Origin of the sequence: Kitasatospora sp. NPDC085879 (assembly GCF_040686255.1) — a bacterium.
Lineage (GTDB): Bacteria > Actinomycetota > Actinomycetes > Streptomycetales > Streptomycetaceae > Kitasatospora.
Genome location: NZ_JBFBJZ010000022.1, coordinates 1 through 112,650, shown reverse-complemented (window position 1 = coordinate 112,650; position 112,650 = coordinate 1). Strand labels below are relative to the sequence as shown.

104 protein-coding genes (1 of these 104 only partly in view) are annotated in these 112,650 nt (G+C 73.2%); 73 read left to right on the top strand and 31 right to left on the bottom strand.

Going from position 1 to position 112,650, the window contains the following annotated elements; all coding sequences use genetic code 11:
• The 17 genes from rpsH to truA all read left to right on the top strand — a co-directional run.
• Nucleotides 1–21 carry the 3' end of a 30S ribosomal protein S8 gene (rpsH, locus tag AB0P35_RS18830; RefSeq protein WP_030263474.1) on the top strand. 387 nt of this gene lie to the left of the window's left edge, so only the last 21 of its 408 coding nucleotides appear in the window; the start codon falls outside the window, past its left edge; it ends in the stop codon at nt 19–21.
• 22 nt (nt 22–43) lie between these two features.
• Entirely contained in the window at nt 44–583 is a 540-nt protein-coding gene (gene rplF / locus AB0P35_RS18825; protein ID WP_095874454.1) for a 50S ribosomal protein L6, read from the top strand.
• A gap of 3 nt (nt 584–586) precedes the next feature.
• Nucleotides 587–970: a 50S ribosomal protein L18 gene (gene rplR / locus AB0P35_RS18820; RefSeq protein WP_363511901.1), complete on the top strand. Its 384-nt coding sequence runs from the start codon at nt 587–589 to the stop codon at nt 968–970.
• A 49-nt stretch (nt 971–1,019) separates the two neighbouring features.
• Complete coding sequence (gene rpsE / locus AB0P35_RS18815) at nt 1,020–1,640, top strand: 30S ribosomal protein S5 (protein ID WP_095874456.1); 621 nt, start codon at nt 1,020–1,022, stop codon at nt 1,638–1,640.
• The gene (rpmD, locus tag AB0P35_RS18810) at nt 1,640–1,822 is read left to right on the top strand and encodes a 50S ribosomal protein L30 (protein WP_014136270.1); all 183 of its coding nucleotides are present in this window, start codon (nt 1,640–1,642) and stop codon (nt 1,820–1,822) included. Before rpsE ends, rpmD begins: the two co-directional genes overlap by 1 nt.
• A gap of 1 nt (nt 1,823) precedes the next feature.
• Nucleotides 1,824–2,276, top strand: coding sequence for a 50S ribosomal protein L15 (gene rplO / locus AB0P35_RS18805; RefSeq protein ID WP_095874457.1), 453 nt, complete (start codon nt 1,824–1,826; stop codon nt 2,274–2,276).
• Between the two features lie 312 nt (nt 2,277–2,588).
• Nucleotides 2,589–3,899 carry a preprotein translocase subunit SecY gene (gene secY, locus AB0P35_RS18800; RefSeq protein ID WP_095874458.1) on the top strand — a complete coding sequence of 437 codons (1,311 nt, stop codon included), beginning with the start codon at nt 2,589–2,591 and terminating at the stop codon, nt 3,897–3,899.
• Nucleotides 3,899–4,558: an adenylate kinase gene (locus tag AB0P35_RS18795; protein ID WP_095874459.1), complete on the top strand. Its 660-nt coding sequence runs from the start codon at nt 3,899–3,901 to the stop codon at nt 4,556–4,558. The genes secY and AB0P35_RS18795 overlap by 1 nt, the downstream gene beginning before the upstream one ends.
• Nucleotides 4,559–4,686: 128 nt before the next feature.
• On the top strand, nt 4,687–5,523 hold the full coding sequence (gene map / locus AB0P35_RS18790; RefSeq protein WP_363511897.1) for a type I methionyl aminopeptidase: 837 nt from the start codon (nt 4,687–4,689) through the stop codon (nt 5,521–5,523).
• 96 nt (nt 5,524–5,619) lie between these two features.
• A complete protein-coding gene (gene mscL / locus AB0P35_RS18785) occupies nt 5,620–6,045 on the top strand; it encodes a large conductance mechanosensitive channel protein MscL (RefSeq protein WP_363511895.1) in 426 nt (141 codons plus the stop codon).
• Nucleotides 6,046–6,246: 201 nt separating this feature from the next.
• On the top strand, nt 6,247–6,468 hold the full coding sequence (infA, locus tag AB0P35_RS18780) for a translation initiation factor IF-1 (protein ID WP_003956442.1): 222 nt from the start codon (nt 6,247–6,249) through the stop codon (nt 6,466–6,468).
• A 36-nt stretch (nt 6,469–6,504) separates the two neighbouring features.
• Nucleotides 6,505–6,618 (top strand): 50S ribosomal protein L36, encoded by a 114-nt coding sequence (gene rpmJ, locus AB0P35_RS18775; RefSeq protein ID WP_003956441.1) that lies wholly within the window; start codon nt 6,505–6,507, stop codon nt 6,616–6,618.
• A 175-nt stretch (nt 6,619–6,793) separates the two neighbouring features.
• The gene (gene rpsM, locus AB0P35_RS18770; protein WP_030263448.1) at nt 6,794–7,174 is read left to right on the top strand and encodes a 30S ribosomal protein S13; all 381 of its coding nucleotides are present in this window, start codon (nt 6,794–6,796) and stop codon (nt 7,172–7,174) included.
• Nucleotides 7,175–7,246: 72 nt separating this feature from the next.
• Nucleotides 7,247–7,654 (top strand): 30S ribosomal protein S11, encoded by a 408-nt coding sequence (gene rpsK, locus AB0P35_RS18765; protein WP_014136257.1) that lies wholly within the window; start codon nt 7,247–7,249, stop codon nt 7,652–7,654.
• Between the two features lie 258 nt (nt 7,655–7,912).
• Nucleotides 7,913–8,935 carry a DNA-directed RNA polymerase subunit alpha gene (locus AB0P35_RS18760; protein WP_030263446.1) on the top strand — a complete coding sequence of 341 codons (1,023 nt, stop codon included), beginning with the start codon at nt 7,913–7,915 and terminating at the stop codon, nt 8,933–8,935.
• A gap of 127 nt (nt 8,936–9,062) precedes the next feature.
• Complete coding sequence (rplQ, locus tag AB0P35_RS18755; RefSeq protein WP_095874462.1) at nt 9,063–9,548, top strand: 50S ribosomal protein L17; 486 nt, start codon at nt 9,063–9,065, stop codon at nt 9,546–9,548.
• A gap of 93 nt (nt 9,549–9,641) precedes the next feature.
• Nucleotides 9,642–10,541 carry a tRNA pseudouridine(38-40) synthase TruA gene (gene truA, locus AB0P35_RS18750; RefSeq protein ID WP_363511893.1) on the top strand — a complete coding sequence of 300 codons (900 nt, stop codon included), beginning with the start codon at nt 9,642–9,644 and terminating at the stop codon, nt 10,539–10,541.
• A 51-nt stretch (nt 10,542–10,592) separates the two neighbouring features.
• Here truA and AB0P35_RS18745 read toward each other — a convergent pair whose 3' ends face one another.
• Nucleotides 10,593–11,615, bottom strand: coding sequence for a hypothetical protein (locus AB0P35_RS18745; protein ID WP_363511891.1), 1,023 nt, complete (start codon nt 11,613–11,615; stop codon nt 10,593–10,595).
• Between the two features lie 104 nt (nt 11,616–11,719).
• On the opposite strand from AB0P35_RS18745, the gene AB0P35_RS18740 reads away from it, so the two are divergent.
• From AB0P35_RS18740 to glmM, 4 genes are all read left to right on the top strand, one after another.
• Entirely contained in the window at nt 11,720–13,378 is a 1,659-nt protein-coding gene (locus tag AB0P35_RS18740; protein ID WP_363511889.1) for an ATP-binding cassette domain-containing protein, read from the top strand.
• A 209-nt stretch (nt 13,379–13,587) separates the two neighbouring features.
• The gene (rplM, locus tag AB0P35_RS18735; RefSeq protein WP_030263432.1) at nt 13,588–14,031 is read left to right on the top strand and encodes a 50S ribosomal protein L13; all 444 of its coding nucleotides are present in this window, start codon (nt 13,588–13,590) and stop codon (nt 14,029–14,031) included.
• A 48-nt stretch (nt 14,032–14,079) separates the two neighbouring features.
• Nucleotides 14,080–14,583, top strand: a complete 504-nt coding sequence (rpsI, locus tag AB0P35_RS18730; RefSeq protein ID WP_095874466.1) for a 30S ribosomal protein S9 — start codon at nt 14,080–14,082, stop codon at nt 14,581–14,583.
• A 157-nt stretch (nt 14,584–14,740) separates the two neighbouring features.
• A complete protein-coding gene (gene glmM, locus AB0P35_RS18725; RefSeq protein WP_095874467.1) occupies nt 14,741–16,108 on the top strand; it encodes a phosphoglucosamine mutase in 1,368 nt (455 codons plus the stop codon).
• Between the two features lie 73 nt (nt 16,109–16,181).
• Here the strand turns inward: glmM and coaA are convergent, their stop codons facing one another.
• A complete protein-coding gene (coaA, locus tag AB0P35_RS18720) occupies nt 16,182–17,165 on the bottom strand; it encodes a type I pantothenate kinase (RefSeq protein WP_095874468.1) in 984 nt (327 codons plus the stop codon).
• A 130-nt stretch (nt 17,166–17,295) separates the two neighbouring features.
• Here coaA and glmS point away from each other — a divergent pair, with 130 nt between their 5' ends.
• Entirely contained in the window at nt 17,296–19,152 is a 1,857-nt protein-coding gene (glmS, locus tag AB0P35_RS18715) for a glutamine--fructose-6-phosphate transaminase (isomerizing) (protein WP_363511886.1), read from the top strand.
• 42 nt (nt 19,153–19,194) lie between these two features.
• Here the strand turns inward: glmS and AB0P35_RS18710 are convergent, their stop codons facing one another.
• The gene (locus AB0P35_RS18710; protein ID WP_363511921.1) at nt 19,195–19,749 is read right to left on the bottom strand and encodes a Uma2 family endonuclease; all 555 of its coding nucleotides are present in this window, start codon (nt 19,747–19,749) and stop codon (nt 19,195–19,197) included.
• Nucleotides 19,750–19,900: 151 nt separating this feature from the next.
• On the opposite strand from AB0P35_RS18710, the gene AB0P35_RS18705 reads away from it, so the two are divergent.
• From AB0P35_RS18705 to AB0P35_RS18680, 6 genes are all read left to right on the top strand, one after another.
• A complete protein-coding gene (locus AB0P35_RS18705; RefSeq protein WP_095874470.1) occupies nt 19,901–20,269 on the top strand; it encodes a holo-ACP synthase in 369 nt (122 codons plus the stop codon).
• 45 nt (nt 20,270–20,314) lie between these two features.
• Nucleotides 20,315–21,772: an NAD(P)H-hydrate dehydratase gene (locus tag AB0P35_RS18700; protein ID WP_363511884.1), complete on the top strand. Its 1,458-nt coding sequence runs from the start codon at nt 20,315–20,317 to the stop codon at nt 21,770–21,772.
• 143 nt (nt 21,773–21,915) lie between these two features.
• Nucleotides 21,916–23,106, top strand: a complete 1,191-nt coding sequence (alr, locus tag AB0P35_RS18695) for an alanine racemase (RefSeq protein WP_363511882.1) — start codon at nt 21,916–21,918, stop codon at nt 23,104–23,106.
• The gene (locus AB0P35_RS18690) at nt 23,106–24,446 is read left to right on the top strand and encodes an alpha/beta hydrolase (protein ID WP_363511880.1); all 1,341 of its coding nucleotides are present in this window, start codon (nt 23,106–23,108) and stop codon (nt 24,444–24,446) included. Before alr ends, AB0P35_RS18690 begins: the two co-directional genes overlap by 1 nt.
• Nucleotides 24,447–24,487: 41 nt before the next feature.
• Nucleotides 24,488–24,994, top strand: coding sequence for a tRNA (adenosine(37)-N6)-threonylcarbamoyltransferase complex ATPase subunit type 1 TsaE (gene tsaE, locus AB0P35_RS18685; protein WP_363511878.1), 507 nt, complete (start codon nt 24,488–24,490; stop codon nt 24,992–24,994).
• A 127-nt stretch (nt 24,995–25,121) separates the two neighbouring features.
• Complete coding sequence (locus tag AB0P35_RS18680) at nt 25,122–25,319, top strand: hypothetical protein (protein ID WP_363511876.1); 198 nt, start codon at nt 25,122–25,124, stop codon at nt 25,317–25,319.
• A gap of 13 nt (nt 25,320–25,332) precedes the next feature.
• On the opposite strand, the gene AB0P35_RS18675 is transcribed toward AB0P35_RS18680, so the two are convergent.
• A complete protein-coding gene (locus AB0P35_RS18675) occupies nt 25,333–25,887 on the bottom strand; it encodes a L,D-transpeptidase (protein WP_363511919.1) in 555 nt (184 codons plus the stop codon).
• A gap of 164 nt (nt 25,888–26,051) precedes the next feature.
• Here AB0P35_RS18675 and tsaB point away from each other — a divergent pair, with 164 nt between their 5' ends.
• The 5 genes from tsaB to AB0P35_RS18650 all read left to right on the top strand — a co-directional run bounded on the left by tsaB (nt 26,052) and on the right by AB0P35_RS18650 (nt 29,479).
• Nucleotides 26,052–26,705 carry a tRNA (adenosine(37)-N6)-threonylcarbamoyltransferase complex dimerization subunit type 1 TsaB gene (gene tsaB / locus AB0P35_RS18670; RefSeq protein ID WP_363511874.1) on the top strand — a complete coding sequence of 218 codons (654 nt, stop codon included), beginning with the start codon at nt 26,052–26,054 and terminating at the stop codon, nt 26,703–26,705.
• 31 nt (nt 26,706–26,736) lie between these two features.
• Nucleotides 26,737–27,228: a ribosomal protein S18-alanine N-acetyltransferase gene (gene rimI / locus AB0P35_RS18665; RefSeq protein WP_095874477.1), complete on the top strand. Its 492-nt coding sequence runs from the start codon at nt 26,737–26,739 to the stop codon at nt 27,226–27,228.
• Entirely contained in the window at nt 27,221–28,300 is a 1,080-nt protein-coding gene (tsaD, locus tag AB0P35_RS18660; RefSeq protein ID WP_363511872.1) for a tRNA (adenosine(37)-N6)-threonylcarbamoyltransferase complex transferase subunit TsaD, read from the top strand. Before rimI ends, tsaD begins: the two co-directional genes overlap by 8 nt.
• Nucleotides 28,297–28,554, top strand: coding sequence for a hypothetical protein (locus AB0P35_RS18655; protein ID WP_179419463.1), 258 nt, complete (start codon nt 28,297–28,299; stop codon nt 28,552–28,554). Before tsaD ends, AB0P35_RS18655 begins: the two co-directional genes overlap by 4 nt.
• Before the next feature lie 76 nt (nt 28,555–28,630).
• Nucleotides 28,631–29,479, top strand: coding sequence for a polysaccharide deacetylase family protein (locus tag AB0P35_RS18650; protein ID WP_095874479.1), 849 nt, complete (start codon nt 28,631–28,633; stop codon nt 29,477–29,479).
• On the opposite strand, the gene AB0P35_RS18645 is transcribed toward AB0P35_RS18650, so the two are convergent.
• Both AB0P35_RS18645 and AB0P35_RS18640 read right to left on the bottom strand, forming a co-directional pair.
• Nucleotides 29,461–30,630: a class I SAM-dependent methyltransferase gene (locus tag AB0P35_RS18645; protein ID WP_095874480.1), complete on the bottom strand. Its 1,170-nt coding sequence runs from the start codon at nt 30,628–30,630 to the stop codon at nt 29,461–29,463. The two genes, AB0P35_RS18650 and AB0P35_RS18645, sit on opposite strands and share 19 nt — an antisense overlap.
• A 37-nt stretch (nt 30,631–30,667) precedes the next feature.
• The gene (locus AB0P35_RS18640) at nt 30,668–30,970 is read right to left on the bottom strand and encodes a hypothetical protein (protein WP_363511869.1); all 303 of its coding nucleotides are present in this window, start codon (nt 30,968–30,970) and stop codon (nt 30,668–30,670) included.
• A 247-nt stretch (nt 30,971–31,217) separates the two neighbouring features.
• On the opposite strand from AB0P35_RS18640, the gene groES reads away from it, so the two are divergent.
• The 3 genes from groES (at nt 31,218) to AB0P35_RS18625 (ending at nt 34,445) form a co-directional block, all read left to right on the top strand.
• Complete coding sequence (gene groES / locus AB0P35_RS18635; protein WP_095874482.1) at nt 31,218–31,523, top strand: co-chaperone GroES; 306 nt, start codon at nt 31,218–31,220, stop codon at nt 31,521–31,523.
• 92 nt (nt 31,524–31,615) lie between these two features.
• Nucleotides 31,616–33,250, top strand: coding sequence for a chaperonin GroEL (gene groL, locus AB0P35_RS18630; protein ID WP_363511867.1), 1,635 nt, complete (start codon nt 31,616–31,618; stop codon nt 33,248–33,250).
• Nucleotides 33,251–33,443: 193 nt separating this feature from the next.
• Nucleotides 33,444–34,445: a LysR family transcriptional regulator gene (locus AB0P35_RS18625; protein ID WP_363511865.1), complete on the top strand. Its 1,002-nt coding sequence runs from the start codon at nt 33,444–33,446 to the stop codon at nt 34,443–34,445.
• A gap of 90 nt (nt 34,446–34,535) precedes the next feature.
• Here the strand turns inward: AB0P35_RS18625 and AB0P35_RS18620 are convergent, their stop codons facing one another.
• Nucleotides 34,536–34,865, bottom strand: coding sequence for a WhiB family transcriptional regulator (locus tag AB0P35_RS18620; RefSeq protein WP_095874485.1), 330 nt, complete (start codon nt 34,863–34,865; stop codon nt 34,536–34,538).
• A gap of 581 nt (nt 34,866–35,446) precedes the next feature.
• Between AB0P35_RS18620 and AB0P35_RS18615 the strand changes: the two genes are divergently transcribed.
• The 5 genes from AB0P35_RS18615 to AB0P35_RS18595 all read left to right on the top strand — a co-directional run bounded on the left by AB0P35_RS18615 (nt 35,447) and on the right by AB0P35_RS18595 (nt 42,350).
• On the top strand, nt 35,447–36,058 hold the full coding sequence (locus tag AB0P35_RS18615) for a response regulator transcription factor (protein WP_014136228.1): 612 nt from the start codon (nt 35,447–35,449) through the stop codon (nt 36,056–36,058).
• A 249-nt stretch (nt 36,059–36,307) separates the two neighbouring features.
• Nucleotides 36,308–37,003, top strand: a complete 696-nt coding sequence (gene shbA / locus AB0P35_RS18610) for an RNA polymerase sigma factor ShbA (RefSeq protein WP_218835743.1) — start codon at nt 36,308–36,310, stop codon at nt 37,001–37,003.
• Between the two features lie 277 nt (nt 37,004–37,280).
• Nucleotides 37,281–38,783 (top strand): IMP dehydrogenase, encoded by a 1,503-nt coding sequence (guaB, locus tag AB0P35_RS18605; protein WP_095874487.1) that lies wholly within the window; start codon nt 37,281–37,283, stop codon nt 38,781–38,783.
• A 160-nt stretch (nt 38,784–38,943) separates the two neighbouring features.
• On the top strand, nt 38,944–40,071 hold the full coding sequence (locus tag AB0P35_RS18600) for a GuaB3 family IMP dehydrogenase-related protein (RefSeq protein ID WP_095874488.1): 1,128 nt from the start codon (nt 38,944–38,946) through the stop codon (nt 40,069–40,071).
• A gap of 359 nt (nt 40,072–40,430) precedes the next feature.
• Nucleotides 40,431–42,350, top strand: a complete 1,920-nt coding sequence (locus AB0P35_RS18595) for a serine/threonine-protein kinase (protein ID WP_363511862.1) — start codon at nt 40,431–40,433, stop codon at nt 42,348–42,350.
• Here the strand turns inward: AB0P35_RS18595 and AB0P35_RS18590 are convergent.
• Nucleotides 42,251–42,871, bottom strand: a complete 621-nt coding sequence (locus tag AB0P35_RS18590) for a hypothetical protein (RefSeq protein WP_363511860.1) — start codon at nt 42,869–42,871, stop codon at nt 42,251–42,253. The two genes, AB0P35_RS18595 and AB0P35_RS18590, sit on opposite strands and share 100 nt — an antisense overlap.
• An 80-nt stretch (nt 42,872–42,951) precedes the next feature.
• Here AB0P35_RS18590 and AB0P35_RS18585 point away from each other — a divergent pair, with 80 nt between their 5' ends.
• The 6 genes from AB0P35_RS18585 (at nt 42,952) to AB0P35_RS18560 (ending at nt 53,250) form a co-directional block, all read left to right on the top strand.
• Nucleotides 42,952–44,025: a protein kinase gene (locus AB0P35_RS18585; RefSeq protein ID WP_095874490.1), complete on the top strand. Its 1,074-nt coding sequence runs from the start codon at nt 42,952–42,954 to the stop codon at nt 44,023–44,025.
• A 147-nt stretch (nt 44,026–44,172) separates the two neighbouring features.
• Nucleotides 44,173–45,888, top strand: coding sequence for a serine/threonine-protein kinase (locus tag AB0P35_RS18580; RefSeq protein ID WP_363511858.1), 1,716 nt, complete (start codon nt 44,173–44,175; stop codon nt 45,886–45,888).
• Nucleotides 45,889–45,975: 87 nt separating this feature from the next.
• On the top strand, nt 45,976–47,610 hold the full coding sequence (locus tag AB0P35_RS18575; RefSeq protein ID WP_363511856.1) for a succinic semialdehyde dehydrogenase: 1,635 nt from the start codon (nt 45,976–45,978) through the stop codon (nt 47,608–47,610).
• Between the two features lie 65 nt (nt 47,611–47,675).
• Nucleotides 47,676–49,460 (top strand): GMC family oxidoreductase, encoded by a 1,785-nt coding sequence (locus tag AB0P35_RS18570; RefSeq protein WP_363511854.1) that lies wholly within the window; start codon nt 47,676–47,678, stop codon nt 49,458–49,460.
• Between the two features lie 985 nt (nt 49,461–50,445).
• Nucleotides 50,446–52,041 (top strand): glutamine-hydrolyzing GMP synthase, encoded by a 1,596-nt coding sequence (gene guaA / locus AB0P35_RS18565; protein ID WP_095874494.1) that lies wholly within the window; start codon nt 50,446–50,448, stop codon nt 52,039–52,041.
• A 171-nt stretch (nt 52,042–52,212) separates the two neighbouring features.
• Nucleotides 52,213–53,250 (top strand): Rieske 2Fe-2S domain-containing protein, encoded by a 1,038-nt coding sequence (locus AB0P35_RS18560; RefSeq protein ID WP_363511852.1) that lies wholly within the window; start codon nt 52,213–52,215, stop codon nt 53,248–53,250.
• A gap of 25 nt (nt 53,251–53,275) precedes the next feature.
• Here AB0P35_RS18560 and AB0P35_RS18555 read toward each other — a convergent pair whose 3' ends face one another.
• The gene (locus AB0P35_RS18555) at nt 53,276–53,503 is read right to left on the bottom strand and encodes a hypothetical protein (protein ID WP_363511850.1); all 228 of its coding nucleotides are present in this window, start codon (nt 53,501–53,503) and stop codon (nt 53,276–53,278) included.
• Nucleotides 53,500–55,032: a PspC domain-containing protein gene (locus AB0P35_RS18550; protein WP_363511848.1), complete on the bottom strand. Its 1,533-nt coding sequence runs from the start codon at nt 55,030–55,032 to the stop codon at nt 53,500–53,502. Before AB0P35_RS18550 ends, AB0P35_RS18555 begins: the two co-directional genes overlap by 4 nt.
• 132 nt (nt 55,033–55,164) lie before the next feature.
• Between AB0P35_RS18550 and AB0P35_RS18545 the strand changes: the two genes are divergently transcribed.
• The 6 genes from AB0P35_RS18545 to pcrA all read left to right on the top strand — a co-directional run bounded on the left by AB0P35_RS18545 (nt 55,165) and on the right by pcrA (nt 64,362).
• A complete protein-coding gene (locus tag AB0P35_RS18545) occupies nt 55,165–56,616 on the top strand; it encodes a PspC domain-containing protein (RefSeq protein ID WP_363511846.1) in 1,452 nt (483 codons plus the stop codon).
• Nucleotides 56,609–57,295 carry a response regulator transcription factor gene (locus tag AB0P35_RS18540; RefSeq protein ID WP_095874499.1) on the top strand — a complete coding sequence of 229 codons (687 nt, stop codon included), beginning with the start codon at nt 56,609–56,611 and terminating at the stop codon, nt 57,293–57,295. Before AB0P35_RS18545 ends, AB0P35_RS18540 begins: the two co-directional genes overlap by 8 nt.
• 310 nt (nt 57,296–57,605) lie before the next feature.
• A complete protein-coding gene (locus tag AB0P35_RS18535; RefSeq protein WP_363511844.1) occupies nt 57,606–58,784 on the top strand; it encodes an acyltransferase in 1,179 nt (392 codons plus the stop codon).
• A gap of 59 nt (nt 58,785–58,843) precedes the next feature.
• Nucleotides 58,844–60,361 (top strand): glycosyltransferase family 39 protein, encoded by a 1,518-nt coding sequence (locus AB0P35_RS18530; protein ID WP_363511842.1) that lies wholly within the window; start codon nt 58,844–58,846, stop codon nt 60,359–60,361.
• 144 nt (nt 60,362–60,505) lie between these two features.
• On the top strand, nt 60,506–61,687 hold the full coding sequence (locus AB0P35_RS18525; RefSeq protein ID WP_363511840.1) for a glycosyltransferase family 39 protein: 1,182 nt from the start codon (nt 60,506–60,508) through the stop codon (nt 61,685–61,687).
• 98 nt (nt 61,688–61,785) lie between these two features.
• Complete coding sequence (gene pcrA, locus AB0P35_RS18520) at nt 61,786–64,362, top strand: DNA helicase PcrA (protein ID WP_363511838.1); 2,577 nt, start codon at nt 61,786–61,788, stop codon at nt 64,360–64,362.
• A 33-nt stretch (nt 64,363–64,395) separates the two neighbouring features.
• Here the strand turns inward: pcrA and AB0P35_RS18515 are convergent, their stop codons facing one another.
• On the bottom strand, nt 64,396–65,181 hold the full coding sequence (locus tag AB0P35_RS18515; protein WP_363511836.1) for a M23 family metallopeptidase: 786 nt from the start codon (nt 65,179–65,181) through the stop codon (nt 64,396–64,398).
• Between the two features lie 87 nt (nt 65,182–65,268).
• On the bottom strand, nt 65,269–66,057 hold the full coding sequence (locus AB0P35_RS18510; protein ID WP_363511834.1) for an alpha/beta fold hydrolase: 789 nt from the start codon (nt 66,055–66,057) through the stop codon (nt 65,269–65,271).
• A 243-nt stretch (nt 66,058–66,300) separates the two neighbouring features.
• Between AB0P35_RS18510 and AB0P35_RS18505 the strand changes: the two genes are divergently transcribed.
• Nucleotides 66,301–66,708, top strand: coding sequence for a cobalamin B12-binding domain-containing protein (locus AB0P35_RS18505; RefSeq protein ID WP_363511832.1), 408 nt, complete (start codon nt 66,301–66,303; stop codon nt 66,706–66,708).
• Nucleotides 66,709–66,780: 72 nt separating this feature from the next.
• On the opposite strand, the gene AB0P35_RS18500 is transcribed toward AB0P35_RS18505, so the two are convergent.
• Together AB0P35_RS18500 and AB0P35_RS18495 are read right to left on the bottom strand one after the other, a co-directional pair.
• Complete coding sequence (locus tag AB0P35_RS18500) at nt 66,781–68,412, bottom strand: DUF5691 domain-containing protein (protein WP_363511830.1); 1,632 nt, start codon at nt 68,410–68,412, stop codon at nt 66,781–66,783.
• A gap of 70 nt (nt 68,413–68,482) precedes the next feature.
• Complete coding sequence (locus AB0P35_RS18495) at nt 68,483–69,805, bottom strand: SWIM zinc finger family protein (RefSeq protein WP_363511828.1); 1,323 nt, start codon at nt 69,803–69,805, stop codon at nt 68,483–68,485.
• A gap of 258 nt (nt 69,806–70,063) precedes the next feature.
• Here AB0P35_RS18495 and AB0P35_RS18490 point away from each other — a divergent pair, with 258 nt between their 5' ends.
• The 5 genes from AB0P35_RS18490 to sucD all read left to right on the top strand — a co-directional run bounded on the left by AB0P35_RS18490 (nt 70,064) and on the right by sucD (nt 77,325).
• Nucleotides 70,064–71,170: an AAA family ATPase gene (locus AB0P35_RS18490; RefSeq protein WP_363511826.1), complete on the top strand. Its 1,107-nt coding sequence runs from the start codon at nt 70,064–70,066 to the stop codon at nt 71,168–71,170.
• 59 nt (nt 71,171–71,229) lie between these two features.
• The gene (locus tag AB0P35_RS18485; protein WP_363511824.1) at nt 71,230–73,611 is read left to right on the top strand and encodes a DUF5682 family protein; all 2,382 of its coding nucleotides are present in this window, start codon (nt 71,230–71,232) and stop codon (nt 73,609–73,611) included.
• A 122-nt stretch (nt 73,612–73,733) separates the two neighbouring features.
• A complete protein-coding gene (locus AB0P35_RS18480; RefSeq protein WP_363511822.1) occupies nt 73,734–74,918 on the top strand; it encodes a VWA domain-containing protein in 1,185 nt (394 codons plus the stop codon).
• Nucleotides 74,919–75,241: 323 nt separating this feature from the next.
• Nucleotides 75,242–76,417, top strand: coding sequence for an ADP-forming succinate--CoA ligase subunit beta (gene sucC / locus AB0P35_RS18475; RefSeq protein WP_095874511.1), 1,176 nt, complete (start codon nt 75,242–75,244; stop codon nt 76,415–76,417).
• A 17-nt stretch (nt 76,418–76,434) separates the two neighbouring features.
• On the top strand, nt 76,435–77,325 hold the full coding sequence (gene sucD, locus AB0P35_RS18470; protein ID WP_095874512.1) for a succinate--CoA ligase subunit alpha: 891 nt from the start codon (nt 76,435–76,437) through the stop codon (nt 77,323–77,325).
• Nucleotides 77,326–77,424: 99 nt separating this feature from the next.
• On the opposite strand, the gene AB0P35_RS18465 is transcribed toward sucD, so the two are convergent.
• Nucleotides 77,425–79,098, bottom strand: a complete 1,674-nt coding sequence (locus tag AB0P35_RS18465; protein WP_363511820.1) for a LuxR C-terminal-related transcriptional regulator — start codon at nt 79,096–79,098, stop codon at nt 77,425–77,427.
• Between the two features lie 117 nt (nt 79,099–79,215).
• Between AB0P35_RS18465 and AB0P35_RS18460 the strand changes: the two genes are divergently transcribed.
• The gene (locus AB0P35_RS18460) at nt 79,216–80,667 is read left to right on the top strand and encodes a DUF6350 family protein (RefSeq protein ID WP_363511818.1); all 1,452 of its coding nucleotides are present in this window, start codon (nt 79,216–79,218) and stop codon (nt 80,665–80,667) included.
• A 36-nt stretch (nt 80,668–80,703) separates the two neighbouring features.
• Here the strand turns inward: AB0P35_RS18460 and AB0P35_RS18455 are convergent, their stop codons facing one another.
• Both AB0P35_RS18455 and AB0P35_RS18450 read right to left on the bottom strand, forming a co-directional pair.
• On the bottom strand, nt 80,704–81,906 hold the full coding sequence (locus AB0P35_RS18455; RefSeq protein ID WP_363511816.1) for a serine hydrolase domain-containing protein: 1,203 nt from the start codon (nt 81,904–81,906) through the stop codon (nt 80,704–80,706).
• A 156-nt stretch (nt 81,907–82,062) separates the two neighbouring features.
• Complete coding sequence (locus tag AB0P35_RS18450) at nt 82,063–82,740, bottom strand: hypothetical protein (RefSeq protein WP_363511814.1); 678 nt, start codon at nt 82,738–82,740, stop codon at nt 82,063–82,065.
• Between the two features lie 414 nt (nt 82,741–83,154).
• On the opposite strand from AB0P35_RS18450, the gene purN reads away from it, so the two are divergent.
• Complete coding sequence (gene purN / locus AB0P35_RS18445) at nt 83,155–83,814, top strand: phosphoribosylglycinamide formyltransferase (RefSeq protein ID WP_363511812.1); 660 nt, start codon at nt 83,155–83,157, stop codon at nt 83,812–83,814.
• Nucleotides 83,811–85,391, top strand: coding sequence for a bifunctional phosphoribosylaminoimidazolecarboxamide formyltransferase/IMP cyclohydrolase (gene purH / locus AB0P35_RS18440; protein ID WP_363511810.1), 1,581 nt, complete (start codon nt 83,811–83,813; stop codon nt 85,389–85,391). The genes purN and purH overlap by 4 nt, the downstream gene beginning before the upstream one ends.
• Nucleotides 85,392–85,454: 63 nt before the next feature.
• On the opposite strand, the gene AB0P35_RS18435 is transcribed toward purH, so the two are convergent.
• From AB0P35_RS18435 to AB0P35_RS18425, 3 genes are all read right to left on the bottom strand, one after another.
• On the bottom strand, nt 85,455–86,126 hold the full coding sequence (locus tag AB0P35_RS18435; RefSeq protein WP_363511808.1) for an RDD family protein: 672 nt from the start codon (nt 86,124–86,126) through the stop codon (nt 85,455–85,457).
• A 143-nt stretch (nt 86,127–86,269) separates the two neighbouring features.
• The gene (locus AB0P35_RS18430) at nt 86,270–86,704 is read right to left on the bottom strand and encodes a DUF2752 domain-containing protein (RefSeq protein ID WP_363511806.1); all 435 of its coding nucleotides are present in this window, start codon (nt 86,702–86,704) and stop codon (nt 86,270–86,272) included.
• On the bottom strand, nt 86,701–87,117 hold the full coding sequence (locus AB0P35_RS18425; protein WP_363511804.1) for a hypothetical protein: 417 nt from the start codon (nt 87,115–87,117) through the stop codon (nt 86,701–86,703). Before AB0P35_RS18425 ends, AB0P35_RS18430 begins: the two co-directional genes overlap by 4 nt.
• 315 nt (nt 87,118–87,432) lie before the next feature.
• Between AB0P35_RS18425 and AB0P35_RS18420 the strand changes: the two genes are divergently transcribed.
• The 6 genes from AB0P35_RS18420 (at nt 87,433) to AB0P35_RS18395 (ending at nt 92,944) form a co-directional block, all read left to right on the top strand.
• Nucleotides 87,433–88,287, top strand: a complete 855-nt coding sequence (locus AB0P35_RS18420) for a bifunctional methylenetetrahydrofolate dehydrogenase/methenyltetrahydrofolate cyclohydrolase (protein ID WP_095874518.1) — start codon at nt 87,433–87,435, stop codon at nt 88,285–88,287.
• Between the two features lie 5 nt (nt 88,288–88,292).
• Nucleotides 88,293–88,706, top strand: coding sequence for a DUF3017 domain-containing protein (locus AB0P35_RS18415; RefSeq protein WP_095874519.1), 414 nt, complete (start codon nt 88,293–88,295; stop codon nt 88,704–88,706).
• Between the two features lie 216 nt (nt 88,707–88,922).
• The gene (locus tag AB0P35_RS18410; RefSeq protein ID WP_095874520.1) at nt 88,923–89,915 is read left to right on the top strand and encodes a malate dehydrogenase; all 993 of its coding nucleotides are present in this window, start codon (nt 88,923–88,925) and stop codon (nt 89,913–89,915) included.
• A gap of 69 nt (nt 89,916–89,984) precedes the next feature.
• On the top strand, nt 89,985–91,298 hold the full coding sequence (locus tag AB0P35_RS18405; protein WP_363511801.1) for a hemolysin family protein: 1,314 nt from the start codon (nt 89,985–89,987) through the stop codon (nt 91,296–91,298).
• Nucleotides 91,299–91,328: 30 nt separating this feature from the next.
• The gene (trpS, locus tag AB0P35_RS18400) at nt 91,329–92,366 is read left to right on the top strand and encodes a tryptophan--tRNA ligase (protein ID WP_363511799.1); all 1,038 of its coding nucleotides are present in this window, start codon (nt 91,329–91,331) and stop codon (nt 92,364–92,366) included.
• Nucleotides 92,366–92,944: a 2'-5' RNA ligase family protein gene (locus AB0P35_RS18395; protein WP_095874522.1), complete on the top strand. Its 579-nt coding sequence runs from the start codon at nt 92,366–92,368 to the stop codon at nt 92,942–92,944. Before trpS ends, AB0P35_RS18395 begins: the two co-directional genes overlap by 1 nt.
• Nucleotides 92,945–92,985: 41 nt before the next feature.
• Here AB0P35_RS18395 and AB0P35_RS18390 read toward each other — a convergent pair whose 3' ends face one another.
• The 4 genes from AB0P35_RS18390 to AB0P35_RS18375 all read right to left on the bottom strand — a co-directional run bounded on the left by AB0P35_RS18390 (nt 92,986) and on the right by AB0P35_RS18375 (nt 101,147).
• Nucleotides 92,986–94,611 (bottom strand): hypothetical protein, encoded by a 1,626-nt coding sequence (locus tag AB0P35_RS18390; RefSeq protein ID WP_363511797.1) that lies wholly within the window; start codon nt 94,609–94,611, stop codon nt 92,986–92,988.
• Nucleotides 94,612–94,703: 92 nt separating this feature from the next.
• Nucleotides 94,704–96,563: a stealth family protein gene (locus AB0P35_RS18385; RefSeq protein WP_363511795.1), complete on the bottom strand. Its 1,860-nt coding sequence runs from the start codon at nt 96,561–96,563 to the stop codon at nt 94,704–94,706.
• 295 nt (nt 96,564–96,858) lie between these two features.
• A complete protein-coding gene (locus AB0P35_RS18380; RefSeq protein ID WP_363511793.1) occupies nt 96,859–100,407 on the bottom strand; it encodes a CDP-glycerol glycerophosphotransferase family protein in 3,549 nt (1,182 codons plus the stop codon).
• A gap of 104 nt (nt 100,408–100,511) precedes the next feature.
• The gene (locus tag AB0P35_RS18375) at nt 100,512–101,147 is read right to left on the bottom strand and encodes a methyltransferase domain-containing protein (RefSeq protein WP_363511791.1); all 636 of its coding nucleotides are present in this window, start codon (nt 101,145–101,147) and stop codon (nt 100,512–100,514) included.
• A 221-nt stretch (nt 101,148–101,368) separates the two neighbouring features.
• On the opposite strand from AB0P35_RS18375, the gene AB0P35_RS18370 reads away from it, so the two are divergent.
• From AB0P35_RS18370 to AB0P35_RS18360, 3 genes are all read left to right on the top strand, one after another.
• Nucleotides 101,369–102,511: a glycosyltransferase gene (locus tag AB0P35_RS18370; protein WP_363511789.1), complete on the top strand. Its 1,143-nt coding sequence runs from the start codon at nt 101,369–101,371 to the stop codon at nt 102,509–102,511.
• A gap of 157 nt (nt 102,512–102,668) precedes the next feature.
• A complete protein-coding gene (locus AB0P35_RS18365) occupies nt 102,669–103,580 on the top strand; it encodes a YhjD/YihY/BrkB family envelope integrity protein (protein WP_363511787.1) in 912 nt (303 codons plus the stop codon).
• 147 nt (nt 103,581–103,727) lie between these two features.
• The gene (locus AB0P35_RS18360) at nt 103,728–104,609 is read left to right on the top strand and encodes a class I SAM-dependent methyltransferase (protein ID WP_363511785.1); all 882 of its coding nucleotides are present in this window, start codon (nt 103,728–103,730) and stop codon (nt 104,607–104,609) included.
• Nucleotides 104,610–104,667: 58 nt separating this feature from the next.
• Here AB0P35_RS18360 and AB0P35_RS18355 read toward each other — a convergent pair whose 3' ends face one another.
• Entirely contained in the window at nt 104,668–105,951 is a 1,284-nt protein-coding gene (locus AB0P35_RS18355; RefSeq protein ID WP_363511783.1) for a D-alanyl-D-alanine carboxypeptidase, read from the bottom strand.
• 127 nt (nt 105,952–106,078) lie between these two features.
• On the opposite strand from AB0P35_RS18355, the gene AB0P35_RS18350 reads away from it, so the two are divergent.
• Nucleotides 106,079–106,333: a hypothetical protein gene (locus AB0P35_RS18350; RefSeq protein WP_363511781.1), complete on the top strand. Its 255-nt coding sequence runs from the start codon at nt 106,079–106,081 to the stop codon at nt 106,331–106,333.
• Between the two features lie 76 nt (nt 106,334–106,409).
• Here the strand turns inward: AB0P35_RS18350 and AB0P35_RS18345 are convergent, their stop codons facing one another.
• The 4 genes from AB0P35_RS18345 to sdhC are packed head-to-tail and all read right to left on the bottom strand — an operon-like array spanning nt 106,410 to nt 109,831.
• Nucleotides 106,410–107,183, bottom strand: coding sequence for a succinate dehydrogenase iron-sulfur subunit (locus AB0P35_RS18345; protein ID WP_095874533.1), 774 nt, complete (start codon nt 107,181–107,183; stop codon nt 106,410–106,412).
• The gene (gene sdhA, locus AB0P35_RS18340) at nt 107,183–108,925 is read right to left on the bottom strand and encodes a succinate dehydrogenase flavoprotein subunit (RefSeq protein ID WP_363511779.1); all 1,743 of its coding nucleotides are present in this window, start codon (nt 108,923–108,925) and stop codon (nt 107,183–107,185) included. Before sdhA ends, AB0P35_RS18345 begins: the two co-directional genes overlap by 1 nt.
• 27 nt (nt 108,926–108,952) lie before the next feature.
• On the bottom strand, nt 108,953–109,444 hold the full coding sequence (locus tag AB0P35_RS18335) for a succinate dehydrogenase hydrophobic membrane anchor subunit (protein WP_363511777.1): 492 nt from the start codon (nt 109,442–109,444) through the stop codon (nt 108,953–108,955).
• A 6-nt stretch (nt 109,445–109,450) separates the two neighbouring features.
• Nucleotides 109,451–109,831, bottom strand: coding sequence for a succinate dehydrogenase, cytochrome b556 subunit (gene sdhC, locus AB0P35_RS18330; protein ID WP_095874536.1), 381 nt, complete (start codon nt 109,829–109,831; stop codon nt 109,451–109,453).
• A 251-nt stretch (nt 109,832–110,082) separates the two neighbouring features.
• Here sdhC and AB0P35_RS18325 point away from each other — a divergent pair, with 251 nt between their 5' ends.
• On the top strand, nt 110,083–110,832 hold the full coding sequence (locus tag AB0P35_RS18325; protein ID WP_363511774.1) for a hypothetical protein: 750 nt from the start codon (nt 110,083–110,085) through the stop codon (nt 110,830–110,832).
• Between the two features lie 51 nt (nt 110,833–110,883).
• On the opposite strand, the gene AB0P35_RS18320 is transcribed toward AB0P35_RS18325, so the two are convergent.
• Both AB0P35_RS18320 and AB0P35_RS18315 read right to left on the bottom strand, forming a co-directional pair.
• Nucleotides 110,884–111,381, bottom strand: coding sequence for a 2-oxo-4-hydroxy-4-carboxy-5-ureidoimidazoline decarboxylase (locus tag AB0P35_RS18320; RefSeq protein ID WP_363511917.1), 498 nt, complete (start codon nt 111,379–111,381; stop codon nt 110,884–110,886).
• A gap of 327 nt (nt 111,382–111,708) precedes the next feature.
• A complete protein-coding gene (locus AB0P35_RS18315) occupies nt 111,709–112,452 on the bottom strand; it encodes an SDR family oxidoreductase (protein ID WP_095874538.1) in 744 nt (247 codons plus the stop codon).
• Between the last annotated feature and the right edge of the window lie 198 nt (nt 112,453–112,650).

The window sequence follows — 112,650 nt, the reverse complement described above, 5'->3', positions numbered from 1 at the left end:
GTTCTCGCCTACGTCTGGTAATTCGGGAAACGGAGGTACAGCAATGTCGCGTATTGGACGGCTGCCCATCCCGGTTCCCGCCGGCGTGGACGTCACCATCGATGGCCAGGCGGTCTCGGTGAAGGGCCCCAAGGGCTCCCTCACCCACGTCGTCGCCGCGCCGATCGAGATCAGCAAGGGCGAGGACGGCACCCTGGTCGTCACCCGCCCGAACGACGAGCGTCAGTCGAAGGCCCTCCACGGCCTGTCGCGGACGCTGGTGGCGAACATGATCACCGGCGTGACCGCGGGCTACCGCAAGTCGCTGGAGATCAGCGGTGTTGGTTACCGAGTCGCCGCGAAGGGCTCCGCCATGGAGTTCTCGCTCGGCTACAGCCACCCGATCCTGGTCGAGGCCCCGGAGGGCATCTCCTTCGTGGTCGAGTCGCCCACCAAGTTCCACGTGGACGGCACTGACAAGCAGAAGGTCGGCGAGGTCGCTGCCAAGATCCGCAAGCTGCGCAAGCCCGACCCGTACAAGGCCAAGGGCGTCAAGTACGCGGGCGAGGTCATCCGCCGCAAGGTCGGAAAGAGTGGTAAGTAAGCGATGAGCGTCTCTGTCAAGATCGGCAAGGGCAACGCCTACAAGAACGCCGCCCGCAAGCGCCGCGCCATTCGCGTTCGCAAGCGCGTCGTCGGCACCGAGGTGCGTCCGCGCCTCGTCGTGACGCGCTCGAACCGCCACATGGTCGCCCAGGTCATCGACGACGCCAAGGGTCACACCCTGGCGTCGGCGTCCACCCTCGACGTGTCCATCCGTGGCACCGAGGGCGACAAGACCGAGCTGGCCAAGAAGGTCGGAAGCCTGGTCGCCGAGCGCGCCAAGGCCGCCGGCGTCGAGACGGTCGTCTTCGACCGTGCGGGCAACCGGTACGCCGGCCGCATCGCCGCCATGGCGGACGCGGCCCGTGAGGCCGGGCTCGACTTCTAAGCCCGCTCGTCGACTCTGTCGACGGACGTAAACGAGAGAGGTAATTCCAATGGCTGGACCCCAGCGCCGCGGTAGCGGCGCCGGCGGCGGCACCGGCGGCGAGCGGCGTGACCGTAAGCGTGACGACCGGGGCAACGCCCCCGCCGTCGAGAAGACTGCTTACGTCGAGCGCGTCGTCGCGATCAACCGCGTCGCCAAGGTTGTCAAGGGTGGTCGTCGTTTCAGCTTCACCGCGCTGGTCGTGGTGGGCGACGCCGACGGCACCGTGGGTGTCGGTTACGGGAAGGCGAAGGAGGTTCCGGCCGCCATCGCCAAGGGTGTTGAGGAGGCCAAGAAGAACTTCTTCAAGGTCCCCCGTATCCAGGGCACCATCCCGCACCCGATCCAGGGTGAGAAGGCCGCCGGCGTCGTGCTGCTGAAGCCGGCGTCCCCCGGTACCGGTGTTATCGCCGGTGGCCCGGTGCGTGCCGTCCTGGAGTGCGCCGGCGTTCACGACATCCTGTCGAAGTCGCTCGGCTCGGACAACGCGATCAACATCGTGCACGCCACCGTGGCTGCTCTGAAGGGCCTCGTGCGCCCCGAGGAGATCGCCGCCCGCCGTGGCCTGCCGCTGGAGGACGTGGCTCCCGCCGCTCTGCTGCGGGCCCGCGCGGCTGGGGTGAGCGCCTGATGGCTCGCCTGAAGGTCACGCAGACCAAGTCCTACATCGGTAGCAAGCAGAACCACCGTGACACCCTGCGTTCGCTCGGCCTCAAGCGGCTGAACGACACCGTGGTGAAGGAGGACCGCCCGGAGATCCGCGGCATGGTCCACACCGTTCGTCACCTCGTCACGGTTGAGGAGGTGGACTGACATGGCGGACTCGCCGATCAAGATCCACAACCTGCGGCCGGCCCCCGGCGCCAAGACCGAGAAGACCCGTGTGGGTCGCGGTGAGGGTTCCAAGGGCAAGACCGCCGGTCGTGGTACCAAGGGCACCAAGGCCCGCTACCAGGTTCCGCAGCGCTTCGAGGGTGGCCAGATGCCCCTCCACATGCGCCTGCCGAAGCTGAAGGGCTTCAAGAACCCGGCCCACAAGCAGTTCCAGGTCGTGAACCTGGACAAGCTGGCCGAGCTCTACCCGCAGGGTGGCGAGGTCACCGTGGCCGACCTGGTCGCCAAGGGTGCCGTTCGCAAGAACGAGCTCGTCAAGGTCCTCGGCCAGGGCGAGGTCTCGGTCGCGCTGCAGGTGACGGTCGACGCCGTCTCCGGCTCGGCCGCCGAGAAGATCGCCGCTGCCGGCGGCTCCGTCACCGAGCTCCTCTGAGCTCGTTGACTGAAGTGGGCCCGTACCTCTCTCGGGAGGTGCGGGCCCACTGCTTTTCCGTCGACCCGCCGGGTCGGCGCGGATCTGACGTGTGCTCAACACCGGCCAAAACCGGGCATCCCGGCTCCCGGGCCCGCGATCGCGCCCGGACTCGCTTCTCCACCGTTGCCGCACACTGTTAGAGTCCGTTGGGTTCCCTTGTAGGCTGCGGGTCAGGCATGCCTGTGCAGTCGTACGGGAGCCAGCAGAACCCCACACCCCCATCAGGACCGACCCTCCCGCCGTCAACGTGCGGGAGGCGCAGGAGGCACCGTGCTCAGTGCGTTCGCGCGGGCGTTCCAGACGCCCGACCTGCGCAAGAAGCTGCTGTTCACGCTGGGCATCATGGTGCTGTTCCGGCTGGGCGCACACGTCCCGATCCCGGGCGTGAACTTCGTCGCAGTCAACCAGTGCATCAAGGACACCTCGTCCAGTGGTCTCTTCGGCCTGGTGAACCTGTTCAGCGGCAATGCGCTGCTCCAGCTGACGATCTTCGCGCTCGGCATCATGCCGTACATCACGGCCAGCATCATCCTCCAGCTCCTCACCGTCGTGATTCCGCGGCTCGAGGCGCTGAAGAAGGAGGGCCAGGCGGGTACGGCGAAGATCACGCAGTACACCCGCTACCTGACCATCGCGCTCGCCGTGCTCCAGGGCACCGGCATCGTGGCGACGGCCTCCAGCGGCGCGCTCTTCTCCGGCTGCTCCGTGGCCAACCAGGTCGTGCCGGACACCAGCGTCTTCCGGGTGGCCACGATGGTCATCACGATGACCGCCGGCACCACCGTGATCATGTGGCTCGGCGAGCTCATCACGGACCGCGGCATCGGCAACGGCATGTCGATCCTGATCTTCACCTCCATCGCGGCCGGCTTCCCCGGCTCGATGTGGGCGATCAAGCAGTCCGGCAAGATCGGCGGCGGCTGGGTCGAGTTCTTCAGCGTCATCGCGATCGGCATCGTGGTCGTCTGCCTCGTCATCTTCGTCGAGCAGGCCCAGCGCCGAATCCCGGTGCAGTACGCCAAGCGCATGATCGGGCGCCGCGCCTTCGGCGGCACCTCGACCTACATTCCGCTGAAGGTCAACCAGGCCGGTGTGATTCCGGTCATCTTCGCCTCGTCGCTGCTCTACATCCCGGCGCTGGTGGTGCAGCTCACCAACAGCAAGGCCGGCTGGGCGAACTGGATCAGCGGTCACTTCGTCAAGGGCGACCACCCGGTCTACATGGCGACCTATTTCGTCCTTATTGTCTTCTTCGCGTTCTTCTACGTGGCCATCTCCTTCAACCCCGAAGAAGTTGCGGACAATATGAAGAAGTATGGTGGGTTCATCCCGGGCATCCGGGCGGGCCGACCGACGGCCGAGTACCTGAACTACGTGCTCACCCGCATCACGTGGCCGGGATCGTTCTACCTGGGCCTTATCGCGCTGATCCCGATGATCGCCCTGGTTGCCTTCAACGCGAACCAGAACTTCCCGTTCGGCGGCACCAGCGTGCTCATCGTCGTCGGCGTCGGACTCGAAACTGTGAAGCAGATCGAGAGCCAGCTCCAGCAGCGCAATTACGAAGGGTTCCTCCGCTGATGCGTATCGTCCTCGTCGGACCTCCCGGGGCCGGGAAGGGTACTCAGGCGCACGTGCTCGCCAAGACCCTGTCCATCCCGCACATCTCCACTGGTGACCTGTTCCGCGCCAACATCAGCCAGGGCACCCCGTTGGGGCTCGAGGCCAAGGCGTTCATGGACGCGGGCCGTCTGGTGCCGGATGAGGTCACCATCGGTATGGCCAAGGACCGGATGCTGCAGCCGGACGCCGCGAACGGCTTCCTGCTCGACGGCTTCCCGCGCAACCTGGGCCAGGCCAAGGCCCTGGACGAGATCCTCGCCGAGCAGGGCATCGTGCTCGACGGCGTGCTCGACCTGGAGGTCCCCGAGGACGAGGTCGTCAAGCGCATCGCCGGTCGCCGGCTGTGCCGCAACGACGGCAGCCACGTGTTCCACGTGGTGTACAACCCGCCGAAGGCCGAGGACGTCTGCGACGAGTGCGGCGGCGAGCTGTACCAGCGCTCGGACGACACCGAGGAGGCCGTGCGGGTCCGCCTGGAGGAGTACCACTCCAAGACGGAGCCGATCATCGGCTACTACGCCGACCAGGGCCTGCTGGTCACCATCTCCGCGCTCGGCAAGGTGGTCGAGGTGACGGAGCGCGCGATCGGCGCCCTGGAGCAGAAGAAGTCCGCCTGAGACGGCCCGCAACGGCCGGGAGACCCCGTGAGGGGATCTCCCGGCCGTTGCGGCGTCGTACGGTGGTAGCGAGTGCACGGCCGCCCGGCAAGGACCGGGCGGCGTCCGACAGTGGAAGGCGTGACCAGATGGTGGAGATCAAGACCCCCGAGCAGATCGCGAAGATGCGTGCGGCCGGGCTGGTCGTCGCCGAGGCGCTCAAGGCCTGCCGTGAGGCGGTCGTCCCGGGCATCACCACCCAGGAGCTCAACGACATCGCCGACAAGGTCATCACCGACCACGGCGCGACCTCCAACTTCCGGGCCCACCACGGGGGCCTCTGGTTCCCGGGCGTGATCTGCGCCTCGGTCAACGACGAGATCGTCCACGGCATCCCGGGGGAGCGGGTGCTGCGGGAGGGCGACCTGATCTCCATCGACTGCGGCGCGATCCTGGACGGCTGGCACGGCGACGCGGCGATCACCGTCGCGGTCGGCGAGGCCGCCCCCGAGCACACCCAGCTGAGCCGGGTCACCGAGGGCTCGATGTGGGCCGGCATCGCCCAGATGAAGAAGGGCAACCGGCTGGTCGACGTCTCGCGCTCGATCGAGTCGTTCATCCGGCGCCAGCCGCTGCCGCCCAAGGGCAAGTGGGGCATCGTCGAGGGCTACGGCGGCCACGGCATCGGCACCGCGATGCACATGGAGCCGCACGTGCTGAACTACGTGGCCGGCCGCGGCAAGGGCCCGAAGCTGATCCCGGGCACCGTGCTGGCGATCGAGCCGATGGTGACGCTCGGCACCCCGCACTCCGCGGTGCTGGAGGACGACTGGACGGTCGTCACCACCGACAAGAGCTGGGCCTCGCACTGGGAGCACTCGGTGGCCGTCACCGAGCAGGGCCCGCTGGTGCTCACCGCCTTCGACGGCGGCCGCGCCGAGCTGGCGAAGCTGGGCGTCACCGCCGCCCCGGACCCGCTGGCCTGACCCCCGCGGCACCGAGGAAGGACCCGGAGGTTTCGTCCTCCGGGTCCTTCGCCGTATTTTGGTCTGCTGACAGCCGTACGAGGAGAAGAGACAGCAGTGCTCAAGGGCTTCCGTGACTTCATGATGCGCGGGAACGTCATCGACATGGCCGTCGGTGTGGTCATCGGTGCGGCGTTCACCGCCGTCGTGACCGGGTTCGTGTCGGCCTTCCTGACCCCGCTGATCGGCGTGGTGGTGGGCGCTGCGGGTGACTTCGCCAACTACAAGGCGACGCTCGGCGGGGTCACCTTCCCGTACGGGCAGTTCCTCAACGTCCTGATCGCTTTCGTGCTGACCGCCGCCGTGCTGTACTTCTGCGTGGTGCTGCCGGTGACCAAGGCCACCGCCCGCTACATGCCGAAGAAGCCGAAGACCCCGAAGCGCCCGTGCCCCGAGTGCCTGACGGAGATCCCCGAGGCCGCCCGGCGCTGCGCGGCGTGCACCGCGGTGGTCGAGCCGGTCCGGGTGCCCGCCCAGTACTGAGGGTGACCGGCCGGGCCGTTTTGGCGTCCGCTTGTAGCCTGTCGTAGACTGATGCGTCGGCTCACTCGTAGCGTGCTTCGGCACGCCCTCTTCCCAACGGGAATCCCGCGAGGGCTTTTCCCGGCAGGGGTGGGGTGGACCCAGGCTCGCACGAGCGTGCCGCATGCGGTAGCCGGCCCCGGAAGGTGGATCTCGCAGTTCATGGCAAAGAAGCAAGGCGCCATTGAGATCGAGGGCACCGTGATCGAGTCTCTTCCGAACGCCATGTTCAAGGTCGAGCTGCAGAACGGTCACAAGGTCCTCGCGCACATCAGCGGCAAGATGCGGATGCACTACATCCGTATCCTCCCGGACGACCGGGTCGTGGTGGAGCTCAGCCCCTATGACCTGACGCGTGGTCGGATCGTCTACCGCTACAAGTAAACAAACCGTCAGATCTAGACCCGGAGAACCTGAAACATGAAGGTCAAGCCGAGCGTCAAGAAGATCTGCGACAAGTGCAAGGTGATCCGCCGCCACGGCCGGGTCATGGTGATCTGCGACAACCTGCGCCACAAGCAGCGCCAGGGCTGATCTCTCCAGCATTTCTCGTAGTACTTCGCGCGACGCGCACAACGTCATACGCGGGCTGCCCGATCCGATCCCCTGGGGACGGACTGCCACCCCCGGTCAGAGGCCGGGGCTCCCTCGCCGAGAGGCGACGGAGTAGGCCGCACGCAAGACCTCTGAAGAACCACAGGAGCCATGAATGGCACGCCTCGCCGGCGTTGATCTCCCCCGCGAGAAGCGGATCGAGATCGCCCTCACGTACGTGTACGGCATCGGCCGCACCCGCGCCCAGCAGACCCTCGCCGAGACCGGTGTGAGCCCCGACGTCCGGGTTCGCGACATCTCCGAGGAAGACCTCATCAAGCTGCGCGAGTACATCGACGCCAACTACAAGGTGGAGGGTGACCTCCGCCGTGAGGTCGCCGCCGACATCCGCCGCAAGGTCGAGATCGGCTGCTACGAGGGCCTGCGCCACCGTCGCGGTCTGCCCGTCCGCGGCCAGCGCACCCACACCAACGCGCGTACCCGCAAGGGCCCGCGTCGCGCGATTGCCGGCAAGAAGAAGCCGGGCAAGAAGTAGTCCGTCCCGTAACCGGACATCCCTCCGGCCCGCGGGTTAGCGGACCGACCACCTCATCAGGAGAACAGACTTATGCCCCCCAAGGGTCGTCAGGCTGCCGGCGCGAAGAAGATCCGCCGCAAGGAGAAGAAGAACGTCGCTCACGGGCACGCCCACATCAAGAGCACGTTCAACAACACCATCGTTTCGATCACCGACCCCTCGGGCAACGTGATCTCCTGGGCCTCTGCCGGCCACGTCGGCTTCAAGGGCTCGCGCAAGTCCACCCCGTTCGCCGCGCAGATGGCCGCCGAGGCCGCCGCGCGTCGTGCGCAGGAGCACGGCATGCGCAAGGTCGACGTCTTCGTCAAGGGTCCGGGCTCCGGCCGTGAGACCGCGATCCGCTCCCTCCAGGCCACCGGCCTCGAGGTGGGTTCGATCCAGGACGTCACCCCCACCCCGCACAACGGCTGCCGTCCGCCGAAGCGCCGCCGCGTCTGACGCAGCGGCGGTCTTCCCCCTTGCCTCCGGGCGCTCCTGATCCGAGTCCGACGCTCCTCACTCCGGCGCTCCTGCGTCGCTTGTCGTTCGTCGCTTTCGGACTCGGCGCACCCTTCGGCTCGGGGGAGATGCCCCTCGGCGGCCCCACGGGTCCGCAGTAGTACGTGCGTCGGCCTCCCGCCTGGTGCGGGAGGCCGTACGCTTGAGTCCATCGGCATCAAATAGTGGGTGCCGAAGACAACTGGAGGAACACCTCTCATGCTGATCGCTCAGCGTCCCTCGCTGACCGAAGAGGTCGTCGACGAATTCCGCTCCCGGTTCGTGATCGAGCCCCTGGAGCCCGGCTTCGGCTACACCCTCGGCAACTCGCTCCGCCGCACGCTCCTCTCCTCGATCCCCGGCGCCGCTGTCACCAGCATCCGGATCGACGGTGTCCTGCACGAGTTCACCACCGTGCCGGGCGTCAAGGAGGACGTGACCGACCTCATCCTCAACATCAAGCAGCTGGTCGTCTCCTCGGAGCACGACGAGCCGGTCGTGATGTACCTGCGCAAGCAGGGCCCGGGTGTGGTCACCGCCGCCGACATCGCCCCGCCGGCGGGTGTCGAGGTGCACAACCCCGAGCTCGTCCTCGCCACGCTCAACGGCAAGGGCAAGCTGGAGATGGAGCTGACCGTCGAGCGCGGTCGCGGCTACGTCTCCGCCGTCCAGAACAAGGCCTCCGGCCAGGAGATCGGCCGCATCCCGGTCGACTCGATCTACAGCCCCGTGCTGAAGGTCACCTACAAGGTCGAGGCCACCCGTGTCGAGCAGCGGACCGACTTCGACAAGCTCATCGTCGACGTCGAGACCAAGCCCGCCATGCGTCCCCGTGACGCCATGGCCTCGGCCGGCAAGACCCTGGTGGAGCTGTTCGGCCTCGCCCGCGAGCTGAACATCGACGCCGAGGGCATCGACATGGGCCCGTCCCCGACGGACGCCGCCCTGGCCGCCGACCTGGCGCTGCCGATCGAGGAGCTCGAGCTCACCGTTCGGTCGTACAACTGCCTCAAGCGCGAGGGCATCCACACCGTGGGTGAGCTCGTCGCCCGCTCCGAGGCCGACCTGCTCGACATCCGCAACTTCGGTGCGAAGTCGATCGACGAGGTCAAGGCGAAGCTGGCCGGCATGGGCCTGGCCCTCAAGGACAGCCCGCCCGGGTTCGACCCGACCGCCGCCGCCGACGCCTTCGGCGCCGACGACCTGGACGACCAGGGCTACGCGGAGACCGAGCAGTACTAAGAGTTTGGAGCAGGGGGCGGTCCCTCGCGGATCGCCCCCGCTTCGATGCCAAGCCGTCCGGGCACAGTGCCCGGCCGCCCGCTGCGGTACCTGATACGGCCGTAGTCGGAGATTCAAGGAGTCATCCATGCCGCGTCCCACCAAGGGTGCCCGCCTCGGCGGCGGCCCGCACCACGAGCCGCTGCTGCTCGCCGGTCTGTGCCGGGAGCTGTTCCAGTACGGCCGCATCACCACGACCGAGGCCAAGGCCCGTCGGATGCGCCCGCTGGCGGAGAAGCTGATCACCAAGGCGAAGAAGGGCGACATCCACAACCGTCGCCTGGTGCGCAAGACCATCACCGACGTCGCGGTGCTGCACACCCTCTTCACCGAGATCGCGCCGCGCTTCGAGAACCGTCCCGGCGGTTACACCCGCATCACCAAGATCGGCACCCGTCGCGGCGACAACGCCCCGATGGCCGTGATCGAGCTGGTCGAGGGCGAGATCGCCACCAAGGCCACCGTCGCCGAGGCCGAGGCCGCTGCCAAGCGCGCGGTCAAGGAGGCCGAGGAGGCCAAGGTCGAGGAGACCAAGGCCGACGAGGCCGAGGCCGCGGAGACCACCGAGGCCTGACACCCCCGAGGTGTCGCCAGGGCCCGCCCTCCCCATTCGTGGGGAGGGCGGGCCCGAGCACTTTCCCGCAGGACGCCCTCCCAGGAGAACGACGTGGCCAACGACTGTGCCGAGCAGCCCCCCGTCAAGGACGGCCCGGCCGAGGGCCACCGCCGGATCCGGCTCGACCTCGCGTACCACGGCGCCGACTTCTCCGGCTGGGCCCGCCAGCGCAGCCGGCGCACCGTGCAGGAGGAGATCGAGAACGCCCTGCAGATCGTCACCCGCAGCGCCATCGGCTTCCCGCTGACCGTCGCCGGCCGTACCGACGCCGGTGTGCACGCCCGCGGCCAGGTCGCCCACGTCGACCTCCCCGAGCCGCTCTGGGCCGAGCACGGCGAGAAGCTGCTCCGCCGGCTCGCCGGCCGGCTGCCCGCCGACGTCCGCATCTACCGCGTCTCCGAGGCGCCCCACGGCTTCGACGCCCGCTTCGCCGCGATCTGGCGCCGGTACGCCTACCGGGTCGCCGACCACCCCGGCGGCGTCGACCCGCTGCTGCGCGGCCACGTCCTGTGGCACGACCGCCCGCTCGACATCGACCTGATGAACGAGGCCGCCCGCCTGCTGGTCGGCGAGCACGACTTCGCCGCGTACTGCAAGAAGCGTGAGGGCGCCACCACCATCCGCACCCTGCTCGAACTGCACTGGGAGCGGGTGCCGATCGACGGCTACGCCGCCCAGGAGGGCAGCCTCGCCGTCGCCACCGTCCGTGCCGACGCCTTCTGCCACAACATGGTCCGCTCGCTGGTCGGCGCGATGCTGCTGGTCGGCGACGGCCACCGCCCGGTCGACTTCCCCGGCCAGGTGCTCGCCGGCCGGGTCCGCAACTCCGCGGTCAACGTCGTCCGCCCGCACGGCCTCACCCTGGAGGAGGTCGGCTACCCCGCGGACGAGGACCTCGCCGAGCGCAACCGGCTCGCCCGGCGGATGCGGACCCTGCCGGGACATGACTGACCGGCTGGGACCGACCTGGCAGGACCGACCGGGCAGCGCCGCCGCGAAGGCTCAGCCGAAGGTGGCCAGCCCGGTGCGCCCGCGCTCCAGCAGGGTCTCGTAGACCGAGCCCGAGATGTCCCGGGCCGCTTGGCCGACCGCCTTGTCGCCGTCCGGCACCGCCGAGCCGTTGTCCGGCCCGGCGATCGTGAAGTAGGCGTAGCGGCCCAGCGAGGACTGCGTGGTCACGCACCTCACACCCGTACGGCAGAAGTCCTTCGCCCGGTCCTTCACCAGCGGCGCGATGTTTCCCCTGGTACCGGACTTCGCCCCGGTGGCGTGCGTGGCGCCGGTGAACGTGGCGACGCCGACGGTGATCTGCACATGGCGGTCGTCGACGTACGTCGCCCGGTAGACGTCGGAGCAGCCGAGCGCCGACACGGTCTGCTCCAGGCCGTTCACCGGCGCGACCCGGCAGCCCTTGTCCAGCTCCGTCCCGAGCAGCGTGTACAGGCGGCCCTGGACGGACAGTGTCCCCGCCGGGAACAGCACGTTCACGGAGATCGGGGCCCGGTCGAGCCGGGCGTCGCTGAGCAGTTGCAGTGGGGTGGTCGGCGGCGTGACGCTTGCCGACGGCGAGGCAGCGGACGCGGAGACCGACGGCGAGGCGCTGCCGGCCGCCGCTGGAGCCGGGGCGCCGTCGCCGGAGAGCGCCACCGCGGCGGTCACGGCGGCAGCCACCGCGGCGGCCGCCAGCACACCGCCGCCGACCAGGAACAGCCGCTTTCGTCGGCGCCGGGCCTGCTCGTTCCGGTCGGCCAGCTGCTGCCAGTCCGGCTCGGCCGGGCCGGCCGCGTGCGGATAGCCGTAGCCGCCGATGTCCTGCGGGTAGCCGTAGCCGCCCACGTCCTGCGGGTAGCCGTAGCCGTGGCCGGGCTGCCCCGGCTCCGGCGGCGGCGGGTAGCCGTAGGCCGGCCGCGCCGTGTACGGCGGGAACGCGGGATCGGATGCCGGGCCCCCGGAGGGAAGCGCAGCGGGGTTCTGCGGCTGCCGCGGTCCGCCGGATTCGGGTGTGGTCGCCGAGCCATCGTTCATGTGCGCGAACATAGGGCATCGCCGGGCGCCGCCCGGGGCGAGGTACCCGGTCGGCGCCGAAAAGGGTTTTGGCCCCGGCGCCGGCGTGCAGCACAATCCGATCCATGGGACACGTCGAGATTTCGCACCTGGAGTACTACCTGCCGGACGGGCGGGTGCTGTTCGACGACGCTTCCTTCCGGGTCGGCGAGGGCGCCGCGGTCGCCCTGGTGGGCGCCAACGGCGCGGGCAAGACCACCCTGCTCCGCATGATCGCCGGAGATGTGCAGCCGCACGGCGGCACCGTCACCGTGACCGGCGGCCTCGGCGTCATGCGTCAGTTCGTCGGCACCACCGGCCGCGAGGACCAGCGCGACACCCCCGGCGCCCTGCCCGCCGACGCCTCCGTCCGCGACCTGCTGGTCTCCGTCGCCCCCGAGCGGATCGCCACCGCCGCCCGCGCGGTCGACGCCGCCGAGCTCGACATGCTCGCCCAGGACGACGAGAAGACCCAGATGCGCTACGCCCAGGCGCTCGCCGACTGGGCCGACGCCGACGGCTACGACTACGAGACCGTCTGGGACGTCTGCACCACAGCGGCCCTCGGCATGCCCTTCGACCGCGCCCAGTTCCGCGGCCTCAACACCCTCTCCGGCGGCGAGCAGAAGCGGCTCGTCCTGGAGGCGCTGCTACGCGGCCCCGAGGAGGTCCTGCTGCTCGACGAGCCGGACAACTACCTCGACGTGCCCGGCAAGCGCTGGCTGGAGGAGGCCATCAAGGCCACCAACAAGACCGTGCTGTTCATCTCGCACGACCGCGAGCTGCTCTCCTGCACCGCTGAGAAGATCATCAGTGTCGAGTCCGGCGCGGCCGGCAGCAGCGTCTGGGTGCACGGCGGCGGCTTCGCCTCCTTCCACGACGCCCGCCGGGCCCGCTTCGAGCGCTTCGAGGAGCTCCGCCGCCGCTGGGACGAGGAGCACGCCAAGCTCAAGAAGCTCGTCGTCACCCTCCGGCAGGCCGCCGCGGTCAGCCACGAGATGGCCTCCCGCTACGCCGCCTCCCAGACCCGGCTGAAGAAGTTCGAGGACGCCGGGCCGCCCGAGGCGCCGCCGCGCGAGCAGTCCATCACCATGCGGCTCAAGGGCGGCCGTACCGGCGTCCGCGCCTTCACCATGGAGAAGCTCGAACTCAGCGGCCTGATGAAGCCCTTCGACCTGGAGGTCTTCTACGGCGAGCGGGTCGGCGTGCTCGGCTCCAACGGCTCCGGCAAGTCGCACTTCCTGCGGCTGCTGGCCGGCGACGACACGGTGAAGCACGGCGGCAGCTGGAAGCTCGGCGCCCGCGTGGTGCCCGGGCACTTCCGGCAGACCCACGCCCACCCGGAGCTGCTCGGCCGCACCGTCCGCTCGATCGTCGAGGAGGAGCACGCGCTCAGCCGCGGTGCCGCCATGGGGGCGCTGCGCCGCTACGAGCTGGACCGCCAGGAGGAGCAGAGGTTCGAGTCGCTCTCCGGCGGCCAGCAGGCCCGACTGATGATCCTCAAGCTGGAGCTGTCCGGCGTCACGGCGCTGCTGCTGGACGAGCCGACCGACAACCTGGACCTGGAGAGCGCCGAGGCGCTGCAGCAGGGACTGGAGGCGTTCGACGGCACCGTGCTGTGCGTGACGCACGACCGCTGGTTCGCCCGGACCTTCGACCGCTTCCTGGTCTTCGGCTCGGACGGCCGGGTGTACGAGTCGCCCGAGCCGGTCTGGGACGAGACGCGCGTGGTCCGCGACCGCTGAGGCGTTTTGACCCTCTGCTCAGTGCCCGGTAAGCTGACCACTTGTTGTGCGTATTGGCTCGCTCTATCTCACGTGAGACGTCGGTACGCCGGAGACATCTGGCCGACGATCAGCGGCTCCCCTTGAATTGCGTCCAAGGTGGGTCGGCTTGTTCCCCCCGTCCGGTGCTCCTGTCAGGACCCACTCACTGAAAAGCGAAGGCTACGACCGTGCGTACGTACAGCCCCAAGCCCGGCGACGTCCAGCGTCAGTGGCACGTCATCGACGCGACTGACGTCGTGCTCGGCCGCCTGGCCTCCCAGGCCGCCAACCTCCTGCGGGGCAAGCACAAGGCGATCTACGCGCCGCACGTTGACACTGGTGACTTCGTCATCATCATCAACGCCGACAAGGTGCACCTGTCGGGTAACAAGAAGACCCAGAAGATGGCCTACCGCCACAGCGGCTTCCCGGGCGGTCTCCGCTCGGTGCGCTACGACGACCTCCTGGACAAGAACCCGGAGAAGGCCGTCGAGAAGGCCATCAAGGGCATGATCCCGAAGAACAGCCTCGGCCGTCAGATGCTCTCGAAGCTCAAGGTCTACTCGGGCGACCAGCACCCGCACGCTGCCCAGCAGCCGGTGCCGTTCGAGATCACCCAGGTCGCGCAGTAATTCCGGCCAACAGACCCCATCACTGAGTAGCGAGAGCTGAGGAACACCGTGGCCGAGACTGCCATCGAGAACACCCTCGAGGTTGACTTCGACGAGAACGTCGAGGAGTACACCTCTGAGACCGAGTACACCACCGAGTCGCTGGCCGGCCGCTTCGGCGAGGCCGTCCCCGGCGCCGGCCTCGGCCGCCGCAAGGAGGCGATCGCCCGCGTGCGCATCGTCCCGGGCACCGGCCAGTGGAAGATCAACGGTCGCACCCTGGAGAACTACTTCCCCAACAAGGTGCACCAGCAGACCGTCAACGAGCCGTTCAAGCTCCTCGAGCTCGACGGCCGCTACGACGTCGTGGCCCGCATCGCGGGTGGCGGTGTCTCCGGTCAGGCCTACGCGCTGCGCCTCGGCGTGGCCCGTGCCCTCAACGAGGCGGACGTGGACAACAACCGCGGCCCGCTCAAGAAGGCCGGCTTCCTGACCCGTGACGCCCGCGCCGTCGAGCGCAAGAAGGCCGGTCTGAAGAAGGCCCGCAAGGCGCCGCAGTACAGCAAGCGCTAATTGCACCCGGGGGTGCGTGCCGCTCCGGTGGTGCGCACCCCGGTGCAACCCGTACGCCCCGGAGTACCTCGTGTACTCCGGGGCGTCGTGCTCTCCCGTCCGGTGCGGACGGCGGGAGAGTGGTGAACCAACGAGCAGGGCGAAAAGGACGGGAACAGTGGGACGACTCTTCGGTACGGACGGGGTACGCGGCGTGGCCAACGAGGGCCTGACCGCCGAACTGGCTCTCGGCCTGTCGGTCGCCGCGGCGCATGTGCTCGGTGACGCCGGCGCGTTCGAGGGGCACCGGCCGGTCGCCGTGGTCGGCCGCGACCCGCGGGCTTCCGGAGAGTTCCTGGAGGCCGCCGTCATCGCCGGCCTGGCCAGCGCCGGCGTCGACGTCCTGCGGGTCGGCGTGCTGCCCACCCCGGCCGTCGCCTACCTCACCGGCGCGCTGGGCGCGGACTTCGGCGTCATGCTCTCCGCCAGCCACAACGCCATGCCGGACAACGGCATCAAGTTCCTCGCCCGCGGCGGCCACAAGCTGGACGACGCCATCGAGGACGCCATCGAGGAGCACTACAACCGCTACGGCGTCGGCGGCAGCGAGGACTGGAAGCGCCCCACCGGTGCCGCCGTCGGCCGCGTCCGCCAGTACACCGAGGGCTTCGACAAGTACGTCGCCCACCTCGTCGCCGTCCTCCCGAACCGGCTCGACGGCATCCGCGTGGTGATCGACGGCGCCCACGGCGCGGCCGCCCGGGTCGCCCCCGAGGCCTTCGCCCGGGCCGGCGCCGAGGTCGTCTACACCCTGGGGGCCGAGCCCGACGGCCTCAACATCAACGACGGGGTCGGCTCCACCCACCTCGACAAGCTCCGCGCCGCCATGAAGGAGCACCGCGCCGACCTCGGCATCGCCCTCGACGGCGACGCCGACCGCTGCCTGGCCGCCGACGCCGACGGCAACGAGGTCGACGGTGACCAGATCATCGCCATCCTCGCCGTCGCGATGAAGGAGGCCGGCACGCTGCGCGGCAACACCGCGGTCGTCACCGTGATGTCCAACCTGGGCTTCAAGCTGGCGATGGAGCGCGAGGGCATCGACCTGGTGCAGACCGCGGTCGGTGACCGCTACGTGCTGGAGGCGATGAAGCAGCACGGCTTCGCGCTCGGCGGCGAGCAGTCCGGCCACGTCATCCTGCTGGACCACGCCACCACCGGTGACGGCACCCTCACCGGCCTCATGCTCGGCGCCCGCCTGGCCGCCACCAAGCAGCCGCTGGCCGACCTCGCCGCGGTGATGACCCGTCTGCCGCAGGTCCTGATCAACGTCAAGGGCGTCGACAGGAGCCGGGTCGACACCTGCGCGGAGCTCACCGCCGCGGTCGCCGCCGCCGAGGCCGAACTGGGCACCACCGGCCGGGTGTTGCTGCGGCCGTCCGGCACCGAGCCGCTGGTCCGCGTGATGGTCGAGGCCGCGGACGAGGCCCAGGCCAAGGCCGTCGCCGGCCGGCTCGCGGACGTCGTGAAGACGTACCTGGGCTGACGGAACGCCAGGAGGGGCGCGCAGGGCCGAAAGCCCTGCGCGCCCCTCCTGTTTCGGTCGGGGCGGCGCCCCGTCAGAGCTTGCGCAGCAGGGCGCGGCGGACCTTGTGGTCCTGCCCCTTCTGCAGGATCAGGGTGGCCCGGCCGCGGGTGGGCAGCACGTTCTCCAGCAGATTGGGCTTGTTGATGGTGCGCCAGACCTGCCGGCCGTAGTCCATCGCCTCCTCCTCCGGCACCTCGGTGAAGCGGCGGAAGTAGGAGTTCGGGTCCTGGAAGGCCGTCTCGCGCAGCTTGCGGAAGCGGTCCAGGTACCAGCGCTCGATGTCGTCGGTGCGCGCGTCGACGTAGATGGAGAAGTCGAAGTAGTCGGCGACGGCCAGCCGGGTCCGGCCGTCGGTGCCGGGGAGGGCGGGCTGAAGGACGTTCAGGCCCTCGACGATGAGGATGTCCGGGCGCTCCACCGTCAGCCGCTCGTCCGGCACGATGTCGTAGACCAGGTGCGAGTAGACCGGGGCGGTCACCCGCTCCTTGCCGGCCTTCACGTCCGCGACGAACCGCATCAGCGCCCGCCGGTCGTACGACTCGGGGAAGCCCTTGCGGGCCATCAGGCCGCGCCGCCGCAGCTCGGCGTTGGGCAGCAGGAAGCCGTCGGTGGTGACCAGCTCGACCCGCGGGTGCTCGGGCCAGCGGGCCAGCAGGGCCTTCAGCAGACGGGCCGTCGTCGACTTGCCGACCGCCACCGAGCCCGCCACGCCGATGACGAACGGCGTCCGGGTGCGTTCGGTGTCCGGCGTGTCCAGGAAGGTGCCCAGCGTGCCGCGCAGCTCGTGGGTCGCGTGGATGTAGAGGTTCAGCAGCCGGGACAGCGGCAGGTAGACGTCTCTGACCTCGTCCAGGTCCAGCGCGGTGCCCAGGCCGCGCAGGCGCTCGACCTCGTCGGCGGTCAGCGGCATGGGGGTGCGCTCGCGCAGCGCGCTCCACTCGGCCCGGTCCAGATCAACGTACGGGGAGGGGGTGGGCGCCTGGGGGGTGCCCCTCGTACAGAGTTCGGTCAGCACATCACCATTGTGGGCCGTCACGGCTCCGCGGGATGCTGTGGCATCGGTCACGCGCGGTGTCCGCCAGGCGTGACCGGGGTGAGCGCCGAGCGTGACCTGGGTGAACGAAACGCCGCATATGCTGGCACGCATGTGCGGAATCGTTGGATATGTGGGGTCCCAGTCGGCCCTCGACGTAGTGATCGCAGGCCTGCAGCGGCTGGAGTACCGAGGGTACGACTCCGCCGGTGTGGCCGTGCAGACCCAGGGGCTCGACGGGCAGTGGAGCCTCGCCACCGACAAGCGGGCCGGCAAGCTCGCCAATCTCCAGAAGTCCCTCGCCGAGTCCCCGCTGCCGGCGGGCAGCACCGGCATCGGCCACACCCGGTGGGCCACCCACGGCGGCCCGACGGACGCCAACGCCCACCCCCACCTCGACGACGACTGCAAGGTCGCCGTCGTCCACAACGGCATCATCGAGAACTTCGCCACCCTGCGGGCCGAGATCTCCGAGCGCGGCCACACCCTCCGCTCGGAGACCGACACCGAGGTCGTCGCGCACCTGCTCGCCGAGGCCTACGACGGCGACCTCGCCGAGGCCATGCGGACGGTGTGCCGCCAGCTGGACGGCGCCTTCACCCTCGTCGCGGTGCACGCCGACGCCCCGGACGTGGTGGTCGGCGCCCGTCGCAACTCGCCGCTGGTCGTCGGCCGCGGCGAGGGCGAGAACTTCCTCGCCTCCGACGTCGCCGCCTTCATCGCGCACACCCGCGAGGCGATCGAGCTCGGCCAGGACCAGGTCGTCGAGCTGCGCCGCGAGGGCGTCACCGTCACCAACTTCGACGGCACCCCCGCCCAGGTCCGCGAGTACCACGTGGACTGGGACGCCTCCGCCGCCGAGAAGGGCGGCTACGACTACTTCATGCTCAAGGAGATCGCCGAGCAGCCGAAGGCCGTCGCCGACACCCTCCTCGGCCGGATCGGCACCGACGGCCGGCTCACCCTCGACGAGCTGCGCATCCCCGACCAGGTGCTGCGCGAGGTCGACAAGGTCGTCATCGTGGCCTGCGGCACCGCCTTCCACGCCGGCATGATCGCCAAGTACGCGATCGAGCACTGGACCCGCGTCCCCTGCGAGGTCGAGGTCGCCTCGGAGTTCCGCTACCGCGACCCGATCATGGACGACCGCACCCTGGTCATCGCCATCTCGCAGTCCGGCGAGACCATGGACACCCTGATGGCGCTGCGGCACGCCCGCGAGCAGGGCGCCAAGGTGCTGGCGATCTGCAACACCAACGGCTCGACCATCCCGCGCGAGTCCGACGCGGTGCTCTACACCCACGCCGGCCCGGAGGTCGCGGTCGCCTCGACCAAGGCGTTCCTGACCCAGCTGGTCGCCTGCTACCTGGTCGCGCTGTACCTCGGCCAGGTCCGCGGCACCAAGTGGGGCGACGAGATCTTCACCATCATCCGCGAGCTCGGCGACGCGCCGAAGCAGCTGGAGCAGGTGCTGGAGACCATGGAGCCGGTCCGCGAGCTGGCCCGCTCGCTGGCCGACGCCCGCTCCGTGCTCTTCCTCGGCCGCCACGTGGGCTTCCCGGTCGCCCTGGAGGGCGCGCTGAAGCTCAAGGAGCTCGCCTACATGCACGCCGAGGGCTTCGCCGCCGGCGAGCTCAAGCACGGCCCGATCGCCCTGATCGAGGAGGGCCTGCCGGTCGTCGTGGTCGTCCCGTCGCCGCGCGGCCGGTCGATCCTGCACGACAAGATCGTCTCCAACATCCAGGAGATCCGCGCCCGCGGCGCCCGCACCATCGTCATCGCCGAAGAGGGTGACGAGGCGGTCGTCCCGTACGCGGACCACCTGATCCGCATTCCGGCGACCCCGACGCTGCTGCAGCCGCTGGTCTCCACGGTGCCGCTGCAGGTCTTCGCCTGCGAGCTGGCCACCGCCAAGGGCCACGAGGTCGACCAGCCGCGCAACCTCGCCAAGTCGGTCACCGTCGAGTAGCCGGCCCCGCCCCCGAACCGGAGCCCCTGCAGCGGCCGAGCGCTACTGCAGGGGCTCCGTGTCGAGCGTGAACGAGAACGGCGCCGGAAGGTCGAGCGGCTTGCCGAACGGCACCTGGACGTGGGCGGTGTAGTCCCCGTCCGCCGGGTCGGTGAAGAGTCTCGCGCTGCGGTCGCTGCGGTCGATCAGCAGGTAGCAGGGGATGCCCGCCGCGGCGTAGCCGAGCCGCTTGGCCTCGCGGTCCTTGGTCGGGTTGCTGGAGGTGATCTCGAAGACCAGCAGGACGCCGGCCGGGTCGGCCCAGGACTCCGCGTCCTCGAAGTGCCCGACGGGGCTGACCGTACCGTCCGGGATACAGCGACCGCCGGGAACGATCAGGCCCTTGTTCCCCGCGATGTCCAGATCGATCGTGGAATTTCGGATCAACTGCCTGTTGAGCAGGGCGAAGGCCGTCTCATGGGTTCCGCTCGGCGGTGGGGTCACGACGATCTCCCCTTCGACCAGCTCGGCCTTGAAGCCCGCGGGGGTGTCCAACTCCAGGAACGACCGGAGGATCTGCTCGTCCTCCGAGGACAGGGGTCGTTCGACAGCCGGCATGGCAACCATGGCCCTTCTCCCTCCTGCCGATCGGCGCCGGGGCACACGGTAGGCGTACGGATCGGTACCGGAGGGGGCTCGCAGCGGTTCTCACTCGAAAGTGTGCCGTACAGTCCCCGGCAGCGGCCGGTGTCGGAGAAGGAGTACACGGGTGATCATCGGGGTCGGGATCGACGTCGCGGAGATCGAGCGGTTCGGTGCCTCGCTGGAGCGCACCCCGCACCTCGCGGACCGGCTGTTCACCGAGGCCGAACTCACGCTGCCCTCCGGGGCGCGGCGCGGCACCGCCTCGCTCGCCGCCCGGTTCGCCGCCAAGGAGGCGCTGGCCAAGGCGCTGGGGGCCCCGCCCGGGCTGCGCTGGACGGATGCCGAGGTGCACACCGAGGACTCCGGCCGTCCGGTGCTCAAGGTCACCGGGACGGTCGCCGAGCGGGCCGCCGCCCTGGGCGTCAGGTCGTGGCACGTGTCGCTGAGCCACGACGCGGGCGTAGCGTCGGCGGTAGTGATCGCCGAGGGCTAGCGCGAGAAGCCCGGGACGACACGCCCACCGCCACGGGAGGCCGCCTTGCGCCGTGCACACACCGTCGAGCAGGTCCGGGCCGCCGAGGCCGACCTGATGGCCCGGCTGCCGGAGGGCGCGCTGATGCAGCGGGCCGCCGCCGGCCTCGCCGCGACCTGCGCGCGGCTGCTGCCGCGGGTGTACGGCAGCCGGGTGCTGGTGCTGGCGGGCAGCGGCGACAACGGTGGTGACGCCCTGTACGCCGGTGCCCGGCTGGCCCGCCGCGGCGCCCGGGTGGCCGCGGTGCTGCTCGCGCCGGAGAAGGCGCACGCCGGCGGCCTCGCCGCCCTGCGTGCGGCCGGCGGCCGGGTGACGGCGGATCAGGGCGAGTTCGAGCGGGCCGACCTGGTACTGGACGGCATCGTCGGGATCGGCGGCCGGGGCGGGCTCCGGCCCGAGGCGCAGCCGTACGCGGCGCTGCCCCGGCGCGGCCGGGTGGTCGCGGTGGACGTGCCGAGCGGCGTGGACCCGGACACCGGCGAGGTGCCCGGGGCGGCCCTGCGCGCCGACGTCACGGTCTGCTTCGGCACCTACAAGCCAGGGCTGCTGATCGACCCCGGCGCCTCGTACGCCGGGGTGCTGCAGCTGGTCGGGATCGGACTGGAGCCGCCGCCGGCGCCGGTCGCCGCGCTGCAGCACGCGGACGTGGCGGCGCTGCTGCCGGTGCCCGGCGCGGAGAGCGACAAGTACCGGCGCGGTGTGGTCGGGGTGGCCGCCGGGTCCGCGCGCTACCCGGGCGCGGCGGTGCTGGCCGTCGCCGGGGCGCTGCGCGGCGGCGCGGGAGCGGTCCGCTACGCGGGGACGGCCGCCGACGAGGTGGTCCGCCGCTTCCCCGAGGCACTGGTGACCGCGGGCGGGCCCGCGGAGGCCGGCCGGGTGCAGGCCTGGGTGGTCGGCCCCGGCTCCGGCGAGGGCGTGCGGGAGCTGCTGCCGCAGGTGCTCGCGGCGCAGGTGCCGGTGCTGGTCGACGCGGACGGGCTGACCGAGCTCGCCCGGCTCGGCCCGGCCGCCCTGGCCGCCCGCACCGCGCCCACCCTGCTCACCCCGCACACCGGCGAGGCCGCGCGGCTGCTCGCCGGTGCGGACGGCGGCGCGCCGCCCGCCGCCGACGACCTCGCCGGCGCCCGGCTGGCGACCGCGCGGCGGCTCGCCGCGGCGTACCGGGCGACGGTGCTGCTGAAGGGCTCCACCACGGTCGTCGCCGACCTGGACGGCGCCGTCCGGGTGAATCCGACCGGCACCTCCTGGCTGGCCACCGCGGGCAGCGGCGACGTGCTCTCCGGCCTCGCCGGCTCGCTGCTCGCGGCCGGCCTCGGCCCGCTGGACGCCGGCTCGGTCGCCGCCCACCTGCACGGCCTGGCCGGCCGGACGGCCGCGGCGGGTGCCCCGGCGGCCGCCCTGGACATCGCGGAGGCGCTGCCCGAGGCCTGGCGGACGGTGCGCTCGGCGGCCGCCGGACGCTGACACCGGCCGCGCCGCCCGGATCGTGGGACGGTACCGTTCCGCGGAACCGAATGCTCCGTTTCACGCGTCTCCCACTGACGACCGCCGGGCCCGGCCGGGGTCGTGAGCCGGGCAGCGGCGCCGGTCTGGGAGACTGATACGCGATGACAACTGCGAAGACGACCGGAACTCCCGCCCTCACCCACGGGGTCCGCGCCGAGGCGGCCATCGACCTGGCCGCCCTGCGGGAGAACCTCGCCGCGCTGGGGGCGCGCACCGATGCCGCGCTGATGGCCGTGGTCAAGGCGGACGCCTACGGCCACGGCGCGCTGCCGTGCGCCCGCGAGGCGGTCGCCGCGGGCGTGCGCTGGCTCGGCACCGCCACCCCCGAGGAGGCGCTGGCGCTGCGCGCCGCGGGCATCCGCCCCGAGCAGGCCCGCATCCTCTGCTGGCTGTGGACGCCGGGCGGCCCCTGGGCCCAGGCGCTGCGCTCGCACGTCGACGTCTCCGTCAGCGGCCTGTGGGCGCTCGACGAGCTGCTCGCCGCCGTCCGCGAGACCGGCGTGCCCGGCCGCGTCCACCTCAAGGCCGACACCGGCCTCGGCCGCAACGGCTGCCAGCCGCACGACTGGCCCGACCTCGTCGCCGCCGCCCTGCGCGCGCAGGCCGAGGGCATGATCGAGGTCGTCGGCCTCTGGTCGCACTTCGCCGCCGCCGACGAGCCCGGCCACCCCTCCGTCCAGGCCCAGCTGGACGGCTTCGCCGCCGCCGTCGCCCACGCCGAGGCCCAGGGCGTGCGGCCCGAGGTCCGGCACCTGGCGAACTCGCCCGCCACCCTGCTGCTTCCGCAGTCGCACTACGACCTCGTCCGGCCGGGCCTCGCCATGTACGGCCTCTCACCGGTGCCGGACATCGGCACCCCCGCCGACTTCGGGCTGCGCCCGGTGATGTCGCTCACCGCCCGGCTCGCCCTGGTCAAGACCGTCCCCGGCGGCCACGGCGTCAGCTACGGCCACCACTACACCACCCCCGGCGACACCACCCTCGGCCTCGTCCCGGTCGGCTACGCGGACGGCATCCCCCGGCACGCCTCCAACACCGGCCCGGTGCAGATCGGCGGCAAGTGGCGCACGGTCGCCGGCCGGGTCGCCATGGACCAGTTCGTGGTGGACCTCGGCGGCGACACCCCGCCGGTCGGCGAGGAGGTCCTGCTCTTCGGCAGCGGCGAGCGCGGCGAGCCCACCGCCGAGGACTGGGGCCGCGCCTGCGGCACCATCTCGTACGAGATCATCACCCGGGTCGGCTCCCGCGTGCCGCGCCGCTACGTCGGCGCCGGGGACGGGCCGGGCCTCTGATGGGGGAGGGCGCCGACGGGAATCCGGTCGCCGCGCTGGCCAAGGCCGCCGGGGCGGCCTCCGGCGGCGTGAGCCGGGCCGGGCTGATCGGCATATCGCTCGGCGTGGTCGCGGCCGGCGCCGCCGCCGGTGTCGCCGTCGAACGCCTCACCGTCGGCCGCTCGATGCGCCGCCGCGCCCGCGAGGAGCTGGACGCCGCCGCCCCCTACGGCTCGCTGCGCGGCCGCTCGCGCACCGTCGCCGCGCCCGACGGCACCGAGCTGTACGTCGAACTCGACGGCACCGGCTGGGACGAGCCGGTGCCCGAGCAGCCCGAGGAGGACGGCCGGCAGCGGCGCGCATGGTTCACCCGCCGGCGCGGCACCGCCGGCGTCGACCGCAGCGGACTGCCCGGCCTGCTCGGCGGCACCGGCGCCCTGGCCCGCATGGGGCGGCCAGCCCGGCCGGAGCCGGCCGACACCCCGCCGCCGCTGACCGTCGTCTTCTGCCACGGCTACTGCCTCAACCAGGACAGCTGGCACTTCCAGCGGGCCGCCTTCCGGGACGGTCTGCGGCTGGTCTTCTGGGACCAGCGCAGCCACGGCCGCTCCGAACGCTCCCGCTCCTACCTGGCCGGCGAGCCGGCCTCCATCGACCAGCTCGGCGGCGACCTCAAGGCCGTCCTCGACGCCGTCGTCCCCGAGGGCCCGGTCGTGCTGATCGGGCACTCCATGGGCGGCATGACCGTCATGGCCCTCGCCGACCAGTACCCCGAGCTGTTCCGCGAGCGCGTCGCCGGGGTCGGCCTGGTCGGCACCCTGGCCGGCGACTGGAACTCCGTCACCCTCGGCCTGCCCGCGGCCGGCGCCCGGCTGCTGCGCCGGCTCGCCCCCGCCACCGTCCGACTGCTCGGCCGCCAGGTCGAACTCGTCGAGGCCACCCGCCGGATCGGCGCCGACGTCGCCGCAGTGTTCTACCGCCGCTTCTCCTTCGGCTCCAAGGACGTCGACCCGCAGGTCGTCCGGTTCGCTGAGCAGCTCCTCGACGCCACCCCGATCGACGTGGTCGCCGAGTTCTACCCGGCCTTCGGCCTGCACGACAAGAAGGCCGCGCTGGCCGCCCTCGACGGCATCCCCGTCCTCGTCCTGGCCGGCACCGAGGACCTGCTCACCCCGCCCGCGCACAGCGAGGAGATCGCCCGGGCGCTGCCCGGCGCCGAGCTGGTGGTCCTCCCCGAGACCGGCCACCTGCTGATGCTGGAACGGCCCGAGGAGGTCGACCGGCACCTCACCGGGCTGCTGCACCGGGCCGCCGACCACGCGGGCGCCCCCGCCCCGCAGGCCCCCGGCACCGACCACTGACCGCGGCGCCCGCCGCCACCCGGAAGGACACCAACACCCCCATGGGCAACCAGCTCACCCTCACCGTCGCCACGCCCGAGCGGATGGGCAGGCTCGGGGCGGGCCTCGCCGCGCTGCTCCGCCCCGGCGATCTGGTGCTGCTGCACGGGGAGCTCGGCGCCGGCAAGACCACGCTCACCCGCGGCCTCGGCGCCGGGCTCGGCGTGCGCGGCGCGGTCACCTCGCCGACCTTCGTGATCGCCCGGGTGCACCCCTCGCTCTCCGGCGGCCCCGCGCTCGTCCACGTCGACGCCTACCGGCTCGGCGGCGGCCTCGACGAGATGGAGGACCTCGACCTGGACGTCTCGCTGCCCGAGTCCGTGATCGTCGTCGAGTGGGGCGAGGGCAAGGTCGAGCAGCTCAGCGACGACCGCCTGGAGGTCCGGATCCACCGCGCGATCGGTGGGGCCGCGGCCGAGGCGGACGACCTCGACCCGCGCCGGGTCACCGTCACCGGCCTCGGCAACCGCTGGGACGGCGTCGACCTCGCCGTCCTCGGCGAGGACTGAGCCTCCGGCGCGCCGCGCGAGCCCGCCGACACTTCCCGACACGGCGTCGGGAAGGTGTTGCGGCCCGGCCTGCCCTCGTGGTGGGATGGGTGCTGCGGTTAGGTCCGCCTAACTAGGGAGGCGCCCCATGGCGAGCACCACCCCCGCTGCGGCACCCGAGCCGCAGGACCGTTCCGACGACACCCCGGCCCGGGCCGACGAGGTCCCGATGCGCGCCCTGCTGGCCGCCTGCGCGTCCGCCGCCGCCGTCTCCACCCCGCCCGCGCGCCCCCGGCCCGCCGCGCAGGAGCACCCGGAGCCCACCGCGCCGCCGCGCGCCGCCTGACACCGGCCGCGGGTCACTCCGCCACGACCACCCGCGTGCCGGTCGGCGCGAAGTCCCACAGCACCTGCCCGTCCGCCCGCGACGAGCGGATCCCGCCCGTCCGCAGGCTCGCGTCCGGCGGCGCCGTCGAGCCGTCCGCCGCCGCGCCGAAGCCGAACACCACCCCGCTCTGCTGGGTGAAGCGCACCACGTGCTCGATCTGCCGGCCGTCCGTGCCCTTCCCGGTCGCCGTCCGGCTGTACACGCTGTAGTTGCCCGGCGTCGGCTCCGTCGACCCGGGCGTCACCGCGAACGAGGCCTGCAGCTGCGGCGTCTTCCGCGGGTCGACCAGCCACACCCGGTGCCGGGACACCGAGTACACCACCCGGTAGCCCGTCCCCGACGAGGCGGGCAGCTCCGGCGCGGACGGAGCGGGCGCCACCGCGCTCGGCGAGGGCTCCGCGGGCAGGCCGGCCTCCACCCTGGCCGCCTCGGCCCGCGACTCGGCGCCGTCCGCCTGAACGGCCAGGAGCACCACCACCGCCATGGCCCCCGCCGTCAGCCCGGAGACCAGCACGCCCGGACCCATCCTCACCACGCACGCTCCCGCCGCTCGCTCCCGGTGTCCGCCCCATCGTGCCAGGTCCCCACCCGCCCGCAGGGGCGATCCGATGGTGTGTTCTCCCCCGTCCCCGCCGTCCCCTGCCGCACCACCGGGGCGGCACCCGCGGCCGACCCTCTAACCTTGGTGCCGTGCTGCTGCTCGCGTTCGACACCGCAACCCCCGCCGTCACCGCCGCCGTCCACGACGGCACGGCCGTCCTCGCCGAGTCCTACGAGGTCGACGCCAGACGGCACGGCGAGCTGCTCCTGCCCACCATCGGCGACGTGCTGCGCGCCGCCGGCGTCGACAAGCGCGAGCTCACCGCGATCGCCGTCGGCGTGGGCCCCGGCCCGTACACCGGTCTTCGGGTCGGCCTGGTCACCGCCGCCGCCCTCGGCCACGCGCTCGGCCTGCCCGTGCACGGCGTCTGCACCCTCGACGCGATCGCCCACCGGGCCCGCCTCGACGGCCTCACCGGCGCCTTCACCGCGGCCACCGACGCGCGGCGCAAGGAGGTCTACTGGGCCGCCTACGACGCCGACGGCACGCGCACCGACGGCCCCGCCGTCGACCGGCCCGGCGACCTCACCGCGCCGCAGCGCTCGGTCGGCGCCGGCGCCCTGCTCTACCCCGACACCTTCCCCGGCGCGACCGGCCCCGAGCACGTCTCGGCCGGCGCCCTCGCCGACTTCGCCGCCCGCGAACTCGCCGCCGGCCGCGAGCTGCTGCCCAACACCCCGCTCTACCTGCGCCGCCCGGACGCCCAGGTCCCGGCCGGCTACAAGGCGGTGCTCCCCGCATGACCGGCCGGCCCGCCGCGGAGAGGGGCGTGCGATGGACGTGATCCTCCGCCCGATGCGGTGGTGGGACATCGAGCCGGTCATGGACCTCGAACTGCGGCTGTTCCCCGAGGACGCCTGGTCGCACGCCATGTACTGGTCCGAACTCGCCGAGGCCCACCCCGGCGGCACCCGTCACTACACCGTCGCCGCCACTGAGGACGGCCGGATCGTCGGCTACGCCGGACTGATGGCCGTCGGCACCGAGGGCGACGTCCAGACCATCGCCGTCGACGGCCGACTGCAGGGCGCCGGCCTCGGCACCGCGCTGCTCACCGACCTGGTCGAGGAGTCCGCCCGCCGCGGCTGCACCGAACTGCTGCTGGAGGTCCGGGTCGACAACCGGCGCGCCCAGCAGCTCTACGAGCGGTTCGGCTTCCAACCGGTCGGCGTCCGCCGCGGCTACTACCAGCCCGCGAACGTCGACGCGCTCGTCATGCGCCTCGACCACCCCACGCACGATTCGAAGGACCCGAAGAATGGCTGACGAACCGCTCGTCCTCGGCATCGAGACCTCCTGCGACGAGACCGGCGTCGGCATCGTCCACGGCACCACCCTGCTCGCCGACGCGGTCGCCTCCAGCGTCAACGACCACGCCCGCTACGGAGGCGTCGTCCCCGAGATCGCCAGCCGCGCGCACCTGGAGGCGATGGTCCCGACCATCCAGCGGGCCCTCGACACCGCCGGGATCAAGGCCACCGACCTCGACGGCATCGCCGTCACCGCCGGCCCCGGCCTGGCCGGCGCCCTGCTCGTCGGCGTCTCCGCCGCCAAGGCCTACGCCTGGGCCCTCGACAAGCCGCTGTACGGCGTCAACCACCTCGCCTCGCACATCTGCGTCGACCAGCTGGAGCACGGCCGGCTGCCCGAGCCGACCATGGCCCTGCTGGTCTCCGGCGGGCACTCCTCGCTGCTGATGTCCACCGACATCACCAGCGACGTCCGCCCGCTCGGCGCCACCATCGACGACGCCGCCGGCGAGGCCTTCGACAAGGTCGCCCGGGTGCTCGGCCTCGGTTTCCCCGGCGGCCCGGTCGTCGACCGGATGGCCCGCGACGGCGACGGGAAGGCCATCGCCTTCCCGCGCGGCCTCAGCACGGCGAGCGACCCCGCCTACGACTTCTCGTTCTCCGGCCTGAAGACCGCCGTCGCCCGCTGGGTCGAGGCCAAGCGCCGGGCCGGCGAGGAGGTGCCGATCGCCGACGTCGCCGCGTCCTTCCAGGAGGCCGTCACCGACGTGCTCACCCGCAAGGCCGTCCGCGCCTGCAAGGACAACGGCGTCGACCACCTGATGATCGGCGGCGGTGTCGCCGCCAACTCCCGGCTCCGCGAGATGGCCCAGCAGCGCTGCGACCGGGCCGGCATCGTGCTCCGGGTGCCCCGCCCGGGCCTGTGCACCGACAACGGCGCCATGGTCGCCGCGCTCGGCGCCGAGATGGTCCGCCGGGGCCGCACCCCCTCCGCCCTCGACCTGTCCGCGGACTCCTCGCTGCCGGTCACCGAGGTGCACGTCCCGCACACCGAGGTCCACGCGCACGCGCACGAGTCGCTGCGGTGACCCGTGCCCTGATGTGGGAGGCCCGCGCCGCCGAGGGGCGGGCCGCCGACCTGGAGCGCTGGGTGCGCGACCACGCCCTGCCCGACCTGCGCGCCGCCGCCCCCGAACGCCTCGAACTGCTCACCGCCGAGGGCGACCGCGTCCTGCTCATCACCTGGTGGACGGGCGAGCCCGGGCACGTCCCCGATCCGCCGGACGGGTTGACCGCGCGACCCGTCCACCGCTGGTCGTTCACCAGTGCGCACGTCGAGTAGCGTGCCTTCCTGAGAAGACGCTGACCCGGCGCGCCGCCGGGCCGGGTGGGGGGAGCGCACGTTGCCGAAGAGGCCCATGTCCTGTGCCGCGGGGGCGGTGGCTTTGCTGGCGGCACTCACCGCCTGCGGCGGGGGCACCCCGCAGCGCGCCGCCCAGGCCCCGCCCGCCCGGCCCGCCTCCGGTGCGCCAGGCACCACCGCCGCGGCGGCCCCCGCCGCCCAGGACCGGACCGCCGCCTGGGCCAAGTGGGGCCTCAAGCAGCTGCCCGCCGCACCGCCGCCCCCCACCGACAAGCCGGTCAAACTGCCGGCCACCGGCCCCGTCCCGGTCTTCAGCGAGGTGCCGACCGGCGACAAGGTCGTCTTCATCACCATCGACGACGGCGCCGAGAAGGACCCGAAGTTCGTCGAGATGGCCACCGACCTCAAGGTGCCCTTCTCGATGTTCCTGACCCGCGACATCGTCCGCGGCGACTACGGCTACTTCAAGCCACTGCAGGCCCTCGGCAACCGCATCCACAACCACTCCACCGACCACCCGGCGATGAGCAAGCTCTCCGCGGACCGCCAGAAGGCCGAGGTCTGCGACGCCCAGTCCGCGCTCACCCAGCAGTACGGCACCCCGCCGCTGCTGTTCCGCCCGCCGTACGGCGACGGCGCGCACACCCCCGCCCTCAACACCGCCGTCCGCGAGTGCGGCCCCCGCGCGGTGGTGCTCTGGCGCGAGTCCATGCAGATCCACGACATGCAGTACCAGGCCGCCGACAAGAAGCTCCGCCCCGGCGACATCATCCTCGCCCACTTCCGCGGCCCCAAGGACCTCAAGGGCGAGACGATGACCAAGATGTTCGGCGAACTCCTCAGCCGCATCCAGGAGCAGGGCTTCGCCGTCGGCCGCCTGGAGGACTACATCGCGGCCGGCTGACCCAGCATCATCAGCGGACCGTTGTCCGTCCGGCTCAGAATCACCGTCACCTCGTGCGGCCCGCTCGGCTTCAACTGCCGCCGCAGCTCCTCCGGGGTGATCGCGATCCCGCGCTTCTTGATCACCACGGTGCCGGCCCCGCGCTCCCGCAGCAGCGCCTTCAGCCGCTTCACGTTGTACGGCTGCACCTCGCCGATCTCGTACGCGTGGGCGAAGGCGGTCGGCACCAGCTCGTCCGCCGTGACGTACGCGATCTGCGGGTCGACCAGCCGGCCGCCCACGCTGCGCGCCACGTCAGCCACCAGCCCGGCCCGGATCACCGCGCCGTCCGGCTCGTACAGGTAGCGCCCCACCGGGCCGGCCTCGGCCCGGTCGCCGGTGCCCGCCAGGCTGCCGCCGCCCGGCAGCACGGTCGCCCGGTACGGCGCCTCGGCCCCGGTGCCGAACCAGATCACCGCCTCCTTCACCTCGCCGTGGTCGGAGACCCACTCCGCCTCCGCGTCCTCCGGCACCAGCTCGTGCGGAATCCCCGGGGCGACCTTCAGCGCCCCGAACGGGGTGCTCCGCGCCGCCTCCAGCGCCCAGGACAGCGGCGGCGAGTACGCCTCCGGGTCGAAGACCCGCCCGCGGGCGGTGCGCCGCGCAGGATCGGTGAACACCGCGTCGAACCCGGCGGTGTCCACCTCCATGACGTCCGCGCAGCGCACCTCCACCCGGTCGGCGAGGCCCAGTGCCGCCGCGTTGGCCTCCGCCACCGCGCAGGTCAGCGGGGACCGGTCCACCGCCAGCACCGACACCCCGGCCCGGGCCAGCGCGATCGCGTCCCCGCCGATGCCGCAGCACAGGTCCGCCAGCCGCCGCACCCCCAGCCCCGAGAACCGGGCCGCCCGCCACTCGGCGACACTGCGCCGGGTCGCCTGCTCGACGCCGTCCGGCGTGAAGTACATGACGTCGGCGTCCGCGCCGAACTTGGCCCGCGCCCGCTGCCGCAGCCGCGCCTGCTCGAAGGCCGCGCGCACCAGCTCCACCGGGTGGTCGCGGCGCAGCCGGGTGGCCAGGGCCAGCTCCTGGTCCGGGGTGAACTCCCGCAGCTCGGCGAGCAGTGCCCGCCCCTGGTCGGTCAGCAGCGCCCGGAACGATTCGATCTCCACCCGGCCATTCTCCCCGGCCCCGCGGCGCGGCCGCCGCTCAGTGGCCGAGAGCGGTGAGCGCACCCGCCACCAGCACCGGTCCGACGCCCACCAGCGCGACCGGCGCGATCCGGTACCCGCGGCGCACGGTGACCGCGACCGCCGCGAGCGGCATCGCGACCGCGGCCACGAGCAGCGCCGCGCACAGTGCCACCACCCCGGCGCCGCTGCCCGGCGTGGCGAGCGCGAACAGCAGGACGATCAGGGCGTACACCGCGGCGGTGCCGAGCGCCGTCTCGACGGCGAGCAGCCAGGCGGTGTGCAGGAGGTCACGGGTGACGGAGGGTCGGATCGCTGCCATGCCGCCATCGTCCCGGCGCCGCCGCGGTCGCACATGAGTACGGCTACTCACCCGCACCCGGGGACACCGGACGACTCCGTTGGCACTCTGGTTGACTGAGTGCTAACGGCGGCCTATGGTCGTTCCTGGCACTCCCCCCAGGGGAGTGCCAACGCGACGGAGCGCGCCTGACCCCCGCGACGGCAGGCCTGCGGACATCGCCCTTCCCTGTTAGACAACCCCGTAATCTCCGAAGGGGAGCTCGGACGTGACCACCAGCACCAAGGTTGCCATCAAGCCGCTCGAGGACCGCATCGTGGTCCAGCCGCTCGACGCCGAGACCACCACGGCCTCCGGCCTGGTTATCCCGGACACCGCCAAGGAGAAGCCCCAGGAGGGCGTCGTCCTGGCCGTCGGCCCGGGCCGCTTCGAGGATGGCCAGCGCCTGCCGCTCGACGTCGCCGTCGGCGACATCGTCCTGTACTCCAAGTACGGCGGCACCGAGGTCAAGTACCAGGGCGAGGAGTACCTCGTCCTCTCGGCTCGCGACGTTCTCGCCATCATCGAGAAGTAAGCCTCACAGCACGCCCCGGAACCGCGTCAGCACTGACCCGGGCCGGGGCGTGCCTGTTGGTCCATCCGCACAACCCCTGAGGAAACGGGAACATGGCGAAGATCCTGCAGTTCGACGAGGACGCCCGCCGCTCGCTGGAGCGCGGTGTCAACAAGCTGGCCGACACCGTCAAGGTGACCATCGGTCCCAAGGGCCGCAACGTCGTCATCGACAAGAAGTTCGGCGCCCCCACCATCACCAACGACGGTGTGACGATCGCCCGCGAGGTCGAGCTCGACGACCCGTACGAGAACCTCGGCGCGCAGCTCGTCAAGGAGGTGGCCACCAAGACCAACGACGTCGCGGGTGACGGCACCACCACCGCGACCGTGCTCGCCCAGGCCCTGGTCAACGAGGGCCTGCGCAACGTCGCCGCCGGCGCCGGCCCGGCCGCCCTGAAGAAGGGCATCGACAAGGCCGTCGCCGCCGTCTCCGAGCACCTGCTCTCGGTGGCCCGCGAGATCGAGGGCAAGGACGACGTCGCCGCCGTCGCGTCCCTCTCCGCGCAGGACACCCAGGTCGGCGAGCTCATCGCCGAGGCGATCGACAAGGTCGGCAAGGACGGTGTCATCACCGTCGAGGAGTCCAACACCTTCGGCGTGGAGCTCGAGTTCACCGAGGGCATGCAGTTCGACAAGGGCTACCTGTCGCCGTACTTCGTGACCGACGCCGAGCGTCAGGAGGCGGTCCTCGAGGACCCGTACATCCTGATCAACCAGGGCAAGATCTCCTCCATCCAGGAGCTCCTCCCGCTGCTGGAGAAGATCCTGCAGGGCGGCGCCTCGCGCCCGCTGCTGATCATCGCCGAGGACGTCGACGGCGAGGCGCTGTCCACCCTCGTGGTGAACAAGATCCGCGGCACCTTCAACGCGGTTGCCGTCAAGGCCCCCGGCTTCGGCGACCGCCGCAAGGCGATCCTCGGTGACATCGCGGTCCTCACCGGCGCGACCGTCATCTCCGAGGAGGTCGGCCTCAAGCTCGACCAGGCCGGCCTGGACGTGCTCGGCAGCGCCCGCCGCATCACCGTCACCAAGGACGAGACCATCCTCGTCGACGGTGCCGGCGACTCGGAGGCCGTGACCGGCCGCGTCGGTCAGATCAAGGCCGAGATCGCCACCACCGACTCCGACTGGGACCGCGAGAAGCTGCAGGAGCGCCTGGCCAAGCTGGCCGGCGGCGTCTGCGTCATCAAGGTCGGCGCCGCCACCGAGGTGGAGCTCAAGGAGCGCAAGCACCGCCTGGAGGACGCCATCTCGGCGACCCGCGCCGCGGTCGAGGAGGGCATCGTCGCCGGCGGTGGCGCCTCGCTCGTCCACGCCGCCAAGGTCCTCGACGGCGGCCTCGGCCTGTCCGGCGACGAGGCCACCGGTGTCGCGGTCGTCCGCAAGGCGCTCGCCGAGCCGCTGCGCTGGATCGCCCAGAACGCCGGCCTCGAGGGCTACGTCATCACCCACAAGGTCGCCGAGCTGGACGCGGGCTTCGGCTACAACGCGGCCACCGGCGAGTACGGCGACCTGCTGAAGGCCGGCGTCATCGACCCGGTCAAGGTCACCCGCTCCGCCCTGGAGAACGCCGCCTCCATCGCCTCCCTGCTGCTCACCACCGAGACCCTCGTGGTGGAGAAGAAGGAGGAGGAGGCCGACAACGGTCACGGCCACTCGCACGGCGGCCACGGCCACTCCCACTGACCCCGGGTCAGCCCGTCCGGAGGCCCGGCCCTCCCGCCCACCACGGCGGGGAGGCCGGGCCTCCGGCATGAGGCTGAGCCCCGGGGGCACGGGGCGCGGGATGCCCTCCTCGGCCCCAGGCCCAGGTCCCCTGCCCCCGCCTCGTCGGTTCCGTCGGTTCCGCCGGGGTCAAAGGGTGGCTTATAACTGAGCCATGATCGAGGCCCGCCATCTCCGAGTGCTCCGCGCCGTCGCCCGCACCGGCTCCTTCTCCGCCGCCGCGCGCGAGCTGGGCTGCACCCAGCCCGCGGTGAGCCAGCAGATGAAGGCCCTGGAGAAGTCGGTGGCCACCCCGCTGGTGGTCCGCTCCGGGAAGGGCATGCAGCTCAGCGAGGCCGGTGAGGTGCTGCTGAAGCACGCCTCAGGCATCCTGGCCGGCCTGTCCGCCGCCGAGGAGGAGGTCGCCGCGATCGCCGGCCTGCGCTCGGGCCGGGTGCGCCTGGTCTCGTTCCCGACGGCGAGCTCCACGCTGGTGCCGAAGGCGGTGGCCCAGGTCCGGGCGGCCGGCCCGGGGATGCGGGTGTCGCTGCAGGAGGCGGAGCCGCCGGCGTCGTCGGCGATGCTGCGGGCGGGGGAGTGCGAGGTGGCGCTGGCGTTCCGGTACCCGGACTCGCAGGGCGGCGCCGCCGTGGTGCCGTCCCCGCACGCCTCCACACGCGAGGCCCGGGCCGAGGCGACGCTGGAGGCGGCGGCGTCCGCGGCCGCCACCGACTGGTCGGACCTGGTGGTGCGGCCGCTGCTGGACGATCCGCTGGTGGTGCTGGTGCCGGCGGGCCACCGCCTGGCGGGCCCGGACGGCGGGCCGGTGCGGGTGGGGGAGCTGGCGGACGAGCAGTGGATCGCCGGCTGCCCGCAGTGCCGCGGCCATCTGGTGGAGCTCTGCGCGGAGGCGGGCTTCGAGCCCCGGATCGACTTCGCGACCGACGACTACCCCGCGGTGGTCGGCCTGGTGGCCGCCGGGCTGGGGGTGGCGGTGCTGCCGGGCATGGCGCTGGACGCGGTGCGCCGGGAGGGCGTGGCGGTGGTGCCGTTGGAGACCGCCGCGGGCGAGCCGGTGCGGCGGGAAGTGGTGGCGCTGACCCTGCCGGACCTGGCAGGCGTGCCCGCAGTGGGGCTGATGCTGGATCAGCTCGGGGCGGTGGCCGCCGCCCGCTGAGGGGCCGGCGGCCGCCCGTGTCGGTCGCCGCTGAAACGTTTCTTCATGGCCTGTTCGGCCGGATCCCGCTGCGCCGAGCCCTGGCGCGGCTCACCGCCGGACGTTCGCCGGCATCGCCAGGGGCACCTCGGCCAGCTGCCTGTTCCGCGAGCGGCCCAGCAACTCCTCGCGCTCGTCCTCGGTCAGACCGCCCCACACGCCGTACGGCTCCCGGACGGCCAGCGCGTGCGCCGCGCACTCGGCCCGCACCGGGCAGCGCATGCACACCTCCTTGGCACTGGCCTCGCGTGAGCTGCGCGCGGCCCCGCGCTCGCCCTCGGGGTGGAAGAAGAGAGAACTGTCGACGCCGCGGCAGGCGGCGGAGAGCTGCCAGTCCCAGAGGTCTGCGTTGGGGCCGGGGAGGCGGGAGAAATCTGCCATGGCTCATTCCCTTCAAGGACTCAGGACTCGGGCTCGGATCGACGCGGGTTGCAAAAAGGTCTCGGGGCCCGCCCGCTGCGGCGAGGCTGCTCGGGGCCGGTACGGACACCTGGAAATATGACTTACGGCACTCAACAGGACAAGTCACCCACACACCGACACAACAGTCAATGACCGTATAGAAGCTATAAAAACGGACAAACAGGGCATGGTGGTGGTCAGGCTCCGCGTGGCAATCGGGTGGCAGTGCGCCGGGTCGCCCCGGGTGCGAGCCCGGGACGCCGGGCGTGCGCACCGCGCGGAGCACGCGTCCGCTGCGCGAATCTGCGGCGTGTGCACCGCGAGGTGGATGATCCGTGATGGGTCGGCCACGTACAGTGGTGGCGATGGCCCCGAAGGCCGTAACTCATTCGAGTGACGGTCGTTGGATGTACGGAGGCGGTTAGCAAGCGCCGGACGTCGGGAACGATCGCGTTGGCATCGGCGATCAGAACGGGGTCCGTCGCCAATCGGCCGTGTCGGAGAGGTTTCGTACCAGCCAGGAGGCTCAACGTGACGCGGATCAGCTGCGGAGGACGGTCATGACATCCGTACTCGTCTGCGACGATTCCCCGCTCGCCCGGGAGGCGCTTCGCCGAGCGGTCGCGACCGTGCCCGGCGTCGACCGGGTGACCACTGCGACGAACGGTGAGGAGGTCCTCCGCCGCTGGGTGGCCGACCGCTCCGATCTCGTTCTGATGGACGTCCGGATGCCCGGCCTCGGCGGGGTGGAGACGGTCCGGCGGCTGCTGTCCGCCGACCCGGGCGCGCGCATCATCATGCTCACCGTCGCCGAGGACCTGGACGGCGTGGCGCTCGCGGTCGCCGCCGGCGCCCGCGGCTACCTGCACAAGGACGCCTCGCGCGCCGAACTGCGGGCCACCGTCACCCAGGCGCTCGCGGACCCGACCTGGCGGCTCGCGCCGCGCCGGCTGCGCAGCCCCGACATGGGGGCGGCGCCGACGCTGACGGCCCGTGAGATCCAGGTGCTGGAGGGCATGAGCCACGGCCGCAGCAACGCGGAGATCGGCCGGGAGCTGTTCCTCTCGGAGGACACCGTGAAGACGCACGCCCGGCGCCTGTTCAAGAAGCTCGGCGCGTCGGACCGCGCGCACGCCGTGGCGCTCGGCTTCCGCTGGGGCCTGGTCCGCTGACGGAGGCGCCGCGCCGCGGCTTCCCGAGCTCGGACGTGTGACGTCGTGGTCCCGAGGCTGCACCATGGAGGAGTGGAGCACCTCGGGAACCAGCGGACGGGTACTGCGGAGACGAGTGCAACCGCAGCAGGAACGACGGGCACAGGGGCGGGAGGCGGTGCGGTGGGTACGGCGATCACGCATAACGTTCCGATGCACAACTCCGGACGCGGTGCCGCGTTCGTCGGACCGACCAGGCACCATGGACCGATGCGTGACGACGAGGCCGCCGCCGCCCCCGGCGAGGCCCGGCCCGATCCGGCACAGTCCGGCGGTCCGGGTGACGCGCCGTACGCGGAGTCCGGCGGACCGCGCCGGCCCGTGCTCGGCGGCGGCTCCTCGCCGCAGTTGAACGAGGTCGTGTCGGCCGCCGTCGCCGGCGAGGGCCCGGCCGTCGATGCCCTCCTCGCCTATGTGCACCCGCTGGCGCTGCGCTACTGCCGGGCCCGGCTCGTCCGGCTGCCCGGCGGCGCCCGGCACCACGTCGACGACGTCGTGCAGGAGGTCTGCGTCGCGGTGCTCTGCGCGTTGCCGCGCTACCGCGACGAGGGCCGCCCCTTCGAGGCCTTCGTCTACGGCATCGCCGCCCACAAGATCGCCGACCTGCAGCGGGCCGCGATGCGCGGCCCCGGGTCCACCGTGATCCCTCCCGACGACCTGCCGGAGACCGCGGACGAGTCGCTCGGCCCGGAGGAGCGCGCCCTGCTCAGCAGCGACGCGGCGTGGATCAAGGAGCTGCTCTCCAACCTGCCGGCCCGCCAGCGCGAACTCGTGCTGCTGCGGGTCGCCGCCGGGCTCTCCGCCGAGGAGACCGGCGAGGTGCTCGGGATGTCCCCCGGTGCCGTCCGGGTCGCCCAGCACCGCGCGCTCAGCAGACTTCGCGCCCTCGCGGAAGAGTCCTCCTGACTCCTGCGTTGTCAAGGAGAGCGCCAACCGACACTCCGGACACCAGTACCATGAGGTATCGGCGCCTGGGCAGGTCGCCAAAGTTTCGTGGGTGCGATCGGGGTTTCTTGGAGGAACCTCCAAGCATGCGGCGTCTTGGCGGTCCGCCCGTGCCGGTGTGCGCGGGTGTGGCGGCGGTCCGACCGCAGACCGACGCCCCGCCCTCCTGAGACCAACGCTCCGGACACCCTCAACCGGAGCGATCAGATCAACGGCCGCCACGGAAGGTCCCCACACGATGTCTTATAACGCCGCAGGCGTACCCGAGAAGTTCGCGATGCTCGGGCTCACGTACGACGACGTCCTGCTGCTGCCCGGGGCCTCCGAGGTGCTGCCGAACCAGGTCGACACCGCCTCGCGGGTCTCCCGCAACGTCCGGGTGAACATCCCGCTGCTCTCGGCGGCGATGGACAAGGTCACCGAGTCCCGGATGGCCATCGCCATGGCCCGCCAGGGCGGTGTCGGCGTGCTCCACCGCAACCTGTCGATCGAGGACCAGGTCAGCCAGGTCGACCTGGTGAAGCGCTCCGAGTCCGGCATGGTCGCCGACCCGATCACCGTCGGCCCGGAGGCCACCCTCGCCGAGGCCGACGCGCTCTGTGCCCGGTTCCGGATCAGCGGCGTGCCCGTCGCCGACCCCGAGGGCCGGCTGCTGGGCATCGTCACCAACCGCGACATGGCCTTCGAGACGGACCGCAGCCGCCAGGTCCGCGAGATCATGACGCCGATGCCGCTGATCACCGGCAAGGTCGGCATTTCCGGCGAGGACGCCATGGCGCTCCTCCGCCGCCACAAGATCGAGAAGCTGCCGCTGGTCGACGGGGACGGCCGGATCAAGGGCCTCATCACGGTCAAGGACTTCGTCAAGGCCGAGCAGTACCCGAACGCCGCGAAGGACGCCGAGGGCCGGCTGCTCGTCGGCGCCGCCGTCGGTGCCTCCGCCGAGGCCTTCGACCGCGCCCAGGCCCTGGTCGGCGCCGGTGTCGACTTCCTGGTCGTCGACACCTCGCACGGCCACAGCCACAACGCGCTCGCCTGGATCGCCAAGATCAAGTCGGCGGTCAAGGTCGACGTCATCGGCGGCAACGTCGCCACCCGCGACGGCGCCCAGGCGCTGATCGACGCCGGTGTCGACGGCGTCAAGGTCGGTGTCGGCCCCGGCTCCATCTGCACCACCCGCGTCGTCGCCGGCATCGGCGTGCCGCAGATCACCGCCATCTACGAGGCCGCCCTCGCCTGCCGCGCGGCCGGCGTGCCGGTCATCGGCGACGGCGGCCTGCAGTACTCCGGCGACATCGGCAAGGCGCTCGCCGCCGGTGCCGACACCGTGATGCTCGGCTCGCTGCTGGCCGGCTGCGAGGAGTCGCCCGGCGAGCTCCAGTTCATCAACGGCAAGCAGTACAAGTCCTACCGCGGCATGGGCTCGCTCGGCGCCATGCAGTCCCGCGGCCAGGGCCGCTCGTACTCCAAGGACCGCTACTTCCAGGCCGAGGTTTCCTCGGACGACAAGCTCGTGCCCGAGGGCATCGAGGGTCAGGTGCCGTACCGCGGCCCGCTGTCGGCGGTGCTGCACCAGCTGGTCGGCGGCCTGCGGCAGACCATGGGCTACGTCGGCGCGGCCACCATCGCCGAGATGGAGAGCAAGGGCCGGTTCGTCCGGATCACCGCGGCCGGCCTCAAGGAGAGCCACCCGCACGACATCCAGATGACCGTCGAGGCGCCCAACTACAGCGGCCGGTAACGGTCGCACCCGCAGGGGCGCGTGGGGAACCTCCCCCCGCGCCCCTCGTGCTTGCCCGTGTCGCGGACGGTGCGGCAGGGGTTCGGGCCGGTGCGGGATACTGGGGGGCGGCCGGGGTGACCCGGTCGGCAGATGCACAGCAGCAGCAGAAGGGCTCGAAGTGACTGAGATCGAGATCGGGCGAGGCAAGCGCGGCCGCCGGGCGTACGCCTTCGACGACATCGCCGTCGTCCCCAGCCGCCGTACGCGGGACCCGAAGGAGGTCTCGATCGCCTGGCAGATCGACGCCTACCGCTTCGAGCTGCCCTTCCTGGCGGCCCCGATGGACAGCGTGGTCTCCCCGCAGCAGGCCATCGCCATCGGCAAGCTCGGCGGCCTCGGCGTGCTGAACCTCGAAGGCCTGTGGACCCGCTACGAGGACCCGCAGCCGCTGCTGGACGAGATCGCCGGCATCTCCGACGAGGCCGACGCGACCCGCCGCCTGCAGGAGATCTACGCCGAGCCGATCAAGGCCGAGCTGATCGGGCAGCGGATCAAGGAGGTCCGCGACTCCGGCGTCGTCACCGCCGCCGCGCTCTCCCCGCAGCGCACCGCCGAGTTCTCCAAGGCCGTCGTCGACGCCGGCGTGGACGTCTTCGTGATCCGCGGCACCACGGTCTCCGCCGAGCACGTCTCCTCGGCCGCCGAGCCGCTCAACCTCAAGCAGTTCATCTACGAGCTCGACGTGCCGGTCATCGTCGGCGGCTGCGCCACCTACACCGCGGCGCTGCACCTGATGCGCACCGGCGCGGCCGGCGTGCTGGTCGGCTTCGGCGGCGGCGCCGCCCACACCACCCGCAACGTGCTGGGCATCCAGGTGCCGATGGCCACCGCGGTCGCCGACGTGGCCGCCGCCCGCCGCGACTACATGGACGAGTCCGGCGGCCGCTACGTGCACGTCATCGCGGACGGCGGCGTCGGCTACAGCGGCGACATCGCCAAGGCCGTCGCCTGCGGCGCGGACGCGGTGATGATCGGCGCCGCGCTGGCCCGGGCCACCGACGCGCCCGGCAAGGGCCACCACTGGGGCATGGAGGCCGTGCACGACGACGTCCCGCGCGGCAAGAAGGTCGACCTGGGCACGGTGGGCACCATCGCCGAGATCCTCACCGGCCCGTCCCACACCCCGGACGGCACCATGAACCTGTTCGGCGCGCTGCGCCGGGCGATGGCCACCACCGGTTACTCGGAGCTCAAGGAGTTCCAGCGGGTCGAGGTCACCGTCAACCCGGCGCTGCACCACGGCTGATCCGCCGCGCCGCTGCTGCTGCGAAGCCCCCGGCCATGCGGCCGGGGGCTTCGGCATGCCCGCCCGACGTGGCGTCGGCAAGGGCCCCCGCGTGGAGTGATCGTGCGCCGGAGTGGGAGAATTCGTGAACGTGTGCGAGCTGGTGGGACGATCGATCCGCTTGTGCCAGTGCTTTTTCGGCCACGAACGGGACAGCGGCCGGCCGCCGACCGTCCGAAGGCCGTGGGGTCGATTGGTCCCGGGCCGAAGCGACAGGGGATGATGGGCACTTGGCGTTCTGAGCCCCGGGTGCCGACGCCCGCTGCGGCCCGACGCGCCGTCATGACCACACGGCCAGCAACACATGGGGGAGCGCACCGATGACGCAGCCGCAGGAGTCCACCGGCCGTCTGCTCGCCGGCCGGTACCGCTTGAACGAGGTCCTCGGCCGTGGCGGAATGGGCACGGTCTGGCGGGCCGAGGACGAGATGCTCGGCCGGATCGTCGCGGTCAAGGAACTGCGGATGACCGACGCCGTCGACGAGGACGAGAAGCACCGCCTGATCGTCCGGACGCTGCGCGAGGCCAAGGCCACCGCGCGGATCCGGCACACCGCCGCCGTCACCGTCTTCGACGTGGTCGAGGAGGACGAGCGGCCCTGGATCGTCATGGAGCTGGTCGAGTCCCGCTCGCTCGCCGACGTCATCAAGGACGACGGCCCGCTGGATCCCGCCCGCGCCGCCGCCATCGCCCTCGACGTGCTGGGTGTGCTCTGCGCCGCCCACGAGCACGGCATCCTGCACCGCGACGTCAAGCCGTCCAACGTCCTGATCGGCGACGACGGCCGGACGGTGCTCACCGACTTCGGCATCGCGAGCGTCGAGGGCGACACCTCCGTCACCTCCACCGGCATGCTCGTCGGCGCCCCCTCGTACATCTCGCCTGAGCGGGCCAAGGGCAAGAAGCCCGGCCCGCCCGCCGACATGTGGTCGCTCGGCGGCACCCTCTACGCCATGGTCGAGGGCCACCCCCCGTACGACCGCGGCTCGGCGCTCGCCACGCTCACCGCGGTGATGACCGAGGACCTCGCCCCGCCGATGAACGCCGGCCCGCTGCGGCCCGTCATCGAGGGGCTGCTGGAGAAGGACCCGGACCGCCGCCTGGACGCCTCGGCCACCCGCGCCATGCTGCGCCGGATCGTCGCGGAGGCCACGACCCGCGCCGAGGCGACCACCCAGCAGGCCGTCCCGCTGGCCGGCACCGAGCGCACCACGGCCGTGCCCGCGGCCGCCGCAGCAGCCGGCGCCGCCGCGTCGGCCACGCTCAAGCAGTCCGCGCAGTCCGCGCAGTCCGCCGCGCCCGTTCGGCCCGCGGCCCCGGAGCCCGCCGCGCCGCCCGTCGCCGCACCGCGCCGCGGCGGGGTCGGCACCGTCCGGGTCGGCAGCCGCTCGGCCGGGCCGATACCCGCGGCGGCGACGGCCGCGGCCGCCCCGCCGGCGCCGCCCACCGAGGCCATCCCGGTCGTGCCGCGGGAGCGGCGCAACCCGCGCGCCGCACTGCTGGCCGGCGGAGCACTGCTGCTGGTGCTCGTTCTGGTCGGCGCGATCGCGCTGCTGCGCGACCACGGCGGTGCGACCGACAAGCACGCAGGCAAGCAGGCCGGGAAGTCCGCCGACTCAGCGGCAGCGCCCACCCCCGGTGGCAGCGGCTCGCCGGCCGCCGGCACGGGCGCGTCCGCCGCCGCGTCGGCGGCCTCCGGTGCGCCGTCCGCCGCCCCGAGCGCCCAGCCCTCCAACACCCCCGCGGCGGGCAACCCGCCCCCCGGCACACCGGCGCCCGGCGGCAAGGACGGCCCCGTCCCGGCCGGCTACCGGACCGTCCACGACGCCTCCGGCTTCTCGATCGTGCTGCCCGACTGGATGGCCGACATGGGCAAGGACTACGACGCGACCAGCCGTCTGTTCCAGGGCAACGGACTCAAGCTGATGGTCGACTGGACGGTCGGCGCCGGCGACAGTGCCCTGGGCGACTGGCAGGAGGGCGAGCGCAGGCAGGGCTACCGCAACTACCAGCGCGTCCAGCTGAAGGCCATCACGTACCGGGACTGGACCAACGCCGCCGACTGGGAGTGGACCTACGGCGGCGGCACCACCTACCACTCGCTCAACCGCGGCTTCGTCACCGGCGGCGGCAAGTACGGCTACGCCCTCTTCTGGACGAGCGAGGACGCGGACTGGAACTCGGCGGCCAACTCGGCGGCCCGCACCATCGGCTTCGCCACCTTCCAGCCCGCGCCCTGACCCGCCGCGCCCGGGCCGGTCAGCCGATCAGGCGCTGCTCGGCCCGGGTGAACTCCTCGTCGGTGAGGGCGCCCGCGCCGCGCGGCCAGCCGCTCCAACCGGTCGAGCAGGTCCGCCGGGGGCGCCGCCGCGGCGGGCACCGAAGCCCCCGCCTCCCGGCGGCGGGCCTCCGCGGCCGCGGCGCGCACCCGCTCGGCGAACGGCTCGGCCTTCACCACGTCCTCGAAGCGGCGCGCGCCGGTCAGCGCGACGACCTTCAGGATCTCGCCGTTGATCCGGCTGCGGGTGACCGTCACGTCCGTCACCGCGCTCAGCGCAACCGGCACCGGGGGCTTGCCGTCCTTGAGGAAGAGCAGCCGATGGCCGGTCAGCACCAGGGCGCCCTTGCGGAAGTGGTCCGGGTGCCGTCCGGCGGTCGCGGCGACGGGCTCCTCGCCGGGCACCGCGACGGCCTCCACGGTGCGCACGGCCGCGGTTCTGGCGTCCTGGCCGTTGCCGCTGCCGAGTACGTCGAAGGCCACGTCGATGAGATCCGTCCGCTCCGTGCCGCGAGCCCAGCCCGGCGGCGACGTACGCTGGCCGGGTCGAGAGGAAGTCGGACATGAGCGCGGCCCCCGGTCAGGTGGTGGCCGGACGGTACCGGGTGACGGACCGTCCGACGGGTGCCGGCCTGCCCGCACAGGACGTGCACACGGGCGCGCCGGTGCTGCTGCACGCCCTCGACCTGCCCGAACTGCTCGTCCCCGGCGAGCTGTACGAGGAGCCCGACCGGCGCTGGGGCACGGAGCTCGCCGAACTCCTCGGCAGGCTGGCCGACCGCGCGCCGCGCCACCCGCGGCTGCTCGTGGAGAGCGGCGCCGCCGCCGAGGACGACCAGCTGTGGGTGGCCGCCGAACGCCTCGCCGGGGCCTCCCTCGACGAACTCGCCGACACCGGCCCGGTGCCGGCCTACCGGGTGGCCGAACTCGCCGCCGACCTCGCCGGCGCGCTGCGCGCCCTGCACGAGGCCGACCTGGTGCACGGCAACGTCACGGCCGACGCCGTGCTGGTCTGCGAGGACGGCGCCGCCATGCTCGGCGGACTCCTCCTCGGCGCCGCCCAGGAGGAGCTCTGTGCCCGGCTCGGCGGCCCGGTGCCGCGCCGCCGCTACGAGGCCCGGGCCGACCTGCTCGGCGCGCGGGCCGAGCGCTGGCCCGCCGACGCCGGCGCACCCGGGGACTGCTGGGCGCTCGGCGTGCTGCTCTACCGGCAGCTGACCGGCCACGGCCCCTACCCCGAGGACGACCTGCCGACGCTGCTCGCCGCCGTCCGCGACGGGCGCCGCTACCCGGCCGACGGCTGCGGTCCGCTGCGCGGCCTCGTCGAGGAACTGCTCGACCTCGGCCCGGCCGCCCGGCCCACCGCCGCGGACGTCCAGCGGCGGCTGCGCGAGCTTCTCGCCGCCGCCCCCGAGCCGTTCGGCCCCGCCGACGGCGAGGCGTCGCCGCTGCTGCCGGTGGCCCGCCCGGCCGGCCCGGTCGTGGCGCACCCGCGCGGGCGACGCGGCGAGCGGCACCTGCCGGTGCCCCGCGGCCCCTCCCGGGTGCCGCCGGCGCTGCTCGGCCCGCTGCTGGTCGGCGGCGTGCTGCTGGCCCTCGTCGCGGGGCTCGCCGCGGTCGTCCTGGTGGCCGGCTGACCGCGCCCGGTGCGCGACATTCGCTTTTCGGGCCCCGCCGCAGGGCGGCCCGGTGTGTGGTTGAGAAGATGTCCGTGCGGTGAGTCTGCGGTGCACCGATACCTCCGTCACGGTGACGGTGGACTTGAGCATGGGGGAGCGGTCGCCATGGGCGTGCAGGACCGGTCGACGGAGGGCACGGACACCGGCCGGGTACTGGCCGGGCGGTACGTACTCGGCGATCGGCTCGGCCGCGGCGGCATGGGCACCGTCTGGCGGGCCCGCGACGAGATGCTCGACCGCGAGGTGGCGGTCAAGGAACTGACCGTCAACCACCTCCCCGAGGAGGAGCTGGAGATCCTGCAGTCCCGCATGAAGCGGGAGGCCAGGGCCGCCGCCAGGATCAAGCACCCCGGCGTCATCACCATCCACGACGTGCTGGAGGACGACGGCCGCCCCTGGATCGTCATGGAGCTGGTCGACGGCCGGTCGCTGGCCGACGTGATCAGCCAGGACGGGACCCTCGCCCCGCGCGAGGCCGCCGAGGTCGGCCTGCAGGTGCTGGCCGCCCTGCACCGCGGCCACCAGCTCGGCGTGCTGCACCGCGACGTCAAGCCCGCCAACGTGCTGCTGGAGAAGGGCACCGGCCGGGTCGTCCTGCTGGACTTCGGCATCGCCACCTTCGAGGGCTCCACCGAACTGACCCGCCCCGGCGACCTGGTCGGCTCGCCGGACTACCTGGCGCCCGAGCGCGCCCAGGGCGAGCGGCCCGGCCCCGCCTCCGACCTGTGGGGCCTCGGCGCCACCCTGTACGCCGCGGTGGAGGGCGAGTCGCCGTTCCGCCGCACCTCCCCGCTGACCACCCTCGCCGCCGTGGTCGGCGACCCGCTGCCAGAGCCCCGCCGGGCCGGCGCTCTGGGCCCGGTGCTGGCCGCGCTGATGGCCAAGGACCCGGCGGAGCGGCCCGCCGCCGACGAGGCCGCCCGGATGCTGCGCGAGGTCACCGCCGGGCACACCATGGGCATGAAGGCCCGGCCCGCGGCCACCGCGCACCGGGTGCCGACCCAGCAGGTGCCGGTGGTCGACCGCACCGAGCCGCCCGCCCGTCCGGCCGGCCACTCGACGACCGCGCCCACCCTGCCCGTGCCCGAGGCCGCCCCGACCGCGCAGGCCCCGACCGCGCAGGCCCCGGTGCCCGCGCCCCCGACCGAGCCCATCCCACCGGTCGCACCCGCCGGGCCCGCCGGCCGGCGCCGCCGGCTGCTCCCGCTGCTGCTGGTCGGCCTGGTCGTCGTCCTGGCCGCCGCGGCCGGCGTGTACGTCCTGAAGAGCCGTTCCGGAAGGGACGAGCCGCGCGACGACGCGGCCACCGGCGCGCCGCAGATCACCGTTCCGACCACCCGGGCCTCCGACACCCCCGGGCCCGCGCCCAGCGGCTACGTCTGGAAGCAGGACCCGGCGGGTTTCCGCTTCCCGATGCCGGTGGCCACCTCGGGCAAGTCGTGGGTGCGCAGCACCGACAACAACGAGATCTACTACAGCCCCGACAACAAGGTGCACTACCTGCAGTTCGCGGTGACGGTCGGTCAGCCGCTGACCCCGCTCGAGCACTTCGAGCAGATGGAGCAGAGCATCACCAAGAACCGCCCGGCCTACCGCCGCGAGAGCCTCACCGGGATCAAGGTGGACGGCCAGGAGGGCGCCGTCTGGGAGTTCAGCTACACGTCGCTCGACGGCTCGGGCCGCCGCCACCTCAAGGAGGTCGAGTTCCGCACCGAGGACGGCACCTCCTACGACGTGCTGGTGGCCTCCCCGGACAAGGACTGGCAGGAGGCGCTGCGCCGCTTCACGGTCGTGCTCAACAACTTCTCCGTGGAGGGCTGACCCTCACCGGACGTGTTCGGACGCTCACGGAAAAAGGGTGTTACCGGCGGGTACACATCCGGCCCGCAAAGGCCTAGGCTGCGCTCCATGACGGACACCACGGCAGACGCACAGGCCCGGTCCACCGACGAGGCCGGACGCAACCCCGCGGCCCCCGGCGGCGCCCGCACGCCCGCCACGGTCGTCACGCCCGCCCTGGTCGAACGGCTCGCCCGCGGCATCACCGCCGGCGAGGGCGCCGAGCGGGTCACCACCGCGGCCCCGCTCACCGGCGAACCGCTGGCCGACCTGCCGCAGTCCTCCCCGGCCGACGTCGAGGAGGCCTACCGGCGCGCCCGCCGCGCCCAGCGGGCCTGGGCCGCGCTGCCCGTCCGCCGCCGCGCCGCCGTCCTGCTGCGCTTCCACGACCTGCTGCTGGCCCGGCAGGACGAGGTGCTCGACCTCGTCCAGGCCGAGACCGGCAAGACCCGTCTGCACGCCTTCGAAGAGGTGCTGGCCGCCGCCTCCGCCGCCCGCCACTACGGCCGCAAGGCGCCCTCCTACCTGCGCGACCGCCGCCGCGGCGGCGCCCTGCCGGTGCTCACCCACACCCTGGAGGGCCGCCGCCCCAAGGGCGTGATCGGCCAGATCTCGCCCTGGAACTACCCGCTGGAGCTCTCCGTCAGCGACGCGCTGCCCGCCTTCGCGGCCGGCAACGCCGTGGTCAACAAGCCGGACACGCAGACCGCGCTCACCGCGCTGTGGGCCCGCGAACTCCTCGTCGAGGCAGGCCTGCCCGCCGACGTCTGGCAGATCGTGGTCGGCGACGGCCCGGTGGTCGGCCCGGCCGTGGTCGAGCACGCCGACTACGTCTCCTTCACCGGCTCCACCCGCACCGGCCGCCAGGTCGCCCAGCAGGCCGCCGGCCGACTGGTCGGCGCATCCCTGGAGCTCGGCGGCAAGAACGCGCTGCTCGTCCTCGCCGACGCCGACCTCGACCGGGCCGCCGAGGGTGCCGTCCGCGCCTGCTTCTCCTCCGCCGGTCAGCTGTGCATCTCCATCGAGCGGCTGCTGGTGCACCGCTCCGTCACCGACGAGTTCCTCGCCCGCTTCACCGCCCGCACCCGGGCGCTGCGCCTCGGCGGCGGCCTCGCCTACGGCGCGGACATGGGCTCGCTGGTCTCCGAGCGGCAGTTGGAGACCGTCACCCGGCACGTCGAGGAGGCCGTCAAGGCCGGCGCCACCGTCCTGGCCGGCGGCCGCCCCCGGCCCGACCTCGGCCCGCTCTTCTACGAGCCCACCGTGCTCGACGGCGTCACCCCGGGCATGTCGGTCTGCACCGAGGAGACCTTCGGCCCGGTCGTCTCCGTGTACCGCTTCGACACCGAGGACGAGGCCGTCGAGATCGCCAACTCCACCCCGTACGGCCTGAACTCCAGCGTGTGGACGAAGGACGCCCGGCGCGGCCGCGCCGTCGCCGCCCGGCTGCACACCGGCACCGTCAACGTCAACGAGGCCTACGCCGCCGCCTACGGCTCGGTGGCCTCCCCGATGGGCGGCATGGGCGACTCGGGCCTCGGCCGCCGGCACGGCGCCGAGGGCATCCTGCGCTTCACCGAGGCGCAGACCGTCTCCACCCAGCGGCTGCTGCCGATCGGCCCCTCGCACGGGCTGGACGACGAGCGGTTCGCGGCGCTGCTCACCACCGGGCTCAAGGCGCTCAAGGCGTTCGGCTTCCGGTAGGCCGGGCGCACCGGTCGCCCGCGCACCCCGCGGACCACCCCCACCCTCGAAGGAGCAGCGGCACCATGGCGGACAACGGCGGATTCGACTACGACGTGGTGGTGATCGGCTCGGGCTTCGGCGGCTCGGTCGCCGCCCTGCGCCTCACCGAGAAGGGCTACCGGGTCGCCGTCCTGGAGGCGGGCCGCCGCTGGTCGGCCGACAGCCTGCCGAAGAACTCCTGGGACCTGCGCAACTACCTGTGGGCGCCCGCCCTCGGCCTGTTCGGCATCCAGCGGATCCACCTGCTGAGCAACGTGCTGGTGCTGGCCGGCGCGGGCGTCGGCGGCGGCTCGCTCAACTACGCCAACACGCTGTACGTGCCGCCGAAGGCCTTCTTCGAGGACCGCCAGTGGGGGCGGATCACCGACTGGCAGGACGAGCTCGCGCCCTACTACGACCAGGCGCAGCGGATGCTCGGTGTCCGGCTCAACCCCACCGTCACCGACGCCGACACCCACCTGCGGGCGACCGCCGAGCGGATGGGCGTCGGCGACACCTTCCACCTGGCGCCGGTCGGCGTGTTCTTCGGCGACGGCAAGGACGCGGACGGCGCCGCGAAGGGCGCGCCCGGCACCGAGGTCGCGGACCCGTACTTCGGCGGCGCGGGCCCGGCCCGGCGCGCCTGCACCGAGTGCGGCGAGTGCATGACCGGCTGCCGGCACGGCGCCAAGAACATGCTGATCGAGAACTACCTCTACCTGGCCGAGCAGGCCGGCGCCGAGGTGCGGCCGCTGACCACGGTGGTCGGCCTCACCGAGGACGCCGACGGCGGCCTGTCCGTGACCACGGTGCCCACCGACCGGCGCCGCAAGGGCCCGCGCACCGTGCTGCGGGCCCGCCAGGTGGTGGTCGCGGCCGGCACCTACGGCACCCAGACGCTGCTGCACACCATGCGGGACACCGGCGCGCTGCCGAGGATCTCCGCGAAGCTGGGCTTCCTGACCCGCACCAACTCGGAGTCGCTGGTCGGCGCGCTCACCGACAACCGCCGCTACCGGCGCAAGACGGGTGCGCCGAGGGCGGACTTCAGCCGCGGTGTGGCGATCACGTCCTCGGTCCACCCGAACGAGAACACCCACATCGAGCCGGTCCGCTACGGCAAGGGCTCGAACGCTATGGGCCTGATGACCATCCTGCAGTTCCCGCACCGCCGCTCCAACCTGCTGTCCTACCTGGCCACCACCGTCCGCCACCCGGTGCTGTCGGCCCGCAACCTGTCCAAGTACCGCTGGTCGGAGCGGACGATCATCGGCCTGGTCATGCAGTCGCTGGACAACTCGCTGACCACCTTCCGCAAGCCCAAGGGCCTCGGCCGCGGCCTGCTCACCGCCAAGCAGGGCCACGGCGCGCCCAACCCGGAGCACATCCCGGAGGGCGAGGAGGCGGCGCGGATCCTCGCCGAGGAGATCAACGGCTTCGCCGGCACCAACATCGGCGAACTGATGCGGATGCCGATGACCGCGCACTTCCTCGGCGGCTGCCCGATCGGCGAGGACGCCGAGCACGGCGTCATCGACCCGTACCACCGGCTGTACGGGCACCCCGGCATCCATGTGGTGGACGGCGCCGCGGTCTCCGCCAACCTGGGCGTCAACCCGTCGCTGACGATCACGGCGCAGGCCGAGCGGGCGATGTCGCTGTGGCCGAACAAGGACGAGGCGGACCCGCGGCCCGCGCAGGGCGAGGGCTACCGCCGGGTGGCCGCGGTCGAGCCCAAGCAGCCGGCGGTGCCCGCCGGGGCGTTCGGCGCCCTGCGGCTGCCGCTGCTGCCCGTGCCGGTGGTGCCCGCCCGCGAGGCCCGGGACTGATCCTCACCGGGACCGACCGTCCGCCGCCCCGCCCGGGCTCGTCCGGGCAGGGCAAAGGGCCCCGCGGGGGAACGGGGCCCTTTGTCGTTCAGCACGCGGCGTCAGGGCAGCGCCGGGTGCTGGGGTGACGGCGCCGGGGGAGGTGCGCCGTCGGGTGGAATGGTTCGGAGGCGGCGGGTCGCCCGGTGGTGTACGGGCCCCGTCGCGTGCACGGGCCTGGGTCGGCCCTCACGGAGCGTGAGGTGATAACCGTTGTCGCAACCGGCTCGCGGACTCTCCGCGCGGCCGGTCCGCGCCGCCTCGCGAGGCGGTCGGCCAACCCCCACAACCAGCATCGTGATGGACGGATGCCGTCCTGTGCAACCGATTCGGCGCAGTTCGGCACAGTCCGTTTCCCGGTGGTGATCCCTCCGGGCGCCGGTCGGCGCGGCCTGCGCCCGCTCCGCGCGGTCGATCGGATCGACTACCCAGCGTAGTAGTCGCAAGCAGGGGCGCACAGGGGAGTGCGCGGGGCGGCCGAAGGGTGGGACGGGGGCGGCCGAGGAGTGGTACGGGCCCTGGACGGGGCCCGAACGAGGTGCGGTGCTGCCGGGAGGCGGGGAGGCCGGCGCCGGCCTCCCCGCCCCGACGGTCCGTCCGGTCGCGGCCGGGGTCGCTGTCCCCTGCTGCCCGGTCGCCGCACCCCCGCACGGTCCCACGGCGGGCCTGCGCCCGCCACGCGCGGGAGTGGACCGGATCGGGATCCACGCGTGGTCCTGCCGACCGTCCGGGGCCGCCCGGGCCTGGTTGGCGCGGCGCGGTCGCACGGTCAAGCGGTGCAACGATGCGCCGCCGTCCCCGGTCACGGTCGTGCAGGTCGGCAAGCGGGTGAAAGCCGTGCGGCCGGCCGCGCCCGGCACCCGGCGCCGCCGGGGCGGTCCGAGCGTTCGAGCCGCCCCGGTAGACTCGGCTTCAGACACTCCCCACACCCGCCGGAAGGCCGTCCGTGTCCTCTGCTTCCCCGGACCAGTCCGCAACCGAGAACGACACCGTCCTGGTCGTCGACTTCGGTGCCCAGTACGCCCAGCTCATCGCCCGTCGGGTGCGTGAGGCCCGGGTCTACAGCGAGATCGTGCCGAGCACCATGCCGGTCGCCGAGATGCTCGCCAAGAACCCGAGGGCGATCATCCTCTCCGGCGGGCCGTCCTCGGTCTACGAGGAGGGTGCGCCCCGCCTCGACCGCGCGCTCTTCGAAGCCGGCGTGCCGGTCTTCGGCATGTGCTACGGCTTCCAGCTGATGGCCATCACGCTCGGCGGCACCGTCGACAACACCGGCGCCCGCGAGTACGGGCGCACCCCGCTGACCGTCAGCCGCTCCGGCTCCACCCTGTTCGAGGGCGTCCCGGCGCAGCACTCGGTGTGGATGTCGCACGGCGACGCCTGCTCGGCCGCGCCCGAGGGCTTCACCGTCACCGCCTCCACCGACGTCGTCCCGGTCGCCGCCTTCGAGAACGACGACCTCAGGCTGTACGGCGTCCAGTACCACCCGGAGGTGCTGCACTCCGACCACGGTCAGCAGATCCTGGAGCACTTCCTCTACCGCGGCGCCGGCATCGCGCCGACCTGGACGACCCACAACGTGGTCGACGAGCAGGTCGCGCTGATCCGCGAGCAGGTCGGCGACAAGCGCGCCATCTGCGGCCTGTCCGGCGGTGTGGACTCCGCGGTCGCCGCCGCCCTGGTCAACAAGGCCATCGGCGACCGGCTGACCTGCGTCTACGTCGACCACGGCCTGATGCGCAAGGGCGAGACCGAGCAGGTCGAGAAGGACTTCGTGGCCGCCACCGGCGTCCAGCTGAAGGTCGTCGACGCCAAGGAGCGCTTCCTGACCGCGCTGGCCGGCGTCAGCGACCCGGAGCAGAAGCGCAAGATCATCGGCCGGGAGTTCATCCGCGTCTTCGAGCAGGCGCAGGCCGAGATCGTCGCCGAGGCCGGCGAGCACGGCGAGTCGGTGGAGTTCCTCGTCCAGGGCACCCTGTACCCGGACGTGGTCGAGTCCGGCGGCGGCACCGGCACCGCCAACATCAAGTCGCACCACAACGTCGGCGGTCTGCCCGAGGACCTGCAGTTCCAGCTGGTCGAGCCGCTGCGCAAGCTGTTCAAGGACGAGGTCCGGATGGTCGGCCAGGAGCTCGGCCTGCCGGAGGAGATCGTCCAGCGGCAGCCCTTCCCCGGCCCGGGCCTCGGCATCCGGATCGTCGGCGAGGTCACCGAGGAGCGCCTCGACCTGCTCCGCGAGGCCGACGCCATCGCCCGCGAGGAGCTCACCGCCGCCGGGCTGGACAAGCAGATCTGGCAGTGCCCGGTCGTGCTGCTCGCCGACGTCCGCTCGGTCGGCGTCCAGGGCGACGGCCGGACGTACGGCCACCCGATCGTGCTGCGCCCGGTCTCGTCCGAGGACGCGATGACCGCCGACTGGTCGCGCCTGCCCTACGACGTGCTGGCGAAGATCTCCACCCGGATCACCAACGAGGTCCGCGACGTGAACCGTGTGGTGCTGGACATCACCAGCAAGCCGCCGGGCACCATCGAGTGGGAGTGATCCCGCCGGCCGATCGCACGGCCGATTGAACATCCGCGCCGCTGCTTCCGTACCAGGGAGTGGCGGCGCGGCTGTGTGCGCTGCCGGACCTGCCGCAGAACGCGCACAGCAACGGGCAGAATCGGACCGGACCTGTCAGCAGTTGACAGGCCGTGAGGGAAGGGCGACGGCATGACCGGGGCGCACGACGGACACACCCCCTCCCGGCGCGAGGCGTGGAAGCGCACCGCCACCCAGTACGCGACCCTGCCGCTGCGGATCTTCCTCGGCGTCACCTTCGTCTACGCGGCCTTCGACAAGCTCTCCGACTCCCACTACCTGGCGGGGGCCGGTGACGCGGCGTCCTTCGTCTCGCAGACCCAGGCCGCGAAGGAGTTCAGCCCGATCGGCTGGGCACTCGGCCCCGCTCTGCACGCGCCGACCTTCTTCGCCCTGCTGATCGCCTTCGGCGAGCTCGCCGTCGGCCTCGGCACGCTCTTCGGGCTCTGGGGCCGGCTCGCCGCGGCCGGCGGCGCCGTCATCAACCTGACCCTCTTCCTCACGGTCAGCTGGAACGTCTCGCCGTACTACCTCGGCAACGACCTCATCTACCTGATGGCCTGGACGCCGCTGGTGCTGGCCGGCACCCCGTACCTCTCGATCGACGGCTACCTCGCCCGCCGCGCCGGACGGGACCGCCGGCGCGGCCTGCCCGAGGGCGCCGTCCGGCGGCGCGCCCTGCTCGACGGCGGCATCGCCGCGGTCGCCCTCGGCGGCGCCGGGCTGCTCGCCGGCTCGCTCACCGCCACCTTCGGCCGCGACCGCAAGGCCGTCGCCGACCCGGGCACCCGGGGCACCCCGAACACCCAGGGCACCCCGGCCACGCCCGGCTCCACCAACCCCGCCCCGGCGAACGGCGACAAGGTCACCGTCGCCGCCGCGAGCGTCCCGGTCGGCGGATCGGCCCAGGTCAAGGACCCGGCCACCGGCGACGCGATCTACATCGTGCAGCCCACCGGCGGGCAGTACTGCGGCTTCTCCGCGATCTGCACCCACTCCGGCTGCACCGTCGACGCCCCGCGTGACGGCGCGATGTACTGCCCGTGCCACGGCTCCCGCTTCAACGCGAAGACCGGCGCGGTGATCAACGGCCCGGCCACCAAGCCGCTGCCCAAGTACACCGTCACCAAGAGCGGCGACACCCTGGAACTCGGGGGCCGGCAGAGCTGAGGGCCGGCCCCCGGGGCGGCGCAGGTCAGCGCTCCTCCGGCGGGGGCGGCAGCTCGCCGCCCCGGCCGCGGCGGGCCACCGCGGCGACCGCCCCGGCCAGGCCCGCCGTCCCCAGGCCGATCAGCGCCACCGGGATGACGATCCGGCCGTTGACCGTGCGGTCGTTCAGCGACGCCACCAGGTAGACGGTCGCGACCACGGTGAACAGCACCCCCGAGATCAGCGAGAACAGGTCGAGCCGGTGCTTCCTCATGACTGGACCACCTTGATGTCTCCGAGCCCGACCGTCAGCGTGAGGTCGAGCGTCCCCCGGGAGGCCGTCCCGGCCGGCGGGTGCAGCGTGTACGTGTGGTTGTTGCCGGTGCCGGAGAGGTGCTCCCCGTTCGGCAGCCGGATGTCGCCGGCCAGGTTGTGCACGGTCAGCTCGACGTCCACGTCCTTGCGCAGCAGCACCTTCAGATCACCCGCGCCGACCCGCACCGTGCTGGCCAGCGAGGCGCCCGCCGGGTCCAGCCCGGTCAGGTCGAGGGTCGCGTCGCCCGCGCCCAGGTCGTAGTGCTCCTGCAGGGACGAGGCCGTCGCGGGCGCCCACAGCCGGTCGCCCACCCCGGCGTGCAGCGCGGCGTTCGACCCGCCCGCCGCGGCGAGCACCAGGGTCAGCAGCAGCGCCGGCACCGCCAGCCCGCGGGCCCGGCCCCACCGGGCGCCGACCAGCATCACCAGACCGATCGCCAGCAGCGCCGCAGCCAGCACCGTGGCGATGTGCACCGGCTGCCCCTGCCGGTCGGTCAGCCACCAGGCCAGTGCCCCCGAGCCGATCGCCAGCAGCACCCCGATCCCGCCGAGGCCCCCGCCGCCGTGCCGCACCACCCCGGTCGGCCGCGGCGGCACCGGCGGCACCACGGGCTCCGGGGCCTGCGGCGGCTCGGGCAGGCCGGACGGCTTGCGCAGCGGATCGCCCTGCGGCAGATCCGTCCGCTGCCACCACGCCTGCGCCGGAACCCCCGGCGGCGGGGTCTGCGACCCGTACGGATTGCGCTCCGGGTGCCGCGGGTCCCATAGGTAGCCGCTCGGCCCGGGCGGCGGCGTGTCCTGCGGTACCCGGCCGGCCGCGCGGTCCCTGGCGTGCTGCGCCGCGAACTCCTCGTGGGCCGTCCGCAGCCGCTTGTGCATCTCCGCCTTCCGGGCCCGCCACTCGGTCTGGAAGTCCTGGCCGAACCGGTGCTGCCAGGTCTTCCAGTCCAGCTGCTCGACCGGCTCCTCCAGCCGGTCGTACGGGCCGTCGGCACCGGCCGGCGCCGCGTCGCCGCGGGCCCGGCGGCGGCGCTCCGGGTCGTACCGGACGGCCAGGAACACCAGGCCGCCCAGCAGCAGCAGCGGGAACAGCTGCCCGCCGTCGCCCATCGACGAGAAGAAGACCCCGGTGCCGATCACCGTCAGCAGCACCGCGCCGATCGACTGGCCGTCCACCCGGCCGGTCAGCACCCGCTGCAGCTCGGTCCGGCCCGGCCGGCCGTCCACCGGCTCGCGCGGCACGATCAGCCAGGCCAGCCCGTACAGGAACAGCCCCAGCCCGCCGGACAGGCAGAGCACCGCGACCACCACCCGGAACACCACCGGGTCGATGTCGAGGTGGCGCCCGAGCCCGCCGCACACGCCGGCCACCACCCGGTGCTGCCCGCTGCGGGCCAGCGGCGGACGCTGCGCACCCGGCGGAACGTCCTCGGGAGGTGCGTCGGCGGTGCCGTCGGCCGGGCCGGCCGTGCTCTGCTCGTCGGTCATGGCACCATCCTGGTGGCTGCCGGGCCCCCGCCCAACCGTCTGCGGCCCGGGACGGACCCTGATCTGTCCCTGAGGGACTTCCGGGGCCGACCCTGATGCACCGGCACCGCTTGACATGAGACCGTCTGTGGCGTGGCAGCACCCGGCAGCGAGACCCAACCGACCGAGACCGACGCCCCGGCCGCCCCGGGCGGACCGGTGGAGCAGCCGTACCGCCGGCTCTACCGCAGCCCGCACGGGCGGATGCTCGGCGGAGTCGCGCACGGCCTCGCCGTCCACCTCGGTCTGCCGGTCAGCTGGGTCCGCGGCGCCTTCGTGCTCCTCTTCTTCGCCCAGGGCATCGGTGCGCTGCTGTACGCCGCCTTCTGGTTCGTCGTCCCGATCGGCATCGGCGAGCCCGCCCCCGGCGCGGCCACCCAGTGGGCCTGGATCGACGGCGCGTTCGTCCGGGTCGACGCCGGCTCCCGCCCCGTCGGCAGGCCGACCAAGAGCGGGCGGCGCGGCCTCGGCCGGCTGCGCGACCTGCTCCAGCGCACCTTCCTCGGCCTGCCCGCCGACACCCCGGCCCCCGCCGGCGGCCCCCCCGGGAACGCCCCCGGCACCGCCGACCGCACCGGCGGCGCGGGCCAGCTGAGCGCCCTGCTGATGCTGGTCGTCGGCATCATCGCGCTGCTCAACGCCCTGCACATCCAGACCGCCAAGCCGTACGTCTGGCCGCTGCTCACCATCGGCGTCGGCGTCGCCCTGGTCTGGCGGCAGGCCGACGACTCCCGCTGGCAGCGCTGGTTCGGCCTGGAGGAGGGGTCGAAGCGGCGCAGCGCCTTCGCCCGGGTCGCGGCCGGCGTGCTGCTGGTCGTCGCCGGCATCGTCGGCTTCCTCGTCCTGCAGGGCAGCGGCTCCACCCTCGCCTCGATCGTCGAGGCCTCGCTCGCCGTGCTGGCCGGCATGCTCGTGCTGGTCGGCCCGTACGCGCTGCGGATGTGGCAGGACCTCGGCGCCGAGCGCACCGCCCGCATCCGCGCCCAGGAGCGCGCCGAGATCGCCGCCCACGTGCACGACTCGGTGCTGCACACCCTCACCCTGATCCAGCGCCGCGCTGAGGACCCGAAGGAGGTGCTGCGCCTCGCCCGCGCCCAGGAGCGCGAGCTGCGGCTGTGGCTGTACCGCCCGGAGGCGGTCGCCGAGTCCGCGCCGGACACCCTCGCCGAGCACATCCGGGCCGTCGTCGCCGAGGTCGAGGACCGGCACGGCGTCGCGGTCGAGCTGGTCTGCGTCGGTGACTGCCCGATGGACGACCGGATCGCGGCGCAGATGCAGGCCGCGAGGGAGGCGATGGTCAACGCGGCCAAGTACGGTGGCGGGGGACCGGTCCAGGTCTACGCGGAGGTGGAGGGGAGGACGGTGTCGGTGTTCGTGCGCGACCACGGCCCCGGCTTCGACCCCGACGCGGTGCCCGAGGACCGGATGGGCGTGCGGGAGTCGATCGTGGGCCGGATGCGGCGCAACGGCGGCACCGCACGGGTGCGGCCGGCGGCGGGCGGCGGCACCGAGGTCGAGCTGGAGATGGAGAGGGCAGATGACTGACACAGGGGGAAGCGCGCCGGAGCGCGTCGCGCGGGTCGTGCTGGTGGACGACCACCGGATGTTCCGCACCGGTGTGCGCGCCGAGATCGGCCGCACCGAGACGACCGGGATCGACGTGGTCGGCGAGGCCGACGACGTCGAGTCGGCGGTGCGGGTGGTCGCCGAGACCCGGCCGGACGTCGTGCTGCTCGACGTCCACCTGCCCGGCGGCGGCGGGGTCGAGGTGCTGCGCCGCTCGGCGCCGCTGATGGGCGAGCAGGGCGGGGTGCGCTTCCTGGCGCTGTCCGTCTCGGACGCGGCCGAGGACGTCATCGGCGTCATCCGCGGCGGGGCCCGCGGCTACGTCACCAAGACGATCACCGGCACCGACCTGGTGAACGCGATCTTCCGGATCGCCGACGGCGACGCGGTCTTCTCGCCGCGCCTCGCCGGCTTCGTCCTGGACGCCTTCGCGGCCACCGACACCCCGCCGGTCGACGAGGACCTCGACCGGCTCACCCAGCGCGAGCGCGAGGTGCTGCGGCTGATCGCCCGCGGCTACGCCTACAAGGAGATCGCCAAGCAGCTGTTCATCTCGGTGAAGACGGTGGAGAGCCACGTCTCCGCGGTGCTGCGCAAGCTGCAGCTCAGCAACCGTCACGAGCTGACCCGCTGGGCGACGGCCCGCCGGCTGGTCTGAGGACGGGGCTCCGGCCGCGGACGGACGGGCCCCGGGTGCGTGACGTGCGTCACTCCGGGCGTCCGGCCGGGCCGCGGCCGGCGTCCGTGGCGGGCACCGCCACCAGCGGTGGAGCTACGCCCCGGTAGCCGCGTCCTGGTGTGCGAACGGTGCCGGGTGCCGGCGAGACCCATGCAACTCTCAGTCCGCATTCATCCGTCTATAAGATGAGCCAGCCCATGCCGGACCCACCCCCTCCGAGCTTTGCTGGGCCCATCACCCCCGGACCGAGAGCGCGGCTATGACCTCCCCCCTGAAGACATCCGCACCCGTGCCTGTGCAGTACCAGCAGATGGCCGGAGCGCCGGGCGAGGGAGCATCCGCCGAACAGCCCGCAGCCAGGCCGCCCAAGCGGCCGCGCCTCTACGTCCTCGACGGCCTGCGCCTGATAGCCGCGCTCGGCGTGCTCACCTGGCACTGGCTCGGCGTCGAACGCTTCCCGGAGATCTGGCACGGCCTGCCCAGCAAGCTGATGCCCCTCGGCCACCTCGTCGGCGCCTACAGCTGGCTCGGCGTCGAGCTGTTCTTCCTGATCAGCGGCTTCGTCATCTGCATGTCCTGCTGGGGCCGGTCGGTCGGCGACTTCGTCACCTCCCGCGTCGTGCGGCTCTTCCCCGCGTACTGGGTCTGCGTGCTGCTCACCGCCGCCACCCTGCTGGTCGTCCCGAAGATCTGGGGCGACGACACCCACCGGCCGACCGCGACCCGGATCCTCACCAACCTCAGCATGGCCAACATGCCGCTCGGTGTGGACAACATCGACCCGGTCTACTGGACGCTCTGGGCCGAGCTGCGCTTCTACATCCTCTTCGGCGTCCTGGTGGCCTTCGGCCTCACCTACCGCCGGGTGCTCGCCTTCTGCGGCATCTGGGGCTTCATGGCGCTGATCGCCGGCTCGGTCGACATGCCGCTGCTGGAGACGGTCTTCCAGCCCACCTACGCCTGGTTCTTCATCGCCGGCATCGCGATCTACCTGATGTACCGCTTCGGCCAGAACCTGCTGCTCTGGGGCATCGTCGGGTTCTGCTGGCTGATCTCCCAGGACCGGCTGCGCGGTGTCGTCGGCGGCTACGAGTACGGCACCCGCCACCACCTCTCCTGGACGCTCACGGTCGCGATCACCACCTGCTGCTTCGCGATCGTCGCCGCGGCCGCCCTCGGCCTCTTCAACCGGATCCAGTGGAAGTGGCTGACCGTCGCGGGCGCGCTCACCTACCCGCTCTACCTGCTCCACCAGATGATCGGCTGGCAGCTCATCACCCGGATCAGCCGCCACCTCGCCCCCTACCCGACGTTCTTCGCGACCATGGCGACTATGCTGCTTGCGGCCTGGTTGGTGCACCGCCTGGTCGAGCGGCCGCTCGCACCGATCATGAAGCGCCGCATGGAGTCCGCGTTCCAGCAGGTGCGTGCCGCCGAGGCGGCCGGCCGGGCCGAGCGCAGGCGCTGACCGGGGCCACGGGCCTTCCCGTCCACCCGACCGAACCCTGCCCTGGAGAACCGACAGCCATGACCGCGAGCGTCGCTGACCGAGACCGCCACGCCGACCCGGCACCCGCCGGGTCCGCGGCGGGCCGGCCGACGGGGGGAGCCCGCGACCTCCTGACCAGGACCGTCTGGATCTGGCCCACGCTGCTGATGCTCGCCCTCGGCGTGCGGGGCAGCTCCCGCCCGCAGCTGTGGCGGGACGAGCTGGCGACCTGGAGCGCCGCCACCCGCAGCACCGGCGAGATCCTCGACATGCTCCAGCACGTCGACGCCGTGTCCGGCGCCTACTACCTGCTGATGCACTTCTGGATCGGCGTCTTCGGGGACTCCCCGGCGGTGTTCCGGCTGCCGACCGCGCTCGCCCTGGCCGGCGCGGCCGCGTTCACCACGCTGGCCGCCCGCCGGCTGTTCGACACCCGCACCGCGCTGTTCGCCGGCGTGCTGTTCGCGACGATCCCGTCGATCTCCCGGTTCGCCCAGGAGGCGCGGGCCTACGGCTTCGTGCTGCTCGCCGTCTCCGCGGCCACCTGGCTGCTGCTGCGCGCCCTGGAGCGGCCGACCGTGCTGCGCTGGCTGCCGTACTCGGTCGCCGTCGCCGCCGCCGGCCTGTTCCACATGGTGTCGCTGCTGTTCCTCTCCGGGCACGCGGTGATCGTCGTGCTGCGCTGGTGGAAGTCCCGCGACCACCGGCTGCTGCTGCGCTTCCCGGCGGCGGTCGCGGTCGGCCTGGTGCCGGTCGTCCCGCTGGTCCTGCTCGGGCGGCGGCAGGTCGGCCGGCAGATCTCGTGGCTGCACGAGCCCTGGCTGCAGACCTTCCACGACTACTGGCACAACCTCTTCGGTTCGCCGCTGATCAGCTTCTGCTTCCTGCTGCTGGTGGCGATCCCCGCGGGCTGGTCCCGCGGCCGGAGGCCCGCCTTCGAGATCGGCGTCGTCGCCGCGCTGCCGATCGGCCTCAGCTGGCTCGCCTCGCACGGCTCCAGCGTCTACTTCTTCGAGCGCTACCAGCTCTACACCCTGCCCGCCTGGTCCATCCTGGCGGCGGCCGGCCTCGCCTCGATCAAGCCCCGGCTGGTCGGCCTCCTCGGCCTCGTCACCGTGGTCGCCATCGGCTTCCCCGACCAGCAGAAGCTCCGCACCGGTGCCTCGCACGAGTGGACGGACGGCAAGCGCGCCGCCGCGATCATCGCCGACGGCTACCGCCCCGGCGACGGCTTCGCGCCGGCCCGCGGCAAGGACGCCTACCTGATGCTCGACTTCGAGATCGGCTACTACCTGCCCGACCGGGTGCACCTGACGGACGTCCTGGTCGCCAAGACCGCCGTCCAGCGCGACGACCTCTTCGCCACCGAGTGCGCCGAGCCCGCCGAGTGCCTCGGCACCGCGCGGATCTGGGTGGTCGTCCCCACCAACGACGACGACCTGCTGGAGCACTTCTCCACGGCCCAGGCCGCGGCGCTGCGCGCGTCCTACACCCCCACCGAGGTGAAGCACGTTCGCGGGCTGACCGTGGCCCTGCTCGAACGGAAGTCCGGCTGACCGTCATCGCCCGTTGACGCTGCGTTTGCATCCGCGGCCGACTGGGGCTGTCATCGTGGGGTGTCGCGCAATCCCTTGCGGTTCCGGCGCCCCGCGGACACGCTGACCGCCGGCACCGGCCCCGCCTCCGACCGTGGGGTGCCCTTGTCCGCGGAGACAGCCGTCCGCAACATCGTCCGGGCGGCGCCCGCCGACCGGGGCCCCCGGCCGGCGGGCGCGCTGCGGACGGCCGCCCCGGCCCTGATCGGCTACGCCGCGGCCCGGCTGCTCGGCGTCCTGCTGCTCGTCGCCTGGGGCGCCCACCGCGGCAGCCCCGGCCTGGGGCGGCTCAGCACCCTGTGGGACGCCTACTGGTACCGGGAGATCGCGGTGCACGGCTACGCCGGCACCGCCCCCGTGCCGGGCCCCTACGGCCCGTACGAGCCGTACGCCTTCTTCCCCGTGTACCCCGCGCTGATCCGGGCCGTCCACACCGTGCTGCCGCTGCCGGCGAACCAGGCGGCGCTGCTGGTGGCCTGGCTCTCCTCGCTGGCCGCCGCCTGGGGGATCCACGCGGTCGCCGCCCGGCTCTACGGACAGCGGGTCGGCGTCATCGCCGCCGTGCTCTGGGGGATCACCCCGTACGCCGTGGTGGAGAGCGCCGCCTACTCCGAGCCGCTCTTCACCGCGCTCGCCGCCTGGTCGCTGTACGCGGTGATCACCCGCCACTGGATCCGGGCCGGCGCGCTCTGCCTGCTCGCCGGGCTCACCCGGCCCACCGGCGCGGCGCTCGCCGCGGCCGTCTCGCTGACCGCCCTGTGGGAGCTCGTACGGGGGCGCGGCGGCCCCCGCACGGCGCTCGCCGTCCTGCTCGCCCCGCTCGGCTTCCTCGGCCAGCTCGCCTGGGTCGGCGCCGTGAAGGGACGCTGGGACGGCTACTTCCGGGTCCAGGACGCCTGGCGGTCGCACTTCGACTTCGGGCGCAGCACCCTGTACTCCTTCCGCGACCTGCTCACCGACGCCGACCAGGTCTGGCTGACCCAGGTGGTCGTCGCGGTCGTGCTGACCGGCTCGGTCGTCCTCTTCGGCATGTCGGTCATCCAGCGCCAGCCGCTCCCGCTGATTCTCTACAGCGCCGCCATGCTCACCCTGGCCCTCGGCGACGCCGCCTACTTCAACTCGCGGGCGCGCTTCCTGCTGCCGGCCTTCGCCCTGCTGCTGCCCGCCGCCACCGGGCTCGCCCGGATCCGCAGCCGCGCCTCGCTGCTGCTCCTGCTCGGCTCGGCCGCCGTGGTGTCGGCGGCGTACGGCGGCTTCGTGGTCTTCGTCTACCCCGACGCCCCCTGAGGCCGCCCGGGCCCGCGCGCTCCCGAGAACCGGGGCGGGAGGACGGTTCCGAGGACCCTGGCCGGAGTGTCGGCGGCGGGCCATACACTCGGAATGCCATGACTAGCCTCTTTGACGACCTCCCGCTCCCCGGCTTCGAGAGCCCCTCGCTCGGGTCGAGCCCCGCCCACGACGAGCCGCCGATGGACGAGGAGCCGCCGTACGAGGAGGCCATCCCGGACGGCCTGTTCGAGACCGACCACGCCGCCCAGGACGAGCGCGACGCGTACTACCGCAACGGCCACGCCCGCCCGGTGATCGACCCGGAGCAGCTGCTCGCCGGCATGAACGACCCGCAGCGCGAGGCCGTCCTGCACCACGGCTCCCCGCTGCTGCTCGTCGCCGGCGCCGGCTCCGGCAAGACCCGGGTGCTCACCCACCGGATCGCCCACCTGCTGAGCGCCCGCGGCGCGCAGCCCGGCGAGATCCTGGCGATCACCTTCACCAACAAGGCCGCCGGCGAGATGCGCGAGCGCGTCGAGCAGCTGGTCGGCCCGCGTGCCCGGGCGATGTGGGTCTCCACCTTCCACAGCGCCTGCGTGCGCATCCTGCGCCGGGAGTCGAAGCTGCTCGGCTTCACCTCGTCGTTCTCGATCTACGACGCGGCCGACTCGCAGCGGCTGATGTCCCTGGTCTGCCGCGACCTCGACCTCGACCCGAAGCAGTTCCCGCCGAAGTCCTTCACCGCCAAGATCAGCAACCTCAAGAACGAGCTGATCGACGAGGAGACCTACGCCGACCAGGCCGCCAACCCGATGGAGAAGAAGCTGGCCGAGGCGTACACCCTCTACCAGCGGCGCCTGCGCGAGGCCAACGCGCTGGACTTCGACGACATCATCATGACGACGGTCAACCTGCTGCAGGCCTTCCCCGACGTCGCCGAGCACTACCGCCGCCGCTTCCGGCACATCCTGGTCGACGAGTACCAGGACACCAACCACGCCCAGTACATGCTGGTCCGAGAGCTCTCCGGCGGCGCCCGCTCCGACGCCCCGAAGCTCACCGCCGACGGCGACTTCGTGAACCCGACGGCGGCCCGGCTCGCGCAGATCTCCCCGGCCGAGCTCTGCGTGGTCGGCGACGCCGACCAGTCGATCTACGCCTTCCGCGGCGCGACGATCCGCAACATCCTCCAGTTCGAGGAGGACTACCCCAACGCCACGACCATCCTGCTGGAGCAGAACTACCGCTCCACACAGACCATCCTGAGCGCCGCCAACGCCGTCATCGAGCGCAACACCAACCGGCGCAAGAAGAACCTCTGGACGGCCGGCGACCAGGGCGAGCGGGTGGTCGGCTACGTGGCCGACGACGAGCACGGCGAGGCCCAGTTCATCGCCGACGAGATCGACCGGCTCACCGACAAGGCCGAGGCCCGCCCCGGCGACGTCGCGATCTTCTACCGGACGAACGCGCAGTCCCGCGTCTTCGAAGAGGTCTTCATCCGGGTCGGCCTGCCCTACAAGGTCGTCGGCGGGGTCCGCTTCTACGAGCGCAAGGAGGTCCGGGACATCCTGGCCTACCTGCGCGTCCTCTCCAACCCCGAGGACACCGTCCCGCTGCGCCGCATCCTGAACGTGCCCAAGCGCGGCATCGGCGAACGGGCCGAGGCGATGATCGACGCCCTCTCCGCCCGCGAGCGGATCAGCTTCGCCCAGGCGCTGCAGCGGGTCGACGAGGCGTACGGCATGGCCGCGCGCTCGGCCAATGCGGTGAAGAAGTTCAACGCGATGATGGCCGGCCTGCGGCAGGTCGTGGAGTCCGGTGCCGGTCCGGCCGCCGTGCTGGAGGCGGTGCTGGAGGAGTCCGGTTACCTCGCCGAGCTCCAGGCCTCCACCGACCCGCAGGACGAGACCCGGATCGAGAACCTCCAGGAGCTCGCCTCCGTCGCCCTGGAGTACGAGCAGGACCCGGGCGAGCGCCCGGACGGCGAGGACGCCGAGGGCGCCCCGCCGGTCGGCTCGCTCGCCGACTTCCTGGAGCGCGTCGCCCTCGTCGCCGACTCGGACCAGATCCCGGACGACGAGGAGGGCCAGGGCGTCATCACGATGATGACCCTGCACACCGCCAAGGGCCTGGAGTTCCCGGTCGTCTTCCTCACCGGCATGGAGGACGGGATCTTCCCGCACATGCGGGCGCTCAACCAGGTCAAGGAGCTGGAGGAGGAGCGCCGGCTCGCCTACGTGGGCCTGACCCGCGCCCGGCAGCGGCTCTACCTGACGCGGTCGGTGCTCCGCAGCGCCTGGGGCCAGCCCGCCTACAACCCGGCCTCCCGCTTCCTGGAGGAGATCCCGGAGACCCTGGTCGAGTGGAAGCGCACCGGCGCGGCGTCGGTGCCCGCGGCCCGCGGCTTCTCGCCGTCGTCCTCCGGCCCGTCCCGCTCGTACGGCTCCGGCGGCGGCTCGGCGCGTTCCACGGCGGCTCCGCAGCCGGGCTGGGCGAAGTCCGCGCGGAAGGTGACCGAGCGCGAGGTGGTCGCGCTGGCCGTCGGCGACCGGGTCAGCCACGACACCTTCGGTCTCGGTACGGTCGTCGGCACCCAGGGCGTCGGCGACAAGGCACAGGCGACGATCGACTTCGGCAGCACCGGCCGCAAGCAGCTGCTGCTGCGCTACGCGCCGGTCGAGAAGCTCTGAGCCCGGCCCGGTGGGCCTAGGCGCCGGGGTCGACTAGGCGCGGGGGTCGACGCCGTGGGCGAGCAGCCACGGCACCGGGTCGATCGGCGCCCCGCCACCGGGCCGTACCTCGAAGTGGAGGTGCGGCCCGGTGGCGTTCCCGGTCGCACCCGCCCACCCGATCACCTCGCCGGCCCGGACGGGCCCGCCGCGCAGCCGGTACCCGCGCAGGTGCCCATACCAGGTCTCGGTCCCGTCCGCCGTAGTGACGACCGCCAGGTAGCCGTAGGCGGCGCTCCAGCCGGTGGTCACCGTGCCGTCGGTGGCGGCGCGGACGGGTGTGCCGGCCGGCACCGGGAAGTCGATGCCGGTGTGCCGGGCCGCCCAGTGCGGGCCGGCCTGGTCGAAGCCCGCGCCGATCCCCGCCCGGTCGACCGGCAGCACGTACCGGGGCCGGGCGGCGGTGGCCGGAGCGTCCGGGCCGCTCGTGCCCCGTTCGGCCCGGCGGGCGGCGAGCGCGGCGCGGGCCAGTTCGCGGTCGGCCCGGTCGAGGCCCGGCCGCTCGCCGCGGGCGGGGTCGCGCGACGGGGCGGTGAGGCCGGACGGCGCCGGGCGGGGCAGCCGGGGGCGGTCGGCGTGCACCGTCGCCGCCGCGACACCGAAGACCCCGAGGGTGGCGGCGGACGGCAGGGCGACCGTGAGCACCGCGCGGCGGGTGGAGGCCGCCCGCCGGCCGCGGTGCTGGCCGCGGGCCCGCTCGGCGCCACCGGCCCGGCCGGGCAGCGGCCGGTGGATCGGGATACGGGTCGGGATGCGGACGGGGGAGCGTCTGACCGTCATCGCGCCGCCTCCTCGGAATCGGTAGTGACCGGGAGAAAACAGTCGAGACTGTAGCCCTTGATCACGATCACGGACGAAGTGCGCATCTCAGCACGCGTGGCGCTCCGTCAGCGGCCCGGCGGCCCAGGCCTCCAGGGCGAGCAGGACGGCGGCGACCGCCCGCGGATGGGCGGGCAGGCCGACGTGTCCGGCGCCGGGCACGGCCAGGTTGGCCGCGTGCAGGTCCGGGTGGTCCAGCCGGGCGTTCCGGCGCGGCAGCACGACCTCGTCCAACTCGCCGCGGACGGCGGTGAAGCGAGTGGTGCAGCGCGGCGCGGGCAGCCGCAGCTCGGTCAGCAGGTCGCTGCCGGGCCGCAGTTGGCGGGTGATCGGGAAGGGGTTCGGCAGCAGGGCGGCCGAGGTCCCCTCGTGCGGGGTGGCCAGGGTGACCACCTCGGCGGCGAGTTCGTGGCCGCCGAGGCGCTGTACGTAGTAACGGGCGATCAGGCCGCCCAGGCTGTGGCCGACCAGGGCGATCGGCCGGCCGCCGTGCGCCTGCACCGCCCACTCGACGTGCCGGGCGAGCAGCACCGCGGCCGCCCGGACGTCCCGGGTCAGCGGTGAGTAGTTGAGGGCGTGCAGGTGCGTCCAGCCGTGCCGGTGCAGCTCGCGGCGGAGCGGCCCGAACACCGCCCGGTTGTCGACGAAGCCGTGCAGCAGCAGCACGGGGTCGTGCCGCGGCGGGGCGGCGGGCGGCACCGGGTGGTCCGGGCACGGGCGGGCCCGGCGCTCCGGCGGGATTCCGGTGGGGTAGCGGACCAGGTGGTGCGCGAGCGCGGCGGCTTCCGCGCCCGCGCCGCGGACGGTGGCGGCCGTCCGCTGGAACGGGATCGTCATGCGGCTCTCCCCGGCAGGACGGCGCGGGGGCCCCTGCGGCGGCCGACGCAGGGGACGGAGGATCTGGTCACCAGGGGTGGCTGACGGGCAGCCCTGTGATTTTCCCCTCCCTCCCGCAGGCGAAAACCGCCGACCGGTGGTGGGCGGGTTACGCTGCCCCCAGGTCTGTTAGAGGCTGTTAACATCGCACCCGCGCCCGAGCGGGACCGCCGGGCGGTGGACGACGAGGTCCAGGAGGCAGTGATGGGTGTGTCGGGGCCGATCCGTGTGGTGGTCGCCAAGCCAGGTCTGGACGGCCATGACCGGGGCGCGAAGGTGATCGCACGCGCGCTGCGCGACGCCGGTATGGAGGTCATCTACACCGGCCTGCACCAGACGCCGGAACAGATCGTCGACACGGCGATCCAGGAGGACGCCGACGGCATCGGGCTGTCGATCCTCTCCGGCGCCCACATGACCCTCTGCGCGAAGGTGCTCGAGCTGCTGCGCGAGCGCGACGCCGAGGACATCAAGGTCTTCTGCGGCGGGATCATCCCCGACGAGGACATCGCCCAGCTCAAGCAGCTCGGCGTCGCCGACATCTTCACCCCCGGCACCCCGACCCAGTCGGTGGTCAGCTGGGTCGAGGCCAACCTCCGCCCGGCGGGCTGACCGCCCGCCCACCGGCACCGACGGGCCGGGCCCCGCACACCGCGGGGCCCGGCCCGTCGCCGTGCCCGCGGGTCAGGGAACGAGCTCGGCGAGCATCGCGGCCCGCAGCCGGAGCGTCTCGGCGAGCCGGGTGAAGGTGTCGGACCAGGCCGTCTCCGGCGCGGCGTCGGCGGCGAGCGCCTCCACCGCGGGCGCGGCCGCCGGGGCGAGCGCCCGCTCCGTCATGCCGAGCACCCCGCTGTGGCTCCACGGGTAGGCGCCGGAGCCGGCCGCGCGCTCCAGCGCGGCGACCACCGCGGTGGACAGCGGAGGCGTCCACGGCGTGGCGCAGGCGCCGAGCAGCTGAAAGGCGTCGCCGAGCCCGTGCGTGCGGACGAACGCCGCCGTCCACGCCGCCCGCTCCGCCGCCGGCAGCACGGCCAGCAGCTTCGCCGGGGCACCCGCCGACCGGTCGGCCCCGCCCGTGCGGGGCGCCGGGCCGAGCAGGGCGCGGGCCCAGCTCTCGTCCCGCTGCCGGACGGCGGCGCGGGCCCAGGCCTCGCGCAGCTCCGCGGACCAGTCGGTGCCGTCGGCCTCGCCGCCCTCCCGGGCGGGCAGGGCCAGCAGCTGCCCCGGTGTCAGACCGGTGGCGTCCGTCCACAGCGAGAGCGGGGCGGCGGCCACGATCTCGCCCAGCCACCAGGACCGCTGCCCGCGCCCGGTGGGCGACTTCGGCGGAATGCCGTCGCGCTGCATCGCGGTGTCGCACTCGGTGGGCGGGTCGACCGCGAGCACGCCGTCGAGCGGGCGCACACAGGCGCGGGCGCGCTCGGCCATCCGGGCGGCAAGGGCGGAGCCGGGCAGCGTGGACAGCAACTCGGCGGCGGTGGCGCGGACGTTCTTGCTGCGGTCGCCGAGTGCGGCCTCCAGGAACTCCTCGTCCGCACCGGACAGCCCGTCCTGCAGCGCGTCCAGGAACAGCAGGCGGTCCTCCGCCCGCTCGGTGGCCCAGGTGGAGCGCAGCAGGTCCAGGCCGGCGGCCGGATCGCGGCGGCGCAGCCGGGTCAGGTGGGTGACCCGCTCCGCGAACAGGCCCTCCTGCCAGATCTGCTCGCCGGCCGCGGGGCCCCCGCCGGCGTGCTCGGAGGTGTGCTCCGCGGTGACCTCCGCAGGGTCGACGGGCAGGGCGGCGCCGGCGGTGCGGCCGACGAAGCGCCAGTCCGGATTCCGCTCGGCCAGCCAGCGGCCGAGCGGGCCGGCCAGCGCCACCACGTCCGGCCGCAGCTCGCTGCGGGCGCGGGCGGTGTCCAGCAGCGCGGGCAGGTGCACCGGCGGCGGCCGGTAACCGTGCGCGCGGGCGGCGGCCAGCCACTGGGGGAGCAGCTCGGTCAGGTTGGCGAGGCTGGTGTCCGGGCCGCGGCCGCCCAGCAGGAAGCCCAGCCTTCGCGCGGCGGCCTCGGGCACCTCCGGTCGAGGGTCGTCCTCGGCCGGGGCGGGCAGCGCGGGGGCGGGCAGCGGGAGGGCGCCGGCCCGGCGCCGGACAGTGGCGAGCGCGGCCAGGTCGAGCAGGGCCGTCGCCGGGTCGGCGCGGTCGACGGCCCCGGCCGCGGCGGCGAGCGCAGGCGGGCCCGCCGGGGCGGGCAGCGGCCGCCGGTCGGTGCCGAGCAGCGCAGTGGTCTGCAGCTCGGACCAGCTGTCGTGGGCGGTGGTGGTCGGTGCCGTCATGGCCGGCCTCCCGTCTGGCGGTTCCGGTGGGACGGTGGGTGGGGGCGGTCGGCGCCCGCCCGGGACGCGGTCACTGGCCGAGGCCGATCGCGCGGCCGTCCGCGGACCAGGCGGTGACCGGGGCGAACCCGGCGTGCCCGTACTCGCCGAACAGCGTGACCGGGTGGCCGGCCGAGAGCGCGGCCAGCCGCCAGAGCGCCTGCTCGGGCAGGGCGCCGCGCCTGAGCGGCACGGCACTGTGACCGTCCGTCAGCTGCCAGCCCTCCGGCCCGAGGACGGGCACCACCTCGGCCAGCACGGCCGGCCAGGCGTCCAGCCACGGATCGTCCGCGACGGCCTCGCCGTAGCCGACCACCGCCTCGGCGGGGCGGACCCCGGCCGGCGGACCGGCCGGCGCGGCCTCCGGCTCGCCGTAGCGGGTGCCCAGGACGGCGCGCAGCGGACGGGCGCCGGGGTGGAAGGCCAGCTCGGCCTCCAGCACCCGGCCGGCGGGCAGGGCGACCTCGGGCGCGCGGCCGGGGCTGCCGAAGGAGAGCAGCAGGGCCGGGCGGCCGGTCTTGGCGCCGCGCAGCCAGATCCGGCGGGTGGTCAGCCGCTCGTCGGCGGTGTCGCGGCTGCCGAGCACGTGCCAGCGGTCCCGCACGGTCGGGCCGGCCAGCACCTCCTCGGCGCCGGTGCTGAACCCGACCCGGGTGCGGACCGTCGCGGCGAGCGGCGCGGGCAGCTCGTCCACCCGGCCGTAGGCGCCGGCCAGCAGGTGCAGCAGGGCGTACTCCTCGAGCAGACCCTCCTGCGGGGCGTGCGCGAGCTCCCGGGCGCGGGCGGCCAGGCCGGGCGCCTGGGCGTCGACCATCCGGGCCGCGACCTCCTGCCAGCCGCCGGAGGCCGCGGCGTGGTCGGCCAGCCCGTGCCGGACGCCGTCCGCGAGCCGCAGCCGCAGCTCCTGCGCGCCGGCCGCGACCCGCAGGGCCCGCTGCCCGGCCCGCCGGCGGGCCGCCGCGTCGTCCGTGCCGGCCTCGCGGCGCTCCTGCTGCCGGACGGCCCTCTGCTCGGCGCCCTGCCGGCGCTTCGTCAGCCAAGCGTCCACCCAGTCCGGCTGCTCGGCGTCGGCCGCGACGGCTGCCGAACCGGCGCTCCAGAGCAGCAGCAGACCGAGCACGTGCTTGCACGGGAACTTCCGGCTGGGGCAGGTGCACTGGTAGGCGGGCCCGGACAGGTCGACGCACGGCCGGTACGGTGTCCGCCCGCTGCCCCTGCATTCGCCCCACAGCGCGCCGCCGCCCCAGCCCGCGCCCGTCCACGGCGCGGGCGCGGACAGCTTGCCGGCCGCCTTCAGCGACGCCTGGTCCGGCGCGAGCGACAGGACGTGTTCGTTGCTCCAGCGTTCCTCCATGCCGACGACGCTAGGACGGGCCACTGACATTCGAGCCGGGCGAACTGACGGCCGGTCACCGCACGGCCCCGGCTTGTCAGTGGGCTCGTGCATGGTGGTTCCAGCAGGCCGAAAGGGCGTACGAGAAACCCGTTCCGGCTGTGTCCGGCGGGGCCTCGACGCGCCCCTCCCCGCGACCGTCCGCCGCCCCGATCCGTCCCGTGTCCGCCCGCACCCCTGCCACAGCCCTGCCCGGCGGCCCGTACCCAGGAGATGCCGATGACCACCGAGACGACCACCCGCACGAGTGAAGTCCTCCGCCTCCACGCCGAGGACGCCTTCGCCGCCGAACTCGCCGCGCTGGCCGCCGCCGACGACCGACCGCGCCCCGCTCGCTGGCGGCTCTCGCCCTGGGCCGTCGCCACCTACCTGCTCGGCGGCACCCTGCCCGACGGCACGGTGGTCACCCCCAAGTACATCGGCCCCCGCCGAGTGGTCGAGGTCGCCGTCACCACCCTGGCGACCGACCGCGCCCTGCTGCTGCTCGGCGTGCCCGGCACCGCCAAGACCTGGGTCTCCGAGCACCTCGCCGCCGCGATCAGCGGCGACTCCACCCTGCTCGTCCAGGGCACCGCCGGCACCCCCGAGGAGGCCGTCCGCTACGGCTGGAACTACGCCCAGCTGCTCGCCAACGGCCCCAGCCGGCAGGCCCTGGTGCCCTCCCCGGTCATGCGGGCGATGGCCGACGGCAAGATCGCCCGCGTCGAGGAGCTCACCCGCATCCCCGCCGACGTGCAGGACAGCCTGATCACCATCCTCTCCGAGAAGACCCTGCCGGTGCCCGAGCTCGGCGACGAGACCCAGGCCGTCCGCGGGTTCAACCTGATCGCCACCGCCAACGACCGCGACCGCGGCGTCAACGACCTCTCCTCCGCGCTGCGCCGCCGCTTCAACACCGTCGTGCTGCCGCTGCCCGCCACCCTCGACGAGGAGGTCGACATCGTCGGCCGCCGGGTCAACCAGCTCGGCCGCAGCCTCGACCTGCCCGAACTGCCCACCGGCGCCGAGGAGATCCGCCGCGTCGTCACCGTCTTCCGCGAGCTGCGCTCCGGCATCACCGCCGACGGCCGCACCAAGGTCAAGACGCCCAGCGGCACCCTCTCCACCGCCGAGGCGATCTCGGTCCTCACCAACGGCCTCGCCCTCGCCACCCACTTCGGCGACGGCGTGCTCCGCGCCTCCGACGTCACCGCCGGCATCGTCGGCGCCGTCGTCCGCGACCCGGTCGCCGACCGCACGGTCTGGCACGAGTACGTCGAGGGCGTGCTCCGCGAACGGGACGGCTGGAAGGACCTCTACCGCGCCGCCCGCGAGCACGCGCACTGACCGTCCGACACCGCCGAGAGAGCCACCGAGAGAACCATCCGAGAGCGAGGTCCACGACCATGAGCGCAGAGGTCACCCTGCTCGGCATCCGCCACCACGGGCCCGGCTCCGCCCGCGCGGTGGCCGCCGCCCTGGAGCAGCTGAAGCCCGACGCGGTGCTGATCGAGGGCCCGCCGGAGGCCGACGCGATCGCCGCCCTCGCCGCCGACGAGGAGATGCGGCCGCCGGTCGCCCTGCTCGCCCACGCCGTCGACGACCCCGCCCGGGCCGCCTTCTGGCCGTTCGCCGTGTTCTCGCCCGAGTGGGTCGCCCTGCGGTACGCGGCCGACCACGACGTGCCGGTCCGCTTCGTCGACCTGCCCGCCGCGCACACCTTCGCGCTCACCCAGACCCCGCCGGGCGTGCCGGGGGGCACGTCCGACGGGGCGGCGGAGGCGGAGGACGGCATCGGCGACCCGATCGCCGCCCTCGCCGAGGCCGCCGGCCACGACGACCCCGAGCGCTGGTGGGAGGACGTCGTCGAGCACCGCGCCCCCGACGGCGACGCCCTCGCCCCCTTCGCCGCGGTCGCCGAGGCCATGACCGCACTGCGCGAGATTGCACTGGGCGAGACGGCACTGCGCGAGACCGTCCCGGCCGGGCCGCGCGCCCGCCGCGACGACCTCCGCGAGGCGTACATGCGGCAGCAGATCCGCGCCGCCCGCCGGGCCGGCCACGAGCGGATCGCCGTGGTCTGCGGCGCCTGGCACGTCCCCGCGCTGCGGACCATGCCCACCGTCGCCCACGACCGCGCCCTGCTCACCGGCCTGCCCAAGGTGAGGACCGAGATCACCTGGGTGCCGTGGACGCACCGCCGGCTCGCCCAGCACACCGGCTACGGCGCCGGCATCGACTCGCCCGGCTGGTACCACCACCTGTTCACCAGCCCCGACCGGCCGGTCACCCGCTGGCTGACCGGCATCGCCGACCTGCTGCGCGCCGAGGACCACCCGGTCTCCTCCGCGCACGTCATCGAGGCCGTCCGGCTCGCCGAGACGCTCGCCGTGCTGCGCGGCCGCCCGCTCGCCGGCCTCGGCGAGACCCTCGACGCCGTCCGCTCCGTGATGTGCGACGGCTCCGACACCACCCTCGCCCTCGTCCACGACCGGCTGGTGGTCGGCGACGCCCTCGGCGAGGTGCCCGACAGCGCCCCCGCCGTCCCGCTCCAGCGCGACCTCGCCCGGCTCCAGCGCAGCCTGCGCCTCAAGCCCGAGGCCGGCGAGCGCGACCTCGTCCTCGACCTGCGCAAGGACCTCGACGCCGACCGCTCCCGGCTGCTGCACCGGCTCCGGCTGCTCGGCATCGACTGGGGCGTTCCGGCCCGCTCCGCCGTCAACTCCACCGGCACCTTCCGGGAGACCTGGCGGCTGCGCTGGGAGCCCGAGTACGCCGTCCGCGTCGTCGAGGCCGCGCACTGGGGCACCACCGTCGAGGACGCCGCCTGCGGCAGGGCCGGCCGGCAGGCCGCCGACGCCGCCGACCTCGCCGACCTCACCCGCCTCGTCGAGCAGTGCCTGCTCGCCGGCCTCACCGGCGCGCTGCCCGCCGTCATGCGGGTGCTCGCCGACCGGGCCGCCCTGGACACCGACGTCGCGCACCTCGCCGCGGCACTGCCCGCCCTCGTCCGGGCACTGCGCTACGGCGACGTCCGCGGCACCGACGCCGGCGCCCTCGACGGCGTCGCCCGCGGCCTCGCCGAGCGGATCGGCGTCGGCCTGCCGCCCGCCTGCACCGGCCTCGACGCCGACGGCGCCGCCGCGATGCGCGCCCACCTCGACGCCGTCCACACCGCCGTCGGCCTGCTGCCGCCCGCCCCCACCGACGGCCCCCGGGACAACCCCGCCGAGCGGTGGGCCGCCGCCCTCCGCTCGCTGGCCGCCCGCGAGCCCTCCGGCGGCCCCGCCACCGGTGTCCCCGGGCTGCTCCGCGGCCGCGCCGTCCGCCTGCTCCTCGACGACGGCCGGCTCGACTCCGACGAGGCCGGCCGCCGGATGGGCCTGGTGCTCTCCCGGGCCGGCGCCCCCGCCGACGCGGCCGGCTGGATCGAGGGCTTCCTGGCCGGCGGCGGCGCCCTGCTGCTGCACGACGCCGCCCTGCTCGGCCTGCTCGACGACTGGCTCACCGGCGTCCCCGGCGACACCCTGATCGACCTGCTGCCGGTGCTGCGCCGCACCTTCTCCGGCCTGGAGGCGGGCGTCCGCCGCACCATCGGCGAACGCGCCGCCGCCGGCCCGCTCGGAGCCGGCCCGGGCGCCTCGGCAGCCACCCCGCCGGAGGAACTCGACGACCTCCGCGCGGACGCGGCCCTGCCCGTCCTCGCCCTCCTCCTCGGCCTCCCGGCCCCCACCGCCCCCACCCTGCTGCCCCGCATCCCGCGCCAGCCCGCCGGCCGCGACACCTGAGCCCCGCACGGCCCGGCTCAGGCCGCCCCGATGTCAGCCCCGGCTGCTTCCATGACTGCTGAGGCGGCGTCACCGCACCGGCCCCGGCCCAGTCCGCCGCACCCCGTACCCGAGGAGCACCCATGACCGCGACCCGCGCTCCGCTGGACCCCGCCGCCGAGCGGCTGCGCCGCTGGCGGCTGGTGCTCGGCGGCGAGGCCGACGGCACCGGCCACCGCCCGACGGGTCGGGACGCGGCGATGGACGGCGCGCTCGCCGCGCTCTACCGGGGCGCGGAGGCCGAGGGCGGCCGCGGGGCCGCCCGCAGTGCGGGCCTCGGCGGTTCGGCGCCGCAGGTCGCCCGCTGGCTCGGCGACATCCGCGAGTACTTCCCGACCACCGTCGTCCAGCTGATGCAGCAGGACGCGATCTCCCGGCTGGGCCTGGACAGGCTGCTGCTGGAGCCGGAGATGCTGGAGGCCGTCGAGCCGGACGTCCACCTGGTCGGCACCCTGCTCTCGCTCAGGAGCGCACTGCCGGAGACCACCCGGGAGACGGCCCGCGCCGTGGTCGGCAAGGTGGTGGCCGACCTGGAGCGCCGCCTGGCCGACCGCACCCGCGCCACCCTCGGCGGCGCCCTGGACCGCTCCGCCCGGGTCAACCGCCCCCGGCACCGCGACATCGACTGGAACCGCACCATCCGTGCCAACCTGAAGAACTACCTCCCGCAGGCCGGCCCGGACGGCAGGGGCACGGTCGTCCCGGAGCGGCTGATCGGCTACGCCCGCGCCCAGCGGGCGGTGAAGAAGGACGTCATCCTCTGCATCGACCAGTCCGGGTCGATGGCCGCCTCGGTGGTGCACTCGGCGGTGTTCGGCGCGGTGCTGGCGTCGATGCGCAGCCTGGACACCCGGCTGGTCGTCTTCGACACCTCGGTGGTCGACCTGACCGAGCAGCTGAGCGACCCGGTCGACGTCCTGTTCGCCACCCGGCTCGGCGGCGGCACCGACATCAACCGCGCGCTCGCCTACTGCCAGTCGAGGATCACCCGGCCGTCCGAGACGATCGTGGTGCTGATCAGCGACCTCTACGAGGGCGGCATCCGCAACGAGATGCTGAAGCGGGTCGCCGCGATGAAGGCGGCCGGGGTGCAGTTCATCGCCCTGCTCGCGCTCTCCGACGAGGGCGCCCCCGCCTACGACCACGGGCACGCCGCGGCGCTCGCCGCGCTGGGCGCCCCGGCCTTCGCCTGCACACCCGACGTCTTCCCGGAGATCATGGCCGCGGCGATCGAGAAGCGCCCCCTGCCGGTGCCGGACAACGGCTGAGCGGCCTCACCCGTTCGGGTGCGGGATGTCCGGATTCACAGCATCGGCATTGTCGATGAGAGGCCGGCGTCCGGCCTGCGGAGTGCACCCGTTGTGACGGTTCTCACCAACCCGGACACCGTCCCGGGCGAAACACGCCCGTCGTACGGGGATAACCTGCCAGACGGACGTGACGCGCGTGTTGATTGACGATGCGCCCGGCGCTGTACGGGCCGTAAGGCCGTAGCTCTGCGTACCCGCGCAGCCCCGACGACCCGCAGCGAAGATCCTGCCGTGGCACGCTCGAAGAGACACAATCCGCGACCACGAACAAGGACAAACACGTGGACCTGTTCGAGTACCAGGCGAGGGACCTCTTCGCCAAGCACGGCGTGCCCGTGCTTGACGGCGATGTCATCGAGAACGCCGCAGACGCTGCCGCGATCGCGGAGCGCTTCGGCGGCCGCGCCGTCGTCAAGGCTCAGGTGAAGGTCGGCGGCCGAGGCAAGGCCGGTGGCGTCAAGCTCGCCTCCGACCCGGCGGACGCCGTCGCCAAGTCCGAGGCCATCCTCGGCATGGACATCAAGGGCCACACCGTCCACAAGGTGATGCTGGCCCAGACCGCGGACATCAAGGACGAGTACTACGTCTCGTTCCTGCTGGACCGCACGAACCGCACCTTCCTGGCGATGGCCAGCGTCGAGGGCGGTGTCGAGATCGAGGTCGTGGCCGAGGAGAACCCGGACGCGCTCGCGAAGATCCCGGTCGACGCCAACGAGGGCTGCACCCCGGAGAAGGCCGCGGAGATCGTCGCCGCCGCCAAGTTCCCGGCCGAGGTCGCGGACCAGGTCGCCGAGGTCCTCCAGCAGCTCTGGAAGGTCTTCATCGCCGAGGACGCCCTCCTCGTCGAGGTCAACCCGCTGATCAAGTCCGGCGAGGGCAAGATCATCGCGCTTGACGGCAAGGTCTCCCTGGACGAGAACGCCGAGTTCCGCCAGCCGGAGCACGAGGCGCTCGAGGACAAGGCCGCCGCGAACCCGCTGGAGGCCGCGGCCAAGGCCAAGGGCCTCAACTACGTCAAGCTCGACGGCGAGGTCGGCATCATCGGCAACGGCGCGGGTCTCGTCATGAGCACCCTCGACGTGGTCGCGTACGCCGGTGAGAACCACGGCGGCGTGAAGCCCGCCAACTTCCTCGACATCGGCGGCGGCGCCTCCGCCGAGGTGATGGCGAACGGCCTGGAGATCATCCTGGGCGACACCGACGTCAAGTCGGTCTTCGTCAACGTCTTCGGCGGCATCACCGCCTGTGACGCGGTCGCCAACGGCATCGTGCAGGCCCTGGCCCTCCTCGAGGAGAAGGGCGAGGCCGTCACCAAGCCGCTCGTCGTCCGCCTGGACGGCAACAACGCCGAGCTGGGTCGCAAGATCCTGACCGACGCCAACCACCCGCTGGTTCAGCAGGTGGACACCATGGACGGTGCGGCCGACCGCGCCGCCGAGCTGGCCAACGCCAAGTAAGGAAGGGGACTTTCACCATGGCTATCTTCCTTACCAAGGACAGCAAGGTCATCGTTCAGGGCATGACCGGCTCCGAGGGCATGAAGCACACCCGCCGCATGCTCGCCTCCGGCACCCAGATCGTCGGCGGCGTGAACCCGCGCAAGGCCGGCACCACGGTCGACGTCGACGGCACCGACGTGCCGGTCTTCGGCACCGTCGCCGAGGCCATCGAGAAGACCGGTGCCGACGTCACCGTCATCTTCGTGCCGCCGAAGTTCACCAAGGACGCCGTCGTCGAGGCGATCGACGCCGAGATCGGCCTCGCCGTCGTCATCACCGAGGGTGTGCCGGTCCACGACTCGGCCGCCTTCTGGGCGTACGCCGGCGCCAAGGGCAGCAAGACCCAGATCATCGGCCCGAACTGCCCCGGCCTGATCTCCCCCGGACAGTCGAACGCGGGCATCATCCCCGCCGACATCACCGGCCCCGGCAAGATCGGCCTGGTCTCGAAGTCCGGCACCCTGACCTACCAGCTCATGTACGAGCTGCGTGACCTGGGCTTCTCCTCGGCCGTGGGCATCGGTGGCGACCCCGTCATCGGCACCACCCACATCGACGCCCTCAAGGCGTTCCAGGAGGACCCGGAGACCGAGGTCATCGTGATGATCGGTGAGATCGGCGGCGACGCCGAGGAGCGTGCCGCGGCCTTCATCGCCGAGCACGTCACCAAGCCGGTCGTCGGTTACGTCGCGGGCTTCACCGCGCCCGAGGGCAAGACCATGGGCCACGCCGGCGCCATCGTCTCCGGCTCCTCCGGCACCGCCCAGGCGAAGAAGGAGGCCCTCGAGGCCGCCGGTGTCAAGGTCGGCAAGACGCCGTCCGAGACCGCCCGCCTGGCCCGCGAGCTCTTCGCGGCCGTCAAGTAAGGCACCAAGGGCCGGCCGGCCTCCGGGCCGGCCGGCAGGCGCGAGGGCGCCGCGGACACCGTCCGCGGCGCCCTCGCCGTCGTTCGGGGCGGCCGCGGATCAGGGCAGCAGCCGCGGGTTCCCGGTCGGCGCGAGCGTCGGGCAGGGCCACAGCGGCGGGCACGGCACGGTGAGCGGCAGGGCGTCCGCCGGACGGGGCTGCTCGGCGGGGACGGCCCCGACCGGCTGTCCGTCGTGCGGGGCCGCGCCCTGGGGCACCGTCCCGCCGTCGGGGGTCTCCTGCGTGCCGCCGTCCTGGGTGCCGTCTGCAGGGGTGCCGTCGTCCGGGGCGGACGGCCCGTCCCCCGGTGCCCCGGTCGGGAGGGCGCCCGGCCGCGGTGCGAGCGGGCTGCACCACGGGCTCCGCAGCCCCGGCTCGCGGCCCGGCGCGGCCGGGCCGGCGCTGCCCGTGCCGGCGGCGGAGCACACCTCGGGCGGTGGTGCCACGGTGGTCTGCGGCACCGCCGCGGGCCGGGCGGGCCGCCGGCTGTCGTCCGGGCCGCCGACCACCAGCGTCACCAGCATCGCGCCGGCCATGCCGAGCGCCAGCAGCCCCGCGGCACCGGTGGCCGCGTACGTGCGGCGGCGCGCCCCGGTGGCCAGCCGGCCCGGTGAAGGCACGTGCGGGGACGGACACGCCCGCACCGCCGCCTCGAACAGCAGCACCCCGAGTGCGGGCCCGAAGCCGGGCGCGGACGGGTCGGCGCCGACCACCTCCGGCACCGCCCGGGCCAGCCGTTCGCGGGCCGACCGGACCCGGCCCTCGGCCGCCGGCGTCGTGGACTCCACCTCGGCTGCCACGGCCGCCACCGGCAGGCCGACCGCGTCGTGCAGCACCACCGCGCGGCGCTGCGGCCGGGTCAGCCGGTGCATCGCGGTGAGCAGCGCCCGGTCGCGGGCGGTCGGGCGGCCCTCGGCGGTCCGGCGCCGACCGCCGCGCTCCTTCCTGACCTTGATCGCCCGGTGCGGCAGATGATGCCCGCCGGCCCGCCGCGGACCGCCCCGCCGCCACGGCGACAGCGCCGACTCGAACGCCGCCGCCCGCACCCAGCCCTCCGGATCCGGCAGCGCCGCCACCTCGTCCCACTGCAGGGCGGCCGCGCCCAGGGCGATCCGGACGCTGTGGGCCGCCCGGTGCGGCGAGCCGGCGACCAGGAAGGTCTGCTGCACCAGACGGGTGTGGACGGCTGCGCTGAACGCGGCGAAGTCCGGCGGGCGGGGCGGCGGCCCGGGAACCGGCTCCGTCGCCCGAGCGGGTTCGGGCGCGGGCTCGCGGTCGGCTCTGGGGCCGGCCTCGACCTCTGCGGCCTCGGCGGATTCGGTGGGCTCAGCAGGTTCGACCGGCTCGACCGGCTCGACCGGCTCGACAGGTTTGTCGGGTTCGGCCGGGGGCGGGGCGGTGCCCAGCAGGGCGGCCAGCCGGGCGGCCTCGGCGCGCGAGCCGACGCCCAGCTTGCGCATCGCCCGGTCGAGGTGGCGGCGGGCGGTCGCGGGGGCGATGCCGAGTGCGGCGGCGACGGCCTTTTCGTCGTCCCCTGCGGCCGTTCGGGCGAGCACCTGTGCCTCGCGGGGGGTCAGCCGCCGCAGCAGCCGGGCCGCGTCCTCGCGTGCCGCGGCCGACGGCGTCACGGCCGACGGTGCTGCGGCCGACGGTGCCGCGGCGTCCGGCTGCGCACCGGTGGTCGGGCCGGTGGGGTCGTCCCCGGCCCGGTCGGCCTTCGAAGGTGCGGTCACCGCGGTACCCCGCGGCGGCTGCAGAGTCGAAAAAGGCACATAAGCAAATAATCCGGGACACGGCGAAGGTTTGCCGCTTCACGGGGCGCAACGGGTGATCTTGGGAGCATGTGGCCCATGACGCAGCTGATGGGCCGTCCGATCCTGAGCCTGCCCGACGATCTGGGCACCAGATCCCCGCTCGCCGACCTGCTCGTCGGCGCCCGAACGGCCCTCCTCGCGCTCTCCGTGATCGCCGTCCCCGTCCTCGGACTCTGGGTCCTCACCCCGTACGGCGACATCACCGCCCGCGGCGCCCTCCGGCTCTCCTGCGCGCTCTGGCTGCTCGGCCACGGGGCTCCGCTCGGCCGCGGCGCCGGAGCACCGTTCACCCTCACCCCGCTGCTGCTCACCGCCGTCAGCCTCGGCCTGCTCCGCCGGGCGGGGGCCCGGGCCGGGGCCCGCACCCCGCGTTCCGCCGGGGCCTGGCGGGCCGCCCTGCCGGTGGGTGTCGGCTACCTCGCGGTGGCCGCCCTGGCCGTCGCCGAGTGCAGCGGACCCGAGGCGGTGCTCAGGGCCGAGCCGGCTGCCGACCTCTTCGCCGTCGCGGCCGTCACCGTCACCGGCCTGGCCTGGGGGCACTGCGCCGCGCACGGTGTGCCGAGGCGTGCGCTCCCGGCCGCCGTCACCGCACGGCTCCGTGCCTGGACGCCCGCGCTCCCGGCCGCCGTCACCGCACGGCTCCGTGCCTGGACGCCCGCGCTCCCGGCGGCCGTCACCGCACGGCTCCGTGCCTGGACGCCCGCCGACTGGGCCCCGCCGCAGGACGCGGCAGCCGCCCTGCGCCGTGCCGCCGGCAGCTGGCTGCTCGGCCTGCTGGCAGCCGGGGGCCTGCTGCTCACCACGGCGATCGCGCTCGGCACCGCGGGCCGCTCCGCCGCCGGCCTCGCGGACGGGCCGGCCGGCGTCCTCGGACTCCTCCTCGGCTGCACCCTGCTGCTGCCGAACGCCGTCCTGTGGGCCGCCGCCTACGCGCTGGGGCCGGGCTTCGCGGTCGGCACCGGCACCGCCGTCTCCCCGGCGGACACCCACCTGGGCGCGGTGCCCGAGTTCCCGCTCCTCACCCTCGTGCCGACCGGCACTCCCGGGACGGCCGGGCAGGCCGTGCTGGCCACCCTGCCCCTGCTCGCCGGGGTCGTCCCCGCCCTGCTGCTCGGACGCGCCGCCTCCGGCCGGGGCACCGACCGCCCCTGGCACCCGGCCGGCACCGCGGCCGTCGCCTTCGCCGCCGTGCTCGCGGTCTCCGCGGCCGCCGCCGTGGCCGCCTGGATCTCCGGCGGCGCCCTCGGATCCGGACGGATGTCCGCCCTCGGCCCCGGCCCCTGGCAGGCCGCCGTCACCGCCGCCGGCTGGTCCGGCGCAGTCGTCCCGCCCGGCGCCCTGCTGGCCCGCTGGATCCTCGCCCGCAGCGGGGCCGAACCCCGCCCGGCCACCACCCCCGCCGGCTGGGCCCGCCACCGCGCCGCCCGCCTCCGCCGCACCCTCCACCACCTCGTCACCCGCCTCGCCGACCTGTCCCGGACCCGGTGAGCCGGGCCGGGTGGCCCGGACGGGCGGCGGTCTCGGTCACCGCGGCGGGACGACCTGGCCGGCGTAGACGTTGTCCGGGGTGACGACGGCCGTGATCGCCCGGGCGAGAAGGGTGGACGGTTCCTGGCCCCCGCTGAGCGAATCCGTGTTGATCATGATCACCAGGGTGGCCTTCTGCGAGGGCAGGTAGACCGTCACGGTCTCGTACCCCGGCAGGGAGCCGTTGTGCCCGATCCACCCGTTGGTCTCGAAGATCCCGAGGCCGTAGCCGGTGCCGGGGAACCCGGTCGGCAGCGTCCTCAGCCGCTGCGCCTGGGTCTCGGGGCTGAGCAGGCTGCCGGTGGCGACGACCTCGGCCCAGTGGCGCAGGTCCTGCAGGTCCGAGATCATCGCGCCGGCCGCCCAGGCCCAGCTCGGGTTCCAGTCCGTGGCGTCCGCGGTCGCGCCGCTCAGCGTCTGGTCGGTGTAGCCGCGCGGGTGCGGCTCGGGGAACTCGGCCCCCGTCGGGAACAGCGTGTGGCGCAGGTGGGCCGGGCGGAACACCCGCCGGCGGAGGAAGTCGGGGAGCGGCTGGCCGCCGACCTTCTCGACCGCCAGGCCGAGCAGGACGAGGTTGGAGTTGGAGTACTGGAACTCCTCGCCCGGCGCGAAGGTGTTCGGGTGCCGGTAGCCGTACGAGAGCACCTCCCACGGGTTGAAGGCGCGCTCCGGCTCGCTCAACAGGTCGTGGATGAAGTCCGGGTCGGACGTGTACGGGAACAGGCCGCTGCGCATCTCGGCGAGGTGGCGCAGCGTGATCCGGTCGCCGTTCGGGACGCCGCGGACGTAGGCGGAGATCGGGTCGTCCAGCCGGACGAGGCCGTCGTCCACGAGTTCGAGCAGCGCGGTGACCGTGAAGGTCTTGGTCTCGCTGCCGATCCGGACGAAGGAGTCGGCGGCCATCGGCCGACGGGTGGCGGTGTCGGCGACGCCGGTCGCTCGGACGTAGCTCCCCCGGCCCGGCATCCACAGGCCGACGACGACACCGGGGATGCCGGCCTGCCGGCGGACGTCCTCGATCGTCCGGTCCAGCCGGGCGGCCAGCTCGGGGCCGAGGCCGCCCGGAGGGTGGTGGTCCTCGCCGTACCGGTCGGCGCCCGCGGCGCGGACGGGTGTCGCGGGAATCGCCGTCACGGGGGCCAGTAGGGACGCCGCGAGCAGCGTTGCGGCGAACGGCCGGCGGCAGGAGGTACGTCGCACGTCGGGGCGCCCCTTCCGGGTCACGGGTTCGGACGGCAACATCACCACCGCGACCTGCCGCGGAGGATCCCGTGCGGCCGCGCGAGGCGGCGAGTCCACTCGTTCGGCGCCGCACGGGCGGCCGGGACGCCCGACGGCCGAACCCGGAAGGAGGCGTCAGCGGCTGCCGGGATCCGTGTACCGGGTGATGAAGTCCGGCGCGAGGTTGTCGCAGCTCTGCACGGCCTCGTTGGTCAGGGCGTCGTTCACGCAGGCCACGTAGTCGTGGTAGTAGAGCTGGAAGCCGAAGACGGACAGCGTGAAGACCAGCGCCACGCCGCCGGTGAGCAGGCCGCCGAGGGCGGCCGGCACCTGCGGGCGGGTGCGCTGGGCCTGGGCCTGGGGCTGGGCCCAGCCGGCGATCCTGGCGGTGCCGAGGGCGTGCGGGTTGCCGCCGCCGGCCGGCTGCGGGGCGGCCTCGGCGGCGGGGGAGCGGTCGGCCCGGAGCGCGCTGACGCCCCAGTACGCGGCGAGGGCGCCGAGCAGCAGCGCGAGGTCCAGCATCTGGTTGATCGCGCAGAACAGGCCGGCCATGCCGGCGCTCAGCGCGTACCGGGCCCGCCGCTGCATGGGGTCGGACGGGTCGAAGCGGGGCTGCTGCGGCTCGGACCAGCCGCCGCGGTAGCCGGGGCTCCACGGGTGCGGCGGCGGCACCTGCGCCTCGTCCCGGTCGTCGTCCGGGCCGCCCTCCGCCGGGGGCTGCTGCGGAGTGCGGGGCTGCCACGGCCGGTCGGGGGCATCCGCCGGCGGCGGCGCGAACGGGTTGCGCTCGCCGGTGTCGTCTCCGCTGCTCATCGTGTCGGCCATTCCTTCTCGTCCAGGGGCGTCGGACCGCTCCGGAGCGGTCCGCGCCTCCAATGATCCCGCAGGCCGATCCCGGCTCCGCGCCGCCCTGCCCGGTGAGCCCGCGGGCGCCGTGCCCGGGTGCGCCGCCCTGCGCGCCCACCCGCGCGCGCGTGCGGTACCCCGCGACACCCTACGGCGAGATCCGTGTCTCAACTACGCGCGTAGCGTGGTCCGCTGGTGACAGAACGCCTTCGACCAGCCGTTATCGTGGTGACGGTCAGCAGTCCACAACGGTTCCCCGGGGTCCCGCAGCGCAGCGGAGATCCCCCGCGGCGCCGTCCCGGCTCGACCTGCCGCCGCCCGTAGTGGCCCCACCGACGGTGGACGTACCAGCGGGCGACACGACATACGGAGAATCGCGCAGTGGCCGCCGCTTCCGCCCAAGTCTTCCCGCCGCGTACGCCCGGACCGGCCCGTCTGGTGGTCCTGGTCTCGGGCTCGGGCACCAATCTCCAGGCGCTGATCGACGCGGTGCAGGACCCGGCCTACGGCGCCGAGATCCTCGCCGTCGGCGCGGACCGCACCGACATCGCCGGCCTGAAGCGGGCCGAGGCCGCAGGCATCCCGACCTTCGTCCACCGGATCGCCGACCACCCCGACCGGGCCGCCTGGGACACCGCGCTGACCGCCTCGGTCGCCGGGTACGAGCCGGACCTGGTGGTCACCGCCGGTTTCATGAAGATCCTCGGTCCGGAGTTCATCGGCGCCTTCGGCGGCCGGATCGTCAACACCCACCCCGCCCTGCTGCCGGCCTTCCCCGGCGCGCACGGCGTGCCGGACGCCCTCGCCTACGGGGTGAAGGTCACCGGCTGCACCGTCCACCTGGTCGACGCCGGCGTGGACACCGGGCCGATCATCGCGCAGGGCGTCGTGGAGGTCCTCGACGCCGACCACGCCGATGGCGGCGAAGCGCTGCACGAGCGCATCAAGACTGTCGAGCGCACGCTGCTCGTCGAGGTCGTGGGCCGGCTGGCCCGCGAAGGCCACCGCATCGAAGACCGAAAGGTATGGATTCCGGCATGAGCGCCGCCCACAGCACGCCCCCCGTCTCCGAGGACGTACGCCCGATCCGCCGTGCGCTGATCAGCGTCTACGACAAGACCGGACTGGAGGAGCTGGCCCAGGGCCTGCACGCCGCCGGGGTCGCCATCGTCTCCACCGGCTCCACCGCGGGCCGGATCGCCGCGGCCGGTGTCCCGGTCACCGAGGTGTCCGAGCTGACCGGCTTCCCCGAGTGCCTGGACGGCCGGGTCAAGACCCTGCACCCGCGGGTGCACGCCGGCGTCCTCGCCGACCTGCGCCTGGAGTCGCACCGCGCGCAGCTCGCCGAGCTGGGTGTCGAGCCCTTCGACCTGGTCGTGGTGAACCTCTACCCGTTCACCGCCACGGTCGCCTCCGGCGCCACCCCGGACGAGTGCGTCGAGCAGATCGACATCGGCGGCCCGTCGATGGTCCGTGCCGCGGCCAAGAACCACCCGTCCGTCGCGGTGGTCGTCGACCCGGCCCGCTACGACGACGTGCTCGCCGCGGCCAAGGGCGGCGGCTTCGACCTGCTGACCCGCAAGCGCCTGGCCGCCACGGCCTTCGCGCACACCGCCGCGTACGACGTGGCCGTCGCCTCCTGGTTCGAGGAGTCCGGCTACACGGAGTCGGAGGAGGCCTTCCCGTCCTTCCTCGGCGCCACCTGGGAGCGCCAGAACGTGCTCCGCTACGGCGAGAACCCGCACCAGCAGGCCGCGCTCTACACCGACGGCACCGGTGGCCTGGCGGGCGCCGAGCAGCTGCACGGCAAGGAGATGTCCTACAACAACTACATGGACACCGACGCCGCGCGCCGCGCCGCGTACGACCACGCCGAGCCGGCCGTCGCGATCATCAAGCACGCCAACCCGTGCGGCATCGGGATCGGCGCGGACGTCGCCGAGGCGCACCGCAAGGCGCACGCCTGCGACCCGGTCTCCGCGTACGGCGGCGTCATCGCGGTCAACCGCCCGGTCAGCGTCGAGCTCGCCGAGCAGATCGCCCCGATCTTCACCGAGGTCGTCGTCGCCCCCGGCTACGAGGACGGCGCCCTGGAGGTGCTGACCAAGAAGAAGAACCTGCGCGTGCTGCGCGCCCCCGAGGCGCCCGCCGACGCGCTGGAGGTCCGCCGGATCAGCGGCGGCGTCCTGCTGCAGCAGGTCGACAAGGTGGACGCGGCCGGTGACGACCCGTCGACCTGGACGCTGGCCACCGGCGAGGCGCTGACCGAGGCGGAGCTCGCCGAGCTCGCCTTCGCCTGGCGGGCCTGCCGGGCCGTCAAGTCCAACGCGATCCTGCTCGCCAAGGACGGCGCCTCGGTCGGCGTCGGCATGGGCCAGGTCAACCGGGTGGACTCCTGCAAGCTCGCGGTCGAGCGGGCCGGCGAGCGCGCCCGGGGCTCCTACGCCGCGTCCGACGCCTTCTTCCCGTTCGCGGACGGCCTGGAGATCCTGGTCGCCGCCGGTGTGAAGGCCGTCGTCCAGCCCGGCGGCTCGATCCGCGACGAGGAGGTCGTCGCGGCGGCCGCCGCGGCCGGGGTGACGATGTACCTCACGGGCACCCGCCACTTCTTCCACTGAGCCGAACGCGAAGGCCCCCGCACTCCGAGGAGTGCGGGGGCCTTCGGCGTCGGTGCCGGCAGGTCACTGGGACTTGACGACCACGGAGCTCATCACCTTGTCGGCGAAAGTCTGCTTCTTGGCGTCCCACAGCGGCCACAGGTAGCCGACGCAGCAGAAGCCGTCGAGGACGTGGCAGATCTTGCGGACGAAGGCCATGCCGAAGCCCAGCGGCTGGCCGTCGGCCTCGCGCAGGACGCGGATGTTGACCATCTTCTTGCCGGGGGTCTGGCCGGTGGTGCCCTCGCGGTGGATCAGGAACAGGAAGCCCGCGATGCCGAGCAGCCAGCCGAGGCCCATGATGGCCATGCCGACGCCGGAGACGCCGCCGCCGGAGCAGCTGTAGGCGTAGGTGGTCGGGTCGGTGGTGCACTCCATCTTGGAGACGCCGACCGCGGCACCGATGCCGTAGAAGATGCCGGTGGGCACGCCGACGATCAGGTAGTCGATGATGTAGGCCGCGACACGCGAACCCCAGCCGGCGTAGAACTGCTGCACCTGGGCCGCGTTGCCGTACGGGCCCGGCTGCGGCGGGATGCCGTAGCCGCCGGGCGCGCCGTAGCCGGGGGCCGGCGGCGGGGCCTGCTGCGGGTAGCCGTAACCGGGCGCGGGCGGCGGGGCCTGCTGCGGGTAGCCGTAGCCCGGCGCCGGCGGCTGCTGGCTGTACGGGTTGTTCGGGTCGGGCGGGTAGCTCATCGAATGCCTCCGGGCAGGATGGAGTGTGGACGGAACTGCAGGGAAACCCTGGGGACGGACGGGCAGTTGAGGCACCGACCGGGAGGGACACTAGCGGAAGGGCCTGACAGCGGGGAGTCAATAACCGTCAGGATCCGCTCACTTCAGGGACGCGAGATGCCGAGGCGGTTCAGCTGCCACGTCCAGGCCAGCAGTAAGGCGGCACCGATCACCGCGTTGCGGCGCTTGTTCGGCAGCTCCCACCACCAGCGGCCCGGGCCGAGCGGCGCGACGAGCAGCGCGACCGCCGCCACCGCGGTGACCGGGTTGGCGGCCAGGGCGGCGCCGAGGTGGCCGTGGCCCGCCTCGATGAAGACCGTGGTGCTGCCGCAACCGGGGCAGGGGATGCCGGTGAAGCGGCGCAGCAGGCAGAGCACGCCGGGGTCGTGGGCGTCGTGCAGTTGGGCCACCGCGACCGCGGCGACCGCGCCGCCGCCGCCGCGCAGCAGCACGCGCATCAGCGCACCGGACAGCGTGTCGGCGCTCCGCCGCCAACGGCCGGCCAGTGCGCCCGCGAAGGAGGGCGCCGGGACGGTCACGGCTGGACGCTGAAGTAGAAGACCACGATCGCGATGGAGATCAGCACCGCCAGCACGTTCAGCACGATGCCGCCGATCGCCGCGTTGCGGCCGACCCCGGTCTGGTTCGACTTGTTGAGGCCGGCGATGCCGACACCGAGCCCGATCAGGCCCAGGAAACCTCCGTAGAAACAGGAGGTCAGGATGCCGATGAAGCCCAGCACCACGGACGCGGTCGCGGCCGAGTTCGCCTGGATCACCACCGGCCCGGCCTGGGCGTACTGCTGGTGCGGCGGGGGCTGCTGCGGGTACCCGTAGCCGGGCTGCGGCTGGGGCTGCTGGTACTGCGGTGCGCCGTACCCGGGCGTGCCGTAGGGCGGCTGCTGCGGCTGGCCGTAGCCGCCGTATGGATCCGGCTGGTACGGATTGCTCACTGTGGTCTTCCCCCGACGATCGTCCCCCGTGGTCCCCGACGGCCTGTCACCAGGACGCGGGCAGCAGAGATTGCTCGGGCCATGGTGGTCGTTACCACGGCGCGCTGTCCAGCCGCGACCGCCTCGCGGACGCAAATGTGGCGCAACCGAAACCCGGCCCGCACGCCTTGTGCCCGCCTTTGCGGTGGTTCGTGCCGGGCCGGGCGGGACGGCCCGACCGGGCGGCGGGGGCGGCACGCGCGGCGGCCGGGGCGCCCCCGCAAGCGGCCCGGGCCCGCGGCGCGTCCGTCGCCGGCGATCCGGGACAATGGGGCCATGACTGCCCAGATTCTCGATGGCAAGGCCACCGCCGCCGCGATCAAGTCCGAACTCGCCGTCCGCGTCGCGGCCCTCAAGGAGCGGGGCGTCGTCCCCGGCCTCGGCACCGTCCTGGTCGGCGACGACCCGGGCAGCCGCTGGTACGTCAACGGCAAGCACAAGGACTGCGCCGAGGTCGGCATCGCCTCGATCCAGCGCGAGCTGCCCGCCACCGCCACCCAGCAGGACGTCGAGGACGTCGTCCGCGAGCTCAACGCCGACCCGGCCTGCACCGGCTACATCGTGCAGCTGCCGCTGCCCAAGGGCCTCGACCAGAACCCCGTCCTGGAGCTGATGGACCCGGACAAGGACGCCGACGGCCTGCACCCGACCTCGCTCGGGCGCCTCGCCCTCGGCATCGAGGGTCCGCTGCCGTGCACCCCGCTGGGCATCGTCGAGCTGCTCCGCCGCCACCAGGTGGAGATCAACGGCGCCGAGGTCGTCGTGATCGGCCGCGGTGTCACCGTCGGCCGCTCGATCGGCCTGCTGCTGACCCGCCGCAGCGAGAACGCCACCGTGACCCTCTGCCACACCGGCACCCGCGACCTCGGCTACCACCTGCGCAAGGCCGACATCGTGATCGCCGCCGCCGGTGTGCCGCACCTGGTCAAGCCGGCCGACATCAAGCCCGGCGCGGCCGTCCTCGACGTCGGCGTCAGCCGCAGCGAGGGCAAGATCGTCGGCGATGTGCACCCCGGCGTGGCCGAGGTCGCCGGCTGGATGTCCCCGAACCCGGGCGGTGTCGGCCCGATGACCCGCGCCATGCTCCTCAACAACATCGTCGAGGCGGCCGAGCGCCGCGCCGACCGCTGACCCCGATGGCAGTCGTGCGGTCCCCCCGCTCCCGGCGCCGCCCGCTGAAGACCACCGGCACCCTGCCGCCGGAGGGCTCGGCCGCGGCGCTGGGGCGCGGCCACTCGCTGCCGGTGCGGCAGTGGCCGATAACGCTCGTCCTGGCGGTGGCCGGGCTGGGCCTCGCCGTCATCTGGTTCTCCGATTTCAAGATCGGTCTGCTTCTCGTCGGCATCGCGCTGCTGCTCGGCGCCGGCCTGCGGGCCGCGCTGCCCGAGGTCGGCATGCTCGCGGTGCGCAGCCGCTTCACGGACGTCGGCGTGCTCGCCTTCCTCGGCGGGATGATCGTGCTGCTCACCCTGGTCGCACAGCCCGACCCGTGGCTGCACCTCGCGGTGCTCGACGACATCGGCCGGCTGGTCGGCCGGCCCCGGCACTGAGGTCCGTGCGACCCGCCGCGGGCGCGGGTGCGGACACCCCGCGCCCGCGCCGGCGGCGGCCCGCGCGCTGTGTGATGCAACAGCCACGCCCGGCAAGGCGGCATACCCTTGCCTTTGCGATAACCTGACGCAGGTCTCTCGATGTCGAGAGATCATCCTCGGCTCCAGTGCGCCGACGTGCCTGGGGCACCTGGCGATTTGCTGGAGAAGGTAGAAATGACTCGCACCCCCGTCAACGTCACCGTTACCGGAGCGGCCGGCCAGATCGGCTACGCCCTGCTCTTCCGCATCGCCTCGGGCCACCTGCTCGGTGCCGACGTCCCGGTGAACCTCCGCCTCCTGGAGATCCCGCAGGGCCTCAAGGCCGCCGAGGGCGTCGCGATGGAGCTCGACGACTGCGCCTTCCCGCTGCTGCGCGACATCACCATCACCGACCAGGCCGCCACCGCCTTCGACGGCACCAACGTCGCCCTGCTGGTAGGCGCCCGCCCGCGCACCGCCGGCATGGAGCGCGGCGACCTGCTGCAGGCCAACGGCGGCATCTTCGGCCCCCAGGGCAAGGCCATCAACGACCACGCCGCGGACGACATCAAGGTCCTGGTCGTCGGCAACCCGGCCAACACCAACGCCCTCATCGCCCAGCGCAACGCCCCGGACGTCCCGGCCGAGCGCTTCACCGCGATGACCCGCCTCGACCACAACCGCGCCGTGGCCCAGCTCGCCAAGAAGGCCGGCGTCACCGTCGAGGACGTCAAGAAGGTCACCATCTGGGGCAACCACTCCGCCACCCAGTACCCCGACCTCTTCCACGCCGAGATCGCCGGCAAGTCCGCGTTCGAGGCCACCGGCTCCGACCAGGCCTGGGTCCAGGACTTCTTCATCCCGAAGGTCGCCAAGCGCGGCGCCGAGATCATCGAGGTCCGCGGTGCCTCCTCGGCCGCCTCGGCCGCCAACGCCGCCATCGACCACGTCTTCACCTGGGTCACCGGCACCCCGGCCGGCGACTGGACCTCCATGGGCATCGTCTCCGACGGCTCCTACGGTGTGCCGGAGGGCCTGATCTCCTCCTTCCCGGTCACCACCAAGGACGGCAAGTTCGAGATCGTCCAGGGCCTGGACCTCTCCGAGTTCGACCGCACCCGCATCGACGCCTCGGTCAACGAGCTCGCCGAGGAGCGCGACGCGGTGCAGGAGCTCGGCCTCATCTGAGCGCGAGCCTGACACGGAACGACGGCCGGGTGCCCCAGTGGCGCCCGGCCGTCCTTCTACACTCCTGTCGTGACCGAAAACCTCGAGGACGCCGCGCTCGTCCTCGTCTTCATCATGCTGGGCGGTCTGTTCAACGTCGCCGAGATCTCACTGATCTCGCTGCGCGAGGGCCAGATCCGCGCACTGGAGGGCGCCGGCAGCCGGCGCGCCGCCCGGGCCGCCCACCTCGCGGCCGACCCCAACCGCTTCCTCGCCGCCGTCCAGGTCGGCGTCACCTGCATGGGCTTCCTCTCCGCCGCCTTCGGCGCGGACACCCTCGCCGGCAAGGTCGCCCCGGTCTTCGTGGACCTCGGCCTCTCCGAGGGCCTCGCCGACACCGTCGCCCTGGTCGGCCTCACCCTGCTCATCAGCTACGCCTCACTGGTGCTCGGCGAACTGACACCCAAGCGGATCGGCCTGCAGCGCGCCGACTCCATCGCGGTGCTCGCCGCCCCCGTCGTCGACGTCATGTCCGTGGTGCTGCGCCCGGTCATCTGGCTGCTCGGCCACTCCACCAACCTCATGGTGCGCCTCCTCGGCGGCGACCCGACGGCCGGCCGCGGTGTGATGAGCTCCGAGGAGCTGCGCGGCCTGGTCGCCGCCAACACCGAGCTCGGCAGCGACGAACGCGCCCTGATCAACGACGTGTTCGCGGCCGGCGAGCGGCAGCTGCGCGAGGTCATGAAGCCGCGGACCGAGGTCACCTTCCTCGACGCCGAGCGGCTGGTCTCCGAGGTCCGCCCGGAGACCGACTCCGCCCCGCACTCCCGCTACCCGGTGGTCGAGGGCTCCTACGACTCCGTCAGCGGCTTCGTCCACGTCCGCGACCTGTACGGCGCGCGCGGCGCCAAGGCGGTGCGGGTGCGCGACCTCACCCGGCCGGTCAAGCTGCTGCCCGCCACCAAGCGGGTGCTGGAGGCGATGGGGGAGATGCGCCGCGAGGGCCACCACCTGGCCATCGTCGTCGACGAGTACGGCGGCACCGCCGGCATCGTCACCCTGGAGGACCTGGTCGAGGAGGTCATCGGCGAGATCCGCGACGAGTACGACGCCCTCGACACCACCGCCACAAGGCGCCTGGCCGGCGGCGGCATGGAGCTGGACGGCCTGCTCAACCTCGCCGACTTCGCCGACGAGACCGGCGTCGCCCTCCCCGAGGGGCCGTACGAGACGGTGGCCGGCTACCTCGTCCGGGAGCTCGGCCGGCTGCCCGAGTCCGGCGACCAGGTCACCACCGAGGACGGGGTCCGGCTGACCGTCGCCAAGCTCGACGGGCGCCGGATCGAACGGATCCGGGTGAGTGCGGTCACACTGTCGGAACCTCCAGGGGCAGATGTTTCCTGAGCGGTCGGTGAAACTGGAACAATGGCCGTCATGGTCAACGCAGCGGTCGCAGGTCCGGTCAAGGACCGTCCCCGGGTGCTCTCCGGCATCCAGCCCACCTCGGGCTCGTTCCACCTCGGCAACTACCTGGGCGCCGTCCAGCAGTGGGTCGCCCTGCAGGACGCCAACGACGCGTTCTACATGGTCGTCGACCTGCACGCGATCACCGTCGAGCAGGACCCGGCCGAGCTCCGCGAGAACACCCGGATCTCCGCGGCCCAGCTGCTCGGCGCCGGCCTCGACCCGGAGCGCTGCACGCTCTTCGTCCAGTCGCACGTGCCCGAGCACGCGCAGCTCGGCTGGGTGATGAACTGCCTCACCGGCTTCGGCGAGGCCTCCCGGATGACCCAGTTCAAGGACAAGTCCGCCAAGCAGGGCAGCGACCGCACCACCGTCGGCCTGTTCACCTACCCGATCCTGCAGATCGCCGACATCCTGCTCTACCAGGCCGACCTCGTCCCCGTCGGCGAGGACCAGCGCCAGCACCTAGAGCTCACCCGCGACCTCGCGGAGCGCTTCAACACCCGCTACAGCCCCACCTTCACCGTGCCGAAGCCGTACATCCTCAAGGAGACGGCCAAGATCCTGGACCTCCAGGACCCGACGGCCAAGATGAGCAAGTCGGCCTCCTCGCCCAAGGGCCTGGTCAACCTGCTCGACGAGCCCAAGGCCAGCGCCAAGAAGTTCAAGAGCGCCGTCACCGACACCGGCACCGTCGTCTCCTACGACGAGGAGGGGAAGCCGGGCGTCTCCAACCTGCTGCGCATCCACTCCGCGCTCAGCGGCCAGTCGATCGAGCAGCTGGTCGCCCACTTCGAGGGCAGGATGTACGGCGCGCTCAAGACCGAGCTGGCCGAGCTGTTCACCGAGTGGGTGACGCCCTTCCAGGAGCGCACCCGGACCTACCTCGACGACCCGGCCGAGCTCGACCGGGTGCTCGGCCTCGGCGCCGAGAAGGCCCGCGAGGTCGCCTCCGAGACCCTCGCCACGGTCTACGACCGCATCGGCTTCCTCCCGCCCAAGCGCTGATGCCGCCCACCGCCGGAGCAGCTGCCGAGGGCGGCGGCCTCCGGGAGTTCCGCGGGCTCCCGGAGGCCGTCACCATCGGCGTGTCGATATCCGTGCCCGAGCCCTACGGCTCCGCGGTCCAGGACGCCCGTGCGGGCCACGGCGACCCGCTCGCCCGGTCCATACCCACGCACGTCACCCTGCTGCCGCCGACCGAGGTGTCCACCGCGCGGCTGCCGGAGATCGAGGCGCACCTGCTCGCGGTCGCGGCCGCGCACCGGCCCTTCCCGATGCTGCTGCAGGGCAGCGGCACCTTCCGGCCGGTCTCTCCGGTGGTCTTCGTCCGGGTCGAGGGCGGCGCGCAGGAGTGCCGCGCGCTGGAGGCCGACGTCCGCTCCGGGCCGCTCGCCCGCGAGCTGGCCTTCCCGTACCACCCGCACGTCACCGTGGCGCACGGGCTGCCCGAGGACATCCTCGACGAGGCGCAGGAGAAGGCCCGCGGGTTCCACGCGGCCTTCACCGTGCCCGGCTTCGGCCTCTCCCGCTTCGGCCCCGACGAGGTCTGGCGGCCCTGGCGCGGCTACACCTTCGGCGGGTAGCCGCGCCGGGCCCGCTGCCGGGCCCGGCGCTCAGGCCGGCGTCACACCGTGCGCGAGGGCTGTGCGGTGCGGATCGAGACGTTCGGCCCGATCGGCGGACCGGGCCGGCGGCTGCGCGGCGTCTCGGCCTTGTCCGGGTCCGGCCGGAGGGCCGGGGACGGCCGGCGGGCGGCGATCAGCCCGAGGCAGAGCGGGGCGATGAAGAGCGGCGCGGCGACGTACCGGTAGCTCTCCACCGGGTTGGCCGCGAGCACCGTCAGCTGCTGGCCGACCAGGATGCCGGCCAGTGCGTAGACGCCCGGACGCCGGCGGCCGAGGGCGTAGCAGGCCAGCGCCGCGTAGGCGATGTAGCACCAGGTGGCGCCGCGCCACAGCAGCCAGTCCAGCTGCGGCACCCGGAACAGGGTGTTCACCCAGACCGCGGCCTTGTGCGCCGTGGTGGACAGCGGATGCGGCACGAACACGGACAGGTAGGCGCTGCCCTCCATCTTTCCGTTCGGAGAGATCCGGCCGGCCTTCGGGTCGCCGGTGGAGGCGGGGGCGGACCAGCCCCAGAGGTCCTTCGGGACGTCGAGGTAGGGCAGCTGGGTCGTGGCGCCCTGCACGGAGCGGTCCGAGGTCGGCGCCCAGGCGATGTGCCCGCGGCAGATCCTGGCACCGACGATGACGTCCGGCCGCTTCTTGAGGACCTTGGTCCAGATCTCCAGCAGCCGCTCGGTGTTCCGTTCGGCGGCCGCGTGGTCGAACGGGGCCCAGCTGTTGGTGAGGAGATCGGCCGAGTGGCAGTTGGAGCCCTGCTGCCAGGTGCTCAGCGGGGCGACCGCCTCCATCGCCGCGAGGTCGGACTTGCTGAAGACCGCCGGGGCCTGCTGGTACGCCACCGCGATGTCCGAGTAGTTGAGCGCGAACACCGAGTCCGGCGGGGGCTGCTTCACACCCGCGGCCGGGTACAGCCACAGCTGGGCGACGAGCGGGACGGCCACGGTGACGGCGGTGAGCACGCTCATCCGGATCCGGCGGCCGGGCAGGGCGATCGCCAGCGCGGCGCCGGCGATCAGCGCCACGCCGAGGCCGTTGTTGCGGAAGAGCCCGAGGCCGAGCAGGCCGGCCGTGAGCACCAGCAGGTCGAAGCGGGCCGAGCCCGGCCGCAGGCCCCAGCGTCCCTGCCAGGTGGGCCGCTTGGTGTTCGCGATCAGCCGGGCCGAGGCCGCGAAGACCAGGACGGCGCTGATGAAGAAGGGCACGTCCTTCCAGACGAAGACGACGACCGTCCCGGTGGGGGGCAGAGCCGCGATCAGCAGCGCGGCCGGGACGGTCCACCGGGCGCGGACACCGAGGTCCCGCATCGCCACGCAGGCGTAGGCGAGGGCGGCGGACATGGCGGTGGTCTGCAGCAGGGTCAGCACGGCGAATCGGCCGGGCACGTGGAGGGCGATCCAGACCAGCACGTCGTAGAGCACCGAGTGGTCGGAGGACCAGTTGCCCGTCGTGACCTGCCAGGTGTACATGACGGTGTCGTAGCTGATGAGCCCCGGGTAGAACGCGGCCCACCAGAAGAGCAGGACGGCCTGGGTGCCCGCCATGACTCCCAGCGGCAGACGCCACATCACCGGTGCCCGGTGCAGGCCTGGCACGGCTCGGGCGGTGCGCTCCACTGCGTCGGGCACGGCGGTCTCCAGGGGGCGGTGGTTTCGGTGGGACTGCTCGCTCCGCCCCTGTGCGCGGGGCCGGCCGAGCGGCGGCGAGGCGTTCGGCAACTCTAGCCGGAGGCCGACGGGCCGGTGCGGGCAGGCTGCGGCGGCGTGCGCTCGTACGGGCCCGTCACCGGGTAGTAGTCCTGGAGGAACCCGACCACCGTCCGGAACTGCTCGGCCTTGCCGATTCCGTCGAGGTTGCCGTCGTTGAGGCAGAAGGTGTCCGTGGACCGTTCGGCGAGCAGCCGGGGGAGCTCCTCGTCCAGACCGGAGCGGCGGTCGATGTCCACGTAGCTGTGGCCGATGCTGCCGATGACGGCCCGGTTGGTGAGGTAGGCGACGTGGCTGCTCAGCGTCACCGGCGCGAGGTCGTGGCGGGAGCGGAACGTCGACCGCGTGGTGGCCGCCAGCTCGTCCGCGTAGCGCTCGGAGACCTCGGCCATGACACTGCGCCGCATCGGGTGCGGAGTGTGCGTCAGCACCTGGGTGAAGACCCGGCCGTGCTCCCGTTCGAGCAGGGCGCGGGTGGCCTTCTGGGAGGCCACGTACTCGTCGTCCCGCGGGTCCGGCCGGCCGGGCGGGATGACGCGGGCGTCCTGGAAGAGCCGCGGGCTGCCGTTGCCGTGGAAGAAGTCCTTCGGCCGCAGCGGTCTGCCGAGGAAGACGTCGTCGTTGAAGTAGAGGAAGTGCTCCGCGAGGCCCGGGATGCGATGGAACTGCGACTCGATCGCGTGCGAGTTGAACACCGGCAGCGCCGACGGGTCCGCGAAGAGCTCGCGGTGCGAGACGACGGTGAGACCGGGGACGGAGGTGTCCAGCCAGTCCGGGGTCTGGTCGTCGGTGACCAGGAAGACGTGCCGGATCCAGGGCGCGTACATCGCGATGGCGCGCAGGCAGTAGCGCAGCTCGTCCCGGTTCTGGAAGCGCTCCGCGCCGTCGCCCTCCACCCGGCCGTCCTCGACGGCCGCGGGGACGGCCACGCCGAGTCGCGCGAGATGCCCGGCGCGGGCCTGCGCCCGCCGCGCCTGCCATACGGGGTCGGTGTCGTCCACCCACGTGATGACCGCGTCCACGGGGAAGGTCACGTCCTCCAGCAGCGTCTGGGTGAACGCCGCCGGGACGGGGTAGTCGCGGTCGCCTATGCGGAGCGTGCCCGCGGGCTCGACCGAGGGGACCCACCAGCCGAACGGGGTCTCGCTGATCGAGGCGACGGCGCCCTCGGCCGTGGCGGGGTCCCAGAACTCGACGTCGCAACCGTGCTCGGCCCCGTACAGCAGGGTGCGCCCGCCGGTCACGAGCGGCCGGTAGATCCGGACGCCCTTGACGACGATCGGCGGCTCGGAGTCCTCGGCCGGCCCGGCGGCCTCCACCGCGTTCGGCGCGACACCCGCCTCCGCAGCCTCGGCCGCCGCACGGGCAGCCGCCTCGGCCAGCGCGCGGACATGGGCCTCGGCCTCCAGCTCGGCGACGGCCTCCGGCAGGCTCTCGGCGAGGACGGTCGCCAGCGTCACGTCGTGGCCGAGGAGGTCGGCGTACACCGCCTGCCCGCCGAAGTGCTTGCTGCAGAGTGCGAGGACGTCGGCCCGCCGGCCGGGCCAGACGGCGACGCGCTGCCGTATCCGGCCGTCCGGCACCGGGGAGAACGGCACGTCGGCGTCCTCCAGGGCGTCCGCGATCTCGCGGAAGTTCAGCAGGAACGCGTCACCGGAGAGCACATCGTCCCGGACCTCGGCGATGAGGTCACCGTGCCGCACCAGCCGGTCGTTCTCGGCCAGCAGTTCGTCCTCCCGCACACGCAGCGGGTCGACCGGGGGCTCGACCGGCGGCGGAACGGGCGCCGGCAGGATCCGCGCGGCCACCAGGAAACGGTGGGCCCTGCGCTTGGCGCCGCGAATGATCCGTCGGGGGGGACGGGCGTGGGACATCGGTGCTCCATGCATTGATCGCCACACCCCCGCCATGGCAACAGAGCGGCCGGGGAGAGGCGGCCGCCGCAGCCGCTCCGCACCCGGCGCGGGGGATGTCCTGACGGACCACCGGTGACAGCGGAGTGAACTGCGGGGATCATCACACACCCGTTCGGGCGCCACGGTCAACCGCCCCTACCTGGGAATTTCCCAAGCATTCAGGGGGTGTATCGAGGGCGAACCGGTGCCCGGGGGGCTGCGGTGGACCGTCGAAACGGTTCCCCCGCGGCCCCCCGGCGGCCGGTGCCGGAACTCAGCCCAGCAGGGCGTCGGCCGCGCGCTCCGCGGCCTTGCCGTCCTCCAGGTCCGTGTACGTGTCACGGAACGCCGCGTACGCGTCGGCGTGCTCCGCCGCGACCCGGTCGACCCGGCCGAGCGCCTCGACGACCGCCTCGGAGGTGGCCAGCAGCGGACCGGGGGCGGTCGCCTCGAAGTCGAAGCTGAAGCCGCGCAGGTTGTCCCGGTAGTGCTCCAGGTCGTAGGTGAAGAAGAGCATCGGCCGGCCGGTGTTCGCGAAGTCGAACATGACCGACGAGTAGTCGGTGACCAGTACGTCCGCGACCAGCAGCAGTTCGGCGACGTCGGGGTAGGTGGAGACGTCCCAGACGTAGCCGTCGCCCGCCTCGGCGACCTGACCGCACACCATGTCGTGGGCGCGCACCAGCAGCACCTGGTCGTCGCCGAGCGCGGCCTTCGCCGCCGCCAGGTCCAGCCGCAGGTCGAACTGGTAGCCGTCCTGCGGACGGCGCCGGTCCTCGCGGTAGGTCGGCGCGTACAGCACGACCTTCTTGCCCTCGGGCAGGCCGAGCCGCTCGCGCACCCGCTCGGCGGTCTTCTCCCGGTCCGCCGCGAACAGCAGGTCGTTGCGCGGGTAGCCGGACTCGACGATCTCGCCCTCGAACCGGAAGGCGCGCCGCAGCACCTGGGTCGACCAGCGGTTCGGCGACAGCAGCAGGTTCCACTGCGGCACCTCGCGGTCGAGGTGCTTCAGGTACTCCGCGTCGGTGAACCAGACCTTCTCGAAGTCGTGGCCGATCCGCTTCAGCGGGGTGCCGTGCCAGGTCTGCAGCACCTTCTGGCCGTCGCGGCGGACGAAGAAGTCGGGCAGGTGCGTGCCGGTGACGACGTACCGGGCGGTGGCCAGCGCCTCGAACCACTCCGGGCTCCACTGCCGGACCGCCTCGGCGGTCTGCGGCAGGTCGGCCTGCAGGTCGTCCGAGGTCCACAGGTGGCGCACCGGGGTGTTGCGCCGGACGAGCTCCTCGTGGATCGCCCGGGCCGAGTCCGCGTACCGGCTGCCGAGCGGACCGATGTACAGCACCGCGTCGGTCAGCGGGCGGCGCTGCAGCTCGGGGAAGGCGTGCCGGTGCTTGCGCTGGGTGTAGCCGCTGCGCTCCTCCGGCAGCAGCGCCTGGTGCGCCTCCAACGACAGGCCGTCGTGGCCGCGCCGCTCCAGGGTGATCCGCTTGCCGCGGGCCTCGACCTCCAGCGGCAGCGCGCCGTGGCAGGCCTGGGCGAGCAGCGCCGGCGGGAACAGGGCGTCGGCGGCGGCGCCGACCGGACGGAAGAACACCTGCCAGGTGCCCATGGCGAGCGGCACCTGGCCGGCGAACGAGGCGGTCGGCACGGCCGGCAGCGCGGCCTTGAACCGGCCGTCGGTGATCTCCACCGGGTACTGGTGCTCCTCCTCCCGCCAGCTGTGCCGGATCACCAGCTCGTAGCGGTGCGTGCCGCCGAGCGGGAAGGAGCCGCCGACCAGGAAGCCCTCGGTGCCGCTGGCCGCGGTGATCGACTCGATCACCGGCTGCAGCACCTGGTCGACGAACTGGAGGTAGCCGCTGGGGGAGGGCTTGGTGTAGAGCGTCCGGGTGTCCCCGTCGATCGGCTGGTCGAGCTGCTCGGGGGCGGCGCGGTCGTCCAGCACGACGGGCACGGTGGTGCCGTCGGCCAGCTCCAGCTCGGTGTCCCAGCGGTCGCGCAGCCGCTCCGAGGAGGCCGGGTCCAGCGCGGCCCAGGCCTCGCGGACGGCGGTCAGCTCGGCGATCGGGAAGACCGCGGTGAAGGGCACCTCGCGGCCGGCCGGGGCGCCCAGCTCCAGCGGGAAGTGCAGGTCGCGGTCGGACTCGACGTGCTTCAGGCGCAGCCGGGCCCCCGCCAGGTCGAGCCCGGACACGGCGAGGCCGACCACCGTCACGCTGCCGCCGGAGGCGCTCACCTCGGCGGCCCGCACCCGGACCCGCTCGACGCGCAGGTTGAGGTGGTTGTCCTTGAACCAGGGCACGATCCGCACGTCCTGGTCCACCCACTGGACCGGCGGGTACTCGGCGGAGTCGCTCCAGCCGCCGGAGATCCGGCCCTTGTAGACGCCGCCCTTGCCGACACCGGCCACCAGGACGCGCCAGGAGCCCTCGCGCCACTCGCCGCGGTGCTTGAAGCGCTTGGCGTCGACGGTGGCGGTGAAACCGGCCCAGTCACAGCTGTACAGGTCGTGCGGCGAGCTGGCGGTGGCCTCCGGGCTGTACTGCGCCTTGGCGGGCACGGCCAGCACCCGGCGGCCCTTGGCCTCGCGGAGCACCAGCACCCGGACCATGTCGGTGCGGTGCTCGACGCCGAGGTGCTCGGGGAAGGCGTGGCCGTTCAGCCGCAGCTTGCCGTCCGTCCAGGTGGCGTCGTAGAGCCGGCTGCGCATGACGAGCGCGTTGTCCAGCCGCAGCACGTCGGCGGGCACGCTCTTGCGGCCGCCGCGCAGGAAGGGGTAGTCGGCGTAGGCGCGCAGCAGGCCGCGGGCCGGGGCGGCGCCGTTGCTGTCCTTCTCGAAGCGCATCTGCTCGACGAGCTCGTCCATCCGGCCCTGCAGGGTCAGGTGGTACTTCAGCCGCAGCGGGGCGCGGAGCTTGCGGATCTGCTCGGGGCCGATGGCGCGCAGCAGCCGGCCGACGCACTCCTGGTAGGCGTCCCGGTAACCCTGGTCGCCGTCCAGGACGGACCAGAAGAACATCGGGATCTCCTCGACGAGGTTGTTCTCGTCGTAGCTGCGCAGGTAGCGCTTGAACTTCGGGTCGGTCTGCTTCAGCAGCCAGGCCCGGACGAGCTCCATCGAGGCCACCCGGTCGATGAGGCCCTTGGGGTTGGTCTTCATCTGCGTGATCGACATCTCGCCGACCTCGCGCTCGCGCCAGTGGTAGATCGGCTCGGAGAGCACGTCGACGCTGGTCGCCAGGTAGTGGTGGGGCACGCTCACCGGGGCGTCCTCGTACAGGATGCCCTCGGGGTAGAGGATGTCCGCGCCGTCGAAGAAGCTGCGGCGGTACACCTTGTTCCACGCGGTGCGGTCGGTGACCAGCGTGGGGATCTCGGTGATGTGCGTCCGCAGCCGGGTCTCCTTGAACGGCTTGCGGTGGCCGCCCGACTGGTAGTAGCCGACGGCCCGGAAGCGCTGCACGTTGCCGGTGCAGAAGTCCGAGCCGGTCTCGTCGAGGGTGCCGATCATCAGCTCGTACGCGCTCGGCGGCAGCGTGTCGTCGCTGTCGACGAAGGCGAGGAACTCGGTGCCGTCGGCGATGTGCCGGTAGCCGGTGTTGCGGGCCGCGCCGAGGCCCTTGTTCTCCTGCTTGACCAGGCGGAACCGGCCGTCCTTGGCGGCGTAGGCCTCGGCGATCGCGGCGCTGCCGTCCTTGGAACCGTCGTCGACCATGACGCATTCCAGGTCGGTGAAGGTCTGGGCGGCGATGGAGTCCAGGCACTCCTCGAGGTAGCGCTCGACGTTGTAGATCGGGACGACGACGGAGAGTCGAGGGGCCATCGGGCTTGCGGGCCTTTCATCGGGGGCGTCGGGCCGCGGGTGAATCGGCACAGATGTACGGCGATCCTACCGTCCGCGGCCGGGGCGCCCCCGGCGCGGCCCGCTCAGGGGACGAGTCCCACGAGCACGTACTCGTTGTACTTGAAGACCTTCCCGGCCGCCTCGGGGAGCGGGAAGGAGTACGACCGGTCGACCACCAGCCCGAACTCCTCCGCGAGCGCGCGCAGCCCGGCGAAGTCCACGAACCGCACGTGCGTCGGGTCCGAGCGGTACCCGGCCGACTGCGGCGTGATCAGCACGACCCTGCCGCCGGAGCGGATGCTCGGCAGGTAGCTCGCCATGAGCTCCCGGCAGGTCTCCAGGTCGAGGTGCTCCAGCACGTGCGCGACCAGCATGCTGTCGAAGGCGCCCGGCCGGGAGAGCTCCGGGTCGGCGTCGAACTCGGCGGCGGTGTACGCCTCCAGGCCGCGGGCCCGGGCGGTGGCCACCGAGGTCTCGTTGTGGTCCACGCCGACGCTGTCCGGGCCGCAGTTCTGCAGGTTCCGCCCGACACCGCAGCCCACGTCCAGCACCCGGCCGAGGCCGAGCCGGCGCAGGTTCCAGCGGTAGGGCGCCTGGGTGGGCAGCAGCCGCTTGATGCCGGACTGCTCCAGGGTCACCAGACGCTCCGTGTAGGAGGCGTCGGCGGTGGCGCCGCCGGTGGGGGAACCGGCCTCGGTCGGCTCGCGGTCTTCGGGCATGGTCGGCCTCTTGGGGGATCGGGCGGTGCGCGGGCGGCGAACACCCGTGCGCGCGGGGGGCGACCCGATCGTACGGCCACGGGCCCGGGCACGTCCGGCCGGACGGGGGGTGCGCGCGCCGGGCCGCGGCGGCTACTCTGCCGCTGGCCGCGCGCCGGTTCCGGGGCGAGACCCGTCCGGAGATCACGGTCGACTGAGCGCCCCCTTAGAATGAGCTGCAAATGCCCCGCTTCAGCGTGATCGTCCCCGTCTACCAGGTCGAGGAGTACCTGGCCGAGTGTCTCGACTCGGTGCTGTCCCAGTCGTGCGCGGACTTCGAGCTCCTCGCCGTCGACGACCGCTCACCGGACGGCTGCGGGGCGATGCTGGACGAGGCCGCCGGACGGGACGCCCGCATCCGGGTGCTCCACCTCGACGAGAACGTCGGCCTCGGCCGCGCCCGCAACGCCGGCCTCGCCGTCGCCACCGGCGACTACGTGATCTTCCTGGACAGCGACGACACGCTCACCCCCGGCCTGCTGCAGGCGATCGACGATCGGCTGACGGCCTGCGAGGACCCGGACATCCTGGTCTACGACTACGCGCGCACCTACTGGGACGGCCGCGTGGCGCGCTCCAACTCCGCGCCGCTGTTCGCCCGTTCCGGCCCCGACGTGTTCGACCTCGACGGCCGCCCGGACCTCCTCGACCTGCTCATGGTGGTCTGGAACAAGGCCTACCGCCGCGACTGGATCGCCGCCGAGGGCCTCACCTTCCCCGCCGGGTACTACGAGGACACCCCGTGGACCTTCCCGGCGCTGCTCGCTGCCGCGCGGATGACGATGCTCGACCGGGTCGGCGTCCACTACCGCCAGCGCAAGCAGGGCGGCAACATACTCGCCACCGTCAGCCGGAAGCACTTCGACATCTTCGACCAGTACGACCTGGTCTTCGCCTTCCTCGACCGGCGCCCCGACCTCGACCGCTGGCGGCCGGTGGTCTTCGCCCGGATGGTGCACCACCTCAACACCGTGGTCAGCCGCCCGGACCGGGTGCCGCCCGGCGACCGCCGCGAGTTCTTCCGCCGCGCCGCCCGGCACTGCGCCCGGCTCCGCCCGACCGGCTACCGGCCCGCCGCCGGCGCCGAGGGCGTGCGCACCGAACTGCTCAGCCACGGCCACTACCTCACCTACCAGAGCGTCCGCGCGCTCGCCCGGACCCGGCAGCTCGCCGCCCGCGCCGCCCGCCGGGCCAGGCGCGCCGCCAGCATCCGCGACGTCACCCCGGCGCAGGCCCGCCCCGCGTCCCCGCCGGCCGCCGCCCCGCAGCCCGCGGCCCGGCCCGACGGCACCGCCTCCGACGTCGGTACGTCCACCGGCTCCTGACCGCCCGTCCGCTGCCCTCCGCGGTACGCGGGGCGGCGCTGTAGGCCACCCAGGGACAGCCCGCCCGGCGCGCCGATGTGCTCGGTCGCCCGGGTCGCCGATCACGGTATACAGGATCGGTCGTCGCTCGTTCAGGTGATCCCGATGGGGTGGGCCCGTGGACTTCCTCACCCGTCTCCCGGTCGTCGGACCGCTGGTGGCCCGCCTGATGCGCAGCCGCGCCTGGCAGGCCTACCAGCTGTTCACCGACACCCAGGGCAACCGGCTGGCGGGCGCGGTGACCTTCTTCGGCTTCCTCGCGCTCTTCCCGCTGCTCACCGTGGGCCTGGCGATCGCCGCCGCCACCCTCTCGCAGTCCCGGGTCGACGAGCTCCAGAAGGACATCGCCGACCAGGCCTCCGGCCTCTCCGACGCGATCGACCTGAACTCCCTGGTGGACAACGCGGCCACGGTCGGCGTGATCAGCGGCGTCCTGCTGCTGATCTCCGGACTGGGCTGGGTGGAGACCATGCGCGGCTCGATCCGTGCGATCTGGCGGCTGCCCCAGGATCCGGGCAAGGTCCTCGTCCGCAAGGCCTGGGACTGCGTGGTGCTGCTCGGCCTCGGCGTGGTCTGCCTGCTCTCGCTCGGCGCCTCGGCCGGCGCCACCACCCTCGCCCGGCGGCTCGCCGACGCGATCGGGCTCGGCGGCGGCGCCGGCCGCGCGGTCCTGACCGTGGCCGGCTTCGTCATCGCCGTCGGCGCCGACCTGCTGCTCTTCGCCTACCTCCTGGCGCCCTTCCCGCGGATCACCGACCAGACCCGCCGTGCCCTGTTCGGCGGTGCGCTGATCGGTGCGGTCGGCTTCGAGGTGCTCAAGGTGGCGCTCTCCTCCTACCTGGGCTCGGTCGCCGGCCGCAGCATCTACGGCGCCTTCGGCGTCCCGGTCGCCCTGCTGCTGTGGATCGACTTCGTCGCCCGGCTGCTGCTGTACTGCGCCGCCTGGACCGCCCTCGCCGACCCGGCTGCCGCCCGGATGCGCGCACACGAACAGGGCCGCAGGCTGATCGAAGCGTCAGCCGAGAAGTGAGATCGCGCCCCTGTCGGGCACACTCGGACGTGACTAGGATCACGTCCTACGTCTCATCCGGTTCTCATCCGGCTGTCGTCCGGCACACCCCCGCCGGCGGGAGCCACGCATTGCGACACCCCGTCCGCCGCACCCCTGGAGCACCACGTGACCAGCGCAGACACCGCCACCGCCGCCCCCGTCCCGCGCACGCCGGACGACGTGCCCGGTTGGTTCTGGAAGGCGGACCAGGAGATCTTCGGCTGGCTGCTGAGCCGCCAGACCGCCGCCGGCACCAGCGGCGACCTGCTGGAGCTCGGCGCCTACCTCGGCCGCAGCGCCGTCGTCCTCGGCCGGTACCTGCAGCCCGGCGAGACCTTCACGGTCTGCGACCTCTTCGACTCCGACGCCCCCGACGCGGAGAACTCGGCCGAGATGGACATGTCCTACCGCAAGTCACTCACCCGGCAGGCCTTCGAGACCAACTACCTCGCCTTCCACGAGGAACTGCCGGTGATCGTCCAGGCCCCCACCTCGGTCCTCGCCGACGGCCGCGTTCCGGCCGGCTCCTGCCGCTTCGTCCACGTCGACGCCTCGCACCTGTACGAGCACGTGGCGGGCGACGCGCTGGTCGCCCGGGACGTCCTCGCCAAGGACGGCGTGGTCGCCTTCGACGACTACCGCGCCCCGCACACCCCCGGCGTGGCCGCCGCCGTCTGGGAGGCGGTCTTCAACCTCGGCCTCAAGCCGGTCTGCCTCACCCCGGAGAAGTTCTACGGCACCTGGGGCGACGCCGCGGCCGTCCAGAAGGACCTGCTGGCCCGCGACTGGCGCGGCGAGGGCTTCCGGATGGACGACGAGCAGATCGCCGGCCACACCTGCTACCGGCTCGCCTTCGACGGCCCCCAGCCGAACGGCGCCCCGCAGGTCCGTCCGGCCGCACCGCAGCGCTCCACGGCGCGGCGGATCGCCATCGACGTCCTGCCGCCGTTCGCCACCCGGGCCGCCCGCAGGGCCATGCGCGCCGCCCGCGCCCGCGGCGTCCGCTGACCTCCTCGGCCCCGGCCCCGGCGCGGCGACCCGCGGCCGAGGCCGCTCGCCGGCCGGCTCAGCGCCGCCGGGTCGCCGTCGCGGAGACCGCCCAACGGCGCAGGGCGGGCCGCAGCGACAGCCGCCCGGCCCGGTCCCGGCGCAGCCGCAGGGCCGCCGCCAGCGCGGCCGCCGCGCACAGCCCCGCGGCCAGCATCCCCACCGTGCCGCCCGTCCGCCGGGCGTGCTCCGCCTGCTGCTCGGCCGCCGGGGCGGCCATCGGTGGCGCGGCCGGCACCGACCGCGGCGGGCTCGGCGCGGCGGAGGGCACGGTGTCCGGCACCGGATTGGGCTTCGGCTCGGCCGTCGGGGCCACCTGCACCGCCGAGGTGTCCTCGGCCAGCTCGCCCACCGGGCTCACCCGGTCGGCGGCGGAGAACCCCCAGTCGAGCAGGGCCGCCGCCTCGTCGTACACCTTCTGGTAGGTCGACGTGTGCATCACCGTGACGAGCAGCAGCCGGCCGTCCCGTTCGGCCGCCCCGGTGAAGGTCGACCCGGCGTTGGTCGTGTAGCCGTTCTTCACCCCGATCAGGCCCGGGTACCTGCCCAGCAGCCGGTCGGTGTTCGCGATCCCGAAGCTCCCGCGCTGCCCGGTGTTCCGGTCCACCGCGCCGGGGAACTGCGCGTCCCGGGTCGAGCAGTACGACCGGAAGTCCGGATTGCGCAGCCCCGCGCGGGCGAACAGCGTCAGGTCGTACGCCGAGGAGACCTGGCCGTCCTGGTCGTAGCCGTCCGGGGTGACCACATGGGTGTCGTGCGCCTGCAGCGCGTCCGCCCGCGCCTGCATCTGGGTGACGGTGCGCTCGATGCCGCCGTTCATGTGGGCCAGCACGTGCACCGCGTCGTTGCCCGAGCTCAGGAAGACACCGCGCCACAGGTCCTCCACCTTGTAGTCGAGGTCCTCCTTGATCCCGACCAGGCTGCTGCCCGCCCCCAGCCCGGTCAGCTCCTCCGGGGCGACCCGGTGCACGGCCTCCCGGTCCAGCTTGGGCAGCACCGTGTCGGCGAACAGCATCTTCAGCGTGGACGCCGGCGGCAGCGTGGCGTGCGCGTTGTACGAGGCCAGCACCTCGCCCGAGGTGCCGTCCGCGACCAGCCAGGACCGGGCGGTGAGACCGCCGGGCAGGTCCGGCGCACCGGACTCCGGGGCGACCTGCACCCCCGGCCGGGCCAGCCGCTCGCCGCCGACCACCTCCGCGGCGGCCCGCGGCCGGGCGGCCGCGGCCGAGGCCGGAGCGAGGGCGAACAGGCCGGCGGCGGATGCGGCGGCACATCGGAGCGCGAGGTGACGGTCGATCAGCATTTCCGGAACGTACCCGCACGGCCCCGCCCCGCCGACCCGTCGTCGCCGACTCCCCCCGAACGGATGCGCCCGGCCGGGCTGCGCATACTGGACGTGCAGCAGCTCCGACGCCCGTGAAGGACCCTTGATGAAGCTCAGCCGCCGTACCTCCTGGTTCCTCGCCGCCTTCGGCGTGTGGTCCCTGATCATCTGGACGACCTTCGTGAAGAACCTCTGGAAGGACTCCGGCGGCCAGGCCTTCGTGAACGGCGACCACGCGCAGCCGACCGCCTTCTTCTGGGTCCACCTGCTGCTCGCCGTCACCTCCCTCGTCCTCGGCATCGCCGTCGGCGCCGTCGGCGTCCGCGGCCTGCGCGGTCCGCGCGCCCGCACCGCCGACTGACGGCCCCCGCGCCGCAGCAACGCCAGAGGGCCCGTCCGGACGAACCGGACGGGCCCTCTGGCGTTGCCGCCTCGGATCAGAAGCGGCGGGTGACCAGCGCGCGCTTCACCTCGGCGATCGCCTTGGTGACCTCGATGCCGCGCGGGCAGGCCTCCGAGCAGTTGAAGGTGGTGCGGCAGCGCCACACGCCCTCACGGTCGTTGAGGACCTCCAGCCGCTGCTCCGCACCCTCGTCGCGCGAGTCGAAGATGAAGCGGTGCGCGTTCACGATCGCGGCCGGGCCGAAGTACTGGCCGTCGTTCCAGAACACCGGGCAGGACGACGTGCACGCGGCGCACAGGATGCACTTGGTGGTGTCGTCGAAGCGCTCGCGCTCCTCCTGGGACTGCAGGCGCTCGCGCGTCGGGTCGTTCCCCTTGGTGATGAGGAACGGCATGACGTCCTTGTACGCCTGGAAGAACGGGTCCATGTCGACGATCAGGTCCTTCAGGACCGCGAGGCCCTTGATGGGCTCGACCGTGATCGGCTTCTCCGGGTTGACGTCCTTGATCAGGGTCTTGCACGCCAGCCGGTTGCGGCCGTTGATCCGCATGGCGTCCGAGCCGCAGATGCCGTGGGCGCACGAGCGGCGGTACGTCAGGGTGCCGTCCAGCTCCCACTTGACCTTGTTGAGGGCGTCCAGGACGCGCTCCTTCGGGTCCATCAGCAGCTGGTAGTCCACCCACACCGGGTCCGGGTGCTCCTCCGGGTTGAACCGGCGGATCCGCAGGGTGACGTTGATCAGCGCGGTCGCGCCGGCCTCGGCGGCGTCCAGAGCGGCCGAGTGCTTCTCCAGGGTCGGAGTGCTCATCAGTACTTACGCTCCATCGGCTGGTAGCGGGTCTGCACGACCGGCTTGTAGTCGAGGCGGACGGAGGTGCTGCCGTCGGCGGCCTCCTCGCGGTACGCCATGGTGTGCTGCATGAACTTCACGTCGTCGCGGGTCGGGAAGTCCTCGCGGTAGTGACCGCCGCGGGACTCCTCGCGGGCCAGCGCCGAGACGACCGTGACCTCGGCCAGGTCGAGCAGGTTGCCCAGCTCGATGGCCTCCAGCAGGTCGGTGTTGAAGCGCTCGCCCTTGTCCTGGATCGCGACGTTCTTGTACCGCTCGCGCAGGGCGGCGATGTCGGCGACGGCCTGCTTGAGGGTGTCGCCGGTGCGGTACACGGACGCGTTGGCGTCCATGCTCTCCTGCATCTCCTTGCGGATCTGCGCCACCGACTCGGTGCCGGTCGACTCGCGCAGCGCGTCGACCAGGTCCTGCACCAGCGCGGCCGGGTTCTCCGGCAGCGGCACGAACTCGTTGTTCGCGGCGAACTCGGCGGCGGCGAGGCCCGCGCGGCGGCCGAACACGTTGATGTCCAGCAGCGAGTTGGTGCCCAGACGGTTGGCGCCGTGCACGGAGACACAGGCGACCTCGCCGGCGGCGTACAGGCCGGGGACGATCTCGGTGTTGTTCTTCAGCACCTCGCCCTCGACGTTGGTCGGGATGCCGCCCATGCCGTAGTGCGCGGTGGGCTGGATCGGGATCGGGTCCGTGTAGGGCTCGATGCCGAGGTAGGTGCGCGCGAACTCGGTGATGTCCGGCAGCTTGGCGTCCAGCTGCTCCGGCGGAAGGTGCGTCAGGTCCAGGTAGACGTGGTCGCCCTCCGGACCGCAGCCGCGGCCCTCGCGGATCTCGCTGTAGATCGCGCGGGAGCAGACGTCGCGGGAGGCGAGGTCCTTCATGACCGGCGCGTAGCGCTCCATGAAGCGCTCGCCGTCCTTGTTGCGCAGGATGCCGCCCTCACCGCGGGCGCCCTCGGTGAGCAGGATGCCCATGCGCCAGATGCCCGTCGGGTGGAACTGGAAGAACTCCATGTCCTCCAGCGGCAGGCCCCGGCGGTAGGCGACGGCCTGGCCGTCACCGGTCAGGGTGTGTGCGTTCGAGGTGACCTTGAACATCTTGCCGGTGCCGCCGGAGGCGAAGACGACCGCCTTGGCCTGGAAGACGTGGATCTCACCGGTGGCCAGCTCGTACGCGACGACGCCGGCCGTGCGGCCCTCGTTGACCAGCAGGTCGAGGACGTAGAACTCGTTGAAGAACTCGACGCCGTGCTTGACGCAGTTCTGGAACAGCGTCTGGAGGATCATGTGGCCGGTGCGGTCGGCCGCGTAGCACGAGCGGCGGACCGGGGCCTCGCCGTGGTTGCGCGAGTGGCCGCCGAAGCGGCGCTGGTCGATCCGGCCCTGCTCGGTGCGGGAGAAGGGGAGACCCATCTTCTCCAGGTCGAGGACCGCGTCGATGGCCTCCTTGCACATGATCTCCGCGGCGTCCTGGTCGACCAGGTAGTCACCGCCCTTGACCGTGTCGAAGGTGTGCCACTCCCAGTTGTCCTCCTCGACGTTGGCGAGGGCGGCGCACATGCCGCCCTGGGCCGCGCCGGTGTGGGACCGGGTGGGGTAGAGCTTGGTCAGCACCGCGGTGCGGCTGCGCTGCGTCGACTCGATGGCCGCGCGCATGCCCGCGCCGCCGGCGCCGACGATGACCGTGTCGTACTGGTGAATCTGCATGGGGGTAAGCGCCTCTGGCTCTGCCGATTAGATGTTCGGGTCGAAGGTGAAGATCACCAGGGTGCCGAGCAGCACGGTGAACACCGCGGCGGCGCCCATGAGGGTCTTCAGCCAGAGCCGAGTGGAGTCCTTCTCGGCGTAGTCGTTGATGACCGTCCGCATGCCGTTGGCGCCGTGGAGCATCGCCAGCCACAGCATCAGCAGGTCCCAGCCCTGCCAGAACGGCGAGGCCCAGCGGCCCGCCACGAAGGCGAAACCGATCTTGGAGACGCCGCCGTCCAGCACCAGCATGATCAGCAGGTGACCGAGGATCAGGAAGACCAGCACCACGCCGGAGAGGCGCATGAACAGCCACGCCAGCATCTCGAAGTTGGTGCGGGTGCGGCGCGGGGTCGTCCTGGTGCGCGTGCGGGCCGGCTCGACGACGAACGCGTCGGCGGGGTTGCCGGTGCCGAGGCCCTGGCCGGTGTGGGCCTGGGCGGCGGGAACGACCAGAGTCTCGGAGATCTCGTTGGCCATCGCGGATCAGCCCCCGAACCAGGTGCGAAGAGTGTGCTGCAGAATCGGGTAGAAGGCGCCCGCCATCAGGACGACCCAGACACCCACGACGGACCAGAGCAGCTGCTTCTGGTACTTGGCGCCCTTCGACCAGAAGTCGACCGCCACGACCCGCAGGCCGTTCAGCGCGTGGAACAGGATGGCGGCGGTGAGGCCGTACTCCATCAGGTTCACGATGGGGTTCTTGTACGTCTCGATGACGGTGTCGTAGTCCTGCGGGGACACACGGACCAGCGCGGTGTCGAGGACGTGCGCGAAAAGGAAGAAGAAGATGAGGACGCCGGTGACTCGGTGAGCCACCCAGCTCCACATGCCTTCCCGGCCGCGGTACAGCGTTCCAGCCGGCACGGAAAACCCTCCGGAAGCGATTGGGGGCTCGGCCGGCTTCGGTGTCGGTCAGCCCGGCCGGGTACGGTCCACCGGCCGCGAGCATCCTATCGACGCGCTGTCGGGAAACGCCTCCGGGGGGCTCAGGTGTGATCAATCAGGCACTCACGGCCTAACGGCCCCGGGAACCATGACAGGCTGTGCCCGAGCGGTCGCACTGCGGTGTGCGGGCCGTCCGATGCCGCATGCCCGCGCCCACCCGAAGGACCGCCGTGCCCCTCCGCCCGACCGCCCTGCTGTGCTGCGCCGCGCTGCTGGCGGCCGCCGGCTGCACCACCGTCTCCGCCTCCGCGGACCGGGCGGCGAGGCCGGCCGAGCGGGCCCTGGACACCGCCGGGCTGCGGGCCGCCGCGGTCACCGGCGCCGACCTCGGCGCGGGCTGGACGGTCACCGTGATGACCCCGGAACCGGGGAGCACCGCACCTCAGGCGGCACGCGAGCTCGCCGACGTGCCGGCCTGCCAGCCCGTGCTCGACGCGCTCGCCCCCGCCAAGGGCCGCACCGGCCCGGTCGCGGAGACCGATCTGAGCGCGGCCCGGGCCGGCCGCCCCCGGGACACCGTCTACGCCGGGCTGCTCGCCTTCGAGCCGGGCGGCGCGGAGCGCGTCCGCAGCGCGCTGGACCTGCTGCTGACCCGCTGCACGGTCTTCCACTCCTCCACCCCGGCGGCCGCCCAGGGCCGCGGGAGCGCCGGCCGGGGCGGTCCGGCCAAACCGGTGTCCGTCCGGCACCGGTTGCAGCGGGCCGACGCGGCCGTCCCGGACGGCGTGGACGCGGTGACCGCATTCACCCTTACGGATGAATCGGGTGGCACCGCGCTCAGCCGCAGGGCCGTGGTCGCCCGGGTCGGGACGGCGCTCGCGCTCTTCTCCACGCTCGGCACCACGGGCGAGCCGGCCCCGGCCCCGGACGAGCGGGTCGTCCGGGCGCAGGCGGCGCGGCTGCGGGCCGCCCAGCGCTGAGCCCCGCCGCGGTGGACCGCGACGGGGCTCGAAGGTGCGACGGGGCGGGGGTCAGCGGGCGCCGGCCTCCGCGGAGTGCACGGCCACCAGGTGGGCGAGGCGCATCAGCGCTATCCGGCGCAGCTCGTCGGCGGCGATCAGGCGCTCCTCGTCCAGGTCGTTGGCGAGCCGGGTGCGGATCGACGTCAGCACGGTGTCGAGCATCTCCTCCGGGTCCACGCCCTCCAGACAGACCACGAAGACGTGGCCGAACCGCGCCTCGTACGCGGCGTGCGCCGCACGGAGCGCGGTGTGCGCGGCCTGGCTGCCGGGGGCCCGCATGCCGAGCAGTGGCTGCGGCATCCAGCTCTCGTCGGCCAGCGCCTCGGCGAGGTCGGCGGGGCGCAGGTCGTAGGAGGCCTCGCTGGCCGCGGCGAGCAGGGACTCTATGTCGGGGTAGGGCCGGTGGGCGGTGAGCCGCAGGGCCCACCGGTGGCTGCCGCAGCAGGCGAGCAGGGCCTCCTCGGCGGCGCCGGCATCGGCCTCGTTGAAGCGGTGCAGCCCGAGCAGGGACGGATCCGTCGAAGCGTCGAGGCGCTGCGGCGGGATGTCGCTGGCCAGCGGGTCCTCCTCGTGAGGGCGGGAAGGGGGTTGCTCCAGAGACGAAAGGTAGGTGCTGCCGAGTTGCGCGGCGTACCGGGAAGGAGGGAAGGGCGCCGGACGCGAAGACGTGCGACCGTGCTGTTCCATCAAGGTAGTTGAGGGCTCATCAGTTGGGGAGGGAGCGGGCAAAATTCACCCGAACGAGCTATCAAGTTGTGACGTTGACGCTCGCTCGACAGCCAGTTCCCTCCCCTTCCGGGGGCGCCTTCGGGGGCGCGCCCTCCGGGGGCACGCTCAGAGCTCGCGGTGCACCTTGTGGTTGGCCGCCTGCGCGCGCGGGCGCACCACCAGCAGGTCGATGTTGACGTGCGGCGGCCGGGTGACCGCCCAGGAGACGGTGTCCGCGACGTCCTCCGAGGTCAGCGGCTCGGCCACGCCCGCGTAGACCGCGGCGGCCTTGTCCTCGTCGCCGCGGAAGCGGGTCACCGCGAAGCCCTCGGACTTCACCATGCCCGGCGCGATCTCGATCACCCGGATCGGCTCGCCGCACAGCTCCAGCCGCAGCGTGGCCGCGATGGTGTGCGCCGCGTGCTTGGCCGCGACATAGCCGCCGCCGCCCTCGTAGGCGGCCATCGCGGCGGTGGAGGACATCACCAGCACGGTTCCGTCGCCGGTGGCCCGCAGCGCCGGCAGCAGCGCCTGGGTCACGTTGAGCACGCCGATCACGTTGACCTCGTACATCGTCCGCCAGTCGGCCGGGTCGCCGGCCTCCACGCTCTCCGCGCCGATCGCGCCGCCGGCGTTGTTCACCAGCACGTCGACCCGGCCGATCTCGGCGGCGAAGGCGTCCACGGCCGCCCGGTCGGTGACGTCCAGGGTGCGGGCGCGGCCGCCGATCTCCTTCGCGAGGGCCTCGATCCGGTCGGTGCGGCGGGCGGTCACCACCACGTCGAAGCCGTCCGCGGCCAGCCGCCGCGCGGTCGCCGCGCCGATCCCGCTGCTGGCGCCGGTGACCACGGCCACCTTCTGCTCGCTCATTGCCCCTCCCGGGGAGAAGTTCCGGTCTGCGGAACCGATCATCCCAGCCGGGCTCCGGGCGGCCGAGGGCGGTGCCCCGCCGTGGGGGGGGGGGGGGGGGGCGCCGGGGGGGGGGGGCGCGGGGGCGTAGCCCCGCCCGCCCCCGGCCGCCCCCGCCGCGGGCCCGGCCCCCCCCCCCCGCGGAGCCCCAGCCCGCCG

What these genes read in the sequence shown, in the direction of transcription:
- AB0P35_RS18495 (WP_363511828.1), bottom strand. Translation starts at nt 69,805, where the DNA reads ATGGAGGAACGCTGGAGCAACGAACACGTCCTGTCGCTCGCGCCGGAC.
- AB0P35_RS18355 (WP_363511783.1), bottom strand. Translation starts at nt 105,951, where the DNA reads ATGCTGATCGACCGTCACCTCGCGCTCCGATGTGCCGCCGCATCCGCC.
- AB0P35_RS18585 (WP_095874490.1), top strand. Translation starts at nt 42,952, where the DNA reads ATGAGCGCGGCCCCCGGTCAGGTGGTGGCCGGACGGTACCGGGTGACG.
- sdhA (WP_363511779.1), bottom strand. Translation starts at nt 108,925, where the DNA reads ATGCAGATTCACCAGTACGACACGGTCATCGTCGGCGCCGGCGGCGCG.
- map (WP_363511897.1), top strand. Translation starts at nt 4,687, where the DNA reads ATGGTGGAGATCAAGACCCCCGAGCAGATCGCGAAGATGCGTGCGGCC.
- AB0P35_RS18625 (WP_363511865.1), top strand. Translation starts at nt 33,444, where the DNA reads ATGATCGAGGCCCGCCATCTCCGAGTGCTCCGCGCCGTCGCCCGCACC.
- tsaD (WP_363511872.1), top strand. Translation starts at nt 27,221, where the DNA reads ATGGCTGACGAACCGCTCGTCCTCGGCATCGAGACCTCCTGCGACGAG.
- AB0P35_RS18710 (WP_363511921.1), bottom strand. Translation starts at nt 19,749, where the DNA reads ATGCCGGCTGTCGAACGACCCCTGTCCTCGGAGGACGAGCAGATCCTC.
- AB0P35_RS18380 (WP_363511793.1), bottom strand. Translation starts at nt 100,407, where the DNA reads ATGGCCCCTCGACTCTCCGTCGTCGTCCCGATCTACAACGTCGAGCGC.
- AB0P35_RS18580 (WP_363511858.1), top strand. Translation starts at nt 44,173, where the DNA reads ATGGGCGTGCAGGACCGGTCGACGGAGGGCACGGACACCGGCCGGGTA.
- AB0P35_RS18650 (WP_095874479.1), top strand. Translation starts at nt 28,631, where the DNA reads ATGTCCTGTGCCGCGGGGGCGGTGGCTTTGCTGGCGGCACTCACCGCC.
- trpS (WP_363511799.1), top strand. Translation starts at nt 91,329, where the DNA reads ATGGTCAACGCAGCGGTCGCAGGTCCGGTCAAGGACCGTCCCCGGGTG.
- AB0P35_RS18370 (WP_363511789.1), top strand. Translation starts at nt 101,369, where the DNA reads ATGCCCCGCTTCAGCGTGATCGTCCCCGTCTACCAGGTCGAGGAGTAC.
- guaB (WP_095874487.1), top strand. Translation starts at nt 37,281, where the DNA reads ATGTCTTATAACGCCGCAGGCGTACCCGAGAAGTTCGCGATGCTCGGG.
- AB0P35_RS18490 (WP_363511826.1), top strand. Translation starts at nt 70,064, where the DNA reads ATGACCACCGAGACGACCACCCGCACGAGTGAAGTCCTCCGCCTCCAC.
- AB0P35_RS18435 (WP_363511808.1), bottom strand. Translation starts at nt 86,126, where the DNA reads ATGAGCTACCCGCCCGACCCGAACAACCCGTACAGCCAGCAGCCGCCG.
- AB0P35_RS18345 (WP_095874533.1), bottom strand. Translation starts at nt 107,183, where the DNA reads ATGAGCACTCCGACCCTGGAGAAGCACTCGGCCGCTCTGGACGCCGCC.
- AB0P35_RS18335 (WP_363511777.1), bottom strand. Translation starts at nt 109,444, where the DNA reads ATGGCCAACGAGATCTCCGAGACTCTGGTCGTTCCCGCCGCCCAGGCC.
- rplO (WP_095874457.1), top strand. Translation starts at nt 1,824, where the DNA reads ATGGCGGACTCGCCGATCAAGATCCACAACCTGCGGCCGGCCCCCGGC.
- AB0P35_RS18680 (WP_363511876.1), top strand. Translation starts at nt 25,122, where the DNA reads ATGGCGAGCACCACCCCCGCTGCGGCACCCGAGCCGCAGGACCGTTCC.
- AB0P35_RS18415 (WP_095874519.1), top strand. Translation starts at nt 88,293, where the DNA reads ATGGCAGTCGTGCGGTCCCCCCGCTCCCGGCGCCGCCCGCTGAAGACC.
- AB0P35_RS18420 (WP_095874518.1), top strand. Translation starts at nt 87,433, where the DNA reads ATGACTGCCCAGATTCTCGATGGCAAGGCCACCGCCGCCGCGATCAAG.
- AB0P35_RS18740 (WP_363511889.1), top strand. Translation starts at nt 11,720, where the DNA reads ATGGGACACGTCGAGATTTCGCACCTGGAGTACTACCTGCCGGACGGG.
- rpsE (WP_095874456.1), top strand. Translation starts at nt 1,020, where the DNA reads ATGGCTGGACCCCAGCGCCGCGGTAGCGGCGCCGGCGGCGGCACCGGC.
- AB0P35_RS18395 (WP_095874522.1), top strand. Translation starts at nt 92,366, where the DNA reads ATGCCGCCCACCGCCGGAGCAGCTGCCGAGGGCGGCGGCCTCCGGGAG.
- shbA (WP_218835743.1), top strand. Translation starts at nt 36,308, where the DNA reads ATGCGTGACGACGAGGCCGCCGCCGCCCCCGGCGAGGCCCGGCCCGAT.
- infA (WP_003956442.1), top strand. Translation starts at nt 6,247, where the DNA reads ATGGCAAAGAAGCAAGGCGCCATTGAGATCGAGGGCACCGTGATCGAG.
- AB0P35_RS18620 (WP_095874485.1), bottom strand. Translation starts at nt 34,865, where the DNA reads ATGGCAGATTTCTCCCGCCTCCCCGGCCCCAACGCAGACCTCTGGGAC.
- AB0P35_RS18745 (WP_363511891.1), bottom strand. Translation starts at nt 11,615, where the DNA reads ATGAACGATGGCTCGGCGACCACACCCGAATCCGGCGGACCGCGGCAG.
- rplF (WP_095874454.1), top strand. Translation starts at nt 44, where the DNA reads ATGTCGCGTATTGGACGGCTGCCCATCCCGGTTCCCGCCGGCGTGGAC.
- AB0P35_RS18560 (WP_363511852.1), top strand. Translation starts at nt 52,213, where the DNA reads ATGACCGGGGCGCACGACGGACACACCCCCTCCCGGCGCGAGGCGTGG.
- alr (WP_363511882.1), top strand. Translation starts at nt 21,916, where the DNA reads ATGACAACTGCGAAGACGACCGGAACTCCCGCCCTCACCCACGGGGTC.
- pcrA (WP_363511838.1), top strand. Translation starts at nt 61,786, where the DNA reads ATGACTAGCCTCTTTGACGACCTCCCGCTCCCCGGCTTCGAGAGCCCC.
- groL (WP_363511867.1), top strand. Translation starts at nt 31,616, where the DNA reads ATGGCGAAGATCCTGCAGTTCGACGAGGACGCCCGCCGCTCGCTGGAG.
- AB0P35_RS18595 (WP_363511862.1), top strand. Translation starts at nt 40,431, where the DNA reads ATGACGCAGCCGCAGGAGTCCACCGGCCGTCTGCTCGCCGGCCGGTAC.
- AB0P35_RS18350 (WP_363511781.1), top strand. Translation starts at nt 106,079, where the DNA reads ATGAAGCTCAGCCGCCGTACCTCCTGGTTCCTCGCCGCCTTCGGCGTG.
- rpmD (WP_014136270.1), top strand. Translation starts at nt 1,640, where the DNA reads ATGGCTCGCCTGAAGGTCACGCAGACCAAGTCCTACATCGGTAGCAAG.
- rpmJ (WP_003956441.1), top strand. Translation starts at nt 6,505, where the DNA reads ATGAAGGTCAAGCCGAGCGTCAAGAAGATCTGCGACAAGTGCAAGGTG.
- AB0P35_RS18675 (WP_363511919.1), bottom strand. Translation starts at nt 25,887, where the DNA reads ATGGGTCCGGGCGTGCTGGTCTCCGGGCTGACGGCGGGGGCCATGGCG.
- AB0P35_RS18460 (WP_363511818.1), top strand. Translation starts at nt 79,216, where the DNA reads ATGACGCAGCTGATGGGCCGTCCGATCCTGAGCCTGCCCGACGATCTG.
- rplR (WP_363511901.1), top strand. Translation starts at nt 587, where the DNA reads ATGAGCGTCTCTGTCAAGATCGGCAAGGGCAACGCCTACAAGAACGCC.
- AB0P35_RS18510 (WP_363511834.1), bottom strand. Translation starts at nt 66,057, where the DNA reads ATGACGATCCCGTTCCAGCGGACGGCCGCCACCGTCCGCGGCGCGGGC.
- AB0P35_RS18640 (WP_363511869.1), bottom strand. Translation starts at nt 30,970, where the DNA reads ATGGCAGCGATCCGACCCTCCGTCACCCGTGACCTCCTGCACACCGCC.
- AB0P35_RS18410 (WP_095874520.1), top strand. Translation starts at nt 88,923, where the DNA reads ATGACTCGCACCCCCGTCAACGTCACCGTTACCGGAGCGGCCGGCCAG.
- rpsK (WP_014136257.1), top strand. Translation starts at nt 7,247, where the DNA reads ATGCCCCCCAAGGGTCGTCAGGCTGCCGGCGCGAAGAAGATCCGCCGC.
- AB0P35_RS18450 (WP_363511814.1), bottom strand. Translation starts at nt 82,740, where the DNA reads ATGAGCAGCGGAGACGACACCGGCGAGCGCAACCCGTTCGCGCCGCCG.
- AB0P35_RS18485 (WP_363511824.1), top strand. Translation starts at nt 71,230, where the DNA reads ATGAGCGCAGAGGTCACCCTGCTCGGCATCCGCCACCACGGGCCCGGC.
- AB0P35_RS18575 (WP_363511856.1), top strand. Translation starts at nt 45,976, where the DNA reads ATGACGGACACCACGGCAGACGCACAGGCCCGGTCCACCGACGAGGCC.
- AB0P35_RS18690 (WP_363511880.1), top strand. Translation starts at nt 23,106, where the DNA reads ATGGGGGAGGGCGCCGACGGGAATCCGGTCGCCGCGCTGGCCAAGGCC.
- AB0P35_RS18500 (WP_363511830.1), bottom strand. Translation starts at nt 68,412, where the DNA reads ATGACGGCACCGACCACCACCGCCCACGACAGCTGGTCCGAGCTGCAG.
- AB0P35_RS18315 (WP_095874538.1), bottom strand. Translation starts at nt 112,452, where the DNA reads ATGAGCGAGCAGAAGGTGGCCGTGGTCACCGGCGCCAGCAGCGGGATC.
- AB0P35_RS18480 (WP_363511822.1), top strand. Translation starts at nt 73,734, where the DNA reads ATGACCGCGACCCGCGCTCCGCTGGACCCCGCCGCCGAGCGGCTGCGC.
- AB0P35_RS18375 (WP_363511791.1), bottom strand. Translation starts at nt 101,147, where the DNA reads ATGCCCGAAGACCGCGAGCCGACCGAGGCCGGTTCCCCCACCGGCGGC.
- purH (WP_363511810.1), top strand. Translation starts at nt 83,811, where the DNA reads ATGAGCGCCGCCCACAGCACGCCCCCCGTCTCCGAGGACGTACGCCCG.
- AB0P35_RS18550 (WP_363511848.1), bottom strand. Translation starts at nt 55,032, where the DNA reads ATGACCGACGAGCAGAGCACGGCCGGCCCGGCCGACGGCACCGCCGAC.
- rimI (WP_095874477.1), top strand. Translation starts at nt 26,737, where the DNA reads ATGGACGTGATCCTCCGCCCGATGCGGTGGTGGGACATCGAGCCGGTC.
- AB0P35_RS18505 (WP_363511832.1), top strand. Translation starts at nt 66,301, where the DNA reads ATGGGTGTGTCGGGGCCGATCCGTGTGGTGGTCGCCAAGCCAGGTCTG.
- AB0P35_RS18615 (WP_014136228.1), top strand. Translation starts at nt 35,447, where the DNA reads ATGACATCCGTACTCGTCTGCGACGATTCCCCGCTCGCCCGGGAGGCG.
- tsaE (WP_363511878.1), top strand. Translation starts at nt 24,488, where the DNA reads ATGGGCAACCAGCTCACCCTCACCGTCGCCACGCCCGAGCGGATGGGC.
- AB0P35_RS18760 (WP_030263446.1), top strand. Translation starts at nt 7,913, where the DNA reads ATGCTGATCGCTCAGCGTCCCTCGCTGACCGAAGAGGTCGTCGACGAA.
- rpsM (WP_030263448.1), top strand. Translation starts at nt 6,794, where the DNA reads ATGGCACGCCTCGCCGGCGTTGATCTCCCCCGCGAGAAGCGGATCGAG.
- AB0P35_RS18385 (WP_363511795.1), bottom strand. Translation starts at nt 96,563, where the DNA reads ATGTCCCACGCCCGTCCCCCCCGACGGATCATTCGCGGCGCCAAGCGC.
- AB0P35_RS18530 (WP_363511842.1), top strand. Translation starts at nt 58,844, where the DNA reads ATGACCGCGAGCGTCGCTGACCGAGACCGCCACGCCGACCCGGCACCC.
- sucD (WP_095874512.1), top strand. Translation starts at nt 76,435, where the DNA reads ATGGCTATCTTCCTTACCAAGGACAGCAAGGTCATCGTTCAGGGCATG.
- rplQ (WP_095874462.1), top strand. Translation starts at nt 9,063, where the DNA reads ATGCCGCGTCCCACCAAGGGTGCCCGCCTCGGCGGCGGCCCGCACCAC.
- AB0P35_RS18540 (WP_095874499.1), top strand. Translation starts at nt 56,609, where the DNA reads ATGACTGACACAGGGGGAAGCGCGCCGGAGCGCGTCGCGCGGGTCGTG.
- AB0P35_RS18555 (WP_363511850.1), bottom strand. Translation starts at nt 53,503, where the DNA reads ATGAGGAAGCACCGGCTCGACCTGTTCTCGCTGATCTCGGGGGTGCTG.
- AB0P35_RS18795 (WP_095874459.1), top strand. Translation starts at nt 3,899, where the DNA reads ATGCGTATCGTCCTCGTCGGACCTCCCGGGGCCGGGAAGGGTACTCAG.
- AB0P35_RS18570 (WP_363511854.1), top strand. Translation starts at nt 47,676, where the DNA reads ATGGCGGACAACGGCGGATTCGACTACGACGTGGTGGTGATCGGCTCG.
- glmS (WP_363511886.1), top strand. Translation starts at nt 17,296, where the DNA reads ATGTGCGGAATCGTTGGATATGTGGGGTCCCAGTCGGCCCTCGACGTA.
- AB0P35_RS18515 (WP_363511836.1), bottom strand. Translation starts at nt 65,181, where the DNA reads ATGACGGTCAGACGCTCCCCCGTCCGCATCCCGACCCGTATCCCGATC.